The organism is Anabaena sp. CCY 9613, assembly GCF_963920895.1.
Classification (GTDB): Bacteria; Cyanobacteriota; Cyanobacteriia; order Cyanobacteriales; family Nostocaceae; genus Cyanocohniella.
In genome coordinates, this window is the sequence record NZ_CAWUDE010000020.1 from 1 (window position 1) to 89,920 (window position 89,920).

Sequence of the window (89,920 nt, forward strand, 5' to 3'; positions counted from 1 at the left end):
CCGACTTTTTGCAAAAATGAGCGTAGCGAAATTTTTGTAGTCGGGAGAGTGTCAAATCTACGATAAATTAAGCTTTTGATGTTGTTGAAAGTGATAGACACCTCCGCACAAAACAGACAATAAAACCCAAGAAAATGTATTGAGCCGAAAATCAAACAAGGTTACATCTACTGTATTAAATAGCACCCACTCAATAGTGACAACTAGATAACTAAAAAATATCAATTTATCTGTTTGAGCTATGTCTTTTAATGTTCGCAATAGTTGGAACCCGGCAATTAATATCCAGCTAACTAAGCCATAAAATAATAGGGCGCTAGGTAAACCAGTTTCCGCACATAGCATCAAAAATAGGTTGTGAGGATGACCCAAGTCAATCTGCATCTTGGCCTTGTAGAGTGCCGAGAAACTACGTAAACCCCAACCTGTCCAGGGCTGTTGTTGAGTCAAAGACCAAGCAAACTCCCATTGAGTTTTTCGCATCATAGCCACCGGTCTATCTGGATACATTTGGTCGTTTAATCGCCCCCAAAAGTAAGCAGGAACGACACGGCGAAAAGTTTGAGCGACTGGTGAGGGAGCAAAAGCTGCCAACAGTACGGTAGTAACTACACCGACAACACTACCAACAATAATTCGCCAACCTTGATACATGGCATAGGCTAAACAGGCCACCATCGCCATCGCCCAGCCATTGCGTGAGTCAGTTAAAATCAAAGCGACAAAGTTGGTAATTATGGATAGGGTTAAAAACAAGAGTAAGAAACGGCGAGGTTTTCTGATTTTTAATTGCCATTGTTCTAGCCACAACCCCAACCCTAGAGTGAAAGCGATCGCCTGATAAGCCGCAAAAATATTGGCGTGCATGAAAATAGCTGCCATGCGTCCTGGTGGTTCTCCTCCAGGTGCGATCGCTATATCTAATAAAATCCACAAAATTTGCATGTTGACATGCCAACCCCAAAACATCTGCCCAAAGCCCATAATCACTACTGGTACAGAACTGATGACCAGTATCCAGGCTATGTAACGTAATTGGGCGGGTGTTTGAATCAGGGTACTGAATCCAGCAAAAAAGAGAAAATAGGGTAATAAATTAAACAGACCTAGAAAAGCCTGTGTTTTGTCATAGGCAAAAATTGAACTAATAATTAGCAATACACTTAAGCAAGCAAATCCCCAGTTCAAGGGGCGGCGGATAATGGTGCGATATTCTCGCAGCCAAGTTAGTAATGCTGCTAAACCTATACTGAAACCCCCTAGAGATGGACTAAAAGGCAATATTAGTAACCCAATTTGGGCATATCTCCAAGGGGCTTGTAAATTAGGGTTGGGGTGATCAAAAGCTAATTTCAACTGGAAATTTTTAGTTTTTAATGTTTAATTTTTCAAGCTATTTCCCAACATTCCGCACGAGTTAGACGAATTTGTGCCAAGGCAAAAATGGTAGGAATAATCCGACCATAGTTAGTAGAAATGGCTCTCCAGCCTAAATCTGCAAAAAACCAAGTCCACATCATTGGGCCTATCAAGGTAAAGACACTGCGTACTGCCCCATAACGAGCCGCATTCATCGTCATCCCTCGGCGTGCCATTTGTAAAGCTACATAGCCTTTAAACTGCGTGGTAGCTGCTTGAGAACCAGCAATTGCCGTCTGTTTAGCTACTTGATACTTAGCAAAGTGGATCGCAAATTGACGGGCGATTTGTTGCAGTACCAATGGCTGGAGTATAGAAGTAACAGCCAAAGCGCTACCACCTTTAAACAGTAATCCTAAGGGGTCACGTTGCAAGAAAAGTGGTAAGGGTTGTTTGATTTCTGAGTTGACGAGCTGAATTTGTATACTCTCAGTCAATTTTTGTTTATCCTTGGTCGGCAACTTTTTCCAAACCTGTCCTAGTAGATGTAAAAATACTTCGGCTTCTAAATCAACAGTTGTCAACTCTTGAGAATAAGTAATTTTCAGATACTTACATACATGAATTAATGCTTGGCGGTAACTGACATGATTTGTCCGTCCCCGCAATACTGTCACCCCATCGGCCGCCAAAAACCGAAACCGATTTTCTAATGTATCTAACCAAGATTTGCGGTCTTGACTTTGTACTTCTATAGGTTCGGGTGTATGAACATAGTCTAGGGGATTAAACTTCCGACTAAATAAAATTGCCGTTAAGTCTTGTAATTCCTCTTCTGTAGCCAGTTCCAGTGCTTCCCTCAATTCATCCAATTTCCCTTTCTCCCGTTGTGCTGCGTCCTTGTACTTTATTCTACTATTAGCCCTCAGGAGTTATTGGTATTAGTTGCTTCCCCACTTGTTAAAAAATTTATGACTGATATTGTAGTAATCGGTGCCGGCATGGCAGGTTTGGTATGTGCCCAGCAGTTAACTCAAGCTGGATATTCGGTGTTAGTTGTGGAAAAATCTCGTGGTTTAGGGGGACGACTGGCTACGCGGCGCTTGTATGGAACTTGGGCAGATCATGGGGCGTGTTACCTAAAGCCTCAGGGTGAATTATGCCAAAATTTTGTGAAATTGTTGTGCGATCGCCATATTTTAAAAGATTGGACAGACAACACTCAACTTAACTCTACACCCCGTTATATTGCACCGGAGGGAATGAGTGCGATCGCTAAATTTCTCGCCCAAGGTTTGGAAGTCTGGAAAAATCAACGTGTCATCGCCATTAACCCTACTCCCGAAAATAATTGGTGTCTGACTCTCGAATCTGGTGATGCAGAATTAATAGTTAAAGCTGTAGTCTTAGCTATACCAGCACCCCAAGCTTTCATGCTGTTATCACCCTTGGGTGAAAATGTATTAGGCAAAGAATTTCTGGACAATTTGAGTTCTGTAGAATTTGCTCCATGTATTAGTGCGATGGCTGGATATCCGGCAAATTCTCAACTCCTACCACATTGGCAAGATCAGAAGTTTACAGATGATGCTGTTTTGGGATGGATTGGTTTAGATAGCAGTAAGCGTCCCCATCCTCAGCAACCTGTATTTGTCTTTCAAAGCAGCGCTAATTTTGCCCAACTTCATTTAGAGTCCCCAGATTTACAACCCGTGGGACAGAATATGTTGCAACAAGCAGCCCAGAATTTAAGGCTTTCTTGGCTGGAAACACCAGAGTGGATGCAAGTACATCGTTGGCGCTATGCTTTTCCTACTGTTCCTTGGGAAAACACCGTTTTATCTACAGTTACGCTCTTACCTTTAGTCTGCTGTGGTGATTGGTGTGGAGGACATCTCGCAGAAGACGCGATGATCTCTGGAATAGCTGCATCCAGGGAAATAAACAATTACCTGCACCAATTACCTTTACCTAATTTGATGGATTTTCTCAAATTTTTCACCTAATCTCAGATTTTAGCGAGGCTAATTTAGCCTCAGTAGATGATTGAGGCTGTGCAATAAATCTTGGGCTGTGTAGGGCTTGGAAATAACTCGTTGGACTTGAGTATTATCGGCCATCTCCAAAGCTTCATTGGGGTTGATGCCGCTGCAAGCAATGATTTGCACTTGGGGGTTCATTTTTTGTAAGGTGCGGATAGCAGTGATTCCATCCATTTCTGGCATCATGATATCCATTAACACTGCACTGATGTGCTTTTTGTGCTGGGCATAAAGTGCGATCGCCTCGATGCCATTACTGGCTATGAGAGTTCTATAGTTGTGCTTTTCTAGAATGATTTTGGCAATTTCTTGAATTTGCGCTTCATCATCCACTACTAAAATTAGTTCTCCCTGTCCAGGAAATGTCTCTAAATTCTTGGTTTCCAGTGATGGAGTGGCGGCGACGGCGGGTAAGAACAGCTTAAATTTACTACCTTGCTCAATTTTACTAGACACACTCACAAAACCCCCGTGGCTTTTGACGATGCCCAACACGGTGGAAAGACCCAATCCCGTACCTGTGCCGATTTCTTTGGTGGTGAAAAATGGCTCAAAAATCCTATCTAATGTGGCTGGTGACATACCCATTCCCGTATCGGCCACAGTGAGCATAATATAATCCCCAACTTTGGCATCAAGATGCATTCGGGTATAAGCTTCGTCAATAAAGATATTTTGGGCAGAAATTGTCAGCTTACCACCGTCTGGCATGGCATCGCGGGCATTCACCACTAAATTCATCAGTACTTGATGTAGTTGTGTCACATCCCCAGAGATAGCCCACAAATCTTCTGGAATGGAGAGTACAAATTCGATAGATCGAGGAAATGTTTGTTTGGCTATGAGGGTAATTTCTGCAATCAGGTGCTTGATTTGCAGGATTGTGCGCTCTCCTTTAAATCCCCGCGCAAATGACAACACTTGTTTGACTAAATCAGCGCCGCGTCTGGCATTTTTTTCGATAATCGCTAGTAGACGTTGAGATTGTTCTTGGTCTTGAGCAAATCTTACTTGTAGCAGTTGAGATGCTGCCAAAATTGGTGTCAGTATATTATTTAAGTCGTGAGCAATGCCACCGGCTAAAGTGCCGAGGCTTTCTAGGCGTTGAGCGCGGAAAAACTGCTCTTCTAGTTGTTTTTTTTGTGTAATATCAGTATCAACTGAGAGGATAGCCTTGGGTTGTCCTGCGGCATCACGCATCAATGTCCAACGGCTTTCAACTATGACTTCTTGGCCAGATTTAGTAACTTTACGTAATTCACCTTGCCAGGAACCAGATTCGGTGACGGTTTTTAAAGCAGCTTTGAGTTGAGGCGAAGTTTTTTTGAACATCAGATGTTGGACATCTTTACCCAAAGCTTCTTCTGCTAACCAACCATATAAACGCTCTGCGCCTTGATTCCAATATGAAATTTGGCTTTGAAAATCTCGCACTAAAATGGCATCAGTGGCAATATCTAGTAAGGCTGCTTGTTCAAAGATTTTATTTTCAGCATGTTTGCGTTGACTGATGTCTGAAAAGGAAGCAATCACAGCATAAGGAGTGGGTTCATTGTCACGAAACAAAGGTTGGGAATTAATGGAAATCCAAACCAGTTGTCCATGAGGCTGATGAACACCCATGACTACATTTGAGCATGGTTGTCCTGTGCGTAAAGTGACCATTGCTGGATGAGTTTCACCAGGAAATGGAGAGCCGTCTTCTTTAATGGTGTGCCAACGAGGATCAGTACAAATGCGGCCAAATATTTGCTCGGAAAAAAGCCCCAAAATCCTCTCGGCGCTAGGATTACAAGCGATGATCTTACCATTAGCTTCGTGTACCACAATGCCCTCAGACATTGCTGTCACCACTGAACGGTAACGTTCTTCGCTGTCTCGTAATGCTAACTCTGCTTGTTTGCGTTCGCAGATGTCTCTAGTTGTACCAATCATCCGCGTTGGCTGACCAATTTCGTTATTAAAGACTTTACCTTTTTGACTCAGCCAGCGAACGCTGCCATCGGACTTAATAATTCTAAATTCGCTGTTTAATTGGTTGCCTTGCTCAATGCTACTAGCTACAGCGGCAGTTAAATATTCCCGGTCTTCAGGATGAACTAAGTTCAACAGTTCTGCCATGCTGTGACTACAATCACCACTGGGTAAACCATATATGTTTCCCAGGTTGCTAGAACACACTAGCTCGTTGCTGATCAGATTCCAGTCCCACATTCCCATGTGAGAGGCTTCTAGAGCCAAACTCAGTCTGGCCTCACTTTCTTGCAACGACTCTTCTATCTGCTTACGTTCTGTAATATCTTCGGCAATGCCGGCATTATATTCTACATGGCCTTGCTGATTATATATGGCAAAGCCCCGATCCCAGATCCATCGCAGCGAGCCGTCGGGGCGGGAAATCCGATATTCGACATCAGCCGACTCACCCTGCTTCAGGCGCTGTATTTTGGCCCGCACACGATGGCGATCGTCTGGATGCACTGCTTCTAACCATGAGTCTGGCTGATCAATTAAACTCTGGTAAGCACGACCCCAAATTTTTTCATAAGCAGGATTAACATACAAATTCTTCTCTAAATCTGTGGTTGACATCCAAATCACGGCTTGAGTATTTTCGGCAATCCGGCGAAATTTTTCTTCACTCTTTTGCAGTGATAACTCTATCTGCCGACGTTCAGTGATGTCTCTACCTAAACCCTGGATTTCCACTACCTTTCCTGTGTCATCTTGGACTGCGGTCACATGCCATTGAAACCAGCGCAGACCCTCCACTGTTGCCACACGTCGCTCATTAATAGTCAACTGATAAGGTGGAGATAGCAAATCTGTGAGATTTTGTTTGACTTCAGCCACATCATCGGCATAGGTAAAATCAAATAGAGACGAGTGGCGAAATTCATCTATTTGCCAACCAAAAGTTTGACACGCTGCTGTATTAGCGAAGGTAATTTGCCCATGCAAATCCACCCGGATAATCACATCAGCTTGAGTTTCTACTAGTTGGCGATAAAGTTGTTCACTTTGCCGCAATGCTTCTTCAGCACGCTGGCGTTCATTAATTTCCTGTTGTAAAAGGTTATTAGCTACAAGCAGTTCAGATGTGCGTTCTACTTGAAATTCTGCCAAGATTTGCTGTAATTTCTGGTTCGCCTGCACAATTTCTGCCAATTCTGCATCCAAGCAACATGGTGATTCATTTGGAGTTTGAGAACATACCTGATGTAGTTGTTGATTTACTTGTCCTAACTCATGTGTTGGGTATTGTAAATCTTGCTGCAAGGGGTTGATCATCCCCAGCATCTTTGACAGATCGAGGGCGTTGAGTAAACTAGTTTCAGTGACAATTCCCACCAATTGCCTGCCCTCATTCAAAATGGGCAGATAACGAACTTGGTGCTGACGCAATAGTGTCCAGGCTGTAAAAATATTCTGGGAATGGGATGTAGTCAGGGTGATAACTGGCTGTACCATGACCTCGGCGATTTTTACCTGGGATATATTTATCCCGTTGGCAATGACTTTAATGACGTCTTTAGCAGTAAAAATACCTAATAAGTTTTTTTTCTCTACAACCAATACATAGCTGGTGTCTTGATGCTGAAATATCTGTTTATTTAATGAATAATGTTGATCAATGAGGGAATAATTATGACTTCGCTCTTGATTCATCAAGACAATGGCATCGACGACATAACTATCAGGGCTAATCGTTAACGGGCAATGATCAATCACATGATATAAATCAGGCATGTAAATTAGCTGATTTTTAAATCGCATAGTTAATTCATCAATTTTCATGTTTTTATTGACGTCTGAACTACATAGCGAAGGTTATGCCGAGCTAAATCTTGGGAATCAAGAATTATAAAGATGAAAACAGCCAGGGAACAGATTTATCGCTGAATAAAATGATATTTGTGTCAAATAGAGCTATAGCCTAAATCAGTATCCAACCAAGGCGGTTGGGGAAATTTTGTAGTTCTTAGACCCATTGTATTGGCAAATCCTGAATAGATGACTTCTTACCTAAAGAGATTACCTTAATTAGTGGTTTCACCCTCAGGGGGTCACACCACCCACACTAATTATGTGAGCGATCGCTTTGCCCAATAATGTAATTTTTTATTCTCTAAATTATGTAGTAGTTCTGCTCGAAAACATTGTAGCAGTAGCTATTGCAGACAAATTACTGAAATACTGGTATTAAATACTAATCAATACTAGTATGAAATTTCAGTGGGCAAATATCAAGCTTCTAGGCTACTGGACAAAACCTTGTCTACCTTAAAAACTGTAGTTTGTAGTCAAGATTATGAGATTGCTTCCTGGCGTCGCCATGACAAAAACTCCACTTTTCATGATGGACGAGGTTTAAAGTAGAATCTTGGGGTTACTTAACAGAATTACTACTTGCTATTCAAAACAACAAGTATATCTAGTAATATTTTTATCTAAGGAGTCTCTGCATCATTTCATAGTTCCTGAGACAAACTAGCCCAGTCCATGATAGATAACTACCTCCAGAAGTTCAGCATGTCCTGGCTGCCTCTGGGTTTGTTTGCATTACTCAGTAGCATAATTTCTCATCCAACAAAAGCTCAGGTTGTCGATCCTATACAACTACCACCCCCGCAGGATCTCCAACCAGTTGTACCTGTGCCACAAGCACCAACGACACCACCGCAACCACTACCCCCACCGGCAGACTTATTTGTGCCTGCTCCGGCTCCTTCTACACCTGAATACCAATTACCGGAAAATATTCCACAAACTATTACTGTAGAACGCTTTGAAGTTGTTGGCAGTACAGTACTTAGTGCCGAAGAGTTAGCCGCAGCTACGGCGGAATTTATTCAAAGACCGATCTCATTAGCTGAAGTTTTTCAAGCTCGTACTCAAATTACGGAACTATACATCAGCAAAGGCTATATCACTTCTGGTGCCTACATACCACCCCAAACTATTCGCTCAGGTGTGATCAAAATCCAAGTGGTTGAAGGTCAATTAGAGGACATCCAAGTTACAGGTACTCAACGTTTAGACTCTAATTATGTCCGCAGTCGCCTAGCGATCGCCACATCCGCACCCTTAAATCGGCAAGAATTGTTGGCAGCATTACAACTATTGCAACTTGACCCTTTAATTGAAACTTTATCTGCGGAACTATCAGCCGGGTTGCATCCGGGGACGAGTATCCTCCAAGTGAAGATTCAAGAAGCAAAAACATTTAGTGTGCAAGCCATTCTAGATAATGGGCGATCGCCTAGTGTGGGTAGTTTTCGCCGCCGCTTACAATTGAATGAAGCTAATTTGCTGGGATCGGGAGACAGCTTGAGTCTCACCTACACTAATACCGATGGCAGTAATGCCTTAGATACCAGCTACACATTGCCGGTGAATCCTCACAACGGCACACTTACCTTGAATTGGGGAACGGCTGCGAGTAATGTCATCGAACGTCCTTTCAATATCCTTGATATCCAATCATCTTCTCGCTATTATGAATTGACATTTCGCCAGCCATTGCTGCAAACACCCACCCAAGAATTTGCTCTGGGTGTGACAGCTTCTAGAAGAGAAAGTGAAGCGAATTTTTCTGACGACGCAGGCGAAAAATCACCCTTTCCTTCACCAGGATCTGATGCCGCCGGAAGCACACGCATATCTGCAATCCGCTTTTTTCATAATGGCATGGCGATCGCAATTTAATTTGGGTATAGGTGCATTCAATGCCACAATTAATTCCGAACTTCCCGATAGTCGCTTTTTGGCGTGGCAAGGGCAAGTACAGTGGGTGCGCTTATTAGCACCAGAAATGTTACTTATCCTCCGGGGAAATACGCAATTAGCCTCCAGGGCGCTTTTACCTTTAGAACAGGTAGGACTAGGTGGTGTCAACAGTGTTCGTGGCTATCGGCAAGATTTACTCTTGACTGACAATGGTGCTGTGGCTTCAGCGGAAGTTCTTGTACCTATTGTGCGTTGGCCCCAAATAGACAGTTTGTTGCAGATTGTCCCTTTTGTTGATTTTGGCGTTGCTTGGAATAATAACGCCCAGAACCCCGACCCTAATACCCTAGCATCTGTTGGTTTAGGTTTGAGGTGGACACAAGGCAATAATTTTACTGCTCGTCTCGATTGGGGTATTCCTTTAGTCTCTGTGCAGCAGCAGAACAAAACATGGCAAGAAAATGGACTGTATTTTTACTTACAATATAATTCTTTGTGATCTACGGGACTTGCTTGTGGGGGCATTGCTGATATGAATGGAATTGTGATTAATGATACAACTTTACGAGATGGTGAACAAGCTGCTGGTGTAGCTTTTAATTTAGAAGAGAAAATAGCGATCGCTCAATTACTTGATGCAATGGGAGTGCATGAATTGGAAGTTGGTATTCCCGCAATGGGTGTAGCAGAACAGCAAGCGATCATCGCCATTTCTCACTTGGGTTTGCGCGCTCAATTACTTGGTTGGAACCGGGCTGTGATTTCAGATATTCAGTCTTGTATCGCTTGTGGTTTACAGCGCGTACATATATCGATTCCTGTCTCGACAATTCTCATTACCGCTAAATTTCAGGGTAACTGGCAAGTTGTTTTCCAAAAACTGCGAGATAGCATCAGCTTCGCTGTAGATCATGGACTTTTTGTCTCTGTAGGTGGAGAAGATTCTTCTAGAGCCGAGGAAAAATTTCTCCTGGAGGTAGCACTTTATGCTCAAGAATGTGGTGCATCGCGGTTTCGCTTTTGTGACACAGTAGGTATTCTCGATCCTTTCTCTACTTATACGCAAGTTCAAAAGTTAGTCAAATTATTATCCATACCCGTAGAAATGCACACCCACAATGATTTTGGTTTAGCAACTGCCAACAGTCTAGCGGGAATCAAAGCAGGGGCTTTATCAGTTAATACAACAGTTAATGGTTTAGGTGAAAGAGCGGGAAATGCAGCTTTAGAAGAAGTGGTAATGGCTCTCAAACGCATATATCAGTATGATTTAGGACTTGATACTTCTCGTTTATTAGAAATATCTCGACTTGTCGCCTCAGCATCAGGGTACAATGTCCATCCGTGGAAGGCAATTGTCGGTGAAAATAGCTTTGCTCACGAATCAGGTATCCATGCTCATGGGATATTGCAAGACTCTAATACTTACGAAGCATTTTCCCCCGAAGAGGTGGGTTCACAGCGACGTTTAGTTGTGGGTAAACATTCTGGCCGGCATTTATTGTCTAACTTACTGCAACAGAATGATATATTTCTCAACCCAGAAGCCACCCAATTAGTATTAGATGCAGTACGACAAGCATCTGTAGAGAAAAAAACCAGCTTAACAACCCAAGAACTTTTGCAAATAGCAAAAGCACAGCAGGTAATGATTAGGGAGTAGGGAAGAAGAGGCAGGGAAAAACTTAGGGATAGGGCAGTGTTGTACACACACATACAATATCTATGCCGTGACACTGCCATGAAGCAAGACTATACTGCTATTGTTAACGCTTCAGTTAACTATTTTACTCAGCAATTCGCAAACAGAGAATCCGATTTGCTAGTGGTTTGCTTCCATTGCCTTACGTAGACTTAGAGGTCTCATGTCAGTCCAGACCTCGTGAATATATGCTATACATTCATCTTTAAGTCCCTGTTTGCCTGCATCACGCCAGCCTAGAGCATTCTCCCTGTCAGCTGGCCAGATGGAATATTGTTCTTCATGATTAACTACAACTTTGTACATTGTTGTATCTTGCTCTTCCATCAGCCTACTCCTTTTTGATGTTTTTGTTACTAGAGGAATATACAGCTTTATATTCTTACTGTTCTCATGGCAAGGCAAGGACAGTTAAGACAGTTAAGACAGTTAAGACAGTTTATTTATTAAAAAAACCTAAAATTTTCAGAATACCTGCAACCCTGTCTCTTTTGACTCTTCAATTTAATCCCAAGAGGTAGCTAATAGCTTGAATAACGCTCAGATAAAAATTACCTTCTCTTTCTCGAAACAGTTGAAAGGCAGAATCAGGGGCACCAAAAAAAGGTCTGAGAGTCCATCCTAGCTGACTGCCTACGAAAGCATACAGTAATAACCAAAATTGTAAGATTTTCTTACGTGTTTTGCTACCTTCATTATCTTGTTCTAAAACTAAATTCATTGCCTGATATAAAGAAGATATGCCAATGAATCCTGTGATGGCAAAAATTACTACATTTAACAAAATTAAAAATTGGTAATTATTAGTAGTAATTAAGAAAAATAGTGTAATTGGGGCAAAACTAAATAGAAGAACACTAGTAACGGAAACCGCCGTTAAAACTAGGGCAAAGTGCTGACTAAAAGTACGTTTGGAACCAAAAATAATATTAGAAAAATACAATGTTGGCAGACAAATTAGCAGTGTTATTAGATAAAGTGCTGGTAATTTGACCGCGGAAGATAACGCTTGCATCCAACTATGGTATGCACCAATGATGCCGCCATAAATAGCCAGAAAGATAGAACTACAAACCAACAAAGAAATGATTTTGCTTGGTAATCTTGCACCTTGGCGAATTTCATCAAGAAAAACCAGGCGATCGCGCAGTAAGCTGATCAGTACAGGAAAGTATTTTATGCCTACAGATTTCCGCTCAATCATTTTATTTTCACACACCTAATATTCAAGTTTTAGCCATCATTCATCAGAATAATCAGCACCAGAACCATATTTCCAGGCATCAATTAAACGATGCCAATAATATTGTTGTTCGCTTGATTGATGATTCATCCATGTTTCTAACATTGGACTTAGTTTAAATAAGGCAGTATAAACACCTAAATTACTGTAATGTAGTATCCAATCGAGTAAACTACCCAATCCAACTTGGGGAATTATTTTGGCAATTAATCCCGGATGGGATAAGCCAGTGCTGAACAATGTTTGTGTCAGTGCCGAAAATTGCACGACATCTTGCAAAAACGGTTTAAGTACTGGTGTCCCTAACTGTTGCATTTCCTGAAAAACTGCTGAGAGTAAGTTATTAATTTGATCAGGGTCAATTTTTTGATTTACACCCACACTCATGGCCTTTTGAAATAACCAAGTTACTGTGAGATTTGGCTGATAAGGTTGCAACAGGGCTAAATTTGGGGCTGATAATTGATTGGTTTGTAGTGCCTCTTCAATGCCATATGTTAACCGCTTCAGGTGACGCACCATCGCCCCAAAGCCACCAAAACTTAAAGGAGATTGACTACCACTGCTATCACCTACGGGCAAAATGCGATTCCAAGGGGTTTTCAGGGGACTTTGGCGATAGGTAGGAAAAAAGCCAAACAATGCTCGTTGAAATTGCAATTGATTTAATTCAACACCTTGATATTCTGGTAGCAGTCGCAGATACTCTGCAAATAATTCTGCTAAACTCAAGCGTTGAAGTTCTGCATCCATGTAGGTAAATAAGTAAGTGGTTCTACCATCCCTAGCGGGGAAGGCTTCCCAAAAGTACTGGCATTGATTTTGCACAGGTGTGAATGATAACAATAAGTCGCCAGAATTATTTTCGGGAAAACCTTGGGCGCAACTTCCCACTACTAAGCACAAAGCATCGGGTTTTTTACCTTGGCGTGCTTGGCGGGAGATGGGTGAAAAATGCCCCATTGCATCGATTAATAACTTTGCTTTGTATTGGTTATTGACTATCACCCCATCTGGATGAACTATTGCTTCTGTGAAGGGTGTGTTTTCTAGCAACTGGCCCCCAGCCGCCAGAAATCGGGTTTTCAATGTCTCTAGTAGGTAAACCGGATCAATGCCGATATTCAAGACATCTTCAACCCACACTTGTGTACCACCATCAAAACTGACGCGTGCGGGGTTATATTGAGTGGCGATCGCCTGTTCTAATTCTTCGCTACTTAGCATGTTTAATTGCAAAAACACTGCTAACTCTGGGCGAGAAATATTCCATTCTTGTTCTCTCCCCCGCAAAATTCCTCGTTCTATTAAGGCTACTCGCCGCCCTTGCACCGCTAAAGCGCAACCAATTAAAATGCCTAATGTGCCACCACAGACAATGGCATCCCACTCCACAGTGCCTAAATTTTGCTGACTTTCTTTAACTACTGTCGGTACTGGTGCTGTGTTTTCTCTGATAGATTTCAGGAGGCGATCGCCTTGATACAAACCTCCCAAGGCATCGCCTGGTAATTGCGAAAGAATTTTTTCAGTGAGGGATGGTGACATACTATATCATTTCCGCCGAGTTAATTATCTTAATCCTATCTTTACCAAAATTTAAATTGTTATTTTTTCTACAACACTTTTTCTCTTCATCAAAAGTTCATATTATTTAGTATCTGCTTAAGTAGATTTTTATGTTAATTCACCAAATATCAATTCATAATTAAGGCATTTTTAGTAGTTGCCTTAACCAACTATTAGCCAACTAGTGATTTTATTATTTTGTGTATATTATGCTAATTCAAAAAGTTCTTAGAACTATTCCTCTAGTTAGAAATTTCCCAACAATAGCTGTGTTAAAAATATTATAGATTTTATTTTCACCAAAGATAAAAAATGAATTATTGTATTTTTGGAAACAAATTCCTATGAGAATTGCTTTTATAGTCGGCACGTTCCCTTCTTTATCTGAGACTTTTATTGTCAATCAAATCATAGGATTAATTGACCGTGGGCATCAGGTTGATATCTATGGTATCCCACCAGTTCATACCAAAATACATCCAGATGTAGAAAGTTACCAACTATTAAATCATACTTATTATCGCACAGAAGTTCCTACAAATTACTTGTGGCGTCTACTAAAAGGCATCAAATTAGCGCTGGCAAATTTTCTCAAAGCTCCTTTAGTGATACTGCGATCGTTCAACTTTTTACAATATGGTAGAGAAGCCATTTCTTTACGATTATTATATTCAGTTATCCGGTCATTAGCTGCCCAACCATATGATATTATCCACTGTCAGTTTGGGACTAACGGTTTAGAAGGAATGGTTTTGCGTGAACTTGGGGCGATTAAAGGTAAGTTAATTACTACGTTTCGCGGCTACGATATCAGCTGCTTTGTTCAGGAAAAAGGAGAACATGTTTATGAACCCCTATTTGCGAAAGGAGATTTTTTTCTCACCAACTGTGAATATTTCCAGCGAAAAATCATCAAACTAGGTTGTGAACCACAAAAAATCGTTGTTCATGGTTCAGGTATAGATAGCAGTTTGTTTCCATTTAAAGTCAGACAGCCCCGTACCGATGGCAAAATTCGCATTACCACCACTGGTCGACTTGTAGAAAAAAAAGGCATTGAATATGCTATTCAAGCTGTTGCTAAAGTGTCCAAAGTTCACCAAAATATCGAGTATAAAATTATTGGTGACGGCATATTAAAACCAGAATTACAGCAACTAATTGATGCTCTGGATATTGGTGATAAAATACAGCTTTTGGGGTGGAAAACACAGCCCGATATTGTGGAAATTATTGATAGCTCGGATATTTTTATCGCCCCCAGTATTACAGCTAAAGATGGCGACCAAGATGCCCCAGTGAATACTTTAAAAGAAGCTATGATTATGGGGTTACCAGTAATAGCTACTCGCCACGGTGGTATACCTGAATTGGTGAAGGATGGTGTCTCTGGATTCCTCGTACCAGAACGCGATACTGATGCCATAGCTGAGAAATTAAGTTATCTAATAGAGCATCCAGACATTTGGGCAAAAATGGGTCAAGCAGGTCGTGCTTATGTAGAATCACATTACGATCTGCATAAGTTAAACGATAGGCTAGTTGAAATTTATCAGCAGGTAATGACACATGATTTATATTCTCCAACTACAGAATTAACTCCATTAGTTAAGATGAATTATGAAAATATATAAGAAAAGTATCATTAAATCGTGAGGGGCCAATATAGACATATCAAACGACTAACAAAATTTAGAATTTGCCAATTTCTGTACTTAATTCCGATCATTGAAAACTACATTAATTGATTGAGATTACTCCATGAACTCACAAGCGATCGCCACCCCAGAAGTTACAATTGTTGTATCCCCACGGGAACGTTTCAGCTATACCCGTGAATCCCTAGAAAGCATTTACGAACATACTGAATATCCCTTTAAATTAATTTATGTTGATGGCGGTTCCCCACGTCACATCAAAGATTATTTAGCCAAACAAGCCGAACAAAAACAATTTCAACTAATTCGCACCGATTATTATCTCGCCCCAAACCACGCCAGAAATATAGGACTACAACAAGTTACAAGCAAATACGTCGTGTTCATCGATAACGATGTTGTCGTCACCCCTGGTTGGTTAAAGCCTTTGGTGGAATGTGCCGAAGAAACATCAGCCACAGTAGTTAGTCCCTTAATCTGTCAACATCTACCACTACACACAGAAGTACATTGTGCAGGCGGAGAATCTGGCGTCGCAGTAGAAACCAAAGGAGAAACCACAAGACGGCGGATAATTGAAAAAATTTATAAACAAGGTCGGAAAGTTGCAGATGTACTTCCCCAGCTACAACGACAAGAAACCGGACTAGCAGAGTTCCATTGCATGATGGTACGCACAGAGATATTTCAGCAAATTGGGCTGTTAGATGAAAAACTACTGAACACCAAAGAACACGTTGATTTTTGCATCTTGGTAGCTCAAGCCGGCGGTACAGTCTACCTAGAACCAGCATCACTCATGACTTATGTCCCAGGTGTGCAACTAGAGTTGACAGACATACCCTACTACATGCTGCGTTGGAGTGATGCTTGGGAAATAGAAAGTCTACAACACCTACGTGAAAAGTGGGATATCACCGAAGATCAGTACTTCAAAAATAAATACAATCGTTTGGGATGGCGGCGACACATGACCATTATTAAACCTTTGTCCCGTAAACTCCTCATTGGTAAAATTAATTCTCGCTTAGCTAATAAAATTCTGGGTTCTGTAGACAAAGTAGTCAATCGTTTTGTCACCGACCGCTACGCTCAAAAACACTTGCCAACTGTCATGCAAAAGCAAGATATCAAGCAGGGTGAGTCCGTAGGTGCGAACTAGAGACTAGGGACTAGGGAGTATAAATTCTAACTTCTAGCTTCTAGCCTCTCTTTTAGACAATTGACATTTGCAATCTCTTGGCCAAAGGTAAATAGTTTTGAAGCAACATCAAAGACGTAATTCTCAGTTAAATAAGGTCGTATATACACCAGAAAGTACACTGAGACATCCGCTGACATTGTTTCGACAAATGTGGCGAGACTTGCTAGCCTCTCGTGAACTTGCTTGGCGACTAATGGTAAGGGATATTAGCGCCCAATATCGTCAATCATTTTTAGGAATCGCCTGGGCTTTTTTACCGCCAATCGTCATGGCTGTTGGTTTTACCCTTGCTAGTAATGCCAACGTGATTAGTGTTGGTGCTACTGATTTACCGTATCCCGCTTATGTTATGTTTAGCACTGCCTTGTGGCAAACATTTGTTGAAGCCTTAAATGGACCAGTGCAAGCGGTGACTGTAGCCAAACCCATGTTAGCCAGAGTTAACTTTCCCCGCGAGGCACTTATATTAGCAAAAATAGGTGAAGTATTTTTTAACTTTGCCATCAAGCTAATTTTAATTGTGGCATTGTTTATCTGGTTTCGCATTCCCGTAGGCTGGACAGTGCTGTTAACTCCAGTGCCATTAATTCATTTAGTTTTGCTGGGAACATTTATCGGCATTTTACTAGCGCCGTTAGGAGTACTCTATCAAGATGTATCGAAAGGACTAACATTAATTACAGGTTTTTGGCTGTTCCTAACTCCTGTAGTTTATCCAATTCCTACAGAAGGAACCTTTGGCTTGTTAGTACAACTTAATCCCGTCACTCCCTTACTAGTAACTACCAGAGAGTTAGCCACCACAGGATTAATATCACATCCTATAAGTTTTTGGCTAGTCAGTATGATTACTTTAGTAGGACTACTGCTAACCTGGATTACATTCCGTCTTGCTATGCCTTTTGTGGTTGAGAGAGTGAGTTCCTAATAATGACTAATTTGATAACTAAAGAAATTGCTGTTTTCCCTGATAATAGCGAAGTAGTTGTTTCTGTGGAGAATGTCTCCAAAAAGTTCTGTAGAAACCTCAAAAAATCTTTAATGTACGGTGTCCAGGATATTGCCATAGAATTATTAGGAGCTAATAGAAAAAGTGATACTTTACGTCCAAAAGAATTTTGGGCCCTGAAAGATGTTAGCTTTCAACTGCGGCGAGGAGAAGCCCTAGGGTTAGTGGGGTCAAATGGAGCCGGAAAAAGTACGCTACTACGTATCATTAGTGGTTTGATTAAACCAGATACTGGTCGTGTGGAGGTTAAGGGTAGAGTAGCTCCATTGATTGCACTGGGAGCCGGGTTTAATCCTATTCTTACAGGGAGAGAAAATATTTATGCCAATATGTCAATTTTGGGTTTATCTACTAAAGAAATAGAAGCAAGATTTCAAGATGTAATTGATTTTGCAGAAATTGCTGATGCTATTGATTCACCTGTACAAACTTATAGCTCTGGCATGGCAGCACGGTTGGGATTTGCTTGTGCGGTGCATATAGAACCAGATATATTAGTAATTGATGAAGTACTGGCAGTTGGGGATATTAAATTTAGAATGAAATGCCACCGGATGTTAGCAAAGCTGCGAGAAAAAGGTACAGCTTTCATCTTGGTTTCCCATAATGCTCATTCAATTTTAAATATCTGTAATAATTCAATTTATTTGTCTAAAGGCAAGTTAATTTTAGCCGATGAAACAGAAATAGTTGTTCGTAAGTATGAAGAAGATTTATCTTTAAGTGGGTTAGCAAATGCTCTAGGGGCAATGGTTTTACCAGAAAAACCTAGAAATGAGAGTCTGGGCTTAGATATTCTCTCTCTGGCTTTTAAAGATACAGAAGGTAATATTTTGCCTACACTCATGACTGGTGAGCCGGCTTACTTATCCGTAGAATGTAAAGCTTATCAATCTATTGAAAATGCCAACTTGGGTGTTTTAATTACCGCTTTATCAGGAGAAAATGATCTAGTTTTATATCTGACAGCTAACAGCGATAACGAGCTTCTAAAAATATCGCCTGGAAAACTAGAAATCCAAATGTCTATGCCTTATTGCGGATTAGTGCCAGGTGTATATAGTGCTAAAATTTATGTCAGAAAAGATGTGCAAACATTTGATATAATCGAGTCTTTTCGCTTCACTGTAAAAGCCAATAAAAATACAAGTCGGTGTTTATTTTATCAACCACGAACCTGGAAAGTTATTAGCAATGGAGTTTAACAGGGAACTATGGTTTTTGAAACATTGTCTTCGGCTTCGTTTCCTAAAAAAGCTCCATTTAAATTTACTCAAGTTTCGGAATCATTGGTGTTAGCATTGACACAAAACTATTACGTAAAGCGAAAAGACTATAACTAGTACCGCAAGGCGAAAGTTAATAGTCATCAGGCTTGTATTTTGAGAATTTGAGTTTTTTAAACAGTATCCCTATTTACACCGTGGAATACTAGTCAACTAAATCTGACTTTAGCTATTAAGTAAGAAAGCTTAATAAAATGAAATTTCGTATTCAGCGGCTCTAGTTCTTGAAAATCTGGGAAGAGAGCGATAAATCGCTCACTACGAACAAAACATTATTTGATTAATTATTAGGTCTACCTAATTATGTCAAGGAATAAATTTATAGGCGGACTGGAAAGCTGGTACAAGATACAAAACTTGTATGAAAATATAAGAGCTAAAGTCCTGCATTCATCCTTTCTTGTATTTATGTCTATCTATTTAAGTGCCTTGAATATAAAAACAAAATCCTTTGACTAGGATTAATTTCTGGATAGTACTGAGGAAAACAGATGTCAAACCTAGTTTCAGTCATCATCCCCTGCTTTAATGCAGAAAAATGGATAGCCGAAGCAATTGATAGTTGCTTACAACAAACCTATTCAGCTATCGAAATCATTGTAATTGATGATGGCTCTACAGACAATTCTTTAGAAATTATCAAAAGTTACAAAGATAAAATTATTTGGGAAACTTCGCCCCACAAAGGCGGAAATTATGCCAGAAATAGAGGATTTGATTTGTCTAGAGGAGAGTATATTCAGTACTTAGATGCAGATGATTATATTCTACCTGAAAAAATTGCCAGACAAGTCAGTTTTCTTGAGGAAACAGAAGCAGATGTGGTATATGGCGATTGGAGACATCAGCGCCATTTGTCTGATGGCTCTAGTTTCCTAGACAATATAGAAATTTCTGAATCACAAACAGATATTGTGGCTTCTCTCTTAGCAAATTGGTGGGTAGCTCTGGCTGCTTTACTCTATAAAAGAACCGCAGTAGAAAAAAGTGGCGGTTGGGATGAAACTTTAACGGCTGCTCAAGATAGGGATTTTTTCATCTCAGTGGTAATGAATCAAGCTAAAGTTGTGTATCAACCTGGTTGCTATGCAATTTATAGAAGACATGGTGCTGTCACAGTGTCTACTTCATCTAAGAGTCGCTGGTTAAAATGTCACTATTTAGTACTCAGTAAAGTAGAGCAAAAACTTTTGAATAGGAACCAGCTTTCCCTAAAGTACCGTCATGCTTTAGCTAAATCATATTTTGACCTTGCAAGAGAGTCTTTATTTATAGATTATTCACAATATTTAATCTTTTTAGAAGAAGCGTTAAATCTGTTTCCAGAGTTTAAAGCTAATAGTAAAAGACCAGTCTATAAGTTTGTACAAAATCTTTTTGGTTTTCGACAAACTGAAAGAATTGCCTGTGGTATCTTATTTATCAAACAATTTTTTACTTCAGGAAAATTTGGTATGACATCATAAGCTGATAAATTATTTAGTATTTTTATTGAAACTATTGATAGTCTTTCTGATATTTTAATTACAGTAGTATTAATCTTTTACCTTTGATTAGATGATTCGAGGATTTGGGAAGGTTTATTTAGAAAATTACCGGGGGATTTTGCTCAACTAGTCCAGCGATCGCTTCAACAAAATTTCCGTAATTACTTAATTGGTCAGGTAACATTGGCTTCATTGATGGGATTTTTACTCACGCTGATATTTCTCCTATTCCGAGTGCCATTTGGATTAATATGGATGGGTTTTCGGTATTTAATGATAGCGATGGCATCATTACAGATACAGAGACAACAGAGATGTTAAATCAGGAATCCATCTCTTCATGAGAATAGGCTATTTTGGCTAGCGATCGCCCTGCATTTCTCTTTGACGCATGGGCATCATATCGATTTGTTGAAAAATCACCTTTGGGTCAATGGGGTTATCTTCGCGGCGCTTTGATTGCCCATCCTTACCTACCAGAATAGTTTGGAACTTTTGGGGGTCAACATTTGGTAAGAATTAAGCTCAAAAGTCATATTGTTTCTTTGATTGACAGCGACATAATTATTCATGGCTGTGGCTTCTAACCTGCCTGAACCTCTATCTAAAAATTGAGTTGGGATTAAATAGCTGGTTGTAGAAATCAGCAGCAGGGACAACATTGAATGATGAAGCAACATGATTGATACGGGTTCTCAAATGATAATTAGCCCAAAACTTTAGCCTACATGACCTATCCAAAACTAAATTCAACCCTACGGATGAATATTTCTGTCAAAATGCAGATAGCAATGTAACTTAATGATCAACCAGACTCTCACACCCAAAGGATATATGGATTTTTGAGTCACTCATATATTCGTGAGATGTATGCTGCAATCGTTGTAAAATTAGTCCTTTAGATAGAGGAGGGCAAAATAGATGACTCGTGTCATCATTGTGCGCCACGGACAAAGCAGCTATAATACCGAGCGGCGAATCCAAGGACGTACCGATGTTTCAAAATTAACGGAAAAAGGTTGTAATGATGCCAGTCAAGTAGGCAAAGCCCTCAGCAATATTTTATTTACTGCGATTTACAGCAGTCCCCTCCAGCGAGCAAAAAAAACAGCAGAGATTATCTCTAGTGAGTTAGTCAGTCACTATGGAAAGTCTCCTGTTCCCCAAGTTTCCCCAAAGCTGATGGAAATTGATTTGCCTTTGTGGGCAGAAATGCTGAGTGCTGATGTCAAGCAGAAGTTTACTGAAGACTATTGCACCTGGAAAGAACGCCCCCACGAATTGCGGATGCTGGTTGAAGAACCAGAAGGAACAAGAGAACATTTTCCTGTCTTGGCCTTATACAAACAAGCACAGCAGTTTTGGCAAGAAACTTTATCACGCCATCCCGGAGAAACCATTCTCATAGTTGGGCATAACGGCATCAATCGCGCCCTCATTAGTACAGCATTAGGTATTCCCCCCAGCCGTTATCATTGCCTACAGCAATCGAATTGTGGCATCACCGTCTTGAACTTCGCTGGAGGTTTGGGTGAACCAGTCCAACTAGAATCCATGAATCAGACGCAACACATGGGAGAAACCTTTCCTTCCTTGCGCCCGAATCATCAGGGCGTGCGATTGTTGTTGGTACGTCATGGAGAAACCGAGTGGAATCGTCAAACCAGATTTCAAGGTCAAATTGACATTCCTCTCAACGACAATGGTAAGCAACAAGCACAAACAGCTGGTGAATTTCTGCGTGATGTAGCCATAGACTTTGCCGTGAGTAGTTCTATGTTGCGTCCTAAAGAAACAGCAGAGCTAATCTTGGCTCATCATCCTCAGATAAATTTGGAATTACAAGATGGTTTAAGAGAAATCAGTCACGGACTTTGGGAAGGTAAATTAGAAACAGAAATAGACCAAGAATTTCCTGGAGAGTTACATCGTTGGCGCACAGAACCAGCAAACGTCCAAATGCCAGCAGGGGAAAACTTGCAGCAGGTTTGGGAACGTAGTGTTGCCACTTGGCAAGATATTGTGCAAATTGCATTAAAAAATCAACTCAAAACTGGATTGATAGTGGCTCACGATGCTACTAATAAAACCCTACTGTGTCATGTTCTAGGTTTATCCACAGAAAATTTCTGGCATTTCCGCCAAGGTAATGGTGCAGTCAGTGTAATTGACTACCCCCATGGACTCGATGGTTTGCCAGTACTGCAAGCAATGAACATCACCTCTCACTTAAGTGGAGGCGTACTCGATAAAACAGCAGCTGGGGCACTGTAATAAAAGTTAGTTTGGGAGGTCATTGAAAACAAGATGTTGAGCCAGTCTCTACCTCAGCATCTTCACAATCATATAGTATCTTTTCTTGCCCGTTCCTGCTGTAAACAAATAGTTAATTTGTCGGCTAATAAACTGACGTTTGGTTCGTGCATAATAGTTTTGTGAGAGCCGGAAATTTCATAGCTCTCTAAACCGCCACCAGCTAAAGGCTTCCAGCCTAATTCGTTATTTATATCCACATCTATATCTTGTTGACTAGCTCGAAACAAAGTCAATTTACCCGGATAAACTAATGGTAAATAGCTCTTTCCCGCTTGATGGTTAGCTACAATCACATCCAATAGTTGCAGGTCAAGAGGTGAACGTTTGATATGACGTAGGTAAAGCCTATAAAAAATACCGACTTTTCCTGCTGTTAAATGCCATTTAATCCGTTCCCAAACATAATTTAACTGCTCTTTTGGTTTGCATCTCAAAAGTTTAACTAATTGGAAAAACTTTGATTCCCCGAATTTTGCCGGACTACTATAACCAGCGATGGAAACTGGAGTATCTAATATAGCCAGCAGCGCAACTTTTTCACCCTGAGCATACAGTTGTTGAGCAATTTCATAAGCTACCAGACCCCCAAAGGAAAAGCCGGATAAAAAATAAGGGCCATGAAGTTGCACCTTGCGAATTTCTTGAATATAGTGAGAGGCCATTTCAACTATAGACAGACAAGGAGCTTGTCGCCCATCAAGCCCCTGTGCTTGTAGTCCATAAACTGGTTGATCTGGCTTTAAATACTGCACCAAACTGCGATAGAAGAGAACATTACCTTCAATTGCATGAACACAAAATAGCGGAGATTTATCGCCATTAGTCTGAATTGGTACTAAAGATGACCAAGATACTTGTGTTTGTTTGTCAGTTAATACATTAGCTAACTGCTCTACCGTCTGGGTCGCCAAAAAAGTAGTTAGGGGCAAAGTTTTATCCAATCTACGGTTAATTTCTACTAATAACCGCATTGCTAAGAGTGAGTTTCCCCCCAACTCAAAAAAATTATCCTTAACCCCAACAGATGAAATTCCCAAAACTTGCTGCCAAATTTCGGTCAATTGTACTTCTACTTGATTACGAGGAGCTACAAAACTTTCTTTTCTCTCTTGTTTAACTGACTCAGGTGCAGGTAAATTGCGGCGGTCTACTTTGCCATTGGGATTTAACGGCAGTGCCTCCAAAAAGACGAAGGCCGCAGGTATCATATAATCCGGCAGTTTATCCCGTACAAAGTTATGCAATTGACTTTGGCTGGGGATTTGTTCAGAGTTAGCCACCAGATATGCTACAAGTCGCTTGTTGTCAGGAATATCTTCTCTAGCAATAACTAACGCTTGTTTTAATTCTGGATGTTGATTGAGTACGGCTTCGATTTCTCCTAGTTCAATTCGGAAACCACGAATTTTCAGTTGCTGGTCGATACGCCCGAGAAACTCAATATTACCATCTGGTAAGAAACGTCCTAAATCACCCGTTTTATATAGACGCGCACTACTTTCGTGATTGCCAGGGTGGGGAATAAACTTTTGTGCTGTTAGTTGTGGGTTGTTGAGATAACCCCGCGCCAATCCCATACCACTAATATAGAGTTCTCCTATTTCTCCACTTGCTACAGGTTGCAGATCCTCATTCAAAATATAGATTTCTGCATTGGTAATAGGACGACCAATAGGAGCGATCGCATAATTAGTTCCTCTTTGGCATTTCCAAAAACTAGCATCAATGGACGCTTCTGTGGGGCCGTAGCAATTAAATAAAACATGATCAAGTTGCAAACGGTCACAAAAATGCTCTACAAGTTCAACTGGTAAAGCTTCACCGCCACAAGTAACGTGTCTGAGAGATTGACAATTTTCGATTCCCTTCTCTTCTAAAAGCACCTGAAGCATAGAAGGTACTAACGCCATGACAGTGATTTGCTGTTGGCAAATTACCTGAACTAAATAACCACTGTCTTTATGTCCTTGGGGGTGAGCCATCACTAACTGCGCCCCAAAGCACAGTGGCCAGAAGATTTGCCATACTGACGGATCAAAGCTCAGAGATATTGTCTGCAAAACTTTATCTGTGGCTGTTAACCTAAAGGTCGTTTGCCGCCAGTAAAGTTGATTGTAAATCCCAGAGTGGGGAATCATTACACCCTTCGGTTGTCCTGTGGAACCAGATGTGTAAATGACGTATATTAAGTTGTCAGTGTGGGTGTGATTAATCGGATTTTCTTGGCTATTTTGAGCAATTAGCGGCCAATGTGAGTCCAGACAAACCACTTCCATTTGCCCCATGTGCGGTAAGCTGTCGAGCCATTTTTCTTTGGTTAATAATACCGATGCTTGGGTGTCCTCTAAAATGAAGCTTAATCGTTCTAAAGGATAGCTGGGATCTAGAGGTACATAAGCACCTCCCGCTTTGAGAATTCCCAATATTCCTATTACCATTTCGAGGGAACGCTCTACACAGATACCTACTAAAACTTCAGGGCCAACGCCTAAAGCACGCAAGTGATGTGCTAATTGGTTAGCCTGCTGATTTAACTGCCTATATGTAAGTTGCTGATTGTCAAACACTACAGCAATTGCATCAGGAGAGCTTTTTACCTGCTGCTCAAACAACTGATGAATACACGTATTTGTATTACTTAAGTGCTTGGATGGAATATTTTGTTGATAGTCTATATTCTCTTGTATCTGCATATCAATAAAATTTAATTAATATAAATTATGAAAGGGACATTTATTGATTTTAGGCATCAATACATTGTCTCCTGTTATCTGTTGTTGTGCTAACTCTAAAGCTTGAGAAGCAGTTTGTATTCTATTCTTGTCTTTAAAGTTTTGATGAAATCGTTTTAAATAAGCTTGCAGATATTTAATGCGATAGAGTGGATCTTCGACGTTTTGTAGAAAAGGCAGATCCGATTCAACCATAAAGCGGATAGCTAACATGGGAATAGGACTACGCAGAGGACGAAAATCTGAGTTGTGCAACCCAGGAGTTTCGTTATAGTTGTGAAACTCTCCCAGCATTAGTCCTGATTCAACAAATAAAGGTTTTAGTTGTTTTTGCACCACATCAATGATTCTTGGTGCATCTTCATGGGTAATATCAGGAAATATAAGTACTATGGTTTTATAAATTGCTTCGTCTTTTTCTGTTGGTTCTAATTCTAAAAAGGCATTTAGGTAAGTTAATACAATCTCAGAAACTTCTTGAATATCTATATTTGGGGAACGAATAACCTTTAATCTAATATAATTTAAATTTAAAGCTTTAGGCATGTATGGGCAGACAGTTCCCATTCTTCCTAAGTCGGGATGGGATTGAGCTAAAAAGTTTCTCAACCAATTCCAGGTTTCAACTAAATAAGGTATATCTGCTTGCAATTTTTCAATATCATGAGGGGTATAAAGTTGTGCCATATATCAATAAATAAAGATTTTTGTAGGACTATTAAACATTGCTTTAATGTTGTAATTAAATTGCTAAATCACAACATTATTTCTTATTGAATCTAGATTAAATAAAGCACTCAAATATAGTAAATTATTATGAGGATTATTTAAACTATAAATGAACTTCAATTAAGCATAAACAGCCATTAATTACACCCATTTAATAGCTTGATGCATGGCTATTAATAATTTAATTGTTATCTCTATTTAAATCTCATAAATTAATGCCATTGACAATCTTGTATGGATTAATTCATCAAATTTTTATGTAAAAATCCATCACAATGATGATTTGTAATGCAATTATGAAGAAATTAAATATCTTGCACCTAATATATACTTAAAGTAAAGGTAAAAATAATAACATATTACCTACGCGATCGCCCTAGCCTGCATCATGGAAACAGCAAGCGTTACAATTGATGCGTTCTCTGGTGCAAAAACATCGATATATAGCCCAACGATTTGTCGGGGAAATACCAAAAATGCGATCACCATCATGGCTGTCCATGCACTTCCAACAGCAAGACTAATGAAACCAGCTTGTCTGATTCTTGCTACATCTTGCTGTCCAAACCACTGACCAATGCGCGCGGTTGCCGCAAATGACATTCCCAGTGGCACCATATAGATCAGATTGATCGTTTGAAATACAATTTGATGTGCAGCTAACTTATCCGTTCCCCAGATAGCCATCAAGTAGCTAACCGCTGTGTACACACCAATTTCTAGAGCAGAAAATACCCCAAATAGTTGCCTAAAATATTAAATCCTGTTCCTGTAATTACAATTACCAAAATGGGACGAGCCTGAGAGAAACCTGAAACCACGCCTCGCAACATGGCGAATCCCAAAGCAGGAAACAATCCCCACAGCATGATATCAAGATAACCTGTTGCTAACTCCACTGTGGTTGCAGCTTGCCCCAGCTGACTCATGAACATATCGAGATAAGCGGTAAGCGAAGCTATGCCATTAGGCTTATCGCAATCATCATTGGAATTGCCAACTTCACCAGACAATTTTGACAAATCACAGGCATACAGCAGATTTCATAGCGGTGAGGTACACAATGGCGGGCAAGATGCCCACCCTACAAGATTTACAATAGATAAGTCTGTACCTCATTTACTTGCAAAGCGCTGTAACCCCCAAAGCTTACCGCATGAACTAAGCGATAAAATCTGCATTTACTCGTAAACTGCGGCAAAAACGGAGAGGGGGGGATTCGAACCCCCGTTGGGTTGCCCCAAAACGCATTTCGAGTGCGTCACCATGAACCGCTCGGACACCTCTCCAGGTATTAATTCACTTTTGTGAATGTAGGGAAATGCTATGACTGCACATCCTTTGTCATCATAGCATTGCCATAGCTAAGTCAAAACTAAGTTATCTCTGTGAATTACCGTTTCTGCACCCACATAGCCCAAAATTGTGGCAATTTCTCGAGAATGGCAACCGCGAATTTTTTGTAGTTCGTCGCTGCTGTAGTTGACTAACCCTCTGGCAATTTCGTTACCTTGGGTGTCGCACAATTGCACTGCTTCTTGGGTGTCAAATTCCCCTTCTACTGCCTTAATCCCAGCTGCTAATAAAGATTTTCCTGACTGGGCGATCGCCGCGATCGCACCTGTATCTAAGTATAATTTCCCCGTAGGCACTAAACCATAAGCTATCCAGCGTTTACGGGCAGAAGTTGGTTCTGGCTGTGGTTGAAAGTGAGTTCCTAACGGTTCCCCTTGAATTATTTTCTCGATATTATGGGGAAATCTGCCTTGAGTGATGACGGTACGCACTCCCGCTGCAATGGCAATTCTCGCCGCGGCAATTTTGGTTACCATCCCACCAGTACCCCATTGAGAACCTTGTGAGCCTGTCTGTACTTGTAATTCTGCTAATTCTTTGAGGCTAGTTACTAAAGATATCGGTTGAGCATCGGGTACGGAACGGGGATCGGCTGAATATAACCTGTCTACATCGGTGAGTAAAAACAGCCAGTCTGCTTCTACTAAGCTGGCTACTAATGCGGAAAGTGTGTCATTGTCGCCAAATTTCAGTTCGTCTACGGCTACGGTATCATTTTCATTCACCACGGGAATTACTCCTAGTCCTAATAGTTCCCGAAATGTGTTGTAAACGTTGAGGTAGCGGCTACGCTGTACTAAGTCGCTGCGTGTCAATAATACTTGAGCAATGGGTTGTTGCAAGGTAGTGAATAAGTCATCATATACACGCATCAACCGCCCTTGTCCCACTGCTGCTACTGCCTGTTTAAGTGCGATCGCCTTGGGACGTTCAGTTAATCCCAATCTTGCACAACCTACTCCCACAGCACCAGAGGAAACCAAAATCACCCGATGTCCTTGCCGTCTTAAATAGCACAATGTTTCTACTAAGGTCGCAATGGTGGAAAGTGCTAGTTGTCCGGTTTCCGGTTGAGTCAGGCTAGATGTGCCAATTTTGACGACAATTGTTTTGGTCATTGGTCATTGGTCGTTGGTCATTAGTTATTGTTGATTTACACTAAAAATTGTAAAGCGCCAACCACTCTATAGGTGAGGGGCGACGCTTTACGGGTTTATTGTTAGTTGTTATACGCTAGGGTCTTTATTTAGGTGACCCCATGTTATTAATAATTATGATCCCCGATTTTTTTACACCAGTGAGTTTTCTTAACTATTTCTTTAGATTTAGTTTCCTGACGATTTGTCAACTTTTGTGAATCTTTGATTCTTTTGGCGTGATGGATGCTCCCAAAATTTCCGATACCCAAACTTCAAAATTACGGATGGGGTGAGTGCGAAGAGCAGTATCAGGATGAACGATAGGTTCTACTAAAATGGTAAACATACCTAGTCTATTACCTGCTATGACATCGGTAAACAAGCGATCGCCTACCATTCCTACTTCCTGTACTGGTAAATTCATGGATGTGAGTGCAGCTCTAATTTTGCGTCGTGATGGTTTGGCTGCACCTAGGTAATAAGGCAAATCAAGAGATCGGGCTATGCCCCCAATCCGTGCTTCACTGAGGTTATTACTGACCAAACATAACTCCACACAAGTACGAATTTGTGCTACCCACTGTTGCAGTTCTGGCGAAGCTACTCCCACTGTAAACGGTACTAAGGTTTCATCGACATCCAGCACCAGCCCTTTCAGCCCGTATTGTTGAATAATTGCAGGTGACAGGTTCAACACTGAACCTTCTAATATCAAGTCAGGCTGTAAGAGCTTGTTCCAAATCATAGTCAAATTTCCAGAGGGAACTGTCAAAATTATAGACGCTACAAACTACCCGCAGCTAACCCAGAGTACCAGGTATAGTGCGGGTTTTCGGTTTCACAGGCGCAGGACTCAGATGGGAATTACATCTACTCAACTTCGTTAAAAAGATGTTCTTCTAGCAGTGGCTGTACTTTCCGAAATTCCTCAGGGGAAAGTAATACAGGCTCACCTGTTGCGGATATCCGGGCGAAAAACAGCAGTGGATCGAGGGGTGTGTAAATTGCGTACTCTTGATCTTCATGATAGAAAATAGCAAGTAACTGCAATTGTTCAGGCTCTAAATCCGCTTCTTCATCCTCGATTTCTAAGGTGAACACTTCTGACTCTTCAACTGCGGGTAAATCACCTGCTACTGTCAGAGCATAGGCTGTGTTCTTGACTATCAGATTCTGTTCGGCTAAGACAGCTTGAGCCGTGCTAAAAATTTGGTTAATAATGGCATCATCATCTACCAAAACTGCCTCTTCTTCCTCTTCTTCACCTTGCCAAGCAAAGATTTCTATAGGAGAGTCTACAGGTAGCAGTAAAACATATTCTTGTCCATCTACCGAAAGCGAATGTTCAACATAACATTCCAGGGTGCGCCCTGTTTCATCGGACAAAGTGATGGAACCTGCATGAGCATGATCATTTTCTTCAGGGAATGGAGAGGAGAACATAGCCGGAGTGTTAAACTTTATAAATACCAGCGCCGTATAAATTTCTTTACTGCTTCATGACCAATATAGTGTCAAAAAAATAGCTTCAGAACTAGATACAAGTGTTGGTTTAGCTTTCAGAATATCATGTTAAAAGGTATCAATACTCTAAGGCTACCACCGATTTGTGGGAGTTGGTTCGCCTAGTGTCTAGCCATTGTTGCAAAATTAAACATGCTGCCTTACGGTCAATTAAACCTTTATAACGTGATGGCGAGCGATTTTCTGCTATTAGCATTTGCTCTGCTTGGAAAGAAGTTAATCGCTCATCTACATATTCCACAGGTAAATTCAGAGCCTTTCCTAGCCTTTTAGCAAACTTTTGCACTTGACGCGCTTGGAATCCTATGGAGCCATCCATTGAGTAAGGCAAACCCATCACCAGGACTTGCACCTGACGCTCATGCACCAGATGACGGATTTGGGCGACATCTCGATCAAAAGATGTGCGTTCTACGGTGGTAATACCTGTAGCAATCAAACCAGTACCGTCGCACCCTGCTACACCAATCCGCTTGCGACCGAAATCCAATCCCAACGCGGAAATAAAAGTCTTTGGTTGCTCTTGGGGTGTCAAACTAGTTCTCCTGCTGTGTATCGGTTGACTCAGGAAGAGGTAATGGTTCTATATGACCGTTTTGGCACCCAAAGTTAATAGGTTCTGACTTGCTGGGTATTTGTCTTTCTGATAATTGCTGTTGTCTGGGTTTTATCCATGACATCCCCCCTGGGATAGGTTTACGCGCTGGTTGTAAGCCTTGTAGCACTTCAGTCCACTGAATACCTTCTAAGGAGACAAATTTAGACTCCCGTAACTTGTGCCAAACTGAGCGCGACATAATTAAGGTATGTTCTATGCGTTTAGCGCCAATGCGCTCTAAATACTCTTCTCTCTCTGCTTGGTAGTCAGAAGATGCCAGTTGTAACCCTTGTTGGGGAAAATCTTGGGCAATTCGCGCTAATTGGGAAAGCAACTCTGGATACAGCCACGTGTAAGCAGGGTGAACTGTGAGCGTAGCGACATGAGGAGTTTCGCCTTTGCGGTCAAGTTGCACTTGAAAATAACCAATGGCTGCTTTGCGTTGGGGTTCAAACACGTAGCCACTGACGGTTTCTGTTTTGGTTAACCACTGCTTGACAGCATCTGTTAAAACGCCAAATAAACTGGTTTTAAAGTCCCGGGTGTTGCGGTCAAATACCTGACGGACTAAAGGCGGCATGGATGCCGTATCTAATTGATAAAGTAACTGAGCATCGGCATTACTTACAGGTAGAAGATTGGGTAAATCAGGTTCAGCTTGGGCCAATTCCGCTAGCAATTCCGGCTCAATTTCCCAGTATGTCATTTCTGCTAGACGCTGAAATCCATTTTGCCGATACAGCGCTAGGGCATCTTTATCATTAACATTAACTTCTAGTAACCAAGTCCGAGCTTCTAAAATTGACTCAAAGCAGTGACGTAAAAGTTGCGAGCCAATTGCTTGCTTCTCCACTGCACGATCTAGCATGACTCGATCAATCCGCCATGTACTGCGTGTGCGGTTAAATGGTGATACTTGAATCATGCCTAACAGTGTCCTACCTTGCTCTGCTACGTAGGCACAGAAGCGATATTGTAGGGGATTAGGAAACCAACTCAAAAATTTCAATAACCCATACCAACGACGTAGCCACTGCATCTGATTGATGGCCAAGTTAGCTTCTTTAGGGGAAAGAGCCGCGAATGATTCTTGGGTGATTTGCTCAATTCCGTCCAGATCCCGGTATTGGACTGGCCGGATGACAACGCTGAGGTTTCGAGGAAGTAATGAAGTCATTTTATTTTGAGCTGCCATTTAGCCTTAACTTACTGGGTTAGAGGAATTGCTGCAATAGTTATCTTAGCGGCTTTCCGCTCTTGGCTATTGTTTCCAAGGGGTGATTTTTGTGACTTAATACTAAATATAATGTGTAAAAAACTAAAAAAAGCAGAATTGCTGACCACACTGCTAGTGTTGACCCGACAATAATCTGCTTTTATTCTATAAAATTTTGATAAAAGTTGGTCTTTACTTATAACCCTTGCCGGGAGATTAGCTTCTCAAAATTGGCTTGAGTTTGGTGAAGCATTTCTTCTCGACTATCTTCTAGGGTTTGTTTCAGGTTTGGAACCAGATTGCGAGCTTGCAGAGTCATATGAAGTTGTAAGTGGGCTACATATTCACTGAAATCTTCATTTGTTACAACTGCGTCTGTTGATAAATTTGATCCCATTACCACTGTGTTCTCCTTCTCTTAATCCTTGTTCTTTCTCCACACCATCAGAACTTATCACGTTGTTTTACCTAGCTTTTTAATTCGCAATGAAGTTTAACGATTTTTTAACTTCTAAAAATGTGAGTTGATGGTGCGGCCCTTGGCGACAACACACCCTACTGGACTGTTTCAGCTAAAATGTGGCGTTAAATTTATCTTGTAGGATACACTTCTCGCCCCTCCGGTGCAGGCAAGATGCCCGCACTACAAGAGTTATATCTATCACACCATTTTAGGCTTGTCAGTCCAGTCGGCTTATTCAGGAGAGGGGAGATTTGAACGCAAGTCAAAAACCAGATTTGATGGATTACCTTCCTCCCGGTGTGCGTCCACCTTCGTCGTTACTACCACCGTGGGGACTAGATTTACCAGGGTCGCAGCCTTCAGCACCATTACCAATACCTTGGTTGCAATTTTGACGAGGTGTGAAGCTTCCCATTGGGGCCACAACTTCTTCTTCAGCTACAGTTTGCTGTTGTACTGGCTGCACTGCATATTGAGAAGATATATCAACTACTTCACCAGTGCTGGCTAAGGCTCTGTATATCAAAGCACTCACCTCTGCTCTCGTTGCTACCTTATCAGCATTGAGAGACTGGACATGAGGATAATTGACTATGACACCCCGTTCTGTAAGTGCGGCGATCGCACTGCGAACATCACTACGAATGCTGGATGCATCGCTGTAAGCTGCCAAAATTGTCTCTGTGGAACCGCTAAAGGTGTAGTTGAGTCCTCGCGCTAATGTTAGCAAAACCTCCAGGCGTGACAGGTTTTGGGTAGGATTAAAGTTACTACCTGTAGTTGCTAAAAAGCCGCTAGCATAAGCTTCGCGGATAGCATTGTAAGCCCAATATCTATTAGAAACATCATTGAAGCTAATGGGATTACGAACTCTCACCTTTTGAAAGGCTTGGGTTAGCATGGCCGCAAATTGGGCACGAGTCACCTGTTCATCGGGACGGAAACTACCATCAGGGAACCCTTGGAGAACTTCTAAGGCTGTTAACTCGGAAATAAAATCTTTCGCCCAGTGGTTGCTAGAAACGTCAGTAAACATCGTTTGGATACTGCTAGCTACACCTACCTCCCGATAATTCATCATCATCTGGCTGACATCGTAGATGGAACTACTATCATCACGGACGACAATGAGTTGGACTAACTTACCTGGTGCGGCTTTTAACACTGGTGGTAAGCCAGGACTCAAAGCACTCAATGATTGATTTAATAAGGCGAACTCGCCTGTTCTCAAGGCTGTGGGATAAATGCTGTTTGTCGCTACTGTTGATAAACCCTGTACTTGAAACTGGCTGACATTGATAGCCCGTGAACTATTCAAGAAGCTAACGCGTTGGTTACTGACTTGGGTAAAGTAGTCATAAGTAGTAGCACCTGCATCAATCATCCCATCTTGTTTGGTGTCCACACCATAGACAGTCCGGACGATTTGAGTTTGTGTCGGGTTAGCAGGTAGAACCAAGTTAACTACTGTATGTTCTGACAAGCATTCAAATTCGCTGTAACCAAGAAAGCGGTTTTGTAGATCATACAAGCGTACCACCACGCGATCGCCTGGTTTAATTCCCTTGAGAAATTTCGCTTTTTTCCCTTTTTGCTGAACTTTGTACTTGTAATCACCCAAAAATCTTTCTTGCAGGTAACCCTTGTTACGTTTACCTTTTAAAGAAACACGAGCAACTACCTCGGCAAGATTACCAGAGGGCTGCATAATAGCCAGGCTGAAACCTTTATGTTTACCCTTGACTGATGTCCTAGCTGTACTTACCTGGTTACTACTTTGTGTGGTGACAGTTTCTCGCTGTGTGCGGCTGGTGGTTTGTTGTCTCACCATTGCAGTAGTCACGTATTGAGTGGAATCTTGATCTACTTTGGCGACTGTTCCCGACTCATTAGTACGATATACCCACACTTGCTGTTGGTTAGCAACAAGTACTTGCCAACCCTTTACCATAGCTTGGGTACAACTGCCCTCCACGGGTAAATTTAAACAGCCATTTGTCCAAATTTGCCTTCTAGCTTGAACAATACGCAACATGGAAATTTGTGATCCTGTGCGCCGAGAAATGTCTCGGAACACAGCTACTTTAATAGATTCTGGCAAGTTTGCTTTTCTATCATCATCATCGTTGTCTGCCAATAAAAGTTGTTGTCCTGGGGTATTACCAGGTGTTTGATCAACGGTGGTAGATATCCCTGAAGATGCGTAGACGGAAACTATTGGCGAGAATATTGCTACAGAAGTCGCAGCAACAACGACTTTGCTCAAATAAGCTAATAAACGTGGATTCATCTGTTTCATCACACACCGTACCAATCAAATAGAGGTCAAAGAGATACAAGTACCCCTGTATTCATTAATCCCTTTTTAGTGATGAAAATAACATTGATTTTAATCTATGAATCCTGAACTCTAGCCCCTAGCTTCTGAGCTTTTTGTCCAGAATTATTAATGTTCAGCGACAATACTATATAGAACAATACTTTACGAATTTTAATAATGACCGGAACGACACAGCAGCTACCTTCAATCACCTTAGAAAAACTGATTTGGACTTGGCAAGGTCACAAAATTCAATATACTGTGATGGGCAAAGGTCGCCCTTTGGTATTGGTTCATGGATTTGGTGCTTCCATTGGACATTGGCGAAAGAATATTCCAGTTTTAGCTAATGCTGGGTATCAGGTTTTTGCTTTGGATCTTTTAGGTTTTGGTGGTTCTGATAAAGCACCAATTAATTACACCGTAGAAGTTTGGGTAGAACTGCTGAAAGATTTTTGGCACGCACATATCCAAGAACCTGCGGTATTTATTGGTAACTCCATTGGTGCCCTTTTAAGCTTGATGGTGCTAGCAGAACATCCAGAAATTGCTGCTGGTGGTGTTTTAATTAACTCAGCTGGTGGTTTGAGTCATCGTCCTCATGAATTGAATCCACCCTTAAGGGCAGTGATGGCAGCTTTTAATGGATTTGTGCGATCGCCTATCACTGGTAAATTCGTTTATAATCGCATTCGCCAAAAATCGCAAATTCGTCGTACTTTATACCAAGTTTATCGCCATCGTGAAGCCGTCACCGATGAATTAATTGATATTCTTTATACTCCCTCTTGTGATCCCGGCGCGCAGCAAGTTTTTGCTTCTATTCTCACAGCCCCTCCTGGCCCTACACCTGGGGAACTCTTGCCCAAAATAGAACGTCCTTTATTAGTAATTTGGGGTGCTGATGACCCTTGGACACCAATTACCGGGGCCAAGATATATGAAGAAGCGTGTGAGAATGGCAAAGACATCAAGATTATTCCCATTCCTAACGCTGGTCATTGCCCTCACGACGAAGTTCCAGATATTGTCAATGCCCAGATTATCAATTGGTTAGCGCAAAGTTAATAATTGAGCAGATAGATGTCCTCTGGATATCTAGGCTTTAAGTATAGGATTTACGCACAATTCTTAATAGTTTCAGAGAGTTTTTGCGTAAGTCCTAAAGTAGATGCAAAGACAAATTTCTTTTGATAGCGTCTTTGTATGGATAGGGCAAAAAGCGGCTAACAATACTGGGTGACTACCTCTTATTTTTTAATTGCACCTTGACAAAATCAGACTCAAATGGTGTGTGTAATGGAGCTTGATGTGCATAAGCTAGAGGCAATTCCCTTAAATGATTATCCTGATTTTTCTGATTTAGGCTATCAAGTTATTAAAGAACTAGGACGCAATCAACAAGAAGAACGGATTACTTACCTAGCTAATGGCTGTAAATCTCATCAGCAGGTAGTAATTAAAAAATTCAATGTTGTTAGAACAAGTGCAGACTGGTCTGGGTTGAAAACTTATGAACGTGAAATTCAAATCCTGCAACAACTTGATCATCCCCGTATCCCCCGCTACATAGAATATTTTGAGTTATCAGGTAATTTTTATCTGGTGCAGGAGTATAAAAATGCTCAATCATTGAGTTGGCAGCGCCAATTTCAACCAGAAGAAATCAAGCAAATAGCTATATCAATCTTAGAAATTTTGGTTTATTTGCAACAGCAAGTCAACCCGATTATTCATCGGGATATTAAACCAGAAAACATTTTAGTAGATGAGCAACTAAATGCTTATCTAGTTGATTTTGGATTGGCGCGGATACAAGGTGCAAAAATAGCTCTGAGTAGCTTTTCCTCTGGAACGCCAGGTTTTATGCCACCAGAAGAACAACTTGGTTATACCCTCAACCAATCCTCAGATTTGTATAGTCTGGGGGGAACACTAATTTGCCTCCTCACTAATACCCGTTCTATTGATATTGGCAAGTTGATAGATCATAAATATCGCTTTCATTTCCAGACATTAGTACCCCAACTGAACCCGAATTTTAAATCATGGTTGGCAAAAATGGTGGAACGCAAGTGTAAACATCGCTATGCCAATGCAGCTGTTGCTTTAAAAGCATTGAAGCCACTTCAAGTTACGGGTGCTGAAACTACCATAGATACTTTATTTGCGGCAATCAAACTTAAACAACGAACAGCCGTACTGGGGCTAGTTGTGGTAATGATGATTGCAATGGCCGCAACAACTTTGATACTTTCCGAAGAAGGTGGTGTGGCCCAGCAGTTGGGGGAAATTAGGAAGTAGGGAAACCCCCTTTGGGGAAGTCAAAAGTCAAAAGTCAAAAAGCTTTTAATTTGGGTTTTTGAACCTTTTGAAATTACACAATCTCTACTTACCAAGTCCCCATTACCCCTTATCTCCAGCTACGGTGTACACACAAATTATCTGATACCCCTACTCCCTTAACTATTAGAGGTAGCGAAATTGGCGTAACTTAATTCATTAACACGGTTCCATTCAACTACTTGTCTACGGAAGCCATTCCATTGTTCGTAAATTTCTTTGAAACTTGCGTCTTTACTAGCGTTTTCCTCTAAGAAATCGAATGAGGCTGTTTGAGCTGCTTTCATGATTTCTGGGCTGAAGGAAACTAATTTTGTCCCACCAGCGGTTAGTCTCGAAAGTGCTTGGCCATTCAAGGAATCGTACTCAGTTAGCATATTCATATTGGCTTCATGAGTCGCTGTCTTGAAAATTTCTTGGTATTCTTTGGGTAATTTGTTCCAAGCGTTACGGTTAACCAATACTTCTAATGTTGGGCCTGGTTCCCACCAACCGGGATAATAGTAATACTGGGCGGCTTTTTGTAAACCAAGTTTCTCATCATCGTAAGGGCCTACCCACTCAGCAGCGTCTATTGCTCCGCGATCTAATGCTAAAAAGATTTCGCCTCCGGGTAACACCTGGACATTTACCCCCATGCGAGATACGACTTGTCCCCCTAATCCGGGAATCCGCATTTTTAAGCCTTGGAGATCAGCTACGGTGTTAATTTCTCTTTTAAACCATCCTCCCATTTGCGCCCCTGTGTTACCAGCCGGAAAGTTAATAATGTTGAAGTCGCTATAGATTTTTTGCATGGCTTCTAGTCCGCCACCGTGATACAGCCAAGCGTTCTGCTGTTGGGCATTTAAGCCGAAGGGTACGGAGGTGGCAAAAGCTAAAGCTAAATTTTTACCGATGTAATAGTAACCAGCTGTGTGTCCGCATTCCACAGTCCCTGCTTGTACTGAGTCCATGACTTGCAATCCTGGAACCAGCTCTCCCGCAGCAAAGGGTGTAATGTTAAAACGCCCGTTGGTCATTTCTCGCACCCGCCTAGCAACTACATCAGCACCGCTAAAAATCCCTAGGGACTTAGGCCAACTAGTTGCCATCCGCCACCTGACATTTGGCATTCCAGTTTGCACATTCGCGGCTGTTTCGGTGCGCGTACAGGAAACTAGAGTGGCCGCAGTTGCAGTGGCGATCGCAGCTGTGTTGAGAATTTGTCGGCGTTTCATAATTTGTGGTTATTTAAATTACTTTTGAAGTTAATAGGGTAATGTATCAGATTTTGTCGTAATTTGTTGAATATCACTTTGGCTGCCATGTTTTTCTATCCAATCAAGAATCACTTGATTCACTTTTTCGGGGCATTCATCATGGGGACAATGCCCCACATCTTCTAAGTCGAGTAGTTCTAATTTTTCGTTGTACTGAGTAAATCTTTTGGCTAGAACAGGGGGTACAAATCGGTCTTTGCTTCCCCAAATTAATAGCATCGGCACGGTTAACTTGGGTAATATTGCCTTGACACTAGGACTAAAATTAACTGCGATCGCAGCTCTAAATAAAGCACTAAAAGCCCGCGCCGAACCCCGGTCTTGGGGAGGCCCAGCTAAAATGTCTATGAGTTCATCGGTAATTGCTTCGGGATTGGCATAAGCCAGACCAGCCCAACGACGTAGCACACTAGGTTGGCGTACAAAATTAAATACAGGTTTGAGGATCAACGGCGAAGCAACCATCTTTTTGATTCCTGTAACTATCGGTCGCAAAAAAGGCGGAATAGCTTCTTGTTCTAAAGATGGGTCGGGTAAACTCATCATCACAATGCCATGTACCATTTCTGGATGGGCGGCGGCGATGGCTAAAGAAATCAATGAACCGTTAGAGTTGCCGATTAATATGACTGGTTCACCAATAAAAGCTTGCCAAAATTCATATACTTGCTTTGTCCACAGTTCTATGCTGTAATTCACAGGTGCTTTTTCGGAAGCACCAAAACCTAGCATATCTAAGGCATAAACTGTGTGGTGTTCGCCCAATACTTCTAAATTATGTCGCCAATGTCCAATGGAAGCACCAAAACCATGTAGTAAAATCAGTGGCGGTGTTTTTTGGTGATTTTTGCTGGGACGGAGATAAGTATAACGAGTTTGCCATCCTCGCCAAACCCAATCTCGTTGATTACCAACTCGCTGTTGCCAGTTTAACGTCGTGGTCACACTCTCCTCCGAATTTATCAGCTTCTAAGAAACACTATAGACATTTGTTTAGTTTTATTTTTCAACGTAAAGGTTTAAATGGCCCAACTACAACGCATTGCGATCGCACCTGATCAACTACAACAACAGCAAATATTTTTGACCCCAGAACAACAACATTATCTAGGGCGGGTGTTACGGCTACATACAGGCGATCGCTTTATTGCTATGGATGGTCGAGGTACATGGTGGTTGGCGCAGTTAGCAGGGGAGCAAGCCCAAGTTTTAGAGTTATTATCTGTAGATACGGAATTGTCTGTATCAATTACACTGATGGTGGCTTTGCCTAAAGGCAGTGGGTTTGATGATATAGTACGTGTCTCTACTGAATTAGGCGTAGCTTGTATTGCTCCAATATTGAGCGATCGCACCTTACTCAATCCCAGTACCCAAAAACTCGAACGTTGGCGACGCATAGCCGCAGAAGCCGCCGAGCAATCAGAGCGGTCTTTTGTCCCTACAATTTTAGAACCAATCACTTTTAGGGCTGCAATTACTGCTAATCAAGGAACTCAGCGATATATCTGTGAAGCTCGCGGCGATTATCCGCATTTAAAAAGCGTGATTGCTGCTGACAATACAGAGATAATTATTGCTACTGGCCCAGAAGGAGGCTGGACTCACAGCGAAATTGACAGTGCGATCGCAGCTGGATTTCAACCTGTATCCCTTGGTCGTCGTATCCTGCGAGCAGTTACAGCACCAGTAGTAGCATTATCATTAATTTCCGCAACTTGTGAAGTATAAATAAATTATCACTCTTGTGGTATGGGCCAGATGAAAGATGATTGAACAAGTTGCCAGCGCCTTTGAGCGTCAAGATTATCATAGGGCTGCTAAATTACTCCAACAGTTGTTAAAAGAATCACCAGAAAACCCTTGGGTACAGTTTTATTTGGGAAGACTGCATGAAGTAACGCAAAAGCACCAAAATGCTGAGAAAATTTATCGGCAACTGTTACGAAATACCACCAATACCAAAATCATCACCCAAGCACGTCAGGGGTTGCAGCGGCTACAAGAAATCGCCCAAGAAGAAAGACAAAGGGCCATTGCTCAAGCAACAGCCCAACCAAGTAATAGTGAATTAGGTTTATTAGTCTTAGAACCTCTAACTAATGAACTAAAAACCATAGCTGCACCAAAATTTGCTCAAATTATGCAGCTAGACCCCTATACAGCCAGGCTGGTGTTACCCAGTCGCGGTTGGAGAGGATATCGCACTGGACAAGTAGGAGAACTCGAATTTTATGGTACACAGTTGCAGCAAGCTGGGATATCTTGCTTTTGGACAACAATTACTGCAATTCAAAAAATTCAAGTTTTTCAAGTCAAATACTTTAGTGAGTCTGACACAGAAGCAACTGTTGTTTGCAGTAACCAAGAAAATCAACTTGGTTCACTGAGTTTTCAATGGTCAGAAGTTTCAGCACGGGTAGTGGGACTATTACCGATTTTTGAAGAAGTTGTAGATGTCAATGCCCGTCGTCAATTAGAACGTAAAACCCAAACCCAAGACTATGCCCAATTTTGTGATTTACACTTACCTGAAAGAAATTGCATTTTACGACTTTATGATCATGGTTATGAATTTCAGCAAGGTGTAGAAATTACACCCCAAGTTAGCCAAAATACCATCAGAATTAATTGGAATAGCTTACTAAAATGGATAGAACAACATTTATCACAAACTAAAATTTGGTCAGATTTCACACCTTTTGCAGAAACAGTTTTAGATCAAACAGAAATGCTGGGTATCATTCAGCCTCACATTCACCTATTTCGTAGGGAAAAGACTAATTGGGACCCAGCGTTTCATTTATATAGTGGATTGATTTTTTTGACATTCTCCTGAAAATCAGATAGGGAAATTCATTCCCTATGCTTGAGCAAACTTAGCCAGGAGTTTTCACCTGACGTGCCATATCCAGGTAATTACTCATATTGGCACCTGGACGGCGACGACCATTAGAGCCAGTAGCTGAAGGAGCAAGATATTTGGGCGCAAACGTAGTTTCAACTGGTGTCTTAGGAGCTTTGGTTGCGGCTGGCACTTTAGCAGGTTCAGCTTTAGGCGCTTTACCATTCTTTGATGGCTCTTCTTTTTTCGCTGTTGTTGCTTTTGTGGCTGTTGTCGCAGTAGGTGCATCTCTCTTTGCCGATGGTGCGGCAGACGGTGCTGGTTCTGGTGAATCTACTACAGCTGCTTTTGTACCATTAGATACTGACGCTGGTTTATCTGCCACCTTAGGAGATGTCTCTTTAGCAGCTTCAGCCTGAGGAGATTTGCCAGCAGATGCTTCATCTAGCTCTAAAAAGTAGCCGTTACTTTTTTTCTTTGGTAACAACCCAGTAATGAAACCTAGAATACCAGCGATTAATTTTTTGATAAAACCGAACATGAGAATTGCTCCTGCCTGTTATATTTGTAAACTTGGCCGTAGTGTAAAAAAATACGGCAGAATATTACATTTTTTTGCGCCAAGCTATGCCATGAGAGTGACAAGCTTTATAGGTTTGTACTTAATTAACTAATTAACATTGTAGTAACACTACCGGGCAAATGTTCTCAATCCCTGATTGCTAGCCATGATTGCCAGCGCTCGTAACCTTGATACATCGAGAATTAATTATTAAATTTTACTGTAACTAAGGGCAAGATTATGAAAGTATGCTTAACAAAAATTAATATTTCGTAGGATTGAAAGAGCCTGTTCGTTATTGTCCCCATTACCCCTTTTGCTCCTAGTTCCCCATTGCCCAGTCCCTATCCAGTGATAGAACTGTCATAACAAATCTACAGGCGATCGCAGTACTCAGTTAAATTTTCTACAGAATTGATGTAGGCAAAATTGGGAGATGAATACCAAAAACCAGCAGCGCAACTCCGTTTTATTAATACATGGCATTGAAGATACAGGCGCAGTGTTTAATACAATGGCGGGTTACTTAAGACAACTAGGTTGGTCTGTGTATACCCTGAATTTATTGCCCAATAATGGTGATCAAGGTCTTGATATCTTAGCACAGCAAGTAGCTGATTATATTGTTGCTACTTTTGCCCCGGAAGAACCCTTAGATATCATAGGCTTCAGCATGGGGGGAATTGTTAGCCGTTACTATGTTCAACGCTTGGGGGGTATCAACCGTGTACAGCGGTTTATCACTATCTCTTCACCTCATCATGGAACTGTTGTGGCCTATGCTTCCCAGCGCCCTGGCTGTTTGCAAATGCGTCCCAACAGTACATTCATCCAAGATTTAAACTCGGATGCAGTAGTGTTAGAACAGATAAATTTTACGTCCATATGGACACCTTATGATTTGATGATAGTCCCGGCCAATAGTTCACAAATGCCACTGGGACAAGAGGTAATAGTGCCAGTAGCATTACACTCCTGGATGCTGACAGACTCCAGGAGTTTGGCCGCAGTCACCAACGCTTTAGCAGAGCCGATTAAGCCCTATCCCCAATTTGGGAATACTCGTAATTTCCAAAAATCGCCTCTGGGTGGCGGTAATATTTAAATTCCATCAAGTTATAAAAAGGATCTTCCAAAAAGAAAGTACGATGCTCCAAAGGCAAGCCAACAAAGCGATTTTTCGGTGACTCCCGAAACTGTAGCTGTTTTTGATGTGCTTTTTCTAGTAAATTTTCCCAGTCATGTTCCTGCTGAAAAATGAGTCCAAAATGTCTGGGATAGATAGTGCGTTGCGGCGAGAGAATTTCCTTGGTGACATGAGCTACTAACTGATGACCATAAAGGTTGAGAATCAGAGCTTGAGGACTTTCACGCCCAGGAATACAGCCAAGAGCATCGACATAATATGCTTTTGCTTGAGCAATATTAGATATGGGGAAAGCCAGGTGAAATAAAATTTGGCTCATAGTAGTTGTCCCAGAGACTGGTAGTTGGCGCTATTTATAAATTTATGACCTTAAACTCTAATTGTGGTCAATTTGCACACAGTTTTATATAAATTGAGCTTATATCCTGGGGACGATATTGGCGTGGAGTGGGGAAGGAGTTTTTGCGTTGTCTTCCCTGTTTCTTCTGTTGTTTATCGGTAACAGTAATAGAAACTCGGCGTTATGTGAATTGAGTAGTGGTAAGAATTAAACACCCAAGTTCTAAAATTGGTTATTCTGTTGATATTCTTACCAAATTACCAATAATTCATTGCTGATGTTATCTTTTATTGACTCTGCAAATCCCTGGTTAGTAGCAATAGGATTAAACACGATTTTATTGGGTTTAGTGGGAATTGCTCCCAAACAGCTACTCACCCCAGCAGGTTTATTTCACGCCGGGTTACTTGGAGTCCTCATTTGGGGAACCCTAGGTTGGCAAGGATATGCCATAGTAGTGTTCTATTTTTTAGTTGGTTCTGGAGTAACACGTATCGGCATGGCACAAAAAGAAGCAGAAGGAATAGCTGAAAAGCGTTCTGGAGCAAGAGGCCCAGAAAATGTCTGGGGTTCAGCTTTAACAGGGGCATTGTGTGCCTTGGGAATAGGCATTCTCAATTTGGGATTACTACCTAGTCCCCAACTTCCAGTTCCCCTTCTCCAGTCCTTACTGCTGTTAGGCTATGTGGCTAGTTTTAGTACCAAACTGTCTGACACCACAGCGAGTGAAGTAGGTAAAGCCTACGGTAAAAGTACCTTTTTAATTACTACACTGCAACCAGTACCTCGTGGTACAGAAGGGGCAGTTAGTTTAGAGGGAACTTTAGCTGGAATTTTAGCCTCAATTGCCATCGCCTTGTTAGCTTGGGGTGTGGGTTTAATTGATTTATTAGGAATAGTGTGGTGTATATTGGCAGCATTTATTGCCACCAACTTAGAAAGTGTAATTGGCGCAACTTTGCAATCTAAATATAACTGGTTAACCAATGAAGTAGTTAATATTTTCAATACACTAATCGGTGCGATGGCAGCTATACTAATCGCCTTATTCTGGACAATGATTATTCCTGCTGTTGCTGCCTAGTTTTCTCCAAAATTTCCCAGCGTTTTGACACAACCTGCTGCTGGTGCAGTTGTTGTGTGTCTATGCAATGGTTGAAATTAGTGATTGTCAAAATTTTAAACTTGCCAATGTATATTTTGTAGTTTATAAAGTTTTACTGTTCCCCATCGGTTGAGTTCATGGAATCTTCATCATTTTTGACCGTTAATGACCAAGCAATTACGATTAACCAAGCAGTAAAATATCTGCAAGCCTCTGGAAAATTAGCACATTTCATGGGTGACATTCTCCGCCAATACGTCATTGAGCAAGAAATACAAGCAAGAGATGACATCCAAATCAGTCCCGCTTTAACAGAACAGACAATTATTGATTTCCGCCTCAAAAATCAACTAACTGACCCCCAAGTGTTTCAGGAATGGTTACAAAAAAATGCTACAGATTATGCCACTTTTTATGAATCAATTGCTTTTGGCTTCAAATTAGAAAAATTGAAAGTTGTGGTGACAGAACCAAAAATCCCAGAATACTTTATTGAGCGGAAGATTTTTTTGGATCGAGTTATAGTCTCTCGCATTGTTGTTGATAATCGAGAACTCGCCGAAGAACTACAAACCCAAATCGAAGAAGGAGGTAGTTTTGAACAACTAGCTAGAGAATATTCACTAGCAGATGACCGCATGGTAAACGGCATGATGGGGCCAGTAAGCCGAGGAACAATGCCAGATAAATTAAGGGCCGTTGTGGATATAGCAAACTCCGGACAATTACTCGGGCCAGTAGAAATCGATGGACGTTATGGTTTGTTTCGAGTAGAACAAATTTTGCCCGCGTCTTTAGACGATACTCAACTCAAGCAAGTACTACAAAATGAATTATTTGAAAAATGGCTAGTCGAGAAAATTCAAAAGCTGACGGTCAAATTACAAATGAGTTAAATATTCTGAATAATCCATCTTTACAAGCAAACGCTCTAGAATCAATTCCCTGGAACCAACCCCCTTTATGTTGGCTGACTACCGAGCAAAAATCCCACTTGCAAAGTCAAGCACAAATCCGTCAGTATCGTCTTGGGGACAAAATCTGGTCAACTGAAGCAGGCGGTTATCAGTTTTTCATTTTTACTGGTAAAGTCCGTTTGCGAGAAGAAGAACATGGTAAGCCTTTGGCCGCTTTACAAGCAGGGGATTGGTTTGGCGACTTACATAAGGTAGCTGTGGAGTGTAAAGCAATAGCTGCTAGCAAAGAAGTAGTAGTAGTGTGTTGGGATACAGCACTATGGGCAGAATTTTCTACTCCCCAGATTGAAGAGTTCTGGCTAGGGTGGGAAGGGGACAAAGAGGTAAGAACAACAGCATTGTCAGAGAGTTTACCTCCCCAGGCGATGGCACGGAGTGCAGTGCCGCAGGCGATCGCTTACCCTGAGGAATACCAGGAAACACTTTCACCCCATCAGCCCATTCCCCCATCTTCCACCTATCCCTTTGTTGCTAGCTGGAACACAGCCGCTGCTTGTTTAACAATGGTGGCGCAGCATTTAGATCACCCTGTGAAATTGGAATGGGTGCAACGTCAATTAAGAGGACAAAACCCCAAAAATCTTGTGGAAGCAGGAGAAAAGTTAGGGTTGGTGTTGCGACGACTGCAAGTTAGTTGGGGTGAGTTACGGCAATTATCATTTCCAGCATTACTACAGTGGCATTCAGATGATTCACCAGTACCTTCTTGGGTGGTAATTTACGGAGTCAAAGGGTCTAACTTAATTATTGCTAATCCCCTCAACCAAGACCATACTTGTGAAAGCTTACCTCAGTCAGTAGTAGAGGCAGCTTGGGATGGCAGTTTATGGCAAGCAGAACTGGTATCCAAGCAAGAAAAATTTAACCTTGGTTGGTTTACGCCGGCAGTTTGGAAGTATCGGGGATTGCTGGGAGAAGTCTTGCTAGCATCTTTTACGTTGCAACTTCTGGGATTGGGAACACCATTAATTACCCAAGTCGTGATTGACAAAGTGATGGTGCAGCAGAGTTTGCCGACTCTCGATGTTATGGCGATCGCACTGTTGTTGATAGCCTTATTTGAGTCAATATTGGGCATCCTGCGATTATTTATCTTTACCCATACAGCCCGCCGCTTAGATTTAAGTTTATCGGCACAGTTGTTTCGCCATTTAATGCGTCTACCCTTAGCTTATTTTGAGTCAAGACGTGTGGGAGACACAGTAGCCAGAGTCCAAGAACTCGAACAAATCCGCCAGTTTCTTACAGGTACAGCATTAACTGTAATTTTAGACAGTATTTTTGCTGTGGTGTACCTGGTATTGATGTTTTACTACAACATCCCGCTGACATTTGTGGCTTTGGCAGTATTGCCGTTATTCGCGGCTTTAACCATTATTTCCACGCCCATTCTGCGTAATTGGCTCAATGAAACCTTTAACCGTAATGCCGATAGCCAATCGTTTTTAGTAGAAACCATCACAGGCATTCACTCAGTCAAGGCTCATGCAGCCGAACCAGTAGCCCGCGATCGTTGGGAAGGGTTATTTGCTCGTTTTATTCGTACAAGTTTTAAAGCTTCTACCACTTCTAACATTAGTAGTAATATCGGTAACTTTCTTACCAACTTTTCTTCATTACTAATTCTTTGGTTTGGTGCCAAATTAGTTATTGATCAAAATCTTACCATCGGTCAATTAGTTGCCTTTCAAATGTTATCGGGAAGAGTCACCGGGCCACTATTGCGCCTAGTGCAGTTATGGCAAAATCTGCAACAAGTTCTGTTATCTGTAGACCGCATTGGTGATATTCTCAACATTGCACCAGAAGCTGAATTAGGCACAGGGTTGGTTTTACCACCACTCAAAGGTCAAGTCACATTCGAGCAAATCTTTTTCCGCTATCAACCAAACGTTGAACCCGTACTCAAAGGCATCTCTTTTAATGTAGAACCGGGTCAATTTGTGGGCATTGTTGGACGTAGTGGTTCTGGAAAAAGTACCCTTTCTAAAGTATTACAACGCCTCTATCAAATTGAATCAGGACGTATTCTCATAGATGGTTTTGATATTAAGAGTGCCGATTTAGCTTCACTCAGACAACAAATAAGTGTAGTTCTCCAAGAAGACTTTTTATTCAACGGTTCCGTCTTGGAAAATATCACTCTTGGGAATCCCGACATTAGTGCAGAGCAAGTAGTAGAAGCTGCAAGATTAGCTGTAGCCCATGACTTTATTAGTCAATTGCCCTATGGTTACGAAACCAATGTCGGTGAAAGAGGAACAGCTTTATCTGGTGGACAACGACAACGCATTGCTCTAGCTAGGTTATTCCTTTCCCCAGCGCCGATTTTGGTTTTGGATGAAGCTACCAGTGCTTTAGATAGTGAAACTGAACAGCAGGTATTGCAAAATTTACAAAAAATTTCTGCTAACCGTACTGTGTTCTTAATTGCTCACCGCTTTGCACCCCTCAAACGCGCTGATTTAATTTTGGTGTTGGAACAAGGTGTCATCGCTGAACGCGGTACTCATGCAGAGTTGTTACAACAAAAAGGTTTGTATTGGTCACTATATCAACGGCAACAAGCAAATATCTAAGTTGCTGTCGGTTATTTGTCTGGTTTCCTTGGTAGGGGAACAGGCTCAAAAGTCTCTGATTGTCATGGTTTTCTCAGCGCCAATGTCAGCGTGTGGAGTAGTCACGGAGCCTGTTCCACTGTCAATCCTATTTCCTGTCCATAAGATAGTTCCAGGGTGTGTCCATCTGGATCTCGCAATAAAGCCCAATACCCAATGGGGTATCCAGAATCTTTTTGTTTTTGCAGCAAGACACCTTCCGCTTGTGCTTTTTCACAAAGAGCATCCATGTGTTCACGACTTTTACAACCAACACCAAGATGTGCAAAGGGGGAGAGAATGGGTTGCACTAAGTCTGTTTCAATGAGAACAATCACAAAAGGACGAGTGCGATCGCCAAGCCACACAACAGCGATACCTGTTTCTGCATCAATGCGACGATGAATAACCTGCATTTGGGCATACTTGGAATAAAACTTAATACTTCGATCAACATTTGCAACAGGGAGCGCGATGTGAGTCAGCCCAATATCAGTCATCGCCACCTATACCTCGCATAATATGAACACTCTTGCTGTGGATGATAGTTCTTTATCGGCACTTATGCAACGGGTTTTTAGCAGTCTAAAATATTTATTGTACTGACAGTTTTTACATATAGCAATCTAATTTGATTAATAAAAAAAACTAAAATAAAATACCCTGATGTATATAAACTATCATGTTAAATTTGCCTGATAAGTAGGGCGTTGTTTGGTCAACAATTCTCAAAATATTTATAAATAAAATGTTTTATTTTATGATGTTTTGTCAAAAAAGTTGCACTTTATGATTTGATTTTATAGTAATTTTTGGCAAAGGGCGTAAAGTCACTTTTTAAAACCTTGGGGAGGAGGTTTTAACAGTTTGTGCTGCCAAAAAAATACGCTGATTTGAGGAGTCAAGACTTATGCCCATTGATGATATTAGGAATAGTTCTCTCACTCATAAACCACTAGATTTTCCTGCTATTTCCTCGGTAGATACTTTTGCAACTCAGAATGAGTATAGCTTGAGTTTTAGTGGTCGTAGTAGCTTTCACCCAGACAATAATATCACTGCAACTTCTGCGCGGACTGCTAACTATAATTCAACTACTGGTTATGGCTTGATTAATGCCGCCGCAGCCGTAGCTAGAGCCGCGGGGCAGACTACTTTTGCAGATGTTCCTACTCTTGGGGGCAATAATTGGGGTGCAGACTTAGTGAAAGCGCCAGCAGCCTGGGCGCAGGGATATACAGGTAAGGGTGCTGTGATTGCGGTTTTGGATACGGGAGTTGACTATAACCACGCAGACTTGAAAAACAACATCTGGACTAACCCCGGCGAAATTCCTGGTAACGGCATAGATGATGATGGTAATGGCTATATAGATGATGTCCAGGGCTGGAATTTTATTAACACAGACAATAATGTTCTAGACGGAAACGGTCATGGTACGCACGTAGCTGGTACCATCGCTGGGGAGAATAACGGCTCTGGTGTCACTGGTATTGCCTATGATGCCCAGATTATGCCCGTTAAAGTCCTAGATGACGTTGGCTCAGGCAGCTATAATGCTGTCGCTGATGGCATTTACTATGCTGTGAATAATGGAGCTAATGTGATTAACCTCAGTCTGGGGGGTCTTTTTCCTAATAGCATTCTGGAAACAGCAATTCAATATGCTAGTAATCAAGGTGCAATGGTCGTTATGGCAGCAGGTAATAATGGTTACCCATTCCCTGGATATCCTGCAAACTATGCCAATAATTGGGGACTGGCGGTAGGAGCAGTAGATCAAAACAATAATATGGCTAACTTCTCAAACCGAGCAGGGATGAATTCGCCATATTATGTAACAGCGCCAGGAGTTAACGTTTACTCTTCAATTCCCGGCAATAAGTATGCTACTTATAGTGGTACATCTATGGCCACTCCTCACGTTGCGGGTGTAGTTGCCTTAATGCTGAGTGCTAATCCTAACTTGACGAATGCGGAAATCAGGCAAATCATCATCGAGACAGCAGGAAATAGTACACCAGTCGCTACTTCCAGCTTGACTGCTAGCACCATCAATATTAGCTCTGTAGTTACTCAGGCGATTGCAGAAATGGTAAGCAAGAGTACATCAACCTCTAGCACAAGCTTTGAATTGGCAGTAATACCTGTAATTGACAGCAATGTAGTCACTTCTAATTTCTCATCAGAAAGCACAAGCTTACCGACAAATCAGGGAATACTCAGCTTTCGACAAGCGCCGCTAATGCAATTCCGGGACTACGATAGTCCTCTAAGTAGTAACACGACGAGCAACATTATTGCTTTTGATGATGATAAAAATGAACCCGAAGCTCCTCCAGATTTTACAGATCTCGAACAAATCCTCAGTCCATTTCAGAAGCGAATAGATGAGATGATGAAATTTTTTCCTGGCTTTTAATTTTGATATAGCAGGGAAAAAGTAATAGACTGGAAAATCTCTGCGAGTCCAATTTTGATGCACAGTGTGTGTCCTCAGCTACGTGGGAACTGCCATATATTGAGAAAGCCAGAGTAAATCTGACTTTCTTCATCGCTGTCAAGAATTACCTAACTGAAAATGCCTCACTAAATCTCCGAGTCACAGGCTCGACGATGAAAGTCAAAACCGACTTTTGACGAGTGACAATTTCACCATTAGCTGTCATTCCTGGAGTAAATACAACTTCTTGACCCCGCACATTTATTGAGTGTTGACTTAGCTTAATTCTGGTGGGGAAAACTAAACCCAATTCTCTATCGACAGTGGCATTAGGACTAACTTGCACAACTTCACCATCAACGGTGCCAAATTCCTGAAAGGGAAAAGTTGCCATTTTTACCTTTGCTTTCATACCCTGACGAATAAAGCCGATATCGCGGTTCAGGACTTTCACTTCTAGTAATATATCTTCCCCTGCTGGCAAAATTGAGAGTAATTCTTCACCAGCTTGTACTGGGCCCTTAGTTGCTTTAATTTTATAGATTGTCCCGGCGACTGGGGACTTGATAGTTTCCCCGGCTTGCTGTTTTCTTGCTTGTTCTAGCTGACCATTAATATTAGTGAGTTCTTCTTGGCGCCTATTGATCTGGGTCAAAATTTCACTTTGACGTTCAGACACCAAACGCTGTGCTTGTTTGCTAACTCCTTGATAAGCTTGTTCAGCTTGGCGAATTTCTTGGGTTTGGGCCGCAATATCTCTTTCTAGGGATGCTACTCTGTCTTGAGCTTCTGTTAAGCGATTTTGAGCATTGATCACCTCATCTTTGGCCCTGGTGATGTCTGTCTTGGCACGATTTAATCTTTCTTGGGCTTCTAGGTAATCCATTCTGGGTAATGCACCAGGAGCAACGAGGGTACGGAGATTTTCTTCTCTTTGTTGAGCGATCGCCACACTGCTTTCAACTTTAGTCACAATACTTTCTGCATTGACTATATTAGCTTGGGCATTGACAACACTACGTTGAGCATTGACTAAATTTTCTTGTAACCGTTTTTGCCGCTCTTTCGCTTGATTAATAATTGCTACTTGGCGATTTGCTTCTGCTTCCGCCACAGCTTGACGTGCTTGATAATCTGAAAGGCGCGATGCTAAAAGTTCATCTTGTAGTGTTGTTCCAGCATCAGTTGTACCGATACGTTCTGCCTCTAAACGTTGTAAATCTTCTTGAATCAACTTAGCAGATTGAGCAAGGCGGGTAACGTCGGTTTGTCTCAAGTCTGTGTCACGTTGAATTAACACTTGGTCTTGAGCCACATAATCACCTTCTTCGACCTTCACATCCAAAATGGCGCCACCACTGAGGGCTGTGACTGGTCGCACCTGTGTAGAAGCGATTAATTCCCCTGGTGCGATCGCTACTTCATCTATTTTAGAGAAATTGGCCCAGGCGATCGCCCCAAATATAATTAAGGTGATTGTTCCCGCTAAAGCTCTAGTATATAGCGGAGGTAATTCCTGTACAGCCTTACCTACTTCATAAGAAAGTTGATCTTCTGGTCTGGCAAATCGCTGTTTTGTCTGACGTGCTTGAGCCGCATTGGCAACTATGGAATTTTTCATAGAATTTGAGATTATTGGGGACTAGGGGCCAGAGACTAGGGACTAGAAACTAGAAATTCTTTTAACCTCTAGCCTCTAGCCTCTAATTCAAACTGCAAGGTATCGGCGCAAAAAACTTTCCAAGGTTTCCAATTGAAAATTAAAAATCTTCTCTAAGTTGGCTATTTCCTCTTTTCTACAGAAAAATTCATTAGACAATAATGTGCGATAGGTTCCTAAAGCTTTTTGTCCTTGGGGGTTAAATAAACCAAAGACAGTTCGTAACCCATCAACAACTAACAGTGGTGCGTTAATTATTACTGGTTCTTTGTGGAAAATCCGACTAAAAATTTGGGGAATATCCTCACGCAATAAAATTTCCGGCCCTCCGACTGGTAATATCTGATTGCGCGCGCCTTCTACGGTCACTGAGTCCACCACTATTTTGGCTAAATCATCTGTACTGACAACGGAAGTACGGTTTTTGGGGTCGCCAATGAGCAGATACAAACCGGTTTCCCGAAACCGTTCTGCTAAAGGCAGTAGGTTAGATGCTAATCCAGATGGGCGTAAAATAGTGTAATTTAAGCCACTAGCTGCTAAATATTGTTCTACTGCTCGTTTGGCTTTGAATGTGGGAGCATCTTCATACCCCCGATCCGCTCCTAATACAGAAATGAAAACAAAGTGCTTGACTCCATTAGTTTTTGCTTGATCAATAAGTTCAATGTTGGCGCGGTAATCCAAGGATAAGGTATCACCGTCAGAACCGTGGGCACTAATAATATACTCAACACCCCGACAAGCTTTTTCAATATCCTTTGCTTGCCGCAAATCACCGATGAAAATTTCAGATCCTCGGTGTTCTAACTCGCTGTAACGCGATGTGAGACGGACAAAGGCTCGCACCGATTTCTCTTGTAGGCGTAGGAGTCGCACGACTCTGCGACCAATTCCTCCTGTTGCTCCAGTTACCAGAAACATAAGGATTATGGGTTAAATTCTTCCATCTACACCCTAATCTAAAATTCGACGATTACTGGTGTATGGTCGCTAGGTTGGGGCAATTTTCTAGGAGAAACATCAATCATGCAGCTTTGAGCGCGATCGTACAAAACTGGTGTGAGATAATGATGATCAATTCTCCAACCCATGTTGCGACGAAAGGCGGCGGCGCGATAATCCCACCAACTGTAGTGCCCACCTTCGGTGGTGAATTTGCGAAAGGCATCGGCAAATCCTAGTTGCAGAATATCTCGTAAGGCTTGGCGTTCGGCTGGGGATGCCATGATGTGATTTTCAGCATTCGCTTTTTCATGAATGTCTTCGGCTGCTAGGGCAATGTTGAAGTCGCCACACATACAAATAGCTGGTTGTGAAATTAAAAGGGTTTGCAAGTATTCTCTTAACACTGTCAGCCAACGCAGCTTAAATTCGTACTTCTCGCTGCCCACTGCTGAACCATTAGGTACATAAAGATTCACAATCCGAATATCATCAAGTACGCCTGTAATTACCCGCTTTTGGATATCCCATTCTGGCTCAATTTTGGGCAAAATTGGCGTGAAACCAGTAGTAACATCATTCAGTGGTTGGCGACTAATTAAGGCTACGCCGTTATAAGCTTTTTGTCCAGAAACATAAACGTGATAGCCCAATTCTACCAAAGGCGATCGCGGAAAATCAGCATCCACAACTTTTGTTTCTTGTAAGCAGAGGACATCAATGGGATTTTCCGTTAACCAAGAGATCACATGTTCTAAACGAGTGCGAATCGAGTTTACATTCCAAGTAGCTATTTTCATAAAAACATCATACTATAGCAAATTTACTTAAAAATTTTTGTATAGACAATAACATAAAACAAATACTTATTTGTAAATCATGGCTGATGAAAATCAAGCCTCAGCCTTGGCGTAACATCAATGTCAATGATTTTTGAACCCATGAATGAAATGCAATGATTGTAGCATTAGCAAAGCTCTAGACAAATATCAGACATAGGTGTTATACGTACCTTATACATTTAAGCTTTAAACAATCTTCACAAATGAATAAACCAAAAAAATATCCTGAATCTCTGTGTTTTTGTACAGCCGCATTTGGTAATAAATATGTGTCGCTAGCAAAACTTTTGGCAAGCGATCTCTATCAATTTGCACCGAATCATCCATTTGTAGTTATTACAGATAAACCAATAGCCTTTCAAGACCAACCTAACGTCATTGCTATTGAACACTGGTGTCGAGGAGTACTGGCATATCACGAACGAAGGTTTGCAATTAAGTATGCTCTTTCTCTGTCATCTACAGTCATGTATTTCGACGCAGATGTGCGAATTTGCAGCCCTATACCTAAGAATTTAGACTTTAATCCTGGGTTAACAGCACGCAGTTGTGGAGATATGAAAAAACATCTGCGACAACAATTTGATAAGCCTATTTTGTCTCGAAAACTTCAGCGCAAGCAAGATACCATAACAAAAATGGCAGAGAAAGCGGGGGTTGATCTGGATTCTTCTTCTGTGAAGTTTATCAACGAGTTTTTGTTTGTGGTGAAAGCTGATGATGGGCGAGAATTAGACTTTTTACAGCTATGGGGCGAATTTGCTATTTATGCAGACACTTTGGGTTTACACAAACACCCGACTTATGCAATGGCTTTAGCAGCCGTAAAAAGTGGTTTGCCAATTCATCATAGCAATATGGATGGACTCAATTTCTTCGACGATCGCATCGAGAAAATTAGACTCGACAAAGGACAGTCTTCTTTAGGAGAACGGTCAAAACAATATTTTCAGGAACAAGCTGCAATTGAACAGCAAGATTTAAACCTGCCACAACGTCTGAGAAAATTGGCGCAACAAAAACTCTCCTTAGCCTATAACTCCACGCGGGTGAAACTAACCTCTGTAATTTCACCCTCTGTCCTGCTGGAATACCCAAAAGTTAGCTTGACATCCCAACAGCCAGGGCAAACCAATCTTATTTCTGGCGTTGCAAAATAGAAATATTAATTAAAAACTAAAAGGTTACTTTTAATTTATCAACCCAAGGGCAACTTGCAACATCTGGATTTAAATGAAAGAAAAATTTATATAAACTTTTATATATAATTATTGAAAATTTATGTGGCTTGCTCTTTTTTGCGCCATCTTTGCTAAGTTAGCTTTACAAAAAAATGTTCCGACTTCCTATTTTTAGTATTGTCAGCTACAAAATTTAGTAATTTGTTAGTTTAGCTACAAAAAAGACCCCGTAAAGTATGATCCCCAAGGTAGATGCAACTATTAAAACCTAGGTTATATTTAAATAACGTAGTTACTAGCTAGCTATTTCAATTAGTCTAAAAAATGCATTCTTAGTGGTTAAAGGTACGGTTAACTGAGATGGAACTCTTAAGAGTCAATTAAGGTTAATTTAAATCTCAAAAATAAGTACAAATACTCGTTTGTTATATGAATGATGGCAGTACTTAATTTGAGTAATATTTTGCCGACTAAACCCAACAATTTATGAAGATAGCTCAGGTTGCCCCCTTATGGGAACGAGTTCCGCCTACTTGTTATGGAGGAATTGAGTTGGTAGTGAGTCACTTGACCGATGAACTAGTTCGTCGTGGACATGAAGTTACTTTGTTTGCTTCTGGTGATTCTCAAACATTAGCTCATTTAAAAGCAGTTTATCCACGGGCATTGCGTTTAGACAAAAATGTCCCAGAATATTCAGTGTATGAAACTCTAGAACTTAACCAAGTTTATCAGCAAGCTGCGGAATTCGATATTATTCATTCCCATGTAGGGATGATGGCATTACCTTTAGCAAGTTTGGTATCAACACCCACAGTGCATACTTTACACAATGGGTTTACTAAGGATAATCAAAAATTATTTAGTCACCATTACCAGCAAGCATATGTAAGCATTAGTAACGCCCAACGTCAAATCAAATTAAACTACGTTGCCACAGTTTATAACGGTATAGAAACTCAAGATTATCCCTTTATAGACCAACCGCAAGAACCACTGTATTTAGCATTTTTAGGCCGCTTTTCACCAGAAAAAGGCCCCCAATATGCCATCGCCATTGCTAAACAGACTGGTTGGCGCTTGAAAATGGCAGGGAAAGTTGATGACAGAGACTCTCAGTTTTTTGCACAAGAGATAGCCCCCCATATCGATGGTCAGCAAATTCAATACCTTGGCGAAATTAACCATACCGAAAAAGCTGAACTTCTGGGCAATGCTGCAATAACTCTTTTTCCTATTGATTGGCAAGAACCTTTTGGCTTAGTAATGATTGAATCAATGGCAACTGGTACACCAGTAATTGCCATAAATCTAGGTTCTGTTTCGGAAGTAATTGTTCACGGCAAAACAGGTTTTATCTGCCAAAACTATGAAGAAATGGCAAACATGATACCTGCGGCGTTGGAACTTAATCGTCAAGCCTGTCGAGAACATGTAGAAAAAAAATTTAGTGTTAACCCAATGGTTAATAACTATGAAGCTGTTTACGAACAAATTATTAATAGCCGCATCAACATACATGGTTATAAAGATGCGGCTCAAGTCTGACTTTAATTAACAACTTTTTTGAACACTTTAAAACAATAACTTTTTCTAAGGAGGACATTAGTATGAGTATGAGAGCCAACACCTGTCCGTGTTGCGGTGATTCCCTCCTGCGTCATGTCCGTTATGGTGAACTGTATTGGTTTTGCCAATCCTGCCGACAAGAAGTGCCGGTGTTAACTGTCAGTCGTTTACCTAAGGTGGAAACTCTGAGTACGGCAGGGGTTCAGACTACGTTGAGGGAGTAGGGAGTAGGGAGTGGGGAATAGGGAGTTGACTCTCCCAGTCTCCATGACTAATGACCAATGACTAATACCTGATACAATCGGGTGGAGCTAATTAGTTAGGTCGAAAGCTGTGTTAGCAGCGTTACTTTACGGTCAGGAAAATTTTCGCTTAGAACAGGTAGCTGACCCTTCTCCAGAAGTTGGTGAAGTTGTCATCAAAGTTGGTGCAGCAACCACTTGTGGTACGGATTTGAAAGTCTGGCGGCGTGGTGGTCATGCGAAGATGTTGACACCACCTACTCTGTTTGGTCATGAGGCCGCAGGGCACATTGTGGCTGTGGGTGCAGGTGTGACAGATTGGCAAGTAAGCGATCGCGTGGTGGCTAATAATTCTGCCCCATGCATGAAATGCTTTTTTTGTCAACGAAAAGAGTATTCTTTGTGTCCTAATTTGACATGGAATAATGGGACTTTTGCGGAATATTTGAAGATACCTGCACCGATAGTCCAGTATAATATGTTGCGGGTTGCCGATGAATTGCCGTTACAATTGGCAGCCATGACAGAACCTTTGGCTTGTGTATTACATGGTATAGCCCGTTCTGATATCAAACCCCAAGATAAAGTAGTTGTGTTGGGAGATGGGGCCATTGGGTTGATGTTTGTGGCTGTGTTGGCTGATGTCACTGAGGTGTTGCTGTGGGGCGGTAATGACCACAGGTTAGAAATTGGTGAAAAACTCGGTGCATTCCAAACCTTTAATTATCATCAAACTCCAGATATTCCCGGTGTGGTGAAAGAACTTACTCAAGGATGGGGTGCAGATGTAGTAATAGAAGCTACTGGTGTACCTAGTGTTTGGGAAACTGCGATCGCTTGCGCTCGTCCTGGTGCAACTGTTAATTTATTCGGTGGTTGTCCACGAAATACAACGATTACAGTTAACACAGAGCAATTACATTACAGTGAACTAACTTTAAAAGGTGTGTTTCATAATACACCAAAATATGTACGGGCGGCATTGGCACTGATCGCTAGTCGTAAAATAGCCTGGGAATTACTAATTACTGAAGAGCGATCGCTACAAGATTTAGAACAGGTATTTTATGATATGAAGGCACGTAAGGTGATTAAGGTAGCCATAACTCCTTAATCATAAAAAATTCAGCTTTAAAAAAATTCGGATGAGTCAAACTGCTTTAAACTTAGTTGCCATATCTATTTTTCTCATGACCTTCTCAGTGCTGCTAGGGCCATTAATTCACTTATCCCCAACCATACCAGCACTTGCTACCTTCACGATTTTGGGAATAGCCACTCTTGATAATTTTAGTTTGCAAGGTAAGGGAGGTACTATTTTTCTAGATTGGATTGCAGGTTTTTCTCCCAAACACCGCGATCGCATTATCCACCATGAAGCTGGACATTTTCTTACAGCTCACTTGCTAGATATTCCTGTAACTGGCTATACTCTCAGTGCTTGGGAAGCTTGGAAACAGGGACAACCAGGCCAAGGTGGTGTGACTTTTGATGATGCTGCATTAGCATCCCAACTAGAAAAAGGGACAATTAGCGCCCAAATGCTAGATCGCTATTGCACAATGTGGATGGCGGGAATTGTGGCGGAAACTTTAGTTTTTGACGCTGCTGAAGGTGGATCTGATGATAAAAGCAAGCTAGTGGGAGTTTTGGCGAGTTTAGGTTTTTCTGAATCAGCTTGTCAACAAAAACAGCGGTTTCATCTCCTCCAAGCCAAAACTCTATTGCAAGAAAATTGGTCTAGTTACGAAGCGTTAGTTAAAGCTATGCAACAACGCGCCTCAGTTACAGATTGTCAGGGTGTTTTGAGTAATCACACTTATGATTAACTTTATGATGGAATTGCGTGTAGATGCGACACTGAGGGTAAATAATCACGTCCAATAGCTTGATTACGACCAGCCGCTTTTGCTTGTAACAAATATTGATCAGCACGATGTAGTAAGGTGAAACCCTTATCATCGTCTTCTGGTTGCAGACAAGCAGCACCCAAGCTAATGGTAATATTGATAGCTAGTTTGCTGTTGATTGTAAACGGTTCTTCGCCCACTATGCGGTTAAGACGGTCTGCTACTACCAATGCTTCCTCGCTATTAGTGTTAGCTAAAACAACCACAAATTCTTCGCCACCATAACGAAAAGCCGTATCTTGAAACCGCAAATTATGCCTTAGCCGACTACACAGTAATTGTAAAAGGCGATCGCCTACTAAATGTCCGTAGGTATCGTTAACTTGCTTAAAATAATCTACATCTAAGATAATCAAACTCAAGGGAGTATCGTGAGTACGCGCTTTTTTGATTTGTCTGGGTAACTCCCATTCCAACGCCCGCCGATTATTCATATCTGTTAATGTATCAGCTAAGGCGATGGTTGACAATAAATCATTTGTCCGTAATAAATCGCGGTATTTTTGCGCCTTTCGCACACCAACCATCAATTGAGCTAGTAATAGACATCTACTTGCTCTCATGCCTGCAAAGTTACTTTCTCTTATTGTCTCAGGAAGGTGCCAAATGTAAGCATCAGCTCCTTGTCTCAGTGCAGTAGCAGTCTTGTCTAATTCCCAATCCCAGCTATGCTTAGTTCTAGCAGCAAGCAATTGGGGATTATCTTCTACAAGAATACAGTATATCCAGGATAACTGAGTTTGGCTTTTTAACCAATTGCACAGTTGCATACTGCCATTTAGACTAGCTTGCACAAGTATTACATCTGGCGGTGTAATTTGAATGCGCGAAACTGCCTGATTGATATCCATGATTACTTCTATATTAAAATCAGTTGCATCAAGGATCTGATCGGGAAGTGTCGCAAGAAAGTTATGACTCCCAAAGACCAGAATAGAAATTTTCATTACTGTGCTTTCTGCCTTATTTTAAGCTAAAACTTACTGCTTATTTTCCGATTATTAAATATATCGGTATTTATGTTACAGAGGGATTACCCTTGTTTGATAGTATTAACGCTAAATAAATAAATAGCTGTCAATTTTAATCTCCTCTTAATACCCGTATCCGAAGTAACTTGAGTGATGTCAAGTTCTCATAGTTACTGTCTGCTTTTTCATATTTTTTTTAAAACAGTAAAAATACGGAATCTTTGTTTGTCATTTTAAAAGTTTCTGTAAAAATTACATATGTGATTTATAAGGTAACATTGCAAAATAAAAAAATGCTATTTATTAGGTCTATATAAATGCAAGAATTTTAACTACACCATAAAAATTAAAAAAATATAAAATTCTATTTTGTCCGTAAAAACCGTAAGGTATTTTCAGAATTATAAATGTTATATACCGTAAACAGTAAAAACTTTTTTCTTACTAATGAGAGGCTTTTTCCTAGTCCAGGAGTATGATTAAGCAGTTAAACAATGCCTAAGTAGTCAAAATTTTATCTCGTGGTGGTAGAGTTTGTTTGTATATTTAAGTAGTTCCGTCTTTATTTAAAGTTTTATTAAAATACCTCGTAAATATACATAATTATCAAGATAAATTAGTTTTTGGAATGTAATTAAACCTCAAAAATAAATAATTTATATTCCGCCCAATATATGAGCGGAAAAATCAGGAATAGATGATTTTGATACAGCCAGTTCTATATCTAAGTTCCTATACCCAAATTAATTTGTAGCTAATAGCCTTCAATGCTATAACCAGCAGCAACAATCACCTGTTTAATCGACTCTTCAGAAGCAGCAGATTCCACAGTTACTGTTTTATCTTGGACATCTACATTTACCTGAGCATTGGGTTCCATTACATGGATAGAGTCAGTAATTTTCGTTGCACAGTCTTCACAAGCCATATTGGGAACTTTTAGTTTTAGTGCCATTACCTACCTCGGTATGTGAGTTTTATTTTTACTTATGTATTCCATGCTATTGATGCAGATAGCGATCGCACATCTTACTGAAGTTAGGTAATGGGGGTATTCACAGATAGAGAAGTACACAATAACTGCATATAACTGCCTACTGGGCAAAATGACTGGCAACAAACTGAAACAAAATGCAAAAATAATATAAAGCTACTTTTAGCCATAACCCAGTAGATACACGTCCTAGCAGTAACTCACCAATGGCAGAGATGCCCTATCCTGGGTCATACTTTGTTTGTACAAGAGACAAATATCTGCTGCGGACGTTCCCAATTTAGTAAAACTACTTTTGCTTTCAACCCATGTCTGACAATCCCCAGAAACTCAGCGGTAACGAAATTCGCAACTCATTCCTCAACTTCTTCGCCCAACGAGGACACCAGACTCTCCCTAGTGCTTCCGTTGTGTCAGAAGACCCAACCTTACTGCTGACGGTTGCGGGGATGGTACCATTTAAGCCGATATTCCTGGGACAGCGCACGCCGGAATTTAATCGGGCTACCACTTCTCAAAAGTGCATCCGTACCAACGACATCGAAAACGTCGGACGCACTCAACGCCATCACACTTTTTTTGAGATGTTGGGTAATTTTAGCTTTGGTGATTATTTTAAAGAACAGGCGATCGCCTGGGGTTGGGAATTGTCTACCCAAGTATTCGGCTTACCTCCAGAACGTCTAGTAGTTAGCGTTTTTGAAGATGATGACGAAGCTTATGATATTTGGCGCGATCAAATCGGCGTACCCGCAGCCAGAATTAAGCGCATGGGCAAAGATGATAACTTTTGGACAATGGCTGCTACTGGGCCTTGTGGCCCTTGTTCGGAAATTTATTATGATTTCCACCCGGAACGCGGTGATGAAAATATCGATTTAGAAGACGATACCCGGTTTATCGAGTTTTATAACCTGGTGTTCATGCAATATAACCGGGATGCATCAGGTAACTTGACACCTCTGCAAAATAAAAACATTGATACTGGTATGGGTTTGGAAAGGATGGCGCAAATCCTCCAACAAGTCCCAAATAACTACGAAACTGATTTAATTTTCCCGATTATTGAGACAGCAGCCCAAGTTGCGGGGATTGATTACCATAGCAGCGACGAGAAAACCAAAGTTTCCCTAAAAGTGATTGGTGATCACGTGCGTTCCGTTGTTCACATGATTGCCGATGAAATTCGCGCCTCTAATGTGGGACGGGGTTATGTGTTGCGGCGGTTAATTCGGCGGGTAGTGCGTCATGGGCGATTAATTGGCATTACTGGCGAATTTATTAACCAAGTTGCTGAAACTGCAATTTCCCTGTCAGAATCAGCTTACCCCAATGTCCGCCAACGAGAAGCTGCAATTAAAGCTGAACTGCAACGAGAAGAAACCAACTTCCTCAAAACCCTTGATAGGGGCGAAAAACTTTTAGAAGAAATCATTCAACAGGTAAAACAGCAAGGCAAAACCTTTATTAGCGGTGAAAGTGCCTTTACCTTATATGATACCTTCGGTTTCCCCCTGGAACTTACCCAAGAAATCGCCGAGGAAAATCAGCTAACTGTAGATGAAGCCGGTTTCAACGCCGAAATGCAAAAACAGGTGGAACGTGCCAAAGCCGCCCACGAAACCATCGATTTAACTGTACAAGGTTCCTTAGATAAGTTAGCCGAACACATCCACGCCACGGAATTTATCGGTTATACCCAACCTGCGGCGACAGCCAACGTGGAAGCCATATTAATAGATGGCATTTCTCAAGAAGAAGCAGAAGCCGGCACAGAAATTCAACTTGTTCTCAATCAAACCCCATTTTATGCCGAATCCGGCGGACAAATAGGCGATCGCGGTTATATCTCCGGTGATGGTGTAGTGGTGCGGGTGGAAGATGTGAAAAAAGAATCTGATTTCTTTATCCACTTTGGCCGCATCGAACGCGGTACAATCCGAGTAGGAGATGCTGTGACTGCTCAAATAGATCGGGCTTGTCGTCGTCGCGCCCAAGCTAACCATACTGCAACGCATCTATTACAAGCAGCATTAAAGAAAATTGTCGATGAAGGTATATCTCAAGCAGGTTCCCTGGTTTCCTTTGATAGATTGCGCTTTGACTTCAACTGTCCCCGTGCTTTGACACCAGCAGAAGTCGAACAAGTGGAAGAACAGGTAAATACGTGGATTGCCGAAGCCCATGCCGCCAACGTAGAAGTATTGCCCTTAGACGAAGCCAAGGCTAGAGGTGCTGTGGCCATGTTCGGGGAAAAATACGGTGAAGAAGTGCGGGTGATTGACTTTCCTAGTGTGTCAATGGAACTCTGCGGTGGAACACATGTCAGTAATACTGCGGAGATAGGCATATTTAAGATTATCTCTGAGGCGGGTGTGGCCTCTGGGGTGCGACGCATTGAGGCTGTATCTGGCCCGGCAATCTTGGATTATCTCAATGTACGAGATAAAGTAGTCAAAGATTTAAGCGATCGCTTTAAAGTTAAACCCGAAGAATTGCCAGAGAGAATTACCACACTACAAACCGAACTGAGAAATAGTGAGAAACAATTAGCCACACTGAAATCACAACTAGCGATCACTAAATCAGACAGTTTGCTGCAAACAGTAGAATCTGTAGGCGAGTATCAAATTTTGGTAGCGCAGATGGAAGATGTTGACCCAGAATCATTGAAAACTGCGGCGGAAAGGTTACTGCAAAAAATCGGTAACGGTGCAGTGGTGCTGGGTTCGGTTCCTGAAGCTGGGAAGGTAAGTATAGTTGCAGCCTTCAGTGCAGAGGTAAATAAAAAGGGACTACAAGCTGGTAAATTTGTCGGTGCTATTGCCAAGATTTGCGGCGGTGGCGGTGGTGGAAGACCGAATTTAGCCCAAGCCGGCGGACGCGATGCGAGTAAGCTACCAGAAGCTTTGGAAACTGCAAACAGTGAGTTAAAGTCTGCTTTAGGTTAATTTTTTATATGGCGAGCATTTGGCTCTAGTGATTTTAAATAAATTTGTAAGGTGGGTTAGAGGAACAACCCACCATTTTTTTTAACAAGGACATTGAGATTCGTGGTTTAAATTGGATCGCTCAATTATCTCAAGGTGCTTTCACAATAATTCAAGTTTTCGCAGTGCATCCTCGGCAGCACGCTTCTCAGCTTTTTTTGTACTATTATCCTTACCACTACCATATTCACTTCCAGCGACATAAACCACAGACGTAAATTCTGGGTTGTTGTCAGTTCCACCTGAACGGATAGTCTTGTATTCAGGAGGCTTACGACTAGGATTTCCCGCAAACTTACTATCTAAAATAACTTGTTGTAGCCAACCTTTTACATCATCTTTGATCTTGGGAATCGAGTCTTCAGTAGTGGGTAGATCGTTGACTACCTCCTCAAAAAAAGGATCGATTAAATCTCGCACTGCTTCAACACCAGAATCTAAGTAATAAGCACCAACAACAGCTTCAAAAACATTACTAAGCAATGAAGGCTTACTACGTCCTCCGCTAGTATCTTCACCCTTTCCAAGCCGCATCCATTTTCCAAGTTCTAACTTAGCAGCGAACTTCGCCAATTGAGGTGCATCAACCAAATTTGAGCGCAAGACTGTCATTTTGCCTTCTCTCAAATCTGGATTACGTTGATATAGAAAATCTCCACTTAGAAACGTAAGCAGAGCATCTCCAATAAATTCTAGTTGCTCGTTATCTTCACCTGTATTGGGATTTTCATATTTATAGGACGTATGCGTTAAAGCTTGGTTTAACAAATAAGCATTTTGAAATGGAATACGCTTTAGAAGCTCGTCGAGTCTCTGCTTAATACGAGCTTCCTCCGCAGATGAAACTGGTATAGTTCGTACTTCATGTCTTGCTTGCTCTTGCGTTAAAAGACGAAGAACATCTTGTCGCTGTTTTTCTACATCTGCAAATTGAGGGGCTGACATGGACTTGAGCAAACGAAGTACACTGTCTACTGCTCGGTAGGTGTCATCAGTTGAAAAAGTAGACTGATGCGCCCATTGATTGCGAACTTCAAGTAACTCATTCACAAGAGCGCGATCAGGCTGACTCAGGCTGTTTTTAAATACTTTGTCCCATTCTCTGTTTACTACTGTTAATAGAGCAGATACATCTTCGCGGATAATCTCGTTTATTTGCTGTTTTGCTTTTTGATGATCTCGAAGGTGTGAGGCAACTTTTGTCATCCAACTACTACCATGCACTTCCTGCATTTTTTGCTCAACATAAGGATATAAGCCTTGTCGTAGGAAGTCTAAAGCTTTTCCAATTCTGTCTCGATTCAATACCATACAAAATCTCCTTGCAACCCAGTTTTAACAAGACTAACGGACTGTTGCTAGGATTCCCAAGACAAAGCAAGACATAACTAGGCGATCACAAATCTAATTATCGAGGAAGAATATCATTTAGGCAAAGTTGAAGACGAGGCAAAAGCGGTGAATTAATCAATTGATTTAATCGATATTGTTGTTGAATATAAGTATCTTCAGCCAGTTGACAAATAGTAAAAGTCGGTTGTTTTGGTTTACCAATAAAAGCGACACCACCCAATCCCCGATAATCGACAATCCAATATTCAGGAATGCCTAAAAGTGCATATTCTTCAACTTTGCGAGCATAGTCAGTTTCCCAATTTGTACTCACAACTTCAACCACTAATTTAATTGAGCGTCCCAAGGTAATTATGGGTTCTCGTTCCCAGAGGGGTTCACGATCAAGAACTGTTTCATCAAGCACCACAACATCAGGACGGCGAACTGTGGCTGCATCTGCGAAGGGATAAATTAAACAAGTGCGAGGAATAAACCAGGGAAGTTTTTCTGCAACCAGGTTTATCCCAATTTGGGTTGCAATTTTACCACTCACCGTTTCGTGGGGGCCAGTGGGTTCCATGTCAATTAGTTCTCCGTCTGCTAATTCATAGCGGGGATTATCTTGATATTGAGAAAGAAAATCTTCTTTAGTGAGGGTTTTTTGGGAGATATAGGCCATTGACTCAATCTCCGGTAAATTATATGTTCTTATCTTAAAATATCTAACCACGCCATAGCAAAAACCATCGCCCAATTCTATAGTTCTACAAAGTGCGATGGCGCTTTGCGCCCGCCGGAGGCGATCGCCTGAATTATTAGTATTATATTCAGGATTTAAGCGATCGCTGAACTTGAATCATATAATTATTATCCATAGCAGTGCGTTTCATTTCTTGTCGAAGACTGCGTTTATAGGTCTGTTCACGGTTAAGGGCATTGAGAGCCAAACGTCGTCAAATGGCAAAATTATGGGAAAATAACCTCCGGAAGCGATCGCACTTTTACTTGGTACAATCGTACTTCTTTAGAGGTTATTGTTCAATCGTTTTATGAATTGTTGAACCGAATTATTCGTCTACAAGTTTGCCTAAGTTTAAATTTATACTATTCCACCGTTACAGACTTAGCCAAATTCCGAGGCTGGTCAACATCCAAACCGCGACGGGCAGCGATATGATAAGCCAGCAATTGCAAAGGAATTACAGTCAGAATTGGTGAGAGTAATTCATCTATTTCCGCAACGGGGAGTAAATCATTAAAGATTTCTGCTGCTTCGCCATCTGCGACTGGTGTCACGCCAATTAACCGGGAATCTCTGGCTTTGGCTTCTTGAGCATTAGAAATCACCTTTTCGTATACACTACCAGGAACTGCGATCGCAACTACTGGCACTTTGGCATCTAATAAAGCAATGGGGCCATGTTTCATTTCCCCGGCTGGATAACCTTCAGCATGAATATAGCTGATTTCTTTTAATTTCAAAGCTCCTTCTAAGGCAATGGGGAAGTTGATTCCTCTACCCAAAAATATGAAGTCTTTGGTTTCTGCAAAGTCGTGGGCGAGGTTTTCAGTTAAACTTTCCTGGCTTTGCAATGTTGCTTCAATTTTGGGGGGAATTTGCCGCAGAGTATCAATAATTTCTGCTAATTTCTCTGGGGCTAATGTTTGACGACGAGCTGCTAAATCTAGCGCTAACGCGTAAAATGCCATTAATTGAGCAATAAAAGTTTTCGTTGCTGCTACCCCAATTTCAATTCCCGCTAAGGTGTTGATGAGATGGGGAACCATTAACCCCAAGCTGCTTTCTGGACGGTTGGTAATCCCTAACAGTCGCGCTTGATATTTGGCTTCTTTTCCTTGGCGACGTTCTTTTTCCATACCTAAAGCTGCTAGGGTATCAGCCGTTTCACCCGATTGGGTAACACCAATGATTAATGTATTCGGTGTTAGGGGTGATGGTGCATAGCGATATTCAGAAGCATAGTGTACCTGAGTGGAAATTCCTGCTAGTTGTTCAATCAAGTATTTTCCTACCAATGCTGCGTGCCAACTGGTACCACAGGCAACTATTTGAATTTGTGCTAAATCTGCGTAAAATTCGGCGGGTAAGCCTAGTTTAATGGGTGAGATAGATTCATTAGTATCAGTATCAGTATTAAAATAAGCTTCTAAACTAGCTCTTACCACACCTGGTTGCTCATAAATTTCTTTGAGCATGAAGTGTTTGAATCCCTGCTTCTCTACCATTGTGGGACTCAAAGTCAGCATTCGGATCTGTTTTTTCAATCTGTCGCCAGCAAAGTTGTAAATCTCCGCCCCCAAGGGTGTAAGACGGGCAACTTCGCCATTTTCTAGCGGTAAAACTGCACGAGTATAAGCCACAATTGCTGGGGTATCAGAGGCGCAAAAGAACTCCCCTTGACCAAAGCCAATGACTAGAGGTGCTTGTTGGCGAACTGCAATCAATTCATCTGGGTAGTCAGCAGAAATAACTGCGATCGCAAATGCTCCCTTAAGATAATTAACAGCTTGGCGAACTGCCTCGAAAAAGGGGGATGGGGAGGTGGGAAGACGAGGCGATGGGGGATGCTTTAAAAATTCAGCTATGAGATGGGGAATTACTTCTGTATCGGTTTCTGAGACAAATTTGTGTCCTTTTTGTTTGAGTTCTTCGCGTAACTCCCGGTAGTTTTCGATAATGCCATTTTGTACCACTGCCACGCGCATAGCCATATCCATGTGCGGATGGGCGTTGTGTTCTTCCGGCTTACCATGAGTTGCCCACCGAGTATGACCAATCCCAATTTGGGCAGGGGTGGCTATTTGTGCAATTTTAGAACGCAGGTTATGCAGTTTGCCTTTGGCGCGTACACAGTTCACCTCGCCTTCCCAGACTGTGGCAATACCAGCGGAATCATACCCGCGATACTCCAGTTTTTCTAACCCAGCCAATAAAATATCTGTTGCCGCTTGCGTGCCTATATACCCAACTATTCCACACATTGCTCACACCACTTTGGTTACAGGATGATTAAATCTAGTATAGTTGTCCCGAAAATAGCCGCAGTTTTTCCAAAAAAAAAGGAGCGCATCGCTCCCTATACTACTAGGTATGGTTATGCTTTTTAAAAAATTTTGTAGGGTGAGAAAATCCCACCCTACAATCCTAAAGGAGCTTGCTTTGAAGACAGTAGATTGTCAACCAAATGAGAAATTAAAAGAAATTCCTCAGTAAGCTAGACCCATGCTGCGAGTTGTTTCAGCACCAAGATAAACTCGGATGCTCAAAAAGTCAGTGGGGCAAGCAGTTTCGCAACGCTTACAACCCACGCAGTCTTCTGTACGGGGTGAAGAGGCAATTTGAGCGGCTTTACAGCCATCCCAAGGAACCATCTCCAACACGTCTGTGGGACAAGCGCGAACGCACTGGGTGCAGCCAATGCATGTATCGTAGATTTTTACGGTATGAGACATTGAAAAAAAGGCTCCTTCCGAGTGTTCTTCTCTGCGAAAGAATCATAATCAACGCATAGTTTACCGCAGTGGCTTATGCGCCGTAAGTAAAAGGCTACATAACTTTAAACAATGTAATAGGCACTTGGGCAAATTCTGTTTTGCGGAAATTCTCTCTTGCCTTATAAATCAGCAACATTGCCATACTGTGTTTACCTCACAGACTCCGGCAACTGAATTTTGTTTTATGTAAAGATATATGAAATATCTATGCTCCTGTAAGTCAACGAAAAGAGCAGGGGGAGCCGGACAGGGCTGTTTCATCGGCTGAGTTAAGAATTTTGTCAAGAGTATCAGTCAGAAATTTTAGGGAGTCGGTAATGGAAAAATTACTACTTCAACGAGTAAATTTTAAGCGCCTTAGCTATGCCTTTGACAAAGCTTCGCCTGGCTCATGAGCAAATAAAATTTTGAAGTTACCTGATTTTTTGGTTGATCCGCTGGTAAATTAAGTACAAAAAGCACTTCCCCATCTAAAATTTAAAATTGAATCAGGCCAACAAACCAGTATTATGAACTCGGACTGCTCCTGTTCCTCATAAACGCACCTGAAATAATATAAGCACTGGAGACTATTGACTATTGACAAATGACTAAAAAGTGGTTCCAAGTTGGGTTATTAGGTGTATTTCTTCTATCAATAGCCCTGAGGTTTTGGGGATTAGGGCGATTTAACACCTTAGTATTTGATGAAGTTTACTTTGCCCAATTTGGCAATAACTATCTCACTAATACACCATTTTTTAATGTCCATCCGCCTTTGAGTCAATATATTATTGGCATTGGCATGTGGATTGGCAGTCATCTTCCGTTGGCACAAGATACGGTAAATTATCTCACAGGTTCATGGCGATCGCCTGGGAGTTATCGTTGGCTAAATGCCCTCACTGGCTCTTTTATTCCTGTAGTGGTGGCTTTGATAGCCTATCAATTGAGTCGCCGTGGTGGCTTTGCTTTATTGGCAGGTTTATTTACAGCTTGTGATGGTTTATTTCTGGTAGAGTCTCGTTATGCTTTAAATAATATTTATATAGTTATCTTTGGTTTACTAGGGCAGTGGTGTTTATTATTAGCATTAGATAACCAAAAGCAAAGCCGTTCTTTTTGGTTAGTTGTCGCTGGGATTAATTTTGGTGCATCAGTTGCTACTAAATGGAATGGTTTATGGTTTTTGTTCGGTGCTTATCTTATTTGGGTAGCAGCTTATTTAATTCGAGGGATGCAGTGTCTTCCTCATACCCAAATTCTCAAACAAGGCACAACTTTTTTCAGTCAGTGGTATCGTCAGTGGAGAGATAGCCAAAAAATCACCCTAGAAGTTGCAGTTCAGACACCTCTGCAAAATCTGACACAGCTAAATATTTTCCAGATGCTGGTTTATTTAGGAATTATCCCTGCATTAACTTACAGCGTTATCTGGATTCCCCATCTCCAGCTAGATAAAAGATTTGGGTTTATCAAAGTACATCAAGAAATTCTGAAGTATCATCTCCATTTGGGTGGTAATAGTCCCGATGTACATCCTTATTGTGCTGCTTGGTATAAGTGGCCTTTAATGACTCGACCAATGGCATATTATTACCAAACGGCTCAAAGTGTGAATGATTCTGTATCTTTTTTTGGGCCACCTTTGCCTGCTGGAACAGGGAAAATCATTTATGGTGTACACGCAATGGGCAATCCATTTTTATGGTGGTTTGGTGTCGCTGCTATGTTGTTTTTAATCGGGATGCTGGTATTACAAGTTGTGATTCCTTGGTTTCAGCAAAAGCATTTTTACGTCCCGACAAATCGGATTGTTGATTTTTGGATTGCTTTATTTTTGATTTTAAATTATGCCGCTAACTTACTACCTTGGGTAAAAGTTACCAGGTGTGTTTTTATGTACCACTATATGTGTGCAGTGGTATTTATATTTTTAGCGATCGCCTGGTTTGTAGATCAGTGTCTTCGCAGTTATTATCGGGCAATCCGGGTAGTAGGTGTGAGTATTACATTTGTGATTGTGGCAGCTTTTATTTTCTGGATGCCTGTTTATTTAGGTTTACCCCTTTCCCCTGATATGTATAAATTACGGTTTTGGTTTAATTCTTGGATTTAAAACTTATAGACTTAATATAGCTACACATATACTGATTTAGTTAATCACCAATTTTTTACATTACTTATCTATATATCCAGTGACTAACTGTTAAACTGTAAAACGCACAGCAGCTTAGGGAATTACTGCAAAAAAAGACTGAGGAGTCAAAAGTTAATCGTCTAAAGATCCTGATTCGGGTAGGGATAGCATCGTTAGACATTAAATTTAAGAGTGCTGAATAAAGTAGCAAGTTTTAAAAGTTACCAATTTTTATTGATTACCATTAGTCTTAAATAATTTACTTGTTACTGTACGTAGAAAAAATATAACGTATTTACATCTAAGTAGTGTTTTGAACCCGATAGGTAAAAAACCTAACTGCTCTACTTTGGATGCTCCCAGACAATTATGGAGGATCTTTAATGAGTCTCGAATTAGAACTGCCAGGTATTAATGTAAATAGCTTAAAAGAAGCGCCAATTCATCTTTTTAGACAAATTCAACCTCATGGAGTGCTTTTAGTTTTAGAGGAACCTGATTTAAAAATCTTACAAATTAGTGATAATACTGGGAAGATTTTCGGCATCACTCCAGAAAATATTTTACAGAAGAAACTAGAAGATTTACTCGATCCCTTCCAAATTGAAAGAATTAAGGCAGGTATCTCAGAAGGTAATCTGGAATTTATTAATCCCACAAAAATTTGGGTGAGAAAAAAAGGTGATGATTACGCAGTATTTGATGCCGTATTTCACCGCAATTCCGAAGGATTTTTGATTTTAGAATTAGAACCTGCGGTTTCTCGAGAAAATATCCCGTTTTTGAGCTTTTATCATCTAGCCAAAGCTTCCATTAACCAATTAGAAAAAACCGCAAATTTGCATGATTTTTGCCAAATAATTGTGCAAGAAGTGCGGAAAGTCACCGGATTTGATCGGGTGATGCTATATAAATTTGATGATGATGGCCATGGTTCAGTTATCGCTGAAGAAAAACTGGCAGAAATGGAACCTTATTTGGGATTGCATTATCCTGAATCGGATATTCCCAAACCAGCGAGAAAATTATTCGTTGCCAATTCCATCAGAATTATTCCTGATTCTCATAGCGAGGCAGTACAAATTATACCAGCGCTCAATCCCCTGAGCGATCGCCCGGTTGATTTAACTAATTCGATTCTTAGAAGTGCCGCCACTTGTCACATGGAATACTTACACAATATGGGTGTAGGTTCTTCGTTGACCATTTCTTTGATTAAAGACCAAAAACTCTGGGGACTGATTGCTTGTCATCATCAGACACCCAAATATGTTTCCTATGAATTGCGGAAAGCCTGTGAATTTCTGGGACGAGTCATATTTTCGGAAATCTCGGCTAGAGAGGAAACGGAAGATTACGACTATCGCATGAACTTGACATATATTCAAACCAAGCTAGTGGAATATATGTCCCAAGAAGACAGCTTTGTCGATGGCTTGGTGAAAAATCAGCCAAATCTTCTGGATTTAACCAGCGCTCAAGGTGCAGCTGTCTGTTTTGGGGAAAATTGTACGCTAATTGGTGAGACTCCCAAAGAAGAAGACTTGCATTTCTTAGTGCAGTGGTTGAAGAACAACGTTGACGATGAAGTATTTTATACAGATTCCTTACCGCACATATATCCAGATGCCGAAAGATTCAAGAATGTCGCCAGTGGTTTATTAGCTATTCCCATTTCCCAGCGCAATTATGTGTTGTGGTTTAGACCAGAAGTAATTCAAACTGTGAATTGGGGTGGTGATCCCAACAAAGCCTTTGAAGTCAGTCACACAGATGGTAATGTGCGCCTGTGTCCCCGCAAATCATTTGAATTGTGGAAACAAACTGTGCGTTTGACATCTTTACCGTGGCGATATGTGGAAATCAAAGCCGCACTGGAACTGCGGAAGGCAATTGTGAATATTGTGCTGCGCCAAGCTGACGAATTGGCACAATTAGCCCATGATTTAGAACGTTCCAACGCCGAACTGAAAAAGTTTGCCTACGTCGCCTCCCATGACTTGCAAGAACCGCTGAATCAAGTGGCTAATTACGTCCAACTGTTGGAGATGCGGTACGAAGCCGAACTAGATGAAGATGCCAAAGAGTTTATTACCTACGCCGTCGAAGGAGTCAGCTTGATGCAGACCTTGATTGATGACGTGTTGGTATACTCTAAAGTAGATACCCAGGCGATCGCCTTTCAACTCACCGAAGTAGAAACGCCTTTAGAACGGGCCCTGAGCAATTTACGCCAACGAATTTTAGAAACAGGGGCGACCGTTACCCACGACCCCTTACCCACTGTCATGGCTGGTAGTACCCAACTCATGCAGTTATTTCAGAACTTGATCGCCAACGCCATTAAATTCCGCAGCGATGAACCACCACAAATCCATATAGGTGCAGAAAGGCTAGAAGATGAGTGGTTATTCTGGGTAAAAGATAACGGTATTGGCCTTGACCCGCAGTTTAGCGATCGCATTTTTGTAATTTTTCAACGCTTGCACACGCGAGATGAATATCCCGGTACAGGTATGGGTTTAGCTATCTGCAAAAAGATCATTGAGTGCCATCGGGGCCGGATCTGGGTAGAATCACAACTTGGTGAAGGTGCAACTTTCTACTTTACGATTCCAGTCGGAGGACGTGACCTTGAGCGTAGAAACGGAAGAAAAACACAAAACCATCTTTTTGGTGGAAGATAATAAAGCCGATGTTCGCCTCATTCAAGAAGCCTTGAAAAATAGCTCAGTACCACACCAAGTGGTAACAGTTAGAGATGGCATGGACGCGATGGCTTATTTACGTCAGGAGGGTGAGTATGCCAATTCACCTCGTCCTGACCTAATTTTGTTGGATTTGAACTTGCCGAAAAAAGATGGTCGAGAGGTGCTAGCAGAAATTAAAGCTGACCCCGCATTGAAACGCATTCCCGTAGTAGTGCTGACTACTTCTAGAAATGAAGATGATATTTTTCACAGCTACGACTTGCATGTGAACTGCTACATAACCAAATCCCGCAATCTCAGCCAACTATTTCAAATCGTCAAAGGAATTGAAGATTTTTGGTTATCTACTGTCACCTTACCAGTGGATTAAAAGATGAGGGAAACTCAGTACTCAGCACTTTCAAGATCGAGGGGGAATAGGGGGTGGAACTAGATGATGACGGTTGCAAGCGACTTAGTAAAAATTTTGTTAATTGAGGACAACTTAGCAGAAGCTAGATTGTTACAGGAATTTTTGCGCCAGGCCGAGTTTAAAGAATTTAGTCTCGTTCATGTGAAGCGATTACGCGAAGCCCTCAACGAATTAAATCAGAGCAGCTACGATGTAATTTTGTTGGATCTCACCCTACCTGATAGCCAAGGCTTATCATCCCTACCATTACTGATGAGTCATGCTCCCACTGTCCCCATTGTGGTACTGACAAATACCAACGATGAAGACTTGGCAATTGAAGCAGTGCGTCAGGGAGCGCAGGATTATCTAGTCAAGCGCCATGTAAACGTCGATGTTTTGGTGCGTGCTGTCTGTTATGCCATTGAGCGTAAGCAGGCTTTGGAAACACTACGGACAGTGAATCAGACCTTACAAAATCGGGTGGAAGAGCGCACCGCTGAGTTGGTAAAGGCCAATGAACTCAATGAATTCAAAAACGAATTTGTCTCCATGCTCTCTCATGACATCCGTAATCCTTTAAATACTATTCTCTTAGCTGCGGGATTACTGCAAACCCACGATGAAAAACTTACTAGAGAGACAAAACATAATCATTTAGAGATGATTCGTTCAGCCATTAAAAACATGGCGCGGCTATTAGATGAGGCTTCATTTATAGGTAAAGCCGATTCCGGAAAGCTGCAATGTGATCTGATTTCGTTGGATTTAGCAGCATTCTGTCGTCAACTAATTGATGAAGCGCAATTAAATACAAAACAGAAGCATTTGACTATAGAGTTTACCAGTGTTGGGGAATTGGGCGATGCACTATGGGATGAAAGCTTGCTGCGGCACATTTTGGGAAATTTACTCGGTAATGCCATTAAGTATTCCCTACCAGGTGGCAAAGTCCAATTTGATTTAATAGCTCAAGAACAAACAGTCACTTTCCGCATTCAAGATTGGGGAATTGGCATTCCTCAACAAGATTTACCGCAACTTTTTCAGCCATTTCATCGAGCAGATAATGTGGGTGGTATTCCGGGAACTGGCTTGGGGCTAGCCATTGTGAAAAAATGTGTGGAGGCTCATGGAGGTGAGATTAGAGTTAATAGCCAAGAGGGAGTGGGGACGACTTTTACCGTAACGCTTCCTGTGATGAGAACTTAGTTTGCGTCAATCCTCAGAGGAAGAACCAAGAGGACAGGGGGAATACTTTCGGCTGGTACCAAAATCTTTCTTCCACTCCCCACTCCCCACCTTTAGGAACATGAATTAAATAACATGCAAGTCTAGTTTTTGACCTCACCCCGCCTTTGACTTGCGTCAAAGTCTCCCCTCTTCTTGGTAAGGGGTTGGGGGTGAGGTTCTGTATTTTATTAAATCCACATTCCTTACCCTGAGTAGTAAATACAAAGCAAAAATCCTAAAGCTTGACTGGCTGCTTCTTTTCTGGAGTCTGGTAAGCACTGCTATTCTCAAGACTGCGTGCTTCTACAAAAGCTTCTCGACCTGTAATCAATCTTGAGCGACGATTACGAGTGATATAATTCCACGCCCACTGAATTACTACTACTAATTTAGTGTCAAATTCAATTAAGAAGTAGATGTGAATTACTAGCCAAAATACCCAAGCAATGAAACCTTTGAGTTTGATTAAGCCTAAATCTACAACAGCTAAATTTTGCCCAATCATCGCCAAACTACCCACGTCATTGTAATGAAATTGTGGCAAAGTCTGACCTTTAACCCGTTTTTGAATGAGTTTAGCTACATACTCTCCTTGTTGTTTGGCTACGGGTGCAACACCAGGTAAGGGTTGACCATTTTGATGGGAGAAGTTGGCTAAATCTCCCACTACGAAAATGTTTTTATAACCCTTGATAGTCAAGTCAGTTTCTACCATCACACGTCCGGCGTGATCGCATTCTACATCTGTCGTGTGTTCTAAGATTTTCCCCATTGTTGAAGCTTTGACACCTGCTGCCCACAATATAGTTTTTGAAGCAATTTCTTTGACTTCACCGCCTTCCTTGAAAGTAACGATGTTATTTTCAATATTTGTGACTCTGGCTTTAGTGTGGACCTCCACACCCAACGATTCCAAAGCTTCTGCTGCTGCTTGGGATAAGTCTGGCGAAATGTATGGGAGAATGCGATCGCGCCCTTGCAATATTAAAATTTTGGTTTCTGAGGTGCTGATATTGCGGAAATCTTCGTGGAGAGTTTTGTATGCCAATTCTGCGATCGCACCTGCTAATTCTACACCGGTGGGGCCAGCACCCACAATCACAAAAGTCAACAAAGCACGGCGTTTTTCGGGATCACTTTCTTTTTCTGCGGCTTCAAAAGCGGAAAATATCCGGCGACGTATTTCTATGGCATCTTCCACAGTTTTCAAGCCAGGAGCATATTCTTTCCATTCATCCTTACCAAAATAGGAATGATTAGCACCTGTGGCGACAATTAATGTATCGTAAGGTATTACTTTATCATCCAAAATAACTTGTTGCGCTTTGGGATTAATATTAGTTACTTCTCCCAATAATACTTGTGTATTTTTGCTTTTTCTGAGTACAGATCGTAATGGTGAGGAAATATCAGCAGGTGATAGCGTACCTGTGGCAACTTGATATAAAAGCGGCTGAAATAGGTGAAAGTTACGTTTGTCGATGAGAGTAATATTTACATTGGCTTTAGCAAGAGTCTTTGCTGTATACAGTCCACCAAAGCCACCACCAATGATGACAACCTGATGTGGTGCATTATTCTCAACTGAAACTTCCATAATCAATATTTCCTGTGTTAAGAGCGTGTAACTATTCTTAACAAATATGTAACAAAATTATGATACTCCTTGCCGTTTGTTTTGAACTTTGATCACAATGACAAATGTTCAATCGGAGATGATATCACTTCCTCATCTCCCAAAAAGAATTGTGGAACAAGTATTTTGCCCATATCAAGCAAGATACCTATTCCACAAACAAAAGCTATTAGTAGCTATCAAGCCAACATTCTAGACATTAACTGGCAGTCTTTTTTCTGTAGTCTGGTAATGACTACTACTATTAACAGTTCTTTTTTCTAGAGAAACTTCTTGACCTGTAATCAATCTAGCGCCTCGATTGCGAGTGATATAATTCCACGCCCACTGAATCATCACTACTAATTTATTGTCAAACTCGATTAAGAAGTAGATGTGAATCACTAGCCAAGCCAACCAAGCAAAGAAACCTTTAAGCTTGATGAAACCCAAATCTACAACCGCTGAATTTTGCCCAATCATCGCCAAACTACCCCGGTCGATGTAATGAAATTGTGGCAAAGTATGACCTTGGAGGCGTTTGTGAATCAGTGTAGCTACATATTCTCCTTCTTGTTTGGCTACGGGTGCAACACCAGGTAAGGGTTTGCCGTTTTGATGGGAGAAATTGGCTAAATCCCCAACTACAAAAATATTGTCATAACCCTGAATACTCAAGTCAGATTCTACAATCACACGTCCAGCGCGATCGCACTCTGCACCTGTACGTTCTGCTAGGATTTTACCCATTGCAGAAGCTTTGACACCGGCTGCCCATAATATAGTTTTTGAGGCAATTTCTTTGACTTCATCGCCTTGTTTGAGGGTAACAATGTCGTTTTCAATATTTGTTACCAAAGTTTTAGTCTGGACAATTACACCCAACTTTTCCAGGGATGCTGCTGCTGCTTGGGATAACTCTGGCGCAAAAGGTGGCAGGATACGATCCATACCTTCTAACAGTAAAACTTTGGCTTCGCCAGTGTCGATGTCGCGGAAATCTTCTTTGAGGGTTTGGTATGCCAACTCTGCGATCGCACCTGCCAATTCTACCCCGGTGGGGCCACCACCTACAACCACAAAGGTCAACAAGGCACGACGTTTTTCGGGATCAGTTTCTTGTTCTGCTGCTTCAAATGCCGTAAATATCCGGCGACGCATTTCTATAGCATCTTCTACGGTTTTCAAACCAGGAGCAAATTCTTCCCAATTATCCTTACCAAAATAGGAATGCTTGGCACCTGTGGCGACAATTAATGTATCATATGGTACTACTTTGTCATCCAAAATTACTTGTTGTGCTTCTGGATCAATATCATTTACTTCTCCCAGCAACACCTTTGTATTCTTGCTTTTGCTGAGTACAGATCGCAATGGTGAGGAAATATCAGCAGGTGATAGCGTACCTGTGGCAACTTGATATAACAACGGTTGGAATAAATGAAAGTTACGTTTATCGATGAGAGTAACCTTTACATTTGTCTTAGCAAGTGCCTTTGCAGCATACAGTCCACCAAAGCCACCACCAACTATCACAACTTGATGTGGTGGGTTATTCTCGAGTGAATCTACCATAAAAATATTTCCTTGTGTTACGGGGGTTGTAACTCTTCTTAACAATTATGTATCAAACTTATCATATCTTTTTCTGTTTATTCTGAACATATGAAAAAATAGTTAAAGTAATCAAAGTTACTTATAGGTCATTCCCCATTCCCTACTCCCTACTCCCTAAACAAAGTAATTACTATCTGTTGCTGTATTACTTGACTAATAGGGGCTGGTTTCATGTCCCGGTAGTCCAGCAATTGCACTAAGATGAGGTAGGCGATCGCTAAGAGAATAGAAATTGCGCCTGTAATAATTGCAACTATTTTTGAGCGGTTCATCAGTATTTTCTTCCTTGCAGGTTATTGTGATGTGTCTATTCCACATTGCCACAACTCTGAACAAATAAACATGTTAGAGGTTCCTTCACTGCTATCAACTTAAACTTAAGCAGCGATTGTCAATAAGTAATATTACTCGAAAATTTACCCAAATTGGGGTAGAAAACACAATTTTGAGCCTAGCGGCTAATTTTCAGCATAATTACTAGTTGACCAAAGTTGTTTCGTCTTAACTTGACACTAATGACACTAATGGCATCTTGCCCGCCATTGTGTACCTCATCGCTACGAAATCTGCATATATGTAGTATGCAAATACAGGATTTATATAAACCCACTTGTGAAAGTAATTATCTCAACCCAAACTCCAAAATTGTTTAACCTTCGCCTTCCTTAAATGCTAAAAATTGTTCCTGATTAATTCTCCCTGCTTGATAAAGCGTTTCTGTAATTTCCGAAAGAGTAAAAACTGAGTACCCCCGATAACCATTTTTTAGTAACCTATCTTTTACTCCTTGTTCATGGTCAATCAACACCACAATATCTTCCACCTTTAACCCTGCGGATTGCAACTTTGCTGCACCTTCCATCACACTTTTACCGCTAATGAGAATATCATCAACCACCACCACCGTCTCACCCGGATGAAAATTACCTTCAATTAACCGCCGGGTTCCATGTGCTTTAACTTCTTTTCGTGGAAAAATCATGGGATAATGCAAACGCAAAGCTAACCCAGTTGCAGTTGGCAAAGAACCGTAAGGAATACCCGCTATTCTATCAAAATTCAGGCGCTGCAAAATCTCTTCATAGGCTTTAAGTACTTGATTAAAAACTTGGGGATTGGAAATGATTTTACGTAAGTCTATATAATAAGGAAAAGTAGCTCCCGATGCTTGAACAAAGTTGCCAAACATAATACAACCAACGTCATAAAGTAGCAAAATTAAGTCTTGTTGAGGATGCTGGTTCAAAACACAAACATCAGGTAACCATAGATCACAGCTAGAAGCATCACCGACAATTTTAGTTCTTGCTTGATTAATTTCTTCGCGTAAATTCTGGATATTTTGGGATAAATCTGGACTAGCCAACATATCTTGAGGCACAGGAATTAGTAACCCATCATTATTAGCATTTAAGCCTGCTTCTAAAATTTGTTTTAGGTTATTCTTTTCTGCCCAAATACTACGTGCCATAATCATCCGTTCAGGTGCAATTGCCCGAATACGTGCTAAAACTTCCGGCTTTGTGGTACCTACTTCCAAGCCCAATTGTTCTGGAGTCCCCCAATTTTTTGATTCCTTAACCACCTGCAAATAAAGAGGTGATTCTTTGGTTGGATATTGCTGTAAAGCTTCTGCTCCCGGATTAGAAGTACAACATACAATAAATACTGCTTTATCAGGGTAAACTAAAAACGGTGCTACATGATCCTGTCCTGTATAGGGACTGAGAGTAATTGCATCTACTTGCCATTCTGTAAATACAGTGCGCGCAAAAACAGTACTTGTATTTAAATCACTATGTTTAGCATCGAGAATAATCGGAATATGACCAGGAATAGCCGCTAAAGTTTTATGTAATAGTTCTAATCCAGGAAGACCTAAAGCTTCATAAAATCCTAAAGTTGGTTTATAAGCACAAACAAAATCAGCAGTTTCACTAATAATAAATTGCAACCAATTTTCTAAATCAGAGATGATATCCCCAGATGTGTACTGAGCAGATATCATTTCAGGATTTGGGTCAAGACCGACAAAAAGTAAGCTTTGGTTTTGGGCGATATTACGCTGTAATTTATCAAAAAAGTTCATTGATTTGATTAATTTAGGTATTATTATTTTCTAAATTCCGGCAAACCAGTCATAACCTTGATCTTCCCAGTAGCCTTTAAATGGAGACAAATTACTCACAAGTGAGATTTTAGTCACCCACTTACTTTGCTTATAGCCCAGTTTAATAGGCGCAGCTAAACGCAAAGGCGCACCATTATCAATAGGTAAAGGTTCACCATTTTTTTCATAAGCTAATAAAGTTTGAGGATGTAAAACTGAAGCTATATCCCAACTTTCATAATAACCATCAGCCGATTTAAAATAAGCATACTGGACATTAGCATTAGGTTGAGCAAGAGCAATAATTTCTCTAAGACAGACACCACCCCATTGCACAATTGCCGCCCAACCTTCCACACAAACATGACGAATAATCATCGAAGTTAAAGGTAAATCATAAATCTGTGCCAGGGTGAGGCTGAGAGGATTATTAACTTCACCATCGACAATTAAACGATAATTTTCTGGTTTAATAATGGGGGTAGATCTAAAAGTATTAACTATCAGCGCCTCCGGTTCAATTTCACTGAGAGAAAATTCTGGTACAGGTTTTTGGGGATTAAATATTAATTTACCTACTTTACGGTTCAGTGGTTCAGAAAGTTGACCTACCAAATCTTCAAATGCTGGTGTACCACAACCACCCAAAAGCAAACTCACAGCAGATAATCCTGAAATCTGCAAAAATTGACGACGTTTTAGATGAATCAAACTCATTGAACCGTTCCTATAGGACTCGTATTATATTTTTGAAATAACCTTAGAAAAGGACTTATGCAAAAATCACCAGAAACTTTAATTTATCAAACCGCCAAGACGCCCGCGCGCAGCGATTACGCCAAGAATCCGTAGAATGTTCTTAAGTCCTATACTTGATAGCTACACCAGATGACTCTATTTACCAAAACATCGATTCAGTCAATTGAGAACCCCCTGCTTTTCGTCCTAACAAAGAGTGAACAAACACAAACATAATCACCATTGGTACTGAAGAAAAGTGAACAATTCGCAAAGCTTCCCAACTGCCAAACATATCCACAATCCAAGGAAATTGAGCAGGTTTATACATACCTATACCCGTCAACAAAGCCAGCAATAAAATAGGAATAATTGCTGTATAAACAATGCGATGCCAAGCATAAATTACCCGGCGAGAATTTTGCGTTTTTTGTAAAGCCTTGAAGTCATTAGCACCGACAAACCGATGTCGCCAGCGTCGAGTAACTAAAATGTAAATCCCATACCACAAGAGATTTAAAGAGAATAACCACATCGCCGCAAAATGCCAGTGTCTACCCCCCGCTAACCAACCTCCTAATGTAAATATGGGTGGAATATGTAAACCTGCACGTCCACCAAAAACAGGGTTAGCATTATAGATTTGTAACCCGCTGGTGAGCATGAGAAATAAACTAATAATATTAACGGAGTGGAAAATCTTAGCCCCTATGGCTTGAATATGTAAGTGACGATTTTTAGTGGGAATAGTTGAAGTCATTGGTTAAATCTACAGTTGACCCATCCTTCTGTTCTTATCCTACGATTTGAGGGAGACAGTCGGAACGTGGCATGGTAAAGAATTTTTGAGCTATCCGCTATGATTGTGTCGAATCAGGAGCGAACAAATGGCAAAGCACGTGAACACAGAAGAATCAAGGGGCTATTTCTCTGCAATCTTGAGTTGTACACTACATTTACACTAATTCAAGAGGTGAGGCAATCTTTGGAAAAACTATTAAGAATATCCAGAATTATTGACACTTGCACGGAAGTCATTGGTCGATTTACCAATTGGCTGGTGCTAGTCATGGTCATACTTGGTGTATGGAATGTTGTAGGACGATACTTAGGCAGGTTTATTGGCCTTAACCTGACTTCCAACGCTTACATAGAAGCGCAGTGGTATATTTTTGACTTAATTTTTTTATTGGGCGCAGGCTACACTTTAAAGCACAATGAACACGTCCGTGTTGATGTTTTTTATAGTAACTGGCCACCGCGGCGGAAAGCACTTGCAGATTTATTGGGGACAGTATTTTTTCTGATTCCCTTCTGCATTATGGTAATATTTTTTTCTTGGGATACCATCGTGGCTTCATGGCAAATTCGGGAAACATCCCCAGACCCTGATGGTTTGCCTCGCTATCCCATTAAAACCATGATTATTGTCGCCTTTGTGTTGTTGATTTTTCAGGGAATTTCTCAAGCAATCAAAAATGTGGCAATTCTTCAAGGCAGACTAGAACCCCAGGAGGAACAACATGACACTGGATTATGAATGGCTGGGGCCAGTGATGTTTGCCGGGGCTTTGGTACTGCTATCGCTGGGATATCCTGTGGCTTTTTCCCTGGGTGGGGTGGCAATCTTATTTGGCATTGTGGGAATTGCCCTCGGTGTATTTGACCCCATATTTCTTACCGCCATGCCCCAGCGAATCTTTGGCATCATGGCAAACTACACTCTTTTAGCGATCCCTTACTTCATATTTATGGGGTCAATGCTGGAGAAATCTGGCATAGCTGAGAGATTATTAGAAACAATGGGGATTTTGTTGGGACGCTTACGTGGCGGACTGGCTTTAGCTGTGGTGTTAGTGGGTGCGTTGTTGGCTGCAACTACAGGTGTGGTAGCAGCAACAGTAGTGGCCATGGGGTTAATTTCCCTGCCGATTATGCTGCGCTATGGATACAACAAACAATTAGCTACTGGTGTGATTGCGGCTTCGGGTACTTTAGGACAAATTATCCCGCCGAGTGTGGTTTTGGTGGTTTTGGGCGATCAGTTGGGAATTTCGGTAGGTGATTTGTTTATCGGTTCGTTGATTCCCGGTTTGATGATGTCAGGTGCATTTGCTTTACATGTGCTGATAGTGGCATTTTTAAAACCAGAATTAGCACCAGCCTTGCCTGCCGAGGTGCGAGAGATTGGCGGTAAAGCTTTGGGAGGAAGGATAATTCAGGTGATGCTACCGCCGTTAATCCTGATTTTATTAGTATTGGGGAGTATCTTTTTTGGCTTTGCTACTCCCACAGAAGCCGGTGCTGTAGGTTGTGCTGGTGCGATCGCCTTGGCTGCTGCAAACCGTCAATTAACTTTAGAATCTCTGCGTCAAGTTTGTGATGCCACTTTAAAAATCACTAGCATGGTGATTTTCATTCTGTTGGGTTCCACAGCCTTTAGCTTAGTATTCCGAGGAGTGAATGGTGATCAATTTATGTTCGATGTCCTCGCCAATCTTCCCGGCGGCGAAATCGGCTTTTTGATTGTCAGCATGACAACGGTATTTATTCTCGGCTTTTTTATCGACTTTTTCGAGATAGCCTTTATAGTTGTGCCGTTGTTTGTACCAGTTGCCGAAAAGTTAGGCATTGACTTGATTTGGTATGGTGTGATTTTGGGAGCAAATCTGCAAACTTCCTTCCTCACACCTCCCTTTGGTTTTGCCTTATTTTATTTACGTGGTGTCGCCCCTCCAGAAGTCAGCACATCTGATATTTATCGCGGTGTTATCCCATTTATTTTGCTGCAAATGTTGGTTTTGGTCTTAATTATCGCTTTCCCAGGTATTGTGAGTTTTTTGCCTTCATTGGGACGGTGAAACCGCTGCCTTGGAAGTCAAAACAGGCAAGAGATTTTCCAGATCCCGTAAAAAAATTCAAATCGCTAATTCCATTAACCCAGGGGGTGGCGTAATTTCAATACGATGTCCTGGTAAATCTACGACAGGTGCGATGGCAGTGACAAATGGGATCAAAATGGTCTGGGGAGATTTTGTTTTTTCTCCCTCACTAACTTCATTTTGTTGATGCAACTTTACTTCCAGTAAATCATTACCAGCCGGAATCACATCTACCACAGTACCCACAAGTTCTCCAGATTCTTGCATGAAAACTTCCACACCAATCAAATCGATGACATGATATTCATCTTCACCCAATTGGGGGCGATCGCTTGCGGGAACCATCAATTTACAACCACGCATCTCTTCAGCTTGGTTACGATCTTCCACCCCAGCCAACTCAATCACATACAAATTTTTCCCTTCAATATAACGTCCCCCCAACAACTCCACAGGCTGCGGTTCCCTCTCACCCGGACGCAACAACCAACGTGTTCCCGGAACCTCAAATCGTTCCGGAAAATCCGATTGGGGATATACCCGCAACTCCCCACATAACCCTTGAGGAGAGACAATCTTACCAATTTCCAACCATTCATCAGCAGTAGGGAATGGGTTGGTAAACTTCCCCCCTGCTCCCTGCTCCCTGCTCCCCTGCTTCTTCTTCGCGCCCTTCGCGCCTTGGCGGTTCGTTCCCATAATCTTATGCACTCACAACAGCACGCTGATAAACTTGTTCAGCCACTTTTGCTAAACGCTGCATTCCCGTGACAATTTCCTCATCACTACCAGTCAAACTAATACGTAAACATTGATGCTTGTGTGGCCACTCTTCCCGCAAACCAGGGAAGAACGTACTACCAGGGACAACAATTACACCCACCTGCTTGAGTTGCTGGTAAAATTCCCAATCAGTAATTGGTAGATCCTGTAACCACAACCAAGCAAATATGGCCCCTTCACCCCGATGCAAGAACCAAGGTAAATCCTGAGGCATGGCTGCATCTAACGTATCTTCTAATACAGTGAATTTTTTCTGATAAAAGGGGCGAATAACATCTGCGGCTATTGCTGGCAAAGCACCAGAATTAATTGCCAAAGCTGCAATCGCCTGTCCATATCTTGATGGATGAATACACAAATTTGTCTGGAAGCACTCCAGAACTTGAATCATGCTTTCATCACCAATAGCCACACCAATGCGTTCACCGGGTAATCCCACCTTGGATAAACTCATGCAGTGCAAAATATTACCACCAAATACAGGTGTCATTTCCGTAAAGTTTAACGCCGGGAAAGGAGGTGCATAAGCTGAATCAATCAACACAGGCACATCAAAAGGTGCAGCTAAAGCAGCAATTTTTTTAACTTCTTCGTCACTGAGAACATTACCCGTGGGGTTACAAGGACGAGAGAAAATCACACAACCCGTATTTTCTGTAATTGCTAGTTGGCTAAAATCTGGACGATATTTAAATCTGTGAGCAGCTGCATCAATATCTAGGGTGGGTTTGTAAGCGATTAAGGCTTCTGGAACTAAAGTAACGCCGCCGTAACCCGTATAATCGGGACTGAGGGGCAAAACGATTTGTTTGAGGTCACCGTCAGTTGTGTAGCCTCCAAAGGCATTAGCAGCGTAGAAATAAAGGCTTTGGCTGCCGGGTGTAATCAGGATATTACGTTCCGTCAACTTTAAACCATAGCGGTTGTTAAAGTCATTGGCGATCGCCTCAATTAAGGGCCCATAACCTTGACTAGAACCGTAACGACAAACCACTTCGCCGTAGTCTGGACTAGCCAATAATTCCGCGGTACAATCCCGCCATAACTGTTCCACCTCCGGCAAAATCAACGGGTTACCGGCACTCAAATTCATAAATTCTTGCCCCGCCCCAGCTTTTAACGTTTCGATAATGTCCTTCATAATCGCTCGGACGCCAGTTAAGTTGGACATTTGAGCGCCAATTCTAGTTAGGGCAGGGTTCATAAGCTTTGCGAAAATAGAGATAAGATCAAAGTTAACAAAATAATGGCGGATCGGTATCATTATCCAGGTTTACCACCTGTAACTAATGTACCAATGTCATAGCAAAAAGCAATTTTATAGTTAATTTACAAAAGAGTAACAAAAACTTTCTCTCACCATTCCCCGGTATAAACTCAAAACAACCCATTGATGCAACTTTTATACAGGAAGACTAATTTTGGAAGTTAAAGCAGCCGTAGCTTACGGCGCGGGTAAGCCGTTAACTATTGAAACCGTTGAACTAGGGTCACCCCAAGTCGGAGAAGTATTAATTGAGATTAAAGCTTCTGGGGTTTGCCATACCGATGCTTACACTCTCTCTGGTGATGATCCTGAAGGTTTGTTTCCCGCAATTTTAGGACATGAAGGTGCGGGTGTGGTGGTGGAGGTGGGCGCTGGTGTAACTAGCGTTAAACCCGGAGATCATGTAATCCCTCTTTATACCCCAGAATGCCGACAGTGTGAATATTGTCTGAGCTTCAAAACCAATCTTTGTCAAGCAATTCGCCTCACCCAAGGACGTGGTGTTATGCCTAATGGCACTAGTCGCTTTAGTATTGGGGGAGAAATGATTCATCATTACATGGGGACATCTACGTTTTCTAACTACACAGTGCTACCAGAAATTGCTGTGGCGAAAATTCGCCCAGATGCTCCATTTGATAAGGTTTGTTATATCGGTTGTGGTGTAACTACTGGTGTGGGTGCAGTTATTAATACAGCCAAAGTGGAACCAGGCGCTAATGTCGTGGTTTTCGGCTTAGGTGGGATTGGCTTAAATGTCATCCAAGGGGCGCGGATGGTGGGCGCAAATATGATTGTCGGTGTAGATATTAATCCCAGTAAACGCGCTTTAGCAGAAAAGTTTGGGATGACACATTTTGTGAATCCCCAAGAAGTGGAAGGTGATTTAGTCCCCTACTTGGTAGATTTAACCAAAGGCGGTGCTGATTATAGTTTTGAATGTATTGGCAATGTCAATGTCATGCGTCAAGCCTTAGAATGCTGCCATAAAGGTTGGGGTGTAAGTGTGGTTATTGGTGTTGCGGGTGCTGGACAAGAAATTCGCACTCGTCCGTTTCAATTAGTCACCGGGCGCGTTTGGAAAGGTTCAGCCTTTGGTGGTGCGAGGGGGCGTACTGATGTGCCGAAAATTGTGGATTGGTATATGGACGGGAAGATAAATATTGATGATTTAATTACTCATGTGATGCCGATTGAGCAGATTAATGATGCTTTTGATTTGATGCACAAAGGCGAATCAATTCGGAGTGTAGTCACATTTTAATTTTGTAAAAGATGTGGGAGGCGATCGCATCTTCATTAAAATGACGTGAGTTCGACGGAACCTAACCCCAACCCCTTCCCTACGAGGGAAGGGGCAAAAAATCTACAGTTTGGTACGAAAAAATAGTGTTTTTAAGCCTCTCCCCGCGTCGAAAAGAGGAATGGAAGCGGGGTTTTTTAAAGCGATCGCATCTCCATTAAAATGAAAGAATATCCCCCAGGTTTTGACCATGCAAACACCACAAACCGGAACATCATCGGCAAACCTGAAAGCCAACCTCTATGAAACAGACTTTTACGCTTGGACTCAGCAACAAGCCAACCTGCTGCATGAACGGGAATGGAACCAGCTTGATTTGCCCAATTTAATCGAGGAAATCGCATCTTTGGGGAGAAGGGAACGTCAAGAATTACGAAATCGCTTGAGCATTTTAATTGCACATTTACTCAAGTGGGAATTTCAATTAAGCAAACGCAGTCGGAGTTGGTTGAATACGATTCGTGTCCAGCGTATAGATACGTGGGAATTGTTGACAGAAAACCCCAGTCTCCAACCCTACCTACAAGAAATGCTGCAAAAAGCTTACTTCAAAGCAACTGCTTTAGCTGCTGGAGAAACCAACCTACCTTTGAAGACATTTCCCCCAGATTGTCCTTATACTCTAGAAGAAATTCAGAGCGATCGCTTTTACCCAGGTGAACCTGTAAGTGATAATTTGATGGAATGAAAGAATGCAAACACCACAAACCGGAAAATCATCGGCAAACCTGAAAGCCAACCTCTATGAAACAGACTTTTACGCCTGGACTCAGCAACAAGCCAACCTGCTGCGTGGACAGGAATGGAACCAGCTTGATTTGCCCAATTTAATCGAGGAAATCGCATCTTTGGGGAGAAGGGAACGTCAAGAATTACGAAATCGCTTGAGCATTTTAATTGCACATTTACTCAAGTGGGAATTTCAATCAAGCAAACGCAGTCGGAGTTGGTTAGCAACAATTCGAGTACAACGGCGGGAAATTATCAATTTATTGAACGAAAATCCCAGCCTGAAGCCTTACATTGAAGAAGCATTACCAGAAGCCTACGAAAATGCTAGAGATTTAGCATCAGGTGAAACCAACTTGCCATTCTCGACTTTTCCCCAACAATGTTTATATAGTTTGACAGATATTCAGAGCGATCGCCTTTATCCAGGAGAACCCGCAAGTGATGACTTGATGGCATAAGATCGCTCAAAACCAGGCTTATTTGCGTTTCGTAATTAGCCAACCCAAACCTATTGTTTACTATCTTATAGATTTGGTGCGGAAGAAATAACATTGATGAGTTCACAATACTACAATATATGGATAAAAGCTCGACAAAATGAAGCAATAATTTTAAAATGAATCTAACAACTTGATGTTTGGCAAACCTATAGTGAGGTCAAAAACCCTGGGGGGTTTGCCAAAAACGCCAGAACCTTGACAAGTAAATAATTACAGCGTTTCAACTATTAGGGAAGTTGAGAATCAGTAGCAATAATAGTGGCTGAAATCGACCTAATTTTGAGGTTTGTCAAAATGCTTCCCAGGAAGCTTGCTCTGTAACAGTTTCAGCACCGAGCGGTTTCCATTTACTAAATCCCCTCACGGGGACTGAAACACTTCGGCAGGCAATCCAGTTGTGAATATCCTATAAGTTTCCATTTACTAAATCCCCTCACGGGGACTGAAACATTGAAGATACTCTAGCTCAGTTGAAACAGCGTACTGGGTTTCCATTTACTAAATCCCCTCACGGGGACTGAAACTTCCACCTTCACGTTTTATCATTAGTCGTCTCCTCCGTTTCCATTTACTAAATCCCCTCACGGGGACTGAAACCTCCCCAAGTCAGCTTTACTTGGGTCATCGTTGGGTTTCCATTTACTAAATCCCCTCACGGGGACTGAAACGCCAAAATTAAACCTGTAGATGAACAGCGAATAATTAGTTTCCATTTACTAAATCCCCTCACGGGGACTGAAACACTTTCAAAACTGCTAGCGGTAACGTAACTGTAAAAGTTTCCATTTACTAAATCCCCTCACGGGGACTAAAACTTGGCAAGCGATCGCGCCGTTGGCGATTCAACAAAAGTTTCCACAAACCATTACCCTGAATGGAGATTAAACGTCTTGATTAAGCTCTTGAATTACGCATGAAAATTCCTGAGTCATGAAATCCGAGCCAGTCTCACTATATATTTGCTGTAATTCTTGATAAAACCACAGAGTTCCATCTTTGCCAGCTTTGAACTGATTCCAAATACTGCTGCCATGTTGTCGGTAATCAGCAAGTAGTGACCTGGCATTGTGCAGCTTATCGGCTAAAGATACTCGTCGTATAGGAGGAGAAGCAAGACGTAGGTTGTACAAATATGTTTTCTTGCGTTCTTCCCAAGGTGCTTTAGGATAAGCATCAGATTCAGTACAACCATCAACTATGGCGACAACCGTCTCACCAAAAAGCTGACGTATATCTTCACGAGTGGATTGTCCTCCCTGATCTTCCACCGCATCATGTAATAAACCAGCGATCGCTTCTTCTTCAGTACCGCCTGCTTCTAGTACGAGTGCTGCCACACTTAGTAAATGAGCTATGTAAGGAACGCCGCTAATCTTGCGGGTTTGGTTAGCGTGGAGACGGGTGGCTTGACACTCTCACCGCTAATTGCTTTCCTTCGGAACGCTCCGCGAACGCAATGTA

72 protein-coding genes, 1 tRNA gene, 2 pseudogenes and 1 CRISPR repeat array are annotated in these 89,920 nt (G+C 41.5%); of the genes and pseudogenes, 33 read left to right on the plus strand and 42 right to left on the minus strand.

The features are described 5' to 3' along the window. Nucleotides 1-57 precede the first annotated feature (57 nt). Entirely contained in the window at nucleotides 58-1,356 is a 1,299-nt protein-coding gene (locus ACM0OT_RS20050; RefSeq protein WP_414566162.1) for an O-antigen ligase family protein, read from the minus strand. 32 nt (nucleotides 1,357-1,388) lie between these two features. Continuing rightward, nucleotides 1,389-2,231 (minus strand): YaaW family protein, encoded by an 843-nt coding sequence (locus tag ACM0OT_RS20055; protein WP_414566163.1) that lies wholly within the window; start codon nucleotides 2,229-2,231, stop codon nucleotides 1,389-1,391. A gap of 99 nt (nucleotides 2,232-2,330) precedes the next feature. On the opposite strand from ACM0OT_RS20055, the gene ACM0OT_RS20060 reads away from it, so the two are divergent. Beyond that, nucleotides 2,331-3,365: an NAD(P)/FAD-dependent oxidoreductase gene (locus ACM0OT_RS20060; RefSeq protein ID WP_414566164.1), complete on the plus strand. Its 1,035-nt coding sequence runs from the start codon at nucleotides 2,331-2,333 to the stop codon at nucleotides 3,363-3,365. Between the two features lie 18 nt (nucleotides 3,366-3,383). Here ACM0OT_RS20060 and ACM0OT_RS20065 read toward each other — a convergent pair whose 3' ends face one another. Beyond that, a complete protein-coding gene (locus ACM0OT_RS20065) occupies nucleotides 3,384-7,151 on the minus strand; it encodes a PAS domain S-box protein (protein ID WP_414566165.1) in 3,768 nt (1,255 codons plus the stop codon). A 753-nt stretch (nucleotides 7,152-7,904) separates the two neighbouring features. On the opposite strand from ACM0OT_RS20065, the pseudogene ACM0OT_RS20070 reads away from it, so the two are divergent. Together ACM0OT_RS20070 and nifV are read left to right on the plus strand one after the other, a co-directional pair. Continuing rightward, nucleotides 7,905-9,630 (plus strand): annotated as a pseudogene (locus tag ACM0OT_RS20070) (ShlB/FhaC/HecB family hemolysin secretion/activation protein). A gap of 33 nt (nucleotides 9,631-9,663) precedes the next feature. After that, nucleotides 9,664-10,794 (plus strand): homocitrate synthase, encoded by a 1,131-nt coding sequence (gene nifV / locus ACM0OT_RS20075; RefSeq protein WP_414566166.1) that lies wholly within the window; start codon nucleotides 9,664-9,666, stop codon nucleotides 10,792-10,794. A 159-nt stretch (nucleotides 10,795-10,953) separates the two neighbouring features. Here the strand turns inward: nifV and ACM0OT_RS20080 are convergent, their stop codons facing one another. The 3 genes from ACM0OT_RS20080 to ACM0OT_RS20090 form a co-directional block, all read right to left on the minus strand. Next, on the minus strand, nucleotides 10,954-11,160 hold the full coding sequence (locus tag ACM0OT_RS20080) for an MbtH family protein (RefSeq protein WP_414566167.1): 207 nt from the start codon (nucleotides 11,158-11,160) through the stop codon (nucleotides 10,954-10,956). 172 nt (nucleotides 11,161-11,332) lie between these two features. Continuing rightward, nucleotides 11,333-12,037, minus strand: coding sequence for an actin-binding WH2 domain-containing protein (locus ACM0OT_RS20085; protein WP_414566168.1), 705 nt, complete (start codon nucleotides 12,035-12,037; stop codon nucleotides 11,333-11,335). Nucleotides 12,038-12,073: 36 nt separating this feature from the next. Further along, entirely contained in the window at nucleotides 12,074-13,624 is a 1,551-nt protein-coding gene (locus ACM0OT_RS20090) for an FAD-dependent oxidoreductase (RefSeq protein ID WP_414566169.1), read from the minus strand. 365 nt (nucleotides 13,625-13,989) lie between these two features. Between ACM0OT_RS20090 and ACM0OT_RS20095 the strand changes: the two genes are divergently transcribed. The 5 genes from ACM0OT_RS20095 (at nucleotide 13,990) to ACM0OT_RS20115 (ending at nucleotide 20,268) form a co-directional block, all read left to right on the plus strand. Continuing rightward, entirely contained in the window at nucleotides 13,990-15,279 is a 1,290-nt protein-coding gene (locus ACM0OT_RS20095) for a glycosyltransferase (protein ID WP_414566170.1), read from the plus strand. Between the two features lie 127 nt (nucleotides 15,280-15,406). Next, nucleotides 15,407-16,465, plus strand: coding sequence for a glycosyltransferase family 2 protein (locus ACM0OT_RS20100; RefSeq protein ID WP_414566171.1), 1,059 nt, complete (start codon nucleotides 15,407-15,409; stop codon nucleotides 16,463-16,465). 97 nt (nucleotides 16,466-16,562) lie between these two features. Next, nucleotides 16,563-17,435: an ABC transporter permease gene (locus ACM0OT_RS20105; RefSeq protein WP_414566172.1), complete on the plus strand. Its 873-nt coding sequence runs from the start codon at nucleotides 16,563-16,565 to the stop codon at nucleotides 17,433-17,435. A gap of 2 nt (nucleotides 17,436-17,437) precedes the next feature. After that, entirely contained in the window at nucleotides 17,438-18,721 is a 1,284-nt protein-coding gene (locus ACM0OT_RS20110; protein WP_414566173.1) for an ABC transporter ATP-binding protein, read from the plus strand. A 572-nt stretch (nucleotides 18,722-19,293) separates the two neighbouring features. Next, nucleotides 19,294-20,268 (plus strand): glycosyltransferase, encoded by a 975-nt coding sequence (locus ACM0OT_RS20115; RefSeq protein WP_414566174.1) that lies wholly within the window; start codon nucleotides 19,294-19,296, stop codon nucleotides 20,266-20,268. 381 nt (nucleotides 20,269-20,649) lie between these two features. Here ACM0OT_RS20115 and ACM0OT_RS20120 read toward each other — a convergent pair whose 3' ends face one another. Continuing rightward, nucleotides 20,650-20,772: a DUF4174 domain-containing protein gene (locus ACM0OT_RS20120; RefSeq protein ID WP_414566229.1), complete on the minus strand. Its 123-nt coding sequence runs from the start codon at nucleotides 20,770-20,772 to the stop codon at nucleotides 20,650-20,652. Between the two features lie 438 nt (nucleotides 20,773-21,210). Here ACM0OT_RS20120 and ACM0OT_RS20125 point away from each other — a divergent pair, with 438 nt between their 5' ends. Next, on the plus strand, nucleotides 21,211-22,563 hold the full coding sequence (locus tag ACM0OT_RS20125) for a histidine phosphatase family protein (RefSeq protein WP_414566175.1): 1,353 nt from the start codon (nucleotides 21,211-21,213) through the stop codon (nucleotides 22,561-22,563). Nucleotides 22,564-22,631: 68 nt separating this feature from the next. Here the strand turns inward: ACM0OT_RS20125 and ACM0OT_RS20130 are convergent, their stop codons facing one another. The 12 genes from ACM0OT_RS20130 to ACM0OT_RS20185 form a co-directional block, all read right to left on the minus strand. Further along, entirely contained in the window at nucleotides 22,632-25,298 is a 2,667-nt protein-coding gene (locus tag ACM0OT_RS20130; RefSeq protein WP_414566176.1) for a non-ribosomal peptide synthetase, read from the minus strand. A gap of 15 nt (nucleotides 25,299-25,313) precedes the next feature. Further along, nucleotides 25,314-26,024 (minus strand): DUF6875 domain-containing protein, encoded by a 711-nt coding sequence (locus ACM0OT_RS20135; RefSeq protein ID WP_414566177.1) that lies wholly within the window; start codon nucleotides 26,022-26,024, stop codon nucleotides 25,314-25,316. A gap of 405 nt (nucleotides 26,025-26,429) precedes the next feature. Then, nucleotides 26,430-26,753 (minus strand): MATE family efflux transporter, encoded by a 324-nt coding sequence (locus ACM0OT_RS20140; RefSeq protein WP_414566178.1) that lies wholly within the window; start codon nucleotides 26,751-26,753, stop codon nucleotides 26,430-26,432. A gap of 32 nt (nucleotides 26,754-26,785) precedes the next feature. Continuing rightward, nucleotides 26,786-27,088, minus strand: coding sequence for an MATE family efflux transporter (locus ACM0OT_RS20145; RefSeq protein WP_414566179.1), 303 nt, complete (start codon nucleotides 27,086-27,088; stop codon nucleotides 26,786-26,788). A gap of 182 nt (nucleotides 27,089-27,270) precedes the next feature. After that, a tRNA-Ser gene (locus tag ACM0OT_RS20150) sits at nucleotides 27,271-27,355 on the minus strand. Between the two features lie 75 nt (nucleotides 27,356-27,430). Next, entirely contained in the window at nucleotides 27,431-28,540 is a 1,110-nt protein-coding gene (gene proB / locus ACM0OT_RS20155) for a glutamate 5-kinase (RefSeq protein ID WP_414566180.1), read from the minus strand. Between the two features lie 226 nt (nucleotides 28,541-28,766). Then, nucleotides 28,767-29,306 carry a YqeG family HAD IIIA-type phosphatase gene (locus ACM0OT_RS20160; protein WP_414566181.1) on the minus strand — a complete coding sequence of 180 codons (540 nt, stop codon included), beginning with the start codon at nucleotides 29,304-29,306 and terminating at the stop codon, nucleotides 28,767-28,769. Nucleotides 29,307-29,431: 125 nt separating this feature from the next. Then, nucleotides 29,432-30,004, minus strand: coding sequence for a DUF3727 domain-containing protein (locus ACM0OT_RS20165; RefSeq protein ID WP_414543594.1), 573 nt, complete (start codon nucleotides 30,002-30,004; stop codon nucleotides 29,432-29,434). A gap of 139 nt (nucleotides 30,005-30,143) precedes the next feature. Continuing rightward, nucleotides 30,144-30,620: a Holliday junction resolvase RuvX gene (gene ruvX / locus ACM0OT_RS20170; RefSeq protein WP_414566182.1), complete on the minus strand. Its 477-nt coding sequence runs from the start codon at nucleotides 30,618-30,620 to the stop codon at nucleotides 30,144-30,146. Nucleotide 30,621: 1 nt separating this feature from the next. Further along, nucleotides 30,622-31,878 carry an N-acetyltransferase family protein gene (locus ACM0OT_RS20175; RefSeq protein WP_414566183.1) on the minus strand — a complete coding sequence of 419 codons (1,257 nt, stop codon included), beginning with the start codon at nucleotides 31,876-31,878 and terminating at the stop codon, nucleotides 30,622-30,624. A 217-nt stretch (nucleotides 31,879-32,095) separates the two neighbouring features. Next, entirely contained in the window at nucleotides 32,096-32,296 is a 201-nt protein-coding gene (locus ACM0OT_RS20180; protein ID WP_414566230.1) for a hypothetical protein, read from the minus strand. Between the two features lie 349 nt (nucleotides 32,297-32,645). Continuing rightward, a complete protein-coding gene (locus ACM0OT_RS20185) occupies nucleotides 32,646-34,652 on the minus strand; it encodes an S-layer homology domain-containing protein (protein ID WP_414566184.1) in 2,007 nt (668 codons plus the stop codon). Nucleotides 34,653-34,859: 207 nt separating this feature from the next. On the opposite strand from ACM0OT_RS20185, the gene ACM0OT_RS20190 reads away from it, so the two are divergent. Both ACM0OT_RS20190 and ACM0OT_RS20195 read left to right on the plus strand, forming a co-directional pair. Continuing rightward, nucleotides 34,860-35,750: an alpha/beta fold hydrolase gene (locus ACM0OT_RS20190; RefSeq protein WP_414566185.1), complete on the plus strand. Its 891-nt coding sequence runs from the start codon at nucleotides 34,860-34,862 to the stop codon at nucleotides 35,748-35,750. A 231-nt stretch (nucleotides 35,751-35,981) separates the two neighbouring features. Continuing rightward, on the plus strand, nucleotides 35,982-36,986 hold the full coding sequence (locus ACM0OT_RS20195; protein ID WP_414566186.1) for a serine/threonine protein kinase: 1,005 nt from the start codon (nucleotides 35,982-35,984) through the stop codon (nucleotides 36,984-36,986). Nucleotides 36,987-37,144: 158 nt separating this feature from the next. Here the strand turns inward: ACM0OT_RS20195 and ACM0OT_RS20200 are convergent, their stop codons facing one another. Beyond that, nucleotides 37,145-38,245 carry a TRAP transporter substrate-binding protein gene (locus tag ACM0OT_RS20200; protein WP_414566187.1) on the minus strand — a complete coding sequence of 367 codons (1,101 nt, stop codon included), beginning with the start codon at nucleotides 38,243-38,245 and terminating at the stop codon, nucleotides 37,145-37,147. Between the two features lie 30 nt (nucleotides 38,246-38,275). After that, a complete protein-coding gene (locus ACM0OT_RS20205) occupies nucleotides 38,276-39,232 on the minus strand; it encodes an alpha/beta fold hydrolase (RefSeq protein WP_414566188.1) in 957 nt (318 codons plus the stop codon). A 78-nt stretch (nucleotides 39,233-39,310) separates the two neighbouring features. On the opposite strand from ACM0OT_RS20205, the gene ACM0OT_RS20210 reads away from it, so the two are divergent. Beyond that, a complete protein-coding gene (locus tag ACM0OT_RS20210; protein ID WP_414566189.1) occupies nucleotides 39,311-40,018 on the plus strand; it encodes a 16S rRNA (uracil(1498)-N(3))-methyltransferase in 708 nt (235 codons plus the stop codon). A gap of 37 nt (nucleotides 40,019-40,055) precedes the next feature. Beyond that, a complete protein-coding gene (locus ACM0OT_RS20215; RefSeq protein ID WP_414566190.1) occupies nucleotides 40,056-41,126 on the plus strand; it encodes a tetratricopeptide repeat protein in 1,071 nt (356 codons plus the stop codon). A 40-nt stretch (nucleotides 41,127-41,166) separates the two neighbouring features. Here the strand turns inward: ACM0OT_RS20215 and ACM0OT_RS20220 are convergent, their stop codons facing one another. Next, nucleotides 41,167-41,673, minus strand: coding sequence for a hypothetical protein (locus tag ACM0OT_RS20220; protein ID WP_414566191.1), 507 nt, complete (start codon nucleotides 41,671-41,673; stop codon nucleotides 41,167-41,169). Nucleotides 41,674-42,130: 457 nt separating this feature from the next. On the opposite strand from ACM0OT_RS20220, the gene ACM0OT_RS20225 reads away from it, so the two are divergent. Then, on the plus strand, nucleotides 42,131-42,799 hold the full coding sequence (locus tag ACM0OT_RS20225; protein ID WP_414566192.1) for an esterase/lipase family protein: 669 nt from the start codon (nucleotides 42,131-42,133) through the stop codon (nucleotides 42,797-42,799). Here the strand turns inward: ACM0OT_RS20225 and ACM0OT_RS20230 are convergent. Then, on the minus strand, nucleotides 42,729-43,160 hold the full coding sequence (locus ACM0OT_RS20230; RefSeq protein WP_414566193.1) for a VOC family protein: 432 nt from the start codon (nucleotides 43,158-43,160) through the stop codon (nucleotides 42,729-42,731). The two genes, ACM0OT_RS20225 and ACM0OT_RS20230, sit on opposite strands and share 71 nt — an antisense overlap. Before the next feature lie 298 nt (nucleotides 43,161-43,458). Between ACM0OT_RS20230 and ACM0OT_RS20235 the strand changes: the two genes are divergently transcribed. From ACM0OT_RS20235 to ACM0OT_RS20245, 3 genes are all read left to right on the plus strand, one after another. Then, entirely contained in the window at nucleotides 43,459-44,265 is an 807-nt protein-coding gene (locus tag ACM0OT_RS20235; protein WP_414566194.1) for a TIGR00297 family protein, read from the plus strand. A 158-nt stretch (nucleotides 44,266-44,423) separates the two neighbouring features. Then, nucleotides 44,424-45,182: a peptidylprolyl isomerase gene (locus ACM0OT_RS20240; RefSeq protein ID WP_414566195.1), complete on the plus strand. Its 759-nt coding sequence runs from the start codon at nucleotides 44,424-44,426 to the stop codon at nucleotides 45,180-45,182. Continuing rightward, nucleotides 45,131-47,842 (plus strand): type I secretion system permease/ATPase, encoded by a 2,712-nt coding sequence (locus tag ACM0OT_RS20245; protein ID WP_414566196.1) that lies wholly within the window; start codon nucleotides 45,131-45,133, stop codon nucleotides 47,840-47,842. The genes ACM0OT_RS20240 and ACM0OT_RS20245 overlap by 52 nt, the downstream gene beginning before the upstream one ends. 101 nt (nucleotides 47,843-47,943) lie before the next feature. On the opposite strand, the gene ACM0OT_RS20250 is transcribed toward ACM0OT_RS20245, so the two are convergent. After that, nucleotides 47,944-48,360 (minus strand): VOC family protein, encoded by a 417-nt coding sequence (locus ACM0OT_RS20250; protein WP_414566197.1) that lies wholly within the window; start codon nucleotides 48,358-48,360, stop codon nucleotides 47,944-47,946. A gap of 410 nt (nucleotides 48,361-48,770) precedes the next feature. Here ACM0OT_RS20250 and ACM0OT_RS20255 point away from each other — a divergent pair, with 410 nt between their 5' ends. Next, nucleotides 48,771-50,282, plus strand: coding sequence for a S8 family peptidase (locus tag ACM0OT_RS20255; RefSeq protein WP_414566198.1), 1,512 nt, complete (start codon nucleotides 48,771-48,773; stop codon nucleotides 50,280-50,282). A gap of 145 nt (nucleotides 50,283-50,427) precedes the next feature. Here the strand turns inward: ACM0OT_RS20255 and ACM0OT_RS20260 are convergent, their stop codons facing one another. From ACM0OT_RS20260 to xth, 3 genes are all read right to left on the minus strand, one after another. Beyond that, the gene (locus tag ACM0OT_RS20260; RefSeq protein WP_414566199.1) at nucleotides 50,428-51,924 is read right to left on the minus strand and encodes an HlyD family efflux transporter periplasmic adaptor subunit; all 1,497 of its coding nucleotides are present in this window, start codon (nucleotides 51,922-51,924) and stop codon (nucleotides 50,428-50,430) included. Between the two features lie 87 nt (nucleotides 51,925-52,011). After that, nucleotides 52,012-52,887 (minus strand): SDR family oxidoreductase, encoded by an 876-nt coding sequence (locus tag ACM0OT_RS20265; RefSeq protein ID WP_414566200.1) that lies wholly within the window; start codon nucleotides 52,885-52,887, stop codon nucleotides 52,012-52,014. 38 nt (nucleotides 52,888-52,925) lie between these two features. Next, nucleotides 52,926-53,708, minus strand: coding sequence for an exodeoxyribonuclease III (gene xth / locus ACM0OT_RS20270; protein ID WP_414566201.1), 783 nt, complete (start codon nucleotides 53,706-53,708; stop codon nucleotides 52,926-52,928). A 245-nt stretch (nucleotides 53,709-53,953) separates the two neighbouring features. On the opposite strand from xth, the gene ACM0OT_RS20275 reads away from it, so the two are divergent. The 5 genes from ACM0OT_RS20275 (at nucleotide 53,954) to ACM0OT_RS20295 (ending at nucleotide 58,571) form a co-directional block, all read left to right on the plus strand. Next, the gene (locus ACM0OT_RS20275; RefSeq protein WP_414566202.1) at nucleotides 53,954-54,910 is read left to right on the plus strand and encodes a hypothetical protein; all 957 of its coding nucleotides are present in this window, start codon (nucleotides 53,954-53,956) and stop codon (nucleotides 54,908-54,910) included. Between the two features lie 507 nt (nucleotides 54,911-55,417). Beyond that, complete coding sequence (locus ACM0OT_RS20280) at nucleotides 55,418-56,479, plus strand: glycosyltransferase family 4 protein (protein ID WP_414566203.1); 1,062 nt, start codon at nucleotides 55,418-55,420, stop codon at nucleotides 56,477-56,479. A gap of 62 nt (nucleotides 56,480-56,541) precedes the next feature. Continuing rightward, nucleotides 56,542-56,724 carry a hypothetical protein gene (locus tag ACM0OT_RS20285; protein WP_414566204.1) on the plus strand — a complete coding sequence of 61 codons (183 nt, stop codon included), beginning with the start codon at nucleotides 56,542-56,544 and terminating at the stop codon, nucleotides 56,722-56,724. Nucleotides 56,725-56,833: 109 nt separating this feature from the next. Continuing rightward, nucleotides 56,834-57,856, plus strand: a complete 1,023-nt coding sequence (locus ACM0OT_RS20290; RefSeq protein WP_414566205.1) for a zinc-dependent alcohol dehydrogenase — start codon at nucleotides 56,834-56,836, stop codon at nucleotides 57,854-57,856. A gap of 31 nt (nucleotides 57,857-57,887) precedes the next feature. Next, the gene (locus tag ACM0OT_RS20295; protein ID WP_414566206.1) at nucleotides 57,888-58,571 is read left to right on the plus strand and encodes an ATP-dependent Zn protease; all 684 of its coding nucleotides are present in this window, start codon (nucleotides 57,888-57,890) and stop codon (nucleotides 58,569-58,571) included. Between the two features lie 2 nt (nucleotides 58,572-58,573). Here the strand turns inward: ACM0OT_RS20295 and ACM0OT_RS20300 are convergent, their stop codons facing one another. Both ACM0OT_RS20300 and ACM0OT_RS20305 read right to left on the minus strand, forming a co-directional pair. Then, nucleotides 58,574-59,599: a diguanylate cyclase gene (locus ACM0OT_RS20300; RefSeq protein ID WP_414566207.1), complete on the minus strand. Its 1,026-nt coding sequence runs from the start codon at nucleotides 59,597-59,599 to the stop codon at nucleotides 58,574-58,576. Nucleotides 59,600-60,377: 778 nt separating this feature from the next. Next, nucleotides 60,378-60,578: a heavy-metal-associated domain-containing protein gene (locus ACM0OT_RS20305; protein WP_414566208.1), complete on the minus strand. Its 201-nt coding sequence runs from the start codon at nucleotides 60,576-60,578 to the stop codon at nucleotides 60,378-60,380. A gap of 347 nt (nucleotides 60,579-60,925) precedes the next feature. Between ACM0OT_RS20305 and alaS the strand changes: the two genes are divergently transcribed. Beyond that, complete coding sequence (gene alaS, locus ACM0OT_RS20310) at nucleotides 60,926-63,568, plus strand: alanine--tRNA ligase (RefSeq protein ID WP_414566209.1); 2,643 nt, start codon at nucleotides 60,926-60,928, stop codon at nucleotides 63,566-63,568. 141 nt (nucleotides 63,569-63,709) lie between these two features. Here alaS and rnc read toward each other — a convergent pair whose 3' ends face one another. From rnc to psaC, 4 genes are all read right to left on the minus strand, one after another. Next, complete coding sequence (gene rnc, locus ACM0OT_RS20315; RefSeq protein WP_414566210.1) at nucleotides 63,710-64,918, minus strand: ribonuclease III; 1,209 nt, start codon at nucleotides 64,916-64,918, stop codon at nucleotides 63,710-63,712. A gap of 97 nt (nucleotides 64,919-65,015) precedes the next feature. Continuing rightward, the gene (locus ACM0OT_RS20320) at nucleotides 65,016-65,621 is read right to left on the minus strand and encodes a Uma2 family endonuclease (RefSeq protein WP_414566211.1); all 606 of its coding nucleotides are present in this window, start codon (nucleotides 65,619-65,621) and stop codon (nucleotides 65,016-65,018) included. 425 nt (nucleotides 65,622-66,046) lie between these two features. Beyond that, nucleotides 66,047-67,945, minus strand: coding sequence for a glutamine--fructose-6-phosphate transaminase (isomerizing) (glmS, locus tag ACM0OT_RS20325; RefSeq protein ID WP_414566212.1), 1,899 nt, complete (start codon nucleotides 67,943-67,945; stop codon nucleotides 66,047-66,049). A gap of 225 nt (nucleotides 67,946-68,170) precedes the next feature. Further along, on the minus strand, nucleotides 68,171-68,416 hold the full coding sequence (gene psaC / locus ACM0OT_RS20330) for a photosystem I iron-sulfur center protein PsaC (protein WP_012411495.1): 246 nt from the start codon (nucleotides 68,414-68,416) through the stop codon (nucleotides 68,171-68,173). A 628-nt stretch (nucleotides 68,417-69,044) separates the two neighbouring features. Between psaC and ACM0OT_RS20335 the strand changes: the two genes are divergently transcribed. From ACM0OT_RS20335 to ACM0OT_RS20350, 4 genes are all read left to right on the plus strand, one after another. Continuing rightward, nucleotides 69,045-70,556 carry a dolichyl-phosphate-mannose--protein mannosyltransferase gene (locus ACM0OT_RS20335; protein ID WP_414566213.1) on the plus strand — a complete coding sequence of 504 codons (1,512 nt, stop codon included), beginning with the start codon at nucleotides 69,045-69,047 and terminating at the stop codon, nucleotides 70,554-70,556. A gap of 404 nt (nucleotides 70,557-70,960) precedes the next feature. Continuing rightward, a complete protein-coding gene (locus ACM0OT_RS20340; protein WP_414566214.1) occupies nucleotides 70,961-73,264 on the plus strand; it encodes an ATP-binding protein in 2,304 nt (767 codons plus the stop codon). Further along, nucleotides 73,212-73,658, plus strand: a complete 447-nt coding sequence (locus ACM0OT_RS20345; RefSeq protein WP_414566215.1) for a response regulator — start codon at nucleotides 73,212-73,214, stop codon at nucleotides 73,656-73,658. Before ACM0OT_RS20340 ends, ACM0OT_RS20345 begins: the two co-directional genes overlap by 53 nt. 63 nt (nucleotides 73,659-73,721) lie before the next feature. Continuing rightward, on the plus strand, nucleotides 73,722-74,891 hold the full coding sequence (locus ACM0OT_RS20350) for an ATP-binding protein (RefSeq protein WP_414566216.1): 1,170 nt from the start codon (nucleotides 73,722-73,724) through the stop codon (nucleotides 74,889-74,891). A gap of 256 nt (nucleotides 74,892-75,147) precedes the next feature. On the opposite strand, the gene ACM0OT_RS20355 is transcribed toward ACM0OT_RS20350, so the two are convergent. The 6 genes from ACM0OT_RS20355 to ACM0OT_RS20380 all read right to left on the minus strand — a co-directional run bounded on the left by ACM0OT_RS20355 (nucleotide 75,148) and on the right by ACM0OT_RS20380 (nucleotide 81,752). Then, nucleotides 75,148-76,509: an NAD(P)/FAD-dependent oxidoreductase gene (locus ACM0OT_RS20355; protein ID WP_414566217.1), complete on the minus strand. Its 1,362-nt coding sequence runs from the start codon at nucleotides 76,507-76,509 to the stop codon at nucleotides 75,148-75,150. 231 nt (nucleotides 76,510-76,740) lie between these two features. Further along, nucleotides 76,741-78,102 (minus strand): NAD(P)/FAD-dependent oxidoreductase, encoded by a 1,362-nt coding sequence (locus tag ACM0OT_RS20360; RefSeq protein ID WP_414566218.1) that lies wholly within the window; start codon nucleotides 78,100-78,102, stop codon nucleotides 76,741-76,743. 149 nt (nucleotides 78,103-78,251) lie between these two features. Next, nucleotides 78,252-78,416 (minus strand): hypothetical protein, encoded by a 165-nt coding sequence (locus ACM0OT_RS20365; protein WP_414566219.1) that lies wholly within the window; start codon nucleotides 78,414-78,416, stop codon nucleotides 78,252-78,254. A 377-nt stretch (nucleotides 78,417-78,793) separates the two neighbouring features. Beyond that, nucleotides 78,794-80,233: a bifunctional orotidine-5'-phosphate decarboxylase/orotate phosphoribosyltransferase gene (locus ACM0OT_RS20370; RefSeq protein ID WP_414566220.1), complete on the minus strand. Its 1,440-nt coding sequence runs from the start codon at nucleotides 80,231-80,233 to the stop codon at nucleotides 78,794-78,796. A 30-nt stretch (nucleotides 80,234-80,263) separates the two neighbouring features. After that, nucleotides 80,264-80,971 (minus strand): molybdopterin-dependent oxidoreductase, encoded by a 708-nt coding sequence (locus ACM0OT_RS20375; RefSeq protein ID WP_414566221.1) that lies wholly within the window; start codon nucleotides 80,969-80,971, stop codon nucleotides 80,264-80,266. Nucleotides 80,972-81,152: 181 nt separating this feature from the next. Further along, nucleotides 81,153-81,752 (minus strand): cytochrome b/b6 domain-containing protein, encoded by a 600-nt coding sequence (locus ACM0OT_RS20380; protein WP_414566222.1) that lies wholly within the window; start codon nucleotides 81,750-81,752, stop codon nucleotides 81,153-81,155. A gap of 225 nt (nucleotides 81,753-81,977) precedes the next feature. Here ACM0OT_RS20380 and ACM0OT_RS20385 point away from each other — a divergent pair, with 225 nt between their 5' ends. Further along, nucleotides 81,978-82,532, plus strand: coding sequence for a TRAP transporter small permease subunit (locus ACM0OT_RS20385; protein WP_414566231.1), 555 nt, complete (start codon nucleotides 81,978-81,980; stop codon nucleotides 82,530-82,532). Continuing rightward, a complete protein-coding gene (locus tag ACM0OT_RS20390) occupies nucleotides 82,516-83,853 on the plus strand; it encodes a TRAP transporter large permease (RefSeq protein WP_414566223.1) in 1,338 nt (445 codons plus the stop codon). Before ACM0OT_RS20385 ends, ACM0OT_RS20390 begins: the two co-directional genes overlap by 17 nt. Nucleotides 83,854-83,910: 57 nt before the next feature. Here ACM0OT_RS20390 and rimM read toward each other — a convergent pair whose 3' ends face one another. Further along, complete coding sequence (gene rimM, locus ACM0OT_RS20395; RefSeq protein ID WP_414566224.1) at nucleotides 83,911-84,573, minus strand: ribosome maturation factor RimM; 663 nt, start codon at nucleotides 84,571-84,573, stop codon at nucleotides 83,911-83,913. A gap of 4 nt (nucleotides 84,574-84,577) precedes the next feature. Beyond that, nucleotides 84,578-85,861 carry a valine--pyruvate transaminase gene (locus ACM0OT_RS20400; RefSeq protein WP_414566225.1) on the minus strand — a complete coding sequence of 428 codons (1,284 nt, stop codon included), beginning with the start codon at nucleotides 85,859-85,861 and terminating at the stop codon, nucleotides 84,578-84,580. 217 nt (nucleotides 85,862-86,078) lie between these two features. On the opposite strand from ACM0OT_RS20400, the gene ACM0OT_RS20405 reads away from it, so the two are divergent. The 3 genes from ACM0OT_RS20405 to ACM0OT_RS20415 all read left to right on the plus strand — a co-directional run bounded on the left by ACM0OT_RS20405 (nucleotide 86,079) and on the right by ACM0OT_RS20415 (nucleotide 88,417). After that, nucleotides 86,079-87,188: an S-(hydroxymethyl)glutathione dehydrogenase/class III alcohol dehydrogenase gene (locus tag ACM0OT_RS20405; RefSeq protein ID WP_414566226.1), complete on the plus strand. Its 1,110-nt coding sequence runs from the start codon at nucleotides 86,079-86,081 to the stop codon at nucleotides 87,186-87,188. Between the two features lie 229 nt (nucleotides 87,189-87,417). Beyond that, entirely contained in the window at nucleotides 87,418-87,915 is a 498-nt protein-coding gene (locus tag ACM0OT_RS20410; protein WP_414566227.1) for a DUF29 domain-containing protein, read from the plus strand. A gap of 4 nt (nucleotides 87,916-87,919) precedes the next feature. Beyond that, nucleotides 87,920-88,417 carry a DUF29 domain-containing protein gene (locus ACM0OT_RS20415; RefSeq protein ID WP_414566228.1) on the plus strand — a complete coding sequence of 166 codons (498 nt, stop codon included), beginning with the start codon at nucleotides 87,920-87,922 and terminating at the stop codon, nucleotides 88,415-88,417. A gap of 381 nt (nucleotides 88,418-88,798) precedes the next feature. Then, nucleotides 88,799-89,274: direct repeats of the CRISPR family, unit length 37 nt; unit sequence GTTTCCATTTACTAAATCCCCTCACGGGGACTGAAAC. 66 nt (nucleotides 89,275-89,340) lie between these two features. On the opposite strand, the pseudogene ACM0OT_RS20420 reads toward ACM0OT_RS20415, so the two are convergent. Further along, nucleotides 89,341-89,865 (minus strand): annotated as a pseudogene (locus ACM0OT_RS20420) (HD domain-containing protein); the annotation flags it as partial. Between the last annotated feature and the right edge of the window lie 55 nt (nucleotides 89,866-89,920).

Coding starts and splice junctions, on each gene's coding strand:
- ACM0OT_RS20410 (WP_414566227.1), top strand. CDS start 87,418: ATGCAAACACCACAAACCGGAACATCATCGGCAAACCTGAAAGCCAAC.
- rimM (WP_414566224.1), bottom strand. CDS start 84,573: ATGGGAACGAACCGCCAAGGCGCGAAGGGCGCGAAGAAGAAGCAGGGG.
- ACM0OT_RS20110 (WP_414566173.1), top strand. CDS start 17,438: ATGACTAATTTGATAACTAAAGAAATTGCTGTTTTCCCTGATAATAGC.
- ACM0OT_RS20300 (WP_414566207.1), bottom strand. CDS start 59,599: ATGAAAATTTCTATTCTGGTCTTTGGGAGTCATAACTTTCTTGCGACA.
- ACM0OT_RS20095 (WP_414566170.1), top strand. CDS start 13,990: ATGAGAATTGCTTTTATAGTCGGCACGTTCCCTTCTTTATCTGAGACT.
- ACM0OT_RS20180 (WP_414566230.1), bottom strand. CDS start 32,296: ATGGGATCAAATTTATCAACAGACGCAGTTGTAACAAATGAAGATTTC.
- ACM0OT_RS20285 (WP_414566204.1), top strand. CDS start 56,542: ATGAGTATGAGAGCCAACACCTGTCCGTGTTGCGGTGATTCCCTCCTG.
- ACM0OT_RS20320 (WP_414566211.1), bottom strand. CDS start 65,621: ATGGCCTATATCTCCCAAAAAACCCTCACTAAAGAAGATTTTCTTTCT.
- ACM0OT_RS20250 (WP_414566197.1), bottom strand. CDS start 48,360: ATGACTGATATTGGGCTGACTCACATCGCGCTCCCTGTTGCAAATGTT.
- ACM0OT_RS20245 (WP_414566196.1), top strand. CDS start 45,131: ATGGCTAGTCGAGAAAATTCAAAAGCTGACGGTCAAATTACAAATGAG.
- ACM0OT_RS20125 (WP_414566175.1), top strand. CDS start 21,211: ATGACTCGTGTCATCATTGTGCGCCACGGACAAAGCAGCTATAATACC.
- ACM0OT_RS20260 (WP_414566199.1), bottom strand. CDS start 51,924: ATGAAAAATTCCATAGTTGCCAATGCGGCTCAAGCACGTCAGACAAAA.
- ACM0OT_RS20220 (WP_414566191.1), bottom strand. CDS start 41,673: ATGTTCGGTTTTATCAAAAAATTAATCGCTGGTATTCTAGGTTTCATT.
- ACM0OT_RS20160 (WP_414566181.1), bottom strand. CDS start 29,306: ATGATTTGGAACAAGCTCTTACAGCCTGACTTGATATTAGAAGGTTCA.
- ACM0OT_RS20185 (WP_414566184.1), bottom strand. CDS start 34,652: ATGAATCCACGTTTATTAGCTTATTTGAGCAAAGTCGTTGTTGCTGCG.
- ACM0OT_RS20065 (WP_414566165.1), bottom strand. CDS start 7,151: ATGCCTGATTTATATCATGTGATTGATCATTGCCCGTTAACGATTAGC.
- ACM0OT_RS20275 (WP_414566202.1), top strand. CDS start 53,954: ATGAATAAACCAAAAAAATATCCTGAATCTCTGTGTTTTTGTACAGCC.
- ACM0OT_RS20415 (WP_414566228.1), top strand. CDS start 87,920: ATGCAAACACCACAAACCGGAAAATCATCGGCAAACCTGAAAGCCAAC.
- ACM0OT_RS20380 (WP_414566222.1), bottom strand. CDS start 81,752: ATGACTTCAACTATTCCCACTAAAAATCGTCACTTACATATTCAAGCC.
- proB (WP_414566180.1), bottom strand. CDS start 28,540: ATGACCAAAACAATTGTCGTCAAAATTGGCACATCTAGCCTGACTCAA.
- glmS (WP_414566212.1), bottom strand. CDS start 67,945: ATGTGTGGAATAGTTGGGTATATAGGCACGCAAGCGGCAACAGATATT.
- ACM0OT_RS20230 (WP_414566193.1), bottom strand. CDS start 43,160: ATGAGCCAAATTTTATTTCACCTGGCTTTCCCCATATCTAATATTGCT.
- ACM0OT_RS20215 (WP_414566190.1), top strand. CDS start 40,056: ATGATTGAACAAGTTGCCAGCGCCTTTGAGCGTCAAGATTATCATAGG.
- ACM0OT_RS20140 (WP_414566178.1), bottom strand. CDS start 26,753: ATGGCTATCTGGGGAACGGATAAGTTAGCTGCACATCAAATTGTATTT.
- ACM0OT_RS20175 (WP_414566183.1), bottom strand. CDS start 31,878: ATGGCAGCTCAAAATAAAATGACTTCATTACTTCCTCGAAACCTCAGC.
- ACM0OT_RS20210 (WP_414566189.1), top strand. CDS start 39,311: ATGGCCCAACTACAACGCATTGCGATCGCACCTGATCAACTACAACAA.
- ACM0OT_RS20255 (WP_414566198.1), top strand. CDS start 48,771: ATGCCCATTGATGATATTAGGAATAGTTCTCTCACTCATAAACCACTA.
- ACM0OT_RS20235 (WP_414566194.1), top strand. CDS start 43,459: ATGTTATCTTTTATTGACTCTGCAAATCCCTGGTTAGTAGCAATAGGA.
- ACM0OT_RS20085 (WP_414566168.1), bottom strand. CDS start 12,037: ATGATTGAGCGGAAATCTGTAGGCATAAAATACTTTCCTGTACTGATC.
- psaC (WP_012411495.1), bottom strand. CDS start 68,416: ATGTCTCATACCGTAAAAATCTACGATACATGCATTGGCTGCACCCAG.
- ACM0OT_RS20370 (WP_414566220.1), bottom strand. CDS start 80,233: ATGAACTTTTTTGATAAATTACAGCGTAATATCGCCCAAAACCAAAGC.
- ACM0OT_RS20090 (WP_414566169.1), bottom strand. CDS start 13,624: ATGTCACCATCCCTCACTGAAAAAATTCTTTCGCAATTACCAGGCGAT.
- ACM0OT_RS20360 (WP_414566218.1), bottom strand. CDS start 78,102: ATGGTAGATTCACTCGAGAATAACCCACCACATCAAGTTGTGATAGTT.
- ACM0OT_RS20200 (WP_414566187.1), bottom strand. CDS start 38,245: ATGAAACGCCGACAAATTCTCAACACAGCTGCGATCGCCACTGCAACT.
- ACM0OT_RS20335 (WP_414566213.1), top strand. CDS start 69,045: ATGACTAAAAAGTGGTTCCAAGTTGGGTTATTAGGTGTATTTCTTCTA.
- nifV (WP_414566166.1), top strand. CDS start 9,664: ATGAATGGAATTGTGATTAATGATACAACTTTACGAGATGGTGAACAA.
- ACM0OT_RS20100 (WP_414566171.1), top strand. CDS start 15,407: ATGAACTCACAAGCGATCGCCACCCCAGAAGTTACAATTGTTGTATCC.
- xth (WP_414566201.1), bottom strand. CDS start 53,708: ATGAAAATAGCTACTTGGAATGTAAACTCGATTCGCACTCGTTTAGAA.
- ACM0OT_RS20340 (WP_414566214.1), top strand. CDS start 70,961: ATGAGTCTCGAATTAGAACTGCCAGGTATTAATGTAAATAGCTTAAAA.
- ACM0OT_RS20400 (WP_414566225.1), bottom strand. CDS start 85,861: ATGAACCCTGCCCTAACTAGAATTGGCGCTCAAATGTCCAACTTAACT.
- ACM0OT_RS20390 (WP_414566223.1), top strand. CDS start 82,516: ATGACACTGGATTATGAATGGCTGGGGCCAGTGATGTTTGCCGGGGCT.
- ACM0OT_RS20195 (WP_414566186.1), top strand. CDS start 35,982: ATGGAGCTTGATGTGCATAAGCTAGAGGCAATTCCCTTAAATGATTAT.
- ACM0OT_RS20280 (WP_414566203.1), top strand. CDS start 55,418: ATGAAGATAGCTCAGGTTGCCCCCTTATGGGAACGAGTTCCGCCTACT.
- ACM0OT_RS20115 (WP_414566174.1), top strand. CDS start 19,294: ATGTCAAACCTAGTTTCAGTCATCATCCCCTGCTTTAATGCAGAAAAA.
- ACM0OT_RS20080 (WP_414566167.1), bottom strand. CDS start 11,160: ATGGAAGAGCAAGATACAACAATGTACAAAGTTGTAGTTAATCATGAA.
- ACM0OT_RS20295 (WP_414566206.1), top strand. CDS start 57,888: ATGAGTCAAACTGCTTTAAACTTAGTTGCCATATCTATTTTTCTCATG.
- ACM0OT_RS20130 (WP_414566176.1), bottom strand. CDS start 25,298: ATGCAGATACAAGAGAATATAGACTATCAACAAAATATTCCATCCAAG.
- ACM0OT_RS20355 (WP_414566217.1), bottom strand. CDS start 76,509: ATGGAAGTTTCAGTTGAGAATAATGCACCACATCAGGTTGTCATCATT.
- ACM0OT_RS20240 (WP_414566195.1), top strand. CDS start 44,424: ATGGAATCTTCATCATTTTTGACCGTTAATGACCAAGCAATTACGATT.
- ACM0OT_RS20265 (WP_414566200.1), bottom strand. CDS start 52,887: ATGTTTCTGGTAACTGGAGCAACAGGAGGAATTGGTCGCAGAGTCGTG.
- ACM0OT_RS20350 (WP_414566216.1), top strand. CDS start 73,722: ATGATGACGGTTGCAAGCGACTTAGTAAAAATTTTGTTAATTGAGGAC.
- ACM0OT_RS20375 (WP_414566221.1), bottom strand. CDS start 80,971: ATGAGTTTGATTCATCTAAAACGTCGTCAATTTTTGCAGATTTCAGGA.
- ACM0OT_RS20060 (WP_414566164.1), top strand. CDS start 2,331: ATGACTGATATTGTAGTAATCGGTGCCGGCATGGCAGGTTTGGTATGT.
- ACM0OT_RS20305 (WP_414566208.1), bottom strand. CDS start 60,578: ATGGCACTAAAACTAAAAGTTCCCAATATGGCTTGTGAAGACTGTGCA.
- ACM0OT_RS20225 (WP_414566192.1), top strand. CDS start 42,131: ATGAATACCAAAAACCAGCAGCGCAACTCCGTTTTATTAATACATGGC.
- ACM0OT_RS20365 (WP_414566219.1), bottom strand. CDS start 78,416: ATGAACCGCTCAAAAATAGTTGCAATTATTACAGGCGCAATTTCTATT.
- alaS (WP_414566209.1), top strand. CDS start 60,926: ATGTCTGACAATCCCCAGAAACTCAGCGGTAACGAAATTCGCAACTCA.
- ACM0OT_RS20190 (WP_414566185.1), top strand. CDS start 34,860: ATGACCGGAACGACACAGCAGCTACCTTCAATCACCTTAGAAAAACTG.
- ACM0OT_RS20135 (WP_414566177.1), bottom strand. CDS start 26,024: ATGGCACAACTTTATACCCCTCATGATATTGAAAAATTGCAAGCAGAT.
- rnc (WP_414566210.1), bottom strand. CDS start 64,918: ATGGTATTGAATCGAGACAGAATTGGAAAAGCTTTAGACTTCCTACGA.
- ACM0OT_RS20165 (WP_414543594.1), bottom strand. CDS start 30,004: ATGTTCTCCTCTCCATTCCCTGAAGAAAATGATCATGCTCATGCAGGT.